This window comes from Streptomyces sp. NPDC050658 (genome assembly GCF_044457025.1).
Classification (GTDB): domain Bacteria; phylum Actinomycetota; class Actinomycetes; order Streptomycetales; family Streptomycetaceae; genus Streptomyces.
Genome location: NZ_JBITGM010000001.1, coordinates 1 through 110,575, shown reverse-complemented (window position 1 = coordinate 110,575; position 110,575 = coordinate 1). Strand labels below are relative to the sequence as shown.

Here is a 110,575-nt window from a genome sequence, read left to right as displayed (position 1 = left end):
CGGAGGAGGCGGGCGCCGACGGGCTGCTCGCCATGCCGCCCTATCTCGTCGTCGCCGGACAGGAGGGGCTGCTGCGGCACTACGCCGAACTGGCCGCGGCCACCGCACTCGACGTGATCGTCTACCAGCGCGACAACGCCGTGTTCACCCCGGAGACCGTCGTCGCCCTCGCCCGCACCGAAGGCGTCATCGGCTTCAAGGACGGCCTCGGCGACCTGGACCTGATGCAGCGCGTCGTCAGCGCCGTACGGAGCGAAGTCCCGGAGGATTTCCTCTACTTCAACGGACTGCCCACCGCCGAGCTGACCGGCCTCGCCTACCGCGGCATCGGCGTCACGCTCTACTCCTCGGCCGTCTTCTGCTTCGCGCCCGACATCGCACTCGCCTTCCACCGGGCCTTCAACGCCGCAGACCCCAGGAGCGCCGAGGGGGATGCCGCCGTCAACCGGCTCATCGACGGCTTCTACCGGCCCTTCGTCGAACTGCGCGCCGAAGGCCGCGGCTATGCCGTCTCGCTCGTCAAGGCGGGCGTCCGGCTCGCCGGGCTCGACGTCGGCGGCGTCCGCACCCCGCTGCACGAACCGGCCGACGACCACGTCAAACGGCTCGCCGAACTCGTCGAGCGCGGCCGGGCGTTGCTGCGGACGGAGGCGGGCGCGTGAGGGCCTCCGCCTTCCTCTACCCCTGGGACGTCGTCGGCGACCCCGACGCGCCCGCCCGCGTCGCGGACCTCGGCGTCCGGCAGGTCACCCTCGCCGCCGCCTACCACTCCACACGCGCGCTGACCCCCCGTCACCCCCGCCACCGCATCGTCACGGCCGAGCACGCCGCCGTGCTGTACGAGCCCGACGTCACCCGCTGGCAGGGGCGCGCCCTGCGGCCGTACGCGCCGGGCGACTGGGCCGGAACCGACGCCTACAGAGAGGCCGCCGAAGCGCTGGCCGCCACAGGGCTCGACGTCCACACCTGGGTGGTCCTCGCCCACAACTCCCGGCTGGGCGCGGAACATCCGGACACTTCCGTGGTCAACGCCTACGGAGACCGCTACCCGTGGGCACCCTGCATCGCACAGCCCGCCACGCGCGCGTACCTCGTCGACCTCGCGGCGGAAGCGGCTGTGCGCCCGGGAGCGCGCGGCACCGAGCTGGAGTCCCTCGGCTGGTACGGCCTCGCGCATCTGCACGCCCACGACAAGACCGCCGGGGTACCGCTCGGGGAGGCCGGGCAGTACCTGATGTCGCTCTGCTTCTGCCCCACGTGCCGTACGGGCTACGGGGAACAGGGCCTGGACCCGGCCGAGTTGGCCACCGACGTACGCCGGGCCCTTGAACCCCTCTGGCGCGGCGAGCGGCCCACCGGCGGCTGGGCGGGCGTCGAGAAGCTGCTCGGCGCCGACAAGGCGGCCGCCACGCGCGCGTGGCGCGACGTGGCCGCCCGCACCCTCCAGGAGACGGCGGTCGCGGCGGTCCGCGCGGCCGCCCCCGACGGCTTCCAGGTGCTGCTGCACGCGCACCCGGTGACGTACCAGTGCGGGGCGAACGCCGGAGTCGACCCGGAGCACATCCTCTCCGTGGCGGACGGAGTGGTCGTACCCTGCACGGGCGGCGCCGACCTCCTCACCGCGTTCGTGCCGTACCGCACCGAACGCACCACCCTCGCCGCGAACCTCACCGTCGTGTCCGGCATGGGCGGTCACCCCGGACGTCTCGCCGAGGACGCCGCGCACGCGGCCGGTCTCGGCGCCGACGAACTGCGGCTCTATCACGCGGGGTTGGCGTCCGACGAGGATCTCGCCCAGGTGAGGAAGGCGCTGGCGCACATCGAGCAGCCGTCGGCACGCCTCAAGTAACCCCTGTCGCACCGGAAGTGAAAGCGATTACCATCCGGCGCAGGCATTCGCTCCACTACGAGGAGACAAGGTGCGCAACAAGGGGATATCGGCGCTGATCTGTGCCGGGTTCATGGCAGGCGCGGCAGTGCTCGGCGGGGCCGTGCCCGCCGCTGCGCAGCCGGACGGGGGAGGGGCCGCCGCGACCGACATCCGGGATCGGCTGGAGAAGATCCCGGGCATGAAGGTCGTCTCCGTGGCGGACAGGGAGGGCTACCCCTTCTACACGCTCAGCTACGCCCAGCCCGTCGACCACGACGACCCGGACGCCGGCACGTTCACCCAGCGCGCCACGCTCTGGCACAAGGCGACGGACAAGCCGACGGTCCTCTACACCGGCGGCTACACCCTCGCGTCCAACACCACCGCCCTCACCAAGCTGATCGACGCCAACCAGGTCAGCGTCGAGCACCGCTACTTCGAGCAGTCCCGCCCGGCGGGCCCGGCGGGCTCCGACTGGTCCAAGCTCACCGTGCAGCAGGAGGCCGCCGACGAGCACCGCCTCACCCAGGCGCTGCGCGGCATCGAGAAGGGCAAGTGGCTCGGCACGGGCGCCAGCAAGGGCGGCATGACGGCGACGTACCACGAGCGCTTCTACCCCGAAGACCTGGACGCGGTCGTCGCGTTCGTGGCGCCCAACGACGCCAACAACAAGGACGACAGCGGCTACGAGCGCTTCTTCAGGACGGTGGGCACGGCCGAGTGCCGGACCGCGCTCGACGCCGTGCAGCGCGAGATGCTCGTACGCCGTGACGCCCTGATCCCCAGGTTCGAGGCGGACGCCAAGGCCAACGGCGACACCTTCGAGGAGACCCTCGGCACCACCGACCGCGCCTATGAGTTCGCGGTGCTCGACCAGGTGTGGAACTTCTGGCAGAGCGGCACCATCGACAACTGCCCGACCGTGCCCGACGCCAAGAAGGCCACGGACGACGAGCTCTACGGCTGGTCGAAGAAGCACGGCTTCAGCGTCTACCAGGACGAGACCCTCGGCACCAACGGCACCGGACCCTACTACCGGCAGGCCGCCACCCAGCTCGGCTGGGCCGACCTGAAGTTCAAGCACCTCAAGGACGTCCGCCACTACCCGGACATCTACCAGCCCAACTCGGTGCTGCCCGAGGCCATGCGCGGCTCGTACAACAACCGGACCATCGCCGACGTCGACCGCTGGGTGAAGACCCGCGGCCAGCGGATGATGTTCGTGTACGGCGAGAACGACCCGTGGAGCGCGGAGAAGTTCACGCCGAGCAACCGTGACTCCTACCGCTACGAGGTGCCCGGCTCCAATCACGGCGCCTCGATCGCCAAACTGCCGGCCGCCGAGCAGGCCGAGGCCATCGCCACCATCAAGCGCTGGGCGGACGTGAAGTAGTCCGTGGGCGGGTCCGCGGCGCGTCGCGATGAGTTTCCGGGGAGCGGACGGTCTAAAGGTCTAAAGGTCTGAAGGTCTGGAGCAGGCCTGGAGCAGGCAAGGACCGCAACGCCCCGGAGGCACCCATGACGGACATCATCGACTTCGCGCCGCAGGCCCGGCTGGTGGCAGGGATCGCGCAGGGCGTCACGGACGGACAGCTCTCGGCGCCCACGCCCTGTCCGGAGTACGAGGTGCGCCATCTGCTGGGCCACCTGGTCGGGCTGACCGGGGCATTCAGGGACGCGGGGCGCAAGGACTTCGGGCCGCACCTCGACCAGGATCCGGGCAGCGCCCTTCCGGAGCTCGGCCCCGGCTGGCGCACGGAACTGCCCAAGCTGCTCGACGAGCTGGTGGAGACGTGGCGGGACCCGGCCGCGTGGCAGGGCATGACGCGGGCCGGCGGCATCGATCTGCCGGGTGAGGTCGCGGGCATGGTCGCCCTCGACGAACTCGTCGTACACGGCTGGGACCTGGCACGCGCGACGGGCCAGGCATACGCACCCGATGAGGCGAGCCTCGGGGTGGCGCAGGCCTTGCTGACACCGGAGGAGGGCGCTTCGTCGTCCGAGGGCGGCCTGTTCGGGGCCCCCGTCGCGGTCCCGGACGACGCGCCGCTGCTCGACCGCGTGATCGGTCTCAGCGGCCGCGACCCGCGCTGGACTCCGGGCACGTAGCGGCCGGAGCCTTCTCCGGCCTTCTCCGGATCGGGTATCGATCGAGTAAAGGGTCTTCCCGGGGTCTCGCGGTCGCCCGTGTGATGCGCGTAGACAAGGCGCGTAGACAGGTGTTGACCTGCTCTGACTGTTGCCCCTACACAGACTCTGATCCGGAGAGACCGCTCTATGCGCAAGTCCCTACGGGTGGCGGGTATCGCCACCGCATGTGCCGTCGCCGGTGCCGCGCTGTACGGCGCCGGCGCCGCCACCGCCGACAACACCTCGGCCCGGCACACCGCCGAACCGCACAACATCGGCCTGCTCGTCGGCGAGATCGACGACTACTACGGCGCCTACCAGGACGCCGACGGCGTCTGGCGCTCCTCGCCCGACAGCCCGTACGCCAAGGACCTGGCGCGCATCCAGGCGAAGGCGAAGAAGGACATCAAGAAGGCCGCCGCGCGAGCCGGGCACGGCGGGAAGGGCGCGAAGGGCACGAAGGGCGGTGAGCACGGCAAGAAGCCCGCGATCGTGCTCGACGTGGACGACACCTCGCTGCTCAGCTTCGACTACGAGAAGACCACCAACTACACGTACAACAGCGCCACTTGGGACGCCTATGTCAAGGCGGCCAAGCGCCCCGCCGTGTTCGGCATGCCCGAGCTCGTCCGGTACGCGAAGAGCAAGGGCGTCGAGGTCTTCTTCCTGACCGGCCTGAGTGAGGCGCAGCGCGAGGGCGCCGTCACCAACCTCGCCAAGGCCGGGTACGACACGCAGCTGGACAAGAAGCACGTGTTCACCAAGGACAAGACCAACCCGCCCGCCTATCTGGGCGACTGCGCCACGCCCGCCAAGTGGGAGTGCACGACGGTGCAGTTCAAGGAGGGCACCCGCAGGCACATCGAGTCGACCGGCTACGACATCGTCGGCAGCTTCGGCGACCAGGTCTCCGACCTCGCGGGCGGTTACGCGGACAAGACGTACAAGCTGCCGAACCCGACGTACTTCGTGGAGTAGGTCCGGCACGGCCGGGTGGGTGAGTGCTCGGCATCCCGAGATAGGTTGCATTCCTGACTAGGTCGCTCTACGGTCTAGGTAGCTCACATGCTCATGGGGCCGTGCGGCGTGCGCGCCGCACGGCCCTTTCGGGAAGGGGGACCCCACCATGACCATCTCGCCGGACTTCTCGACGGCCTCCACGGCCCTGACCGCCGTGCTCGGCGGCTATCTGCTCCTCGTCGAGCCCTGGTACGGCCGCCGCGTCTACGGTTCGCTCGAACGCCGCCGCGACACCGAACCGCGCGCGCTCGTCCGCTACTTCACCTTCGTCCTCGCCTTCTGGTGGGTCTTCGCCGCGCTCGCCGTGGCGGCGCTGCTGCTCTCGCCGGACATGTCCGCCGCCGACATCGGCATCGCGGCGCCCGACTCGCCGGTCTCCGCGGCCGTCGTGATCGTCCTGGTGGCAGCCGTCTCCGTCATGTCGGGGCGGAAGATGCGGGCCCTCGCCGAAGGCGGCAGGAACGTGCCGGGGCTCGCCTCCATCCAGGCCATGCTGCCGCGCACACCGCAGGAGCGGCGCCTCGCGATCGCCGTCGCGGTGACCGACGGCGTCTGCGCCGAACTCGTCTACCGCGGGCTCCTGATCGCCTTCGGCGTCGGCGTCCTCGGCCTCGACCTCTATGTGGCGGCGGCGCTTTCGGCTCTCGTGTACGGGGCCGCCGGCTTCTACCAGGGCCGCAGCGGTGTCCTCGTCTTCGCCGGGGTGGGCCTGGTGTTCGCCGGGCTCTATGTGACCACCGGGAGCCTGCTGGTGCCCGTCGCCGTCCATATCGCCATGTCCGTACGCGACTTGACGCTTCCGGTGCCGGCGCCGATCGGCTCCGTCGCCTCGCCTTCCTCGTACGAGCCGACCCCGAAGGGCAGCTGACCGTGACCCCATCCGCCTCCTCAGGCGCGAAGACCGACCGCAGGGCCAGCTGGTTCAAGGGGGTGCTCGATCTGCTCGTGCTCGCCAGCCTGACCGACGGCGAGAGCTACGGCTACGAGATCGCCAAGCTGCTCGGCAGCGCGGGGTTCGGGCAGATCAAGGGCGGCACGCTCTATCCCGTGCTGAACCGGCTTGAGGAGGCGGGGCTCGTCGCCGCCGAGTTCCGCGCCACGGAGAAGGGGCCCGGGCGGCGGTACTACTCCCTCACGGACGCGGGGCGTCAGACGCTCGGCGAGCAGGGCGGGCTCTGGCTCGCCTTCGACGGATCCGTGCGCGAGGTCCTCGCCAAGGCGGGTGTGCGATGAGCTACTTCGCCGAACTGGCGGACCGGCTGCGGGAGCACGGGGTGCCCGCCGAGCAGGTCGAGGCGACCCTCGCGGATCTGGCGGCGCATCTGGAGGAGTCGGGCGGGGACCCCGAGGCGGAGTTCGGACCCGTGGACGAGTTCGCGCGGTCGCTGGCGCCGGCGGAGGGGAGCCGGGGTGCCGATGCTCCGGGGGCGCACGTCGAGACATGGCGGTGGACCGCCGATACGTACGTCGACGAAGAGCTGCTCAATCGCTTCGGCGACGAGGGGTGGGAGGTGGAGCGGGTCGACGCGCTCGGGCGCTTCGTCAGCCACCGGGACGTCGAGCGGCCGCAGCGGTGGGAGTACCGGCGGGAGCTGATCACCCGGGGGCGGGAGGGGCTTGACGAGCGGCTTGCGCCCGAGGGGTGGGAGGCGTGCGGGAACTGGATCGTGTACGCCTGGTTCAAGCGGCCTCGGGCCGCCGATCTCGGGCCGGGGGCGGAGATCGTGGCTCCGCCGGTGGTGCCGGGGAGGGTGCGGTTCTTCAGCCGGCGGTTCTATGCGCTGGTGGGTGTGGCGGCGGCGGTTGTGGTCCTGGCGGGTGTTGGGGTTGCCGTCGATGACGGCGAGGCCGGCAGCGGGCTCGGCTTCGCCGGGGGGATCCTGGTGGGGGCGTTGGTTCCGTTCGCCGGGTTCTGGGGCTGGCAGGTGTGGAAGTCGCGCCGTTGACCTCCGCGGGGTGCGGGTCGCTTTGACCGGCACCCCGCGACTGTGGGCACAGCGGTGGTGGCTACGAGTTCAGCGCCGCCTGCATCATGGCCCTCGCGATCGGGGCCGCCAGGCCGTTGCCGCTCACCTCTGACCTTGCCGCGTCCGAGGACTCGATGATGACCGCCACCGCGACCTCCTTGCCGTCGCCGCCCTTCGCGTAGGACGTGAACCAGGCGTACGGCGTCTTGCTGTTGTTCTCGCCGTGCTGGGCCGTGCCCGTCTTGCCGCCCACGTCCGCGCCGCTGATCCGCGCGTTCGTGCCGGTGCCCTTCTCGACGACCGTCTCCATCGCGGACTGCAGCTCGCTCGCGGTGCCCTCGCTCATCACCCGCTCCGAGTCGGCGTCGTCGTACGACTCGAGGGCGTTGCCGTCCGCGTCGGTGATCTGGGAGACCATGTGCGGCGCGACCAGCTCCCCGCCGTTGGCGATCGCGGCCGAGACCATCGAGATCTGCAGCGGCGTCGCCGTCACGTCGAACTGGCCGATGCCGGTCAGGGCGGTCTGCGCCTTGTCCATGTCGGAGGGGTAGACGCTCTTGGCCGCGCGCACCGGCACGTCCAGCTTGTCGGCGTTGAAGCCCATCTTCTCGGCCATCGACTTGACCTTGTCCTGGCCCAGGTCGACCGCCATCTTCGCGAAGACGTTGTTGCAGGAGTACTGCAGCGCCGTACGGATCGTCGCGTCCTCGCAGGGCGCGCTCGCGTTCTCGTTCTTCAGGACCGTGGTCGTGCCGGGCAGCGTGTACGGGTTCGGGCTGTCCGTCCTGGTGTCCGCCGAGCCGTAGAGCCCGTCCTCCAGGGCGGCTGCCGCCACGACCAGCTTGAACGTCGAACCCGGCGGCAGCGGCTGCCGCAGCGCGCGGTTGACCATCGGCTTGTCCTCGTCGCCGGTCAGCGCCTTCCACTCCTTGGAGTCCGTGGAACCGCTGATGTCCGAGGGGTCGTACGACGGCGTCGAGACCATGCCGAGGATCTTGCCCGTCTTCGGGTCGACGGCGACCGCCGCGCCCTTCTTGTCGCCGAGCGCCTTGTACGCGGCCTTCTGCACGGCCGGGTCGATGGTCGTGACCACGTCACCCGGATCGGCGCGCTTGTTGGTGACCGTGTCCAGGGGGTTCTTCAGCCGGGTGTCGGTGCCGTCGAGGACGTCCTTGTAGACGCCCTCGATCTGCGTCGCCCCGTACACCTGCGAGCTGTAGCCGGTGACGGCCGAGTAGAGATCGCCGTTCTTGTATGTGCGCTTGTACGCGAGGTCCCCGCCCTTCGTCCGCTCGGAGCCGGTGATGGCCGCACCGCCCACGATGATGTCGCCCAGCGGGTTCGCGTACTGCTCGATCGCGTTGCGCCGGTTCAGCTTGTCGTCCGCGAGAGCCTTCGAGTCGTAGAACTGCACCCACGTCGCCCGCACCAGGAGGGCGAGCACGAGCAGCAGCGCGAAGACCGAGGCATGCCTGATCGTCTTGTTCATCCCGTGGGAGGACGAGCGGCGCGGATGCTTTCGTTCCGATCTGCCGGGTTTCTTAGAGATTCCTCATAGAGGGGCGGGCATCGTCGGCCGGCGGGTCAGGCGTCGTCGCTGTTCATGAAGCCCGCCTCGTACGCCGCGATCACCGCCTGCGTGCGGTCCCGCGCCCCCGTCTTGGCGAGGACGGCCGCGACATGCGTCTTCACCGTCGCGGGCCCCACGCCCATCCGCCCGGCGATCTCCGCGTTGGTGAGCCCCGCCGCCATCAGCCGCAGCACCTCGCTCTCCCGCCCGGTGAGCCTGGCCACCCAGGCGGGCGCGGCGGGCTTCTCGCGCCCGTGCTCGGCGGCCAGCGCGCGCACCGCCGCCGGGAAGAGCAGCGAGTCGCTGCGCGCGACGAGCCGCACCGCCTGCACGAGCGCGTCCGCGTCGGCCCGCTTGAGCAGGAACCCGGAGGCCCCGGCCCGCAGCGCCTCGTACACATAGGCGTCGTTCTCGAAGGTCGTCACGACCACGATGCGCGGCGGATCGTCGAGGGTCGCCAGGATCTGTTCGGTGGCGCGGATACCGTCGATCTCCGGCATGCGTACGTCCATCAGGACCACGTCCGGCTTCAGCTCCCGCACGACGGACACTGCCTCCGCGCCGCTCGCCGCCTCGCCGACGACCTCCAGGCCCTCCTCGGCGGAGAGGATGACGCGCAGGGCGGTGCGCACCATCCGCTCGTCGTCGGCGAGGACGATGCGGATGGGGGCGGCTGCTGTCTCGGTCGTCATGCGGGTCCCTTCGGGGAAGTCGGTCACGTGGGTCCCTTCAAGGGGAGTCGTACGGCCAGGCGCCAGTCGCCGTCGACCGGTCCCGCCTCCGCGCTGCCGCCCAGGAGTCGGGCGCGGTCGGTGATGCCGCGCAGGCCGTGGCCGCCGCCTGCGCGAGACGCGGGAGCGGCGGCGGGCAGCGGGTTCTCCGCGACGATCTCCAGGTCGGTGCCGGCCAGGGCGATCCGCAGGGTCAGCGGGGCCTTTGGGGGCGCGTGCCGCAGCGCGTTGCTCAGGCTCTCCTGGACGATGCGGTAGGCCTCGCGGGAGACCATCGGGGGCAGCGCGTCGGCTCCCCGCGGGCCGAGGTCGACGGCGGCCTTCACCCGCAGTCCTGCCGCGCGGGTGCGGCCGAGCAGCCCGTCGAGATCGGCGGCGAGGGTGGGCGCGGGGGCGGTCGACGCCTGCTGGTCGCCCTCCCGCAACACCCCGAGGACCGCGTCGAGTTCGCCCACCGTGCGCCGCGTCGTCTCCTCGATCGCGGCGAGCGCCTCGCGGACGAACTCCGGGTCCTTGTCGAGGACGCGACGGGCCGCGCTCGCCTGGAGCGTGACGGCGCTCAGCGCGTGGCCCACCGAGTCGTGCAGTTCCCGGGCGAGGCGGTTGCGGACGGCGAGGTCCGCGGCGCGCCGCTCTGCCGCCTCCAGCCGGTCGGCGGGGGTGGGGCCAAGGAGATGCGGCGCCCAGCGCGCCAGCAGGTTCCCGGCGCCCGCCGCGCACCCCGCGAGCGCGACGAGGGAGAGGATCCCGATGACCGGGGAGAGCGCGAGGAGCCGGCCGTCGCCGAAGGCCTCGGGCATCCCGATCCTGCTGCCCCGCAGCGCCGAGGCGAACGGCAGGGCGATGAGCACCGCCGCGAACGGCGGCAGCGCGAGGGACATCCCGCTGATGACGCCGCCGAATCCGAGGTGCAGCGTGAACCAGGTGACGGTGTGCACGCGCGCGGTGCGGGACCTCGCGGGCCCGTCGGCGAGGGCCTCGCCCGGTACGTCGCACAGGGCGCGTACGGCGGCCACCGACATGGGCCGGGTGAGCGGGAACAGCGCGGTGATCGCGGCGAGCGGCAACCCCACGGCGAACGCCAGCAGTTGGGCGGTGAGCGAGCCGAACACGGTGTCCTCGCCGAGCACCGGACCCACGACGACGGAGCCCACGAAGACGTACGGCATGGCGAGCGCGCCGCCGAGGATCAGATGGATCCAGCGGCGCCGGGCCCGCCGCCCGAACAGGGCCCCCAGCGCTCTCGGGACCGCGGCGAGAGCCGTCACGCGGGGTCCTTGAAGAAGCGCACCCCGAGGGCGACCACAAGCATCCCGACGATCATCTCCACAGCGTAGGTCAGGAACATCAGGGCCGTCGGCTGCCTGGTGACGTCGTCCACGCCGCCGAGCGAGGCGAACAGCAGCCAGGCGCCCCAGCAGGTGATCACGCCGGAGCCGACCCAGCCGAGCGCGAGCGGGACCCGCACCGGGAGCGCGGGGCTCCGCCGGAAGGCGATGAGGAGCGCACCGGTGACGGCGGCGCCGAGGTAGAACAGGTCGAGCACTTCGAGTACGTAGAAGTCGGTCGTACGCTCCTGGATCCGCGCCTCGTTGAGGCCGGGGGTGGCGCCGGTGGCCCAGAGGACGTGCATCAGCGCGGGAGGGAGGGCGAGGAGGGCGGCAGCGGCTGCTGTGCGGCGGTCGCCCGTGGACACGGCCCGTGGGAGGTCCCGGACGCGGCCGCGCCAGAGATGGCCCCAGCGGGTGTGGGCGTACCGGACGAAGAGGGCGCCGAGGGCGAGGCCCTGCAGGATGAACCCTCCGTAGACGACCCCGAAGACCCATGCGTCGAGGAACGCGTCGTCGCTGCCGCCGGACGGCTCGTCGACGCTGCCGCCGAGCGCCTTGGCCAGGAGCTGCAGCGGGAATCCGGTCATGATCGGCGCGAGCAGCCCGGTGGCCGCCCACATGGGGAACGCGAGCAGCCAGGCGGGGGTCCGCAGGCCCCAGGGGCGGGTCAGGAGCAGGGCGAGCACGATGACGCCCGCGTCCATCAGCACGGTGAGGCTGTTGGCGAGGATCATCGTCGTGCGGTGCTGGAGGAGGCCGCTGCCCGCGGGGATGCCGATGTGACTCCCGGCGATCCAGGCGATCTTGAGGCTGAGGTAGGGGAGGCAGGAGACGACGGCGAGGGCGCGGAGAACGCGGGTGCCGCTGCCGATGCCCTGCCGGGTGGGTACGGGGACGAGTGTCGGGGCCATGCCTCCACGCTCCCGGCGTCGGCGCACGGCCGCGTCCTGCGCCACGATGATCCGGCTCCGCCGCGCGGGGGAGGGCGCCTACCCCAGGACCAGCACCGCCTCGTCGATCTCCTCGCCCCGTGCGTGCGCGAAGCCCCGTGCCGCCGCCGTCACGCGGAAGCCGCACTTCTCCAGGACCCGCAGGGAGCCCGCGTTGTCCGCTGCCGCACGCGCGTACAAGGGGCGCTCCGGGACCTCCGTCAGGAGGGCGCCCAACGCCGCGGTGGCCAGTCCGCGTCCCCAGTAGGCGCGGTCGATCCAGTAGGTGACCTCCCGCTCGCCCGGCTCCCCGTACACCGCCGCGCTGCCGACGACGTCCCCGTCCGCGAGGACCGTGCGCACCACGACGTCTTCGGAGGTCCGAAGCCCCTTCCAGTGGGCTTCGAAGAGGTCCCGGTCCGCGGTCTTCGGAGAGGTGAACGCGGCGACGCGGTTCGACTCCGGATCGTTCATCTGCCGGAAGAAGACAGGGAGATCACTGTCGTGGACGGGGCGCAGGCTGACATCCATGGTCGTCATGGTCAGAGCCTACGAGTCGCCAGTGACAACCGGTCCCGGGCGTCGAACAACGCGTCCTTCACCATCTGTTCGTGCGCCGGCGTAAGGCGCGCCACCGGCACGGAGCAGCTGATCGCGTCCCGCGCGGGCGTGCGGTAGGGGATCGCGACGCCGAAGCAGCGCAGCCCCAGCGTGTTCTCCTCGCGGTCCACCGCGAAGCCCTGCTCGCGGACCGTCCGCAGCTCCTCGATCAGCTTCTCGCGGTCGGTGATCGTGTGCTCGGTCAGCGCGGGAAGCGTCTCCGGCAGCATCTTGCGGACCTGCTCGTCGGTGTGCGTGGCGAGCAGCGCCTTGCCGAGGGACGTGGAGTGCGCGGGGAGACGGCGGCCGACGCGGGTGAAGGGGCGGAGGTAGTGCTGGGACTGGCGGGTGGCCAGATAGACGACGTTCGTCCCGTCGAGGCGGGCCAGGTGGATGGTCTCCGTGGTGTCGTCCGAGAGGCGGTCGAGCGTCGGACGCGCCGCCGCGACGACCTCGTCGCCGTCGATGTACGACGTGCCGACCAGCAGGGCCCGCACCCCGATGCCGTACCGGGTGCCCGTCGCGTCCGTCTCCACCCAGCCCAGCTCGACCAACGTACGAAGGAGCATGTACAGGCTGGACTTGGGGTACCCGACGGCTTCCTGGACGGCGGCCAAAGAGTGCATTCCGGGGCGTCCGGCGAAGTATTCGAGCAACTCCACCGTCCGCACCGCGGACTTGACCTGTGCCCCGCCGCTCTCGCCAGCCGACATCGCCCTTGACCCCTTAGTTCGACGAGAAATAGTCTCCGAAGTCCCCGCTCATTCATCGACAGAGACACTGTTCAGCATATCGAACAGCGCAGGTGAGTGGCAGTACATCTCGCAGTACATCCGTGGCAACACATCTGGAGGAGCCCGCGGTGGCAGCAGGACCAGTCTGGAGTGTCGACCCCCGAACCGGGAAGCAGCGCGAGCAGGTTGCGGTGGAAGCCACAGCCCAGGAGGTGGACCAGGCGGTGCGCGCCGCGCTCGCCGCCAGGGACGCGCTCACCGACCGCACCATACGCGCGGCGTTCCTGCGCACCGCCGCCGAGCTGCTCGACGGCGCGAAGGACCACCTGGTGGAGGCCGCGGACGCGGAGACCGCGCTCGGTCCCGTCCGGCTCACCGGTGAACTCGCCCGCACCTGCTACCAGTTGCGGGCCTTCGCGGACATCGTCGACGAGGGTGCCTTCCTGGGCATCGTCATCGACCACCCGGACGCCGGCGCGACCCCGCCCATCCCCGATCTGCGGCGCTACAAGATCCCGCTGGGTGTCGTGGCCGTCTACGCCGCGTCCAACTTCCCGTTCGCCTTCTCCGTGCCCGGCGGCGACACCGCGAGCGCGCTCGCGGCGGGCTGCCCTGTCGTCGTGAAGGCGCACCCGGACCATCCGGCCACCTCCGAGCTGGTGGCGGCGCTGCTGCGGCGGGCCGCCGAGCGGCACGGGATCCCGGACGGCGTCCTCGGCCTCGTGCACGGCTTCGAGGCGGGCGTCGAGCTGGTCCGGCATCCGCTCGTCTCCGGTGCCGGCTTCACCGGCTCGATCCGGGGCGGGCGCGCGCTCTTCGACGCGGCGGCGGCCCGTCCCGTGCCGATCCCCTTCCACGGTGAACTCGGCTCCCTCAACCCGGTCGTGGTGACCGAGGCGGCCGCCGCCGAGCGGGCCGAGGAGATCGGTGCGGGGCTCGCGGGGTCGATGACGCTGGGCGTCGGCCAGTTCTGCGTGAAGCCGGGTCTGGTCTTCGCCCCTTCGGGCGCGGGCGGCGACCGGTTCGTCAAGTCGCTCACCGAGGCCGTCAGTGACACCGAGGCAGGGGTGCTGCTCGACCACCGGATGCGGGACAACTTCGTGGCGGGTGTGCGGGAGCGGGGCGAACTGCCGGACGTGGACGCGCCGGTGACGCCGGGCGCGGGCAGCGAGCACACGGTGAGCGCGGGGTTCCTCACGGTCCCGGCGGCGCGGCTCGCCGTCTCCGGAGAGCACGATCTGCTCCTGGAGGAGTGCTTCGGTCCCGTGACGGTCGTCGCGCGCTACGAGGACGCCGCGGAGATCACCGCGGTCCTCTCGCGGCTTCCGGGCAACCTCACGGCGACGGTCCAGCTGTCCGCGGCGGAGGCGGCGGGCGAGGGCCGTGGCGCGGCGCTGCTCGCCGAGCTGACTCCTCTGGCCGGGCGCGTGCTGGTCGACGGCTGGCCGACCGGGGTCGCGGTGGCGCCCGCGCAGCACCACGGAGGTCCGTACCCGGCGACGACGTCCACCTCGACGTCCGTCGGCGGTACGGCCATCGAGCGCTGGCTGCGGCCCGTGGCGTACCAGAACACTCCGGAGGCGCTGCTGCCGCCGGAGCTGCGGGACGCCAACCCGCTGGGCCTGCCGCGTCGCTACGACGGGCGCCTGGAACACTGACGCCATGGACGTCACCATCCCGCCCCTGCCCTTCCCGCTGCGCACCTATGGACCCGACGGCCACTGGTCGTACGAGGACGGGGTGCTCACCGGCTGGGCGGGGGCCCGGCAGGACCGCTTCGTGCCGCCGACGGGCGAGGCGCTCGACCCCGCGTCGGACGCGCCCCGTCTGCTCGGCGCGCCCGAGGGCGACTTCCAGCTGATCGCCAAGGTCACGGTCGGCTTCGCGGCGGCGTTCGACGCGGGTGTGCTGTACGTCCATGTCGGCGACCGGGAGTGGGCGAAGCTCTGCCTTGAGCGCTCGCCGGACGAGGCGACGGTGTGCACGGTCGTGACCCGAGGCCACTCGGACGACGCGAACGCGTTCGTGGTGGACGGCGGCAGCGTCTGGCTCCGTGTCAGCCGCACGGGCTCCGCGTTCGCCTTCCACGCCTCACGGGACGGGAAGCACTGGACGTTCGTCCGGATCTTCTCCCTGGGCGACGAGAAGGCGGCGGGCGCGGCGCTGGTGGGCTTCATGACGCAGTCCCCCGTGGGCGAGGGCTGCGTAGCGACGTTCGAGTCCCTGGAGTTCCGTCCCAACTGGCCGGTGGGATTGAGGGACGGGTCTTAGCGCCCCGGGGGGCGGGGAAAAGTCACCGCCCGCGCCGCAACCCCAGCGTCGCCACCCCCGTCACCGCCAACAACCCCGCGGCGATCAGCAGGCTCACCCGCATCCCGGAGACGAAGTCGTGGGCGACCAGGCCTCCGAATGCCGCGATGCCCAGGCCGCCGGCCACCTGGCGGGCCGAGTTGAGGACTCCCGCGGCCAGGCCCGCCCGCTCCCCGGGCACCGCCTCCATCATCGCCGCCGTCAGCGGTGGGATCGTCAGGGCGCAGCCCAGGGCCAGCGGGACCATGAGGAAGGCGAGGGCCAGGGCCGGGGTCGACGCGGAGACGGAGAGGACCAGGAGGACGAGGCCGAGGACCGCCAGCGCCTGGCCCACCAGCATCGGCACCCGCGGACCCACTCGCGCCGCCACCTTCCCCGCCACCACATTCGTCACCGCGATCAGCCCCGTCATCGGCAGGAACATCAGCCCCGCCCACAGCGCCGAACGCCCCTGCACCTCCTGGAAGAAGAGGCTGAAGACGAAGACCAGGCCATAGAAGGCCACGCTGCAGGCCGCCCCCGCCGCCACCGTGATCGCGACCGTCCGGTCGCGGAACAAGCCCAGCGGCACCACCGGATGCGGCTGCCGCGCCTCCGTCCAGAAGAAGGCGGCGCCCGCCGCCACCGCCAGCGTCAGGGCGAGCAGCCCTGTCGTACCGCCCTCGATCACCGCGAAGGTCAGCGCCGTCAGGGTCAGCACCGCGAGCCCCTGCCCCGGCAGGTCCAGCGGCGCGGGCCGCCGCTCAGAGCGCGGCGCCCGCAGCAGGAGCAGCAGCGCCACCACCCCCAGCGGCAGATTGATGAAGAAGATGCCGCTCCAGTCCCACGCCGTGGTCAGCGCACCGCCCGCCACCGGCCCGAGCGCCACCGCCACCGAACCGCCCGCAGCCCACAGCGCCACCGCCCGCGCCCGCCCCGCGGTGTCGGAGTAGGCCTGCCGGACGAGGGAGAGCGAGGCGGGAAGCACCACCGCGGCCGCCACCCCCTGCACCACCCGCGCCCCGATCAGCGCGGGCAGCGACGGCGCCAGACCGCATGCCACGGACGCCGCCGTGAACACCGTGATGCCCAGCGCGTACGCCCGCGTCGCGCCGACCCGGTCGGAGAGCGCACCCGTCGACAGCATCAGCGCCGCGAAGGCGAGCGTGTAGGCGTCCACGACCCACTGGAGCCCGGACATCCCGCCGCCCAGCGCGTCGCCGATCGCGGGCAGCGCCACATTCACCACGGACGCGTCCAGCGTGATCAGGGCGAAGCCCAGCATCGCGGCGATGAGGGTGAGGACGGGGGAGGCCCTGCCCGGGGGAGGCGAGGTTCTGCCGGGGGCCGGTGTCGTCAAGTGGGCTGTCTCGCGCGCGCTTTGGGGCCGGCTGGAGCGCAGGGATTCTGTTGCCATGCCCATGAGTCTGCGGACCGCGTCCCGGCTACAGTAGTGGCCTGAATGCCATACATCCGGAGGTTCTGGCCATGCCCCAAGCGCCGGGCACCCACCGCCCGCACCGCGTCGCCGTCATCGCCCCCTCACCTGTGTCGATGTTCAACCTGGCGATCCCGGAGATGCTCCTCGGCAAGGTCGAGCTGCCCGCGGGCCGAGGCTATGACGTGGTCGTCTGCACCCCGCGCCCCGGCGCCATCGCCACCACCGGCGGGCTCACCCTGCACGTGGAGCACGGGCTCGACGCCGTACGCGACGCGGACACGCTGCTCGTCGCGGGCACCGGGCACCGCTACGAACCCGACCCGCTGACCGTCGCCGCCGTCCGCGAGGCCGCACAGCGGGGCACCCGCATCGCCTCCATCTGCAGCGGCGCCTTCGTGCTCGCCGAGGCCGGCCTCCTCGACGGGCGCAGTGCGACGACGTACTGGCAGCTGGCGGAGGAGCTGCGCAGCCGGTATCCGGCGCTGGACCTGAAGGGGGACGTCCTCTACGTGGAGGACGGCCAGGTGATGACGTCCTCCGGGTACGCCGCCGGGATCGACCTCTGCCTGCACATCATCCGCACCGACTACGGGGCGGCCGCGGCCAACGAGGTGGCCAGGGCCGCACTCGTCGCGCCGGTGCGCCCCGGCGGCCAGACCCAGTTCACCCAGACCCCGCTGCCGCCCGAGCGCGGCAACGCCTGCGCCGACACCCGCGGCTGGGCCATGCGCCGCCTCGACCAGCCGCTCACCCTCACCGACCTGGCCCGGCACGCGGGCGTCAGCGTGCGCACCCTGACCCGCCGGTTCCACGCCGAGAGCGGGGTCAGCCCGCTGCAATGGCTGCTCCACCAGCGCATCGAGCGGGCCAAGGAGCTGCTGGAGACGACGGCCCTGCCCATGGACCGGGTGGCCCAGGCCTGCGGCCTCGGCACGGCCGACTCGCTCCGCGGCCATCTGGTGCGGCGCACCGGACTCACGCCGTCCGCCTACCGCACCCAGTTCAGCCGCCTGGAAACACGCCGCGGAACTCGGAAGCCGCGGCGCACGTCTATCGCAGCGTGATCCACTCCGCACTCCCCACCCCGAAGCAGGCAGCGATGCCGACCGTCATACGCACCGCCCTCCCCGCCGACGCCCCGACGCTCGCCGCCCTGCACGCCAGAGCCCGCGCCACGTACTACCCCGAAGGGCTGCCGGACGACGGCGTCGACGGCACCGCGATGTGGCGCGCCGCCGTCGAGCGCCGCGAGGGGCATGTGCTGTGCGCCGTACGCGAGGGGCGGATCGTGGGCATCGCCTCCTTCCGCACGCCGGAGGGCGACGCGCCGGACACGGTGCAGCTCTTCCAGTTCCACGTCGACCCCGCCCACTGGCGCGCCGGAGTCGGCGCCGCGCTGCACGCCGCGTGCGTCGAGGAGTGGCGCGCCGACGGCATCCGCGAGGCCGGGCTCGACGTCCACCGAGAGAACAGCCGCGCCCAGGCCTTCTATGCCCGGCACGGCTGGCGCCCCGCCGACCGCGCGGACGGCGCGGGCACCCATCTGCGGATGCGGCTGACCGTGGCCCCGGAAGCGGCCGGGGAATGACCGGCGTACTCCGTACGTTGTCCAACTGACCGGAGGGACCCTCCGCACGGCGCCGCCCGTATCGACGGCACTGCCCGTATCACCCGTACGACCTGGAAAGAGCTGCACACATGCGCGTCGAGATCTGGAGCGACATCGCCTGCCCCTGGTGCTACGTGGGCAAGGCCCGCTTCGAGAAGGCACTCGCCGCCTTCCCGCACCGCGACGACATCGAGGTGGTGCACCGCTCCTTCGAGCTCGACCCCACGCGCGCCAAGGGCGACAGCGGCCCGGTGATCCCGATGCTCGCCAAGAAGTACGGCATGAGCGAGGAGCAGGCCGCGGACGCCGAGCGGAACCTCGGCGTGAACGCCGGGTCCGAGGGCCTCGACTACCTCACCGAGGGCCGCGACCACGGCAACACCTTCGACATGCACCGCCTGCTGCACTTCGCCAGGGAGCAGGGCAGGCAGGACGAGCTGATCGGCCTCCTGTACCGGGCGAACTTCGCCGAGGAGCGGTCCGTCTTCGACGACGACGAGCGGCTCGTGGAGCTCGCCGTCGCCGCCGGACTCGACGCCGACGCGGCCCGCGCGGTCCTCGCCGACCCCGGCCGGTACGCCGACGACGTCCGCGCCGACGAGCGCGAGGCCGCCGAGCTGGGCGCGAACGGCGTGCCGTTCTTCGTCCTCGACCGGAAGTACGGCGTCTCCGGCGCCCAGCCCGCCGACGTCTTCACGCAGGCCCTCGAACAGGCCTGGGGGAGCCGCTCGCCGCTCACCACCCTCGCGGACGGCGACGCCTGCGGCCCCGACGGCTGCGCGGTTCCGCAGCCGGACGGCGCGGACAGGTAAGCGACGCTGACCGGTACGCCGTAGAGATCGGCGATGGACGTGGGCGCGGGCAGGCGCGAGAGTTGATCCATGGGGATCATCACTGGCTCAGACTTCGCGCCCACGTCGACGTATCTGAACACCGCGAGCTGCGGTCTGCTCCCCGGCCGCGCCGTGGCGGCCGTCCAGGCCCTCGCGGCCGAGAACGGGGCGGGCAGGGCCGGCGGCGCGGGCGAGTTCGGCGTCTGGGACGCCGCGCGGCGCTCCTTCGCGCGGCTCGTCGGCGTGGACCACGGGCGCGTGGCGTGCGGCGGCTCGGTCGCCGTGCACACCGGGCTGATCGCCGCATCGCTGCAACCGGGTGCCGAAGTCCTGTTCCCCGAGGGCGAGTTCAGCTCGATCATCAATCCCTTCGTGGTGCGCGGCGACCTCAAGCTGCGGTACGTGCCGCTGGAGGACCTCGCCGAGTCGATCCGCCCCGCAACCGCCCTCGTCGTGTACTCCGCCGTGCAGTCGGCCGACGGACGCATCGCCGACGACACGGCCGTGCGCGCGGCGGCGGCCGCGCACGGCGCGCGCACCCTCAACGACGCGACGCAGGCCGCGGGCTGGCTGCCCTTCGACGCGAGTCTGTACGACTACACCGTCACCGGAGCCTTCAAGTGGCTGCTGTGCCCGCGCGGCACGTCGTTCCTCACGGTGAGCGAGGAGGCGCAGGAGTCCCTCGTACCCCTGCACGGCGGCTGGCTCGCGTCGGCCGACAGCTGGAACTCGACGTACGGCCCGCTCACCGAACTCGCCGCCGACGCCCGCCGGTTCGACGAACCGCCCGCCTTCCTCGCCTACCACGGGGCGGCCGAGTCGCTCGCGTACCTGGAGGAGATCGGCATCGACGCGGTGCACGCGCACGACACGGCGCTCGCCGCCCGCTGCCGCGCGGGGCTCGTCGCGCTGGGGCACGAACCGGTGCCCGGCACGGCGCCCATCGTGGCGGTGCCCGGACTCGCCGACCGGGGGCCCGAGTTGAGCCGCGCCGGGATCATCACCGCGTCACGGGCGGGGCGGCTGCGCGCCTCGTTCCACCTGTACAACACGGAGGCGGACGTGGACCGGCTCCTCGACGTGCTCTCCGGCTGAACCCTGGCGCGCGGGGCGGTCGGCACGCTAGGAAGGCAGGACGGGGCGGCCACACGAGGCGGTGGTGTCAGTGGCACATCAGCCCGGCAAGGACACCGAACTGCACCAGCGTCTGGTGTACGGCGACGAGACGGCGCTCGCCGAGGCGTACGACGTGTACGGCTCGCTGGTGCACCGGATCGCCGGACGCGTCACGCACAGTCCCGCGGCGGCGGAGGACGTGGCCCAGGAGGTGTTCGCCCATCTGTGGTCGCGGCCCTACGCGTTCGACGCCCGGCGCGGCAGTCTGCGCACCTGGCTGTGCATGCTCGCGCACCGGCGCGCGGTGGACTGGGTGCGCGGCGAGGAACGCCACCGCAAGGCGGCGCACGCCGACGACGCGACGCTGCACACGATCCCGACCCAGGACCCGCCGCCGGAGGACGTCGTCATGGCCCGCGAACGCTCCGTCCTGCTGCACTCCGCGCTCGCCCGGCTGCCGCTGCCGCAGCGGCAGGTGGTGCACCTGGCCTATTTCGCGGGCCGCACGTACCGTCAGGCCGCGGTGGAGCTCGGCATCCCCGAGGGCACCGCGAAGACCCGATTACGCACGGCCCTGCGCACGCTCGCCGCGGCGCTGACCGACCCGACAGACCCTTCTGGCCCGTCAGACCCTTCTGGCCCGGCACTCGCCGACGCGCCAGGTGAAAGAGGCGCGTGATGACCACGGATCACGAAGCCGTACGTGAACTGCTCGGCGCCCGGGCGTTCGGCGCGCTCATGCCGGGGGACGAACGGATGGTCGGACCGCATCTGGCCGACTGCGGGCTCTGCGCGGCGGAGGCGACCCGGCTGCGGGCCACCGTGCGCGCCCTGGACGGACCGCCCGCCCCGGCCATGAACGGCGCACCCCGCGGCGCCCTCGCCCGAGCGCTCGGCGCCCGCACGGCCGCGCCGCGCACCGCGCCTCACGCCGCGCCGTACGCCGCCGCGGTCACCGGACTCCAGGCGCTGCTCGCCGAACTGGACGAGCACGGGCCCTGGGGGACGCCCGTGGTGCACGACTGGGACGTGCACGACACGGTCGCCCACCTCATCGCCGCGGACGAGCCGCTCCTGCGGTGCGTCGGCGCGGGCCGCGGCGGGTCCGTACCGCCCGCCGTGGACGGTACGGCCTGGCGCGCGGTCTGGGCGGAGCGCACGGCGGAGCTGCTGGCCCAGGAGCGGCGGCGCGCGCCCGCCGAGACGGTCGCCGCCTGGCGGGCGCAGTCCGCCGCGCTCCTCGCGACACCGGCGGCGCACGACACGGAGGCGGCCGGGCGGTCCATGACGCTGATGGGCGTCCGGCTGCCGCTGACGGACCACTTCCTGGTCCGCGGCTTCGAGACCTGGGTGCACACGGACGACATCGGCAGGGCCCTGGACCGGCCCGTCCCGCCGCCGCTCCCCGACCACCTCTGGCAGCTGGTGCGCCTCGCCGTCCGCATCCTCGACCGGGCCCTCGGTGCGCGGGCGGAACCGGTGGCGCTGACGGTGTCGGGGGAGGACCGCTCGGTGGAGTGGGTCCTGGGCAGCCAGGACGAGCCGGTGGCCGCGGAGCTGGTCCTGGACCCGGTGGACTTCTGCCTCCTGGTCGGGGGCCGCAGCGACCCCGCACAGATCCCTCGCGGGGTGGCGGGCGACGAGGCGGCGGCGAGCCGCCTGCTGACGCGGGCGGCGGATCTCTCCTGGCTGTAGGCCCCGGCTACGCCCCGTAGCCCCGGCTAGGCCCCCGGTCCCACCGCCGCCCGGCGCGCCTCCACCGGGCAGTCCGCGGTCTCCGTGCAGAGGTTCGTCTCCACCTGGCCCAGCAGCCGGGCCAGCTCCACCCGTTCGTCCGCGGAGAGCCCCGCCAGCGTGTGCTCCTCCAGGTCGCCCCAGGCGAGCTCCACCTCCCTGAGCAGCCCGCAGCTCGCGTCCGTCGCCTCGACCAGGACCGCGCGGCGGTCGGCGGGGTCGGGGCGGCGCCACACGTGCCCCGCCTGTTCCAGGCGCTGGAGCATCTTCGTGACGGTCGACGGGTCCAGTTCGAGCGCCTTGATCAGCTCGGACTGCCGCACGGCCCCCGCGTCCCAGAGGTACATCATCACGAACTCCTGGCCGGGGTAGAGCCCGACGCCCTTCAGCACCTTGCCCGCGGCGATCCGGTGCAGCCGGGCCACCCGGCTCACGGTGTGGCTGACGGGCCCGCGGCGCGCGGTCGTGGGCAGGCGCTCGGCCTCGGGACAGGGGGGTTCGCCCTCAGCGGTCATCGGAACTCCAGATGGTCCGGCGGTCGTCAGCAGTCACCGACAGTCTCCTCCCCAATATTAACTTGGTCGACCAAGGAATACGTTAGGGTGGCTCTCGGTTGGGATTACTTGGCCGACCACATAAACCTATGCCAATGCCTGGGGGCACCTGATGACCACCGCGTTCGACTCGCTCGACCTGTCCGGCACCCCGCTCAGCAACCGCATCGCCATGGCCCCGATGACCCGCAGCCGCGCGGGCGCCGGCGCCACCGCGACGGAGCTCACCGCCGAGTACTACGCCCAGCGCGCCTCGGCGGGCCTGATCATCACGGAGGGCATCCAGCCGTCCGTCATCGGCCAGGGCTACCCGGACACCCCGGGCCTGCACTCCGCCGAGCAGATCGCCTCCTGGCGCAAGGTCACCGACGCCGTCCACGAGGCGGGCGGCAAGATCTTCGCCCAGATCATGCACACCGGCCGCATCGGCCACCCCGTACTGCTCCCCGACGGCCTGGTGAACGTGGCCCCCTCGGCGATCGCCGCCAAGGGCCAGGTCTACACGGCCGAGGGCCCCAAGGACTACGTCACGCCGCGCGAGCTGACCGGCGACGAGGTCCGCGCCACCATCGCCGACTTCGTGACCGCGTCCCGCAACGCGATCGACGCCGGTTTCGACGGGGTCGAACTGCACGGCGCCAACGGCTACTTGATCCACCAGTTCCTGGCGCCCGGCTCCAACCAGCGCACCGACGAATGGGGCGGCACCCCCGAGAACCGCATCCGTTTCGCGGTCGAGACGGCCAAGGCGGTCGCCGCCGAGATCGGCGCCGCGCGCACCGGCATCCGCCTCTCGCCCGGCAACCCCTTCAACGACATCTCCGAGCCGCAGGACGAGCTGGAGGCGACGTACACCGCCCTGGTGAAGGAGCTGGACGCGCTGAACCTGGCGTATCTGCACGTCATGGAGGTGGGCCCGGTCCGCGACCTGGTCTCCGCCCTGCGCGGCGGCTTCGGCGGCACCTTCGTCCTGAACCCCTCGACCGAGGGCTTCACCGGACCCGAGGCGCTCTCCCTGATCGAGGACGGCACCGCGGACGTCGTCGCCTACGGCGCGCTGTTCCTGGCCAACCCCGACCTGCCGGCCCGCCTGAAGGCCGAAGGCCCGTTCAACACGCCTGACACGGCGACGTTCTACGGCGGCACGGAGAAGGGCTACACCGACTACCCGGCGCTGTAACAGCAGTCCGACGCGCAACCGGCCCGGCACCCCCAGGTGCCGGGCCGGTTCAATTCGCGTACGGGGAGGGCTACTTCACCGGCGTGAAGTCCCGCGCCCCGATGTACTCCGGTCGCCGGATCGGCGCCGCGAACGGCTCCACCGCCGTGTTCTCCACGCTGTTGAACACGATGAAGACATTGCTGCGCGGGAACGGCGTGATGTTGTCCCCCGAACCGTGCATGGCATTGCAGTCGAACCAGGTCGCGGAGCCCGCCTCACCGGTGAAGAGCCGGATGCCGTAGTCCGAGGCGAGGCTGGTCAGCGTCCCGTTCGACGGAATGCCCGCGTCCTGCATCTGCAGGGACCGCTTGTAGTTGTCCTTCGGCGTGGCGCCCGCACAGCCGAGGAACGTCTTGTGCGACCCCGGCATGATCATGAGGCCGCCGTTGGTGTCGTGGTTCTTCGTGAGCGCGATCGAGACCGAGACGGTCCGCATGTTCGCGAGCCCGTCCTCCGCGTGCCAGGTCTCGAAGTCGGAGTGCCAGTAGAAACCTGACGCCCCGAAACCGGGCTTCACATTGATCCGGGACTGGTGGACGTAGACGTCGGAGCCCAGGATCTGCCGGGCCCGCCCCACCACCCTCGGGTCCGCGGCGAGCTTCGCGAACAGCTCGCTGATCTTGTGCACCTCGAAGATGGACCGGATCTCCTGGGAACGCGGCTCCACGATGGAGCGCTCGTTCTCCCGCATCGCGGGATCACCGATCAACCGTTCCAGCTCGGCGTGGTAGACGCCCACCTCTTCGGGGGTGATGAGCCGGTCGATCGCCAGGAAACCGTCCCGTTCGAACCCCGCCAGATCGTCGGCCGCGATGGGCCCCGGTGCACCCGGCTCGGACCACACGACGGGGTCCTTGCGCTCGATGAGGACCTCTTCGGCGCCTCGGGTCGGGTACAGATCGGCGGTGCGTTCGGGTGCGGTGGTCATGGTGTTGCCTGCCTCTCCTCTCGTACGGCCCTTTCCGGGATGTACACCCCCGCCGCCCAGAGGAAGGAGGGCGGCGGGGGAGTTCTGGGGGGCGTGCTCAGCCCTGCGGCTGTCTCAGCCCTGCGCCGACTCCGGCTCCGGCTCGGTGAGCAGCGGGTACACGCCGTTCTCGTCGTGGTCCTCACGACCCGTGACGGGCGGGTTGAAGACACAGATGCAGTGGAAGTCCTCCTTGATCCGCATCGTGTGCTTCTCGTGCCCGTCGAGCAGGTACATGGTCCCCGGCGTGATCGTGTACTTCTCGCCGGTCGTGTCGTCGGTCAGCTCGGCCTCGCCCTTCGTGCACACGACGGCTTCGATGTGGTTGGCGTACCACATCGACGTCTCCGTACCCGCGTACAGGATGGTCTCGTGGACGGAGAAGCCGACGCGCTCCTTGGCGAGCACGATGCGCTTGCTCTCCCACGTGCCCGACTTGGCCTTGACGTGCCGGTCGGTGCCTTCAATGTCCTTGAACGAACGGACGATCACGGTGAGTTGGTTCCTTTTCTCTTACGGGTCCTACGGGGATGAAGACTCGGGGGCGAGAGCCGCTCAGGCGGTCTCGCGCACCGCGCGGGCGAGCGTGCGAAGGCCCTCGTCCAGCTCGTCGGCGGTGATCGTCAGTGCCGGAAGCAGCTTGACGACCTCGCCCTCGGGGCCCGACGTCTCGATGAGCAGGCCGAGTTCGAAGGCCCGCTTGGCGATGGCGCCCGCGCGCTCCTTGTCGATGAACTCCATGCCCCAGACCAGGCCGCGGCCGCGGTACTCCTTGATCGCGCCGGGGTTCTCGTCGACGATCGCGGCGAAGGCCTGCTCGATCTGCTCGCCCTTGGTGCGGGTCTGCTTCTCCATCGCGGGGCCGTCGGTCCAGTACGTCTCCAGCGTGGCGGCCGCCGTGACGAACGCCGGGTTGTTGCCGCGGAAGGTGCCGTTGTGCTCGCCCGGCTCCCAGATGTCCAGCTCGGGCTTGAACAGGGTGAGCGCCATGGGCATGCCGTAGCCGCTGATGGACTTGGACACCGTCACGATGTCCGGCACGATGCCCGCCTCCTCGAAGGAGAAGAACGCGCCGGTGCGGCCGCAGCCCATCTGGATGTCGTCGACGATGAGCAGCATGTCCCAGCGCTCGCACACCTCGGCGAGCTTGCGCAGCCACTCGGCGCGGGCGACGTTGATGCCGCCCTCGCCCTGCACCGTCTCGACGATCACGGCGGCGGGCTGGTTGAGGCCGGAGCCCTGGTCCTCCAGGAGCCGCTCGAACCAGATGAAGTCGGGGGTCTTGCCGTCGAGGTAGTGGTCGAACGGCATCGGCGTGCCGTGCACCAGCGGGATGCCGGCACCGGCGCGCTTGAAGGCGTTGCCGGTCACGGCCAGCGAGCCGAGCGACATGCCGTGGAAGGCGTTGGTGAACGAGACGATCGACTCGCGGCCCTTGACCTTGCGGGCCAGCTTCAGCGCGGACTCGACGGCGTTGGTGCCCGTCGGGCCCGGGAACATGACCTTGTACGGCAGGTCGCGCGGGCGCAGGATGATGTTCTGGAACGACTCGAGGAACGCCCGCTTGGCGGTCGTCGACATGTCCAGGCCGTGGACAACGCTGTCGCGCTCCAGGTAGTCGATCAGGGCTCGTTTGAGGACCGGGTTGTTGTGGCCGTAGTTGAGCGAGCCGGCCCCGGCGAAGAAGTCGAGGTACGAGTGGCCGTCCTCGTCGAACATGCGGCTGCCCTGCGCACGGTCGAAGACAGTGGGCCAACCGCGGCAGTAGCTGCGCACCTCCGACTCCAGGGTCTCGAAGACGCTCAGGTCGGGCTGGGTGATGGTCACAGCGGATCTCCTGGGAGATGGAAAGGCGTGGGAGGTGGGGGGAGTTGACGGAAGTGCGGGAAGAGCACGGGGGGAAGCCGGGCGGGGCCGAGCGGCTAGGCCGGCCCGATCGGCTCGATGAGGAACAGCACCTCGGGCAGGTGGCCCTCGTCGGGGAAGAGCCCCGCGTCGAAGAGCACGGTGCGCTCCACCGTGGCGCCGTGCCGCTGCGCGTACGAGGTGAAGAGGCGCTCGGAGGCGGTGTTGTCCGGCGTGATGGTCGTCTCGACCGAGACCAGCTCGCGGTCGGCGGCGACCTTGGTGGTCAGCCCGTCGAGCAGCGCACCGGCGAGGCCGCGACCACGGTGCGCGTGGTCGACAGCGACTTGCCAGACCACCAGGGTGCGCGGCTGCTCGGGCCGGATGTAGCCGGTGATGAACCCGGCGGGCTCTCCGGCGGCGTCTCGGGCCACGACGGAGGTGGCCGCGAAGTCACGACACCACAGCAGATAGCTGTACGAGGAGTTGAGGTCGAGCACCTTCGAGTCGCGGGCGATCCGCCAGATCGCGGCGCCGTCGGCGACGGCGGGGGTGTCGAGCCTGAGCCCCTCGGGCATTTTCAGGGAATTCGCTTGCAGGTCGGTCGGTAGATCGGCTTGTGCAGCGGTCATGCGGATTGAATTTACCGAGCAATTTCTTGGATTGCATCGCGAGAAGGGGTTACGCGAGAGCGTGCCGTGTGTTATCACGCGGGGGTGCGCGCCCGCAGGAGAGCCCGGCGTTTTACCCCATTTTGAGCGGGTCATACGCCGCATACCGGGCGTCATGTGGAGTACGTCACAGAAGCGTAACTCCGTCGAGACGTGCCCGAATTACGGTGGTTGGCACTGTCGAAATCTTAGTGTTTAGGTCCCCGGAAAGCGGGCAGAAGAATACGGGAAGCTGCGCCGATAAAGTGGATAAAGAACCGGTGGGAATGCTTCCGTGAATTCGTGTTGAGAATTTACGGTCCGGTCACCCTGTCGATGCCTTCCCGAAGGAGATCGGCCTCGGTGAACGCCTGCTCCGGGGCCGGGGGGAAGCCCCCCGGCCGGATCCTCGGCTACCACCGCTGCCTACCGCCAGGCCTCCGTCACCGCGCGGCGGGCCGCCTCCAGGTCCACCGCGAGGCCCGACTCGCCCATCGCGGCGCCCAGGGCGGCCAGGGAGGCGTGGACGACGCCTCGGGTTGCGTCAGGACCGTAGTGGTTGACCCGGATCATCTCCTTGGCGAGCGCGCCGCCGCCCGCGACCAGCGGAAGCACCGGGTCCGCCGCCAGGGCCTTCGCCACCAGCTCCGAGGCGTCGATGCCGGAGGGCGCCCGCAGGGTCGTGGCGACCGGGGCCGCGTCCTGGGCCTCGTACACATAAGGCTCCAGACCCCCGCCCAGCGCCAGCGCACCCGCACGCGTCGCCGCGGCGGCCGTGGCGTGCCGCGCCATCAGCGCGTCGAGTCCCTCGGCCTCGATGCGCTCCACACACGCCTCAAGGGCGAGCATCTCCAACTGGGCCGGAGCGTGCAGCAGCGCCTTCCTGCCGCCGTCGATCCACCGCTCCTTCCAGTCGAGCAGCGAGAGGTACGAGCGGCGCGGGGCCTGCGGATTGGCGGCAAGGCGCGTCCAGGCGCGCTCGCTCACGGAGACGGCCGAGACGCCCGCGGGGCCGCCCATCGCCTTCTGCGCGCCGATCACGCACAGGTCCACGCCCCACGCGTCGGGAAGCAGCGGCTCGGCGGCCACCGACGCGACGGCGTCGAGCATGAAGAGCGCGCCGTGCTCGCGTACGACCTCACCGATCTCGGCGACGGGATTGGTGTTGCCCGTCGCGGCCTCCGCGTGCACGAGCGAGACGAAGTCGATCTCGGGGTGCTCGGCGAGGGCGGCGCGCACCTGCTCGGCGGTGACGGCGGTGTGGAACGGCACGGCGAGGTCGACGACCGTCGCGCCGCAGTCCCGCAGCCAGTTCCCGAAGGTCTGCCCGTAGGGGCCCGTGATGATGTTCAGCGCGGTCGTGCCGGGCTGCGCCGCGCCCCGGATGCAGCCCTCCAGGGGCAGCAGCGCCTCGCCCTGCATGATCACGACGTCCTGCGAGGTGGCGAGCAGTCTGCCGACGCGCTCCTCGATGGAGGCGAAGTGCCGGGCGCTCAGGGGGGCCAGGTCAAGGAATGGATGCGTCGTCACGGTACTTCTCACTTCGCGAGTTCGTTCGGGCTGCCGGACCGAGCGTACCGACAGCACCGACGGCCTCCTAAGCTGCTGCACATGAGCGATCACGCGGTGTTGCACGTGAAGGGGCGGGTGCTCGTCGGTCCGGAGGACGTCCGGGACGAGCTGTGGGTCGTCGGGGGCAGGGTGACGTACGACCGCCCGACGCGGGCGGCGGCGGACATGACGACGATCGAGGGCTGGACGCTCCCCGGCCTGGTCGACGCACACTGCCACGTCGGCCTGGACACGCATGGTCCGGTGGAGGCGGACGTGGCGGAGAAACAGGCGCTCACCGACCGCGAGATCGGCACGCTCCTGATCCGTGACGCGGGCTCCCCGTCCGACACCCGCTGGATAGACGACCGCGAGGACCTCCCCAAGATCATCCGCGCGGGCCGCCACATCGCGCGCACGCGCCGCTACATCCGCAACTACGCCCATGAGATCGAGCCCGCCGACCTCGTCGCGTACGTCGCCCAGGAGGCGCGCCGGGGCGACGGCTGGGTCAAGCTGGTCGGCGACTGGATCGACCGCGAGGCGGGCGATCTGACGGCGTGCTGGCCGCGCGCCGAGGTGGAGGCGGCGATCGCCGAGGCGCACCGCCTCGGGGCCCGCGTGACGGCCCACTGCTTCGCCGAGGACTCCCTGCGGGACCTGGTCGAGGCGGGCATCGACTGCATCGAGCACGCGACGGGCCTGACCGAGGAGACGATCCCGCTGTTCGCGGAGCGGGGCGTGGCGATCGTCCCCACGCTGGTGAACATCGCGACGTTCCCGCAGCTCGCGGACGGCGGCGAGGCGAAGTTCCCGCGCTGGTCGCAGCACATGCGGCGGCTGTACGACCGCCGCTACGACACGGTGCGGGCCGCGTACGACGCGGGCGTCCCCGTGTACGCGGGCACCGACGCCGGCGGCTCCCTCGCACACGGCCTGGTGGCGGCGGAGGTGGCCGAACTGAGGCTGGCCGGAATCCCGGCGGTGGACGCGCTGTCGGCGACGACGTGGGGCGCACGAGAGTGGCTGGGCCGCCCGGGCCTGACGGAGGGCGCCCCGGCGGACCTGGTGGTCTACGAGGGGGACCCGAGGGAGGACGTAAGGGTCCTGGCGGCACCGCGGAGGGTGGTGTTGAACGGGAGGGTGGTGGGGTAGGCGGGGCTGCGGGGGGAGGGGGCCTGCGTGCGGCCCCTGCGGGGCTTCTGCCTCAAACGCCGGACGGGCCGGACGGACTGGACGGGCCGGACGGGCCGGACGGGCCGTCGGCGGGGGAGACGAAAGCGCCGTCCGCCAGCACCGGCACCCCCTCCGACGCCCCCACCTCCACCGCCACCGCCACATCCTCCGCGAAGCCGTACGCCGCCAGCTCCCGCCCGGAGGCACACGCGGCGACCGTCGACGCGACATCCGCACAGGACGCGTACGCCGCCCCCGCGGCCTCCGCCTCCGGCGACACCGCCCCGCAAAGGGCGGACACCACGGCCCCGGCCCCCAGCAGATCCTCCAGGGCGGGGCGCAGCGCTCCGTCCGGCCACTTCTCGCCCGCGGCGACCACCGCAACCGGCCGCTCGACCGTCCCGAACCCCTGCCCGGCCAGCCAACTCCCCACCGCCGCCGCGTTCCTGAGACAGGCGGCCACCACGACACCGGCCCCCGCCGCAGCGGCAATCGCGGACCCATTGGGCGACGGCAGCACCAGTCGCGGGGCGTACGGCGCGCGCCGCAGCGCGGCAGGGGAGAGGGACCACGGGGTGTCCGGTGTCATGGCCCGCCGCCCCACCGCCAGCTCGGCGTCCCGCTCGGCGGCGTACCCGACCGCGCTGTCGTCCCGCCACGCGTACGGGAAGACGCGTGTCCCGGCGTCCACTGCGACGGACACGGCCGTACTGAACGACAGCACATCGACGACGACGAGGCACCCCACGTCGCCATCACCCATCAGCCGCCGGGCCCCTTCCGGCCCCCACTCGAACCGCACCCCATAACCCCGTTGCGTGAACCACCGCTGATCCATGGGCCTCATGGTGACGGGAGTTGACGAGGCGTGACGTGTGAGGTCACCGGTTCGTTGTAACTGTCCTGCCGGGGCGGCGGGGCAACTGGCCGCTCCCGCACGTCAGTTGCTCGGGTGACTCAGGGGAACGCCCGTGCCGAACGATTCGAAAGCAGGGACGGAAACCTCTCGTTGGAGTGAACTCACGCCTGGTTGCTGACCGTTCACTCTCAGTGCGTAAAGATTCCCCCTGTCGATGATGCCGCCGGCACCGCGCCCACGCGATGTCCCCATCCGGCGGGGCGCGAGACGCCCGGCGGCTCCATAACTCTTGTGGGGGTTCCACCACCTTGAACAGCAACGCCTTCCGCCTGCCCGCACGCCGCCTCGGCGCGATCGCCACCGCCACGGCCCTCGTCGCAGGACCCGCCGCGCTCGCCACGGCGGGCCCCGCGTCGGCGACGGGCGGTGACGAGGACCGCGGCGGCCGCGCCAACGCCGTCGTGCTCCGCACCGGCCTCGACGTCTCCCTGCTCAACAAGACCCTGAACGTCCCGCTCAAGGTCTCGCTCAACGAGGTCCAGGCCCCCGCCAGCGCCGAGAAGACGGCACTCACCGCCACGCTGGACGGGGTCGACGGCGGGCAGCCGTTCAGCGTGCTGCGGGCGGACGTCGCCACCGCGAAGGCGACCGTCGAGGGCGGAAAGGCGGAGGGCTACAGCAACATCGCGCGCGCCAAGATGCATGTGCCGGGGCTGCCGCTGCTGTCCCTGATCGAGGTCGCGCAGGTGACGTCCAAGGCGGTGTGCGAGGCGGGCAAGCGGCCGGTGGCCGAGTCGAATCTGCTGGGCGGGGTGACCGTGCTCGGGAAGAAGGTCACGCTGTCGGCGGGCGGTCCGACGCAGGTGGCGGTGCCAGGGGTGGGGGAGGTGCGGCTCGACCTGTCCAGGACGCGTACGACGTCGCGTACGGCCGCGGCGACCGCGCTGCAGTTGAAGGTGTCCGTGAATCCGCTGAAGCTCAATGTCGCCGAGGTGGAGGGCTCGGTGACCCTGGCGGAGGCCACCTGCGAGACCCCCGCCGCCGCTCATGAGCCGCAGCCCGAGAAGCCGCAGGGCGGCGCGGAGAAGGAGCCGGTCGCCGCGCAGGCGGCACCCCCGCGCGAGGCGAACCTCGCGGAGACCGGGGGGAGTCCGGCGACTCCGTACGTCGCGGGCGGCGCGGCGGCTCTGATCGCCGCGGGCGCCGGGGCGCTGGCCGCGACCCGGCGCCGACGCAGGAGCTGAGCCAGGGTTTCCCTTCCCCGGACGGGCTGAAGGCTGCCGCCGGGGTGGCACCCGCCGCTCCGGGGCAAGTCAGCCGCCCAGCGCCAAGCGCAACGCACTCAAGAAGCGGTCCGTCGTCCCCCGGTCGCGGACCGCGATCCGCAGCCAGTCCGGCCCCAGGCCAGGAAACGTGTCGCCTCGCCGCACGGCGAAGCCACGTTCCCGAAGCCGCTCCCGGGCCATCGCCGCCCCCGCCACCCGGAGCAGCACGAACGGCCCCTCCGCGGCCGGAACCACCGCCCCGAACTCCCGCAGCCCGTCCAGCAGATAGGCCCGGTCCGAGGCGATCGACCGCGCCGCGGCCTCCGCCTCCGCCAGCGCCCCCGCCCCCACACACGCCTCCGCGGCGACCAGCGCGGGAGTGGAGACGGGCCACAGCGGCTGCGCCGAGGCCAGTGCGGCGATCGTCTCCGGGTCGGCGAGGACGTACCCGATCCGCAGACCCGCGAGGCCCCACGTCTTGGTCAGGCTCCGCAGCACCACGAGCCCCGGCACATCCGTCCGCCCCGCCAGCGCCTCCCGCTCACCCGGCACCGCGTCCATGAACGCCTCGTCCACCACCAACACCCGTCCGGGCATGGCGAGTTCGGCGATGGACGCGGCGGGATGCAGGACCGACGTCGGGTTCGTCGGATTGCCGATCACCACGAGATCGGCGGAGTCCGGCACCGCCGCCGGGTCGAGACGGAACCCGTCCGGCTCCCGCAGCAGCACCCGCCCCACCGCATGCCCCGCGTCCCGCAGCGCCGCCTCGGGCTCCGTGAACTGCGGGTGGACCACGACCGGCTGACGCACCTTCAGGGCCCGCGCGAGCAGCACGAACGCCTCCGCCGCGCCCGACGTGAGGAGCACCCGGTCCGGCGCGAGACCGTGCCGCGCCGCCACCGCGGCCCGCGCCGCCCGACCGTCTGGGTACGCGGCAAGACCGTCCAGCGAGGCGGCGATCCGCTGCTTCAGCCAGCCGGGCGGGGTGTTCGCGCGGACGTTGACCGCGAGGTCGGTGAGACCGACGGCGCCCCGCACCTCGGCGTCCCCGTGATGCCGCAGATCCGGATCACCCGTATCCGAGGACGTCCCCGAAGCCGTCCCCGAGGATGTCCCCGAAGGCACACCCGAGGCCATCCCCGAAGACGTACCCGCATTCGTAGCCGTGCTCATGCCCGCTCTCCGTCACCCATCCGCGGATCCCCCTCGACCGCCTCCTGATACCGCTCCATGACGAGGGCCAGCAGCTCCTCCTCCGGACCGATCACATCCGCCGAACGCACCTCGACCTCCGGATGCGCCGCCGCCCAGCCCTCCGTCTGCGCGCGGACCCGCTGCGGCAGGCTTCCGGTGAAGAGGAAGTACGGCAGGACCACGATCCGCCGCGCGCCGAGCCGTACGCAGCGGTCGAGCCCCGACGGCACGTCCGGCGCCGCGAGCGAGACGAACGCCGGCTCCACGCCCGCGTAACCACGCCCCTCCCACAGCAGCCGCGCCGCCCTGTGCACCTCGGCGTTGGCCTCAGGGTCGCTCGCGCCCCGGCCCACGAGCAGCACCGTCACGTCCGCGCGGTCGAGGGGCGTGCGGGCGGTGCCGTCGAGCGCGTCGTCCAGGCGGCGCTCCAGGACCTTCAGGAGCGAGGGATGCGGGCCGAGCGGGCGGCCGTAGGCGCAGGAGATGTCGGGGTGGCGCTCCGTCTCGCGGGTGAGCGCGGCGGGGATGGTGCCCTCCGCGGGCCCGGCGGGCGCCAGCGTCAGCGGCACGGCGGCGATGCGCCGCACGCCCTGCCCCACCAGTTCGTCGAGGCCGCCGCCGACAGGAAGCCCGGGGTTGCGGCGGGCGAGCTCCCGCACGAAGTCCAGGAAGGCCTCGGCCCCCGCCTCGTCACGGGTGCCGTGGCCGGCGATGAGCAGTGCGGGCGGGGCAGTCACTGAAACTCCTTGGCTGATACGGGTGGTGCGACCGGTGCGACCGGTGCAACTGGTTCGACCGGTGGGGTCGGTGCGGTCGGTGCGACTGGTGCAGATGATGCGGGCGACGCACATTCTCCAGGTACCGCACCCATCCGCCGCACCACTGCGCACGTGGCCATGGACACACGCCCCTGAGGCGCCGACTTCCGCTTGGGTACGACGAGTTCACCGCCGCCCCGCAGCGCCGCCGCCTCCGCGACGGACGGCGTACCGACCGAGGCGAGCGGCGCGTCGGACGGGTTGGGCACCTCGACCGCGGCCAGTTCGGCAGCCGCGTACGTCACCAGCGGGACCCCGAGCCGGGCCGCCGCCCCGACGATCCCGGGTTCGCCGGCCTTCGTGTCGACGGTCGCGAGCCCGGCGACGGACGAGACGGGGATGCCCGCGTCCCGCAGGGTCTCCTCGATGAGCCCGAGCACCTCGTCGACGGACACGCCGCGGCCGGCGCCGACCCCCACGACGGCCACCATCAGCCCGCCCCGCCCCGCGCCCTGACGTGCGGGCCACGGGGTCGATCGGCTAGCAAGGGCGCATGGCGGTGTTCGTGGCGCTCGGCGCCTTCCTGATGACCCTGGTGGGCGGCTGGACGGCCCAGCGGGTCACCGACCGGCGTCATCTCGTCCTCGGGCTCGCGGGCGGACTGATGCTCGGCGTGGTCGGCCTCGACCTGCTGCCGGAGGCGCTGGAGGCCGCGGGCGGCGAGGTCTTCGGCGTACCGGCGGCGCTGCTCCTGTTCGTCGCGGGCTTCCTCGCGGCGCACCTGGTGGAGCGGCTGCTCGCGCACCGCCAGGCCGCGCACGGGGCGGAGGAGCACAACGGCCGGGTCCCCCAGGTCGGCCTGACGGCGGCCGCCGCGATGGTCGGACACAGCCTGATGGACGGCGTCGCGATCGGCGCGGCCTTCCAGGTGGGCGGCGGCATGGGCGTCGCGGTGGCGCTCGCGGTCATCGCCCATGACTTCGCGGACGGCTTCAACACGTACACGATCACCAGCCTGTACGGGAACGCCCGCCGCAAGGCACTCGCGATGCTCTTCGCGGACGCGGTGGCCCCGGTGGCGGGCGCCGCGTCGACGCTCCTGTTCACCATTCCGGAGCAACCGCTCGGCGGATATCTCGGCTTCTTCGGGGGAGCGCTGCTCTACATGGCAGCCGCGGAGATCCTGCCGGAGGCGCACCACGACCACCCGGCCCGCTCCACGCTGCTGTGCACGGTGGCGGGCGCCGCGTTCATCTGGCTGGTGGTGGGCATCGCCGAGTGAGCCGTACGAGGAGCCCGAGGCCCCCGCCGGGGCCGCTCTCACCCCCCGCACCTCTCCACGAACCGCCGCGCGGTCTCCGGCGCCGCGGCCCAGTGCGTGTGCAGATAGCTCGCGTGCACGCCCTGCTGCACGAACCCCTCGACCCGTCGCTCGGGCGTGTGCATGCCCCAGGCGGGAGCCGCCCCCGCGCCCGGTTCGACGACCGTGCGGTGGAACTCGTGGCCGCGCATCCGGGTCCCCACGGCGGCGAGCGGGCTGTCGGACACGGCGACGGCCTCGCGGTAGCCCAGCGTGAGCCGCTCGGACATCCGCGCCCGCGCGTCGAGCACCCCGCACATGGGCTTCCCGTCGAGCTCCCGCGTCAGATAGAGCAGCCCGGCGCACTCGGCGGCGACCGGCGCCCCGCCCAGCGCAAGATCGGCCACGGCCTTGCGGAGCGTCTCGTTGGCGGACAGCTCGGGCGCGTACACCTCGGGGAACCCGCCGCCGATGACCAGCCCGGCGGTCCCTTCCGGCAGCTGCTCGTCGTGCAGCGGGTCGAAGGTGACCACCTCGGCCCCGGCTGCGGTCAGCAGCTCGACATGCTCGGCGTACGAGAACGAGAAGGCGGCCCCGCCGGCGACGGCCACCACCGGCTTCCCCGCCCCGGCCCCGGCGGAGGGAACCCCGGTCACGGCAGCCCCCGGATCCCACGCCTCGCCCCCCAGCTCCGGAGCGCTGCGGGCCAGCGCGAGAATCCCCTCCAGGTCGCACCCCTCCCGCACCTGCGCCGCCAGCGCCGCGACCGACTCGACCGCCTCGGCCCGCCGCTCGGCGACCGGCACGAGCCCCAAGTGCCGTGAGGGCGAGCGCACTTGGCCGAGCCGGGAGAGCGCGCCGAGGACCGGGACGCCGGACTCGCCGAGCGCGTCCCGCAGCAGCTCCTCGTGGCGCGCCGACCCCACCTTGTTGAGGATCACGCCCCCGATCCGCACCTCTGGGTCCCAGGAGGCGAACCCGTGCACGAGCGCGGCGACGGACCGCGACTGCGACGAAGCGTCGACGACGAGCACCACGGGCGCCCGCAGCAGCTTCGCCACATGCGCGGTCGACGCGAGTTCGCCCTGCCCGGACGCACCGTCGTACAGGCCCATGACGCCCTCGACCACGGCGAGGTCGCAGGACCGCGCCCCGTGCGCGAAGAGCGGGGCCACCATGCCGGGCCCGCACATGTACGCGTCGAGGTTCCGCCCCGGCCGCCCCGTGGCCAGCGCGTGATAGCCGGGATCGATGTAGTCGGGCCCCACCTTGTGCGGGGACACGGCGAGCCCGGCCGCCGAGAACGCGGCCATGAGACCCGTGGCGACAGTCGTCTTGCCGCTCCCGGACGACGGCGCGGCGACGACGAGCCGAGCTACCACTCGATGCCCCTCTGGCCCTTCTGCCCCGCGTCCATCGGATGCTTGACCTTGGACATGTCGGTGACGAGATCGGCGAACTCGACCAGCGCCTCGGGGGCGTTGCGCCCGGTGATGACGACGTGCTGATGCCCCGGCCGGGTCCGCAGCGTCTCGATCACGTCCTCCGTGTCGATCCACCCCCAGTGCAGCGGATAGGCGAACTCGTCGAGGACGTACAGCTGGTACGTCTCGGCCGCGAGGTCCCGCTTGACCTGCTCCCAGCCCTCGCGGGCCTTGTCCTCATTGGTCAACTCGCCCTCGGCGGGCGCCCGCTGGATCCACGACCAGCCCTCGCCCATCTTGTTCCAGGTGACGGAACCGCCCTGGCCGGACGCCCCGAGGACCTTCAGCGCGTTCTCCTCGCCGACCTTCCACTTCGCCGACTTCACGAACTGGAAGACCCCGATCGGCCAGCCCTGATTCCAGGCCCGCAGCGCGAGCCCGAAGGCGGCCGTCGACTTCCCCTTGCCGATCCCGGTGTGCACCATGACGAGCGGACGGTTGCGCCGCTGACGTGTGGTGAGACCGTCCTGCGGCACGACACTCGGCTGTCCCTGCGGCATTACGCGACGCTCCTCATGCCAGTCGTACGAGTCATGTGAGTCGTACGAGATCCCGATCCTTGTACGTCCTTGACCAGCCCGGTGATGGACTCGGCGCGCAGCTCGTCCAGCGTCACCGCGGTCCCGCCAAGATCGGCGGCCAGCTTCCCCGCGAGGCCGAGCCGCACGTGCCCCGACTCGCAGTCGACGACCACGGAGGCGATCCCCGCGGCCTCGAACAGCCGCGCAGCGCGCCCCGCCTGGGCCACCGGCTCAGGACCGCCCGTGGCGCGCCCGTCCGTCACGAGCACGACCAGCGGCCGCCGCGCCGGATCCCGCAGCCGCTCCACCCGCAGTACCTCGTGCGCCTTGAGCAGTCCGGCCGCGACCGGCGTACGCCCGCCCGTGGGCAGCGACTCCAGGCGCGCGGCGGCCGCGTCGACCGACGAGGTCGGGGGCAGCGCCACCTCGGCGGCCGTGCCCCGGAAGGTGACGAGCCCGACCTTGTCCCGCCGCTGGTAGGCGTCGAGCAGCAGCGAGAGGACGGCGCCCTTGACCGCGCTCATCCGCTGCCGGGCCGCCATGGACCCGGAGGCGTCCACGACGAAGAGCACGAGGTTCCCCTCACGCCCCTCCCGCGTCGCCTGCCGCAGATCGTCCCTGCGCACCACGAGCCCGGCACCCGACCGGCCGCGCGCCCGCTGATGCGGGGCCGCGGCCTGCACGGTGGCGGCCAAGTGCAGCTTGGTGAGCGTCCCTTGGGGCCGACGGGCCCCCGTGGTCCTGCCGTGCTCGGTCCTGGCCCGCGAGCGCCGCCCGGCGGCACCCTCGCCGAGGCCGGGCACGCTCAGCATCTTCGTGCGGAACGGCTCGGCGGCCCGTACCGCCTGCTGCTCACCGGGCGCCGAGGCCTGCGCGGGGGCCTTCGGCTGCTCGGGGACCGACTCGCCGTCCTGCCCCGCGTCATGCCGGGACTCGGGGGAGCCGGGCGCGTCCGGACCGCTCTGCGGCGGAAGCCCGCCCCCGCCGGGCCCGTCGGGATCCGGATTGTCGTCGCTCCCGTCGCCCCCGTCACCACTGTCACCGCCGTCGTCGGCGGACTCCTCCAGGGTGTCGTCCAGCTTGTCCTCGTCGAGGCCCGGCGCGTCGAAGGGGTTGCGCCGCCGCCGGTGCGGAAGCGCGAGCAGCGCCGCCTGCCGCACGTCCTCGGCGAGCACGTCCTCGCGCCCGGCCCAGGCGGCGAGCGCCGTCGCCGTACGGGCCATCACGATGTCGGCCCGCATCCCGTCCACCTCGAACGCCGCGCAGGTGGCGGCGATCTGCCGCAACGCCCCGTCGCCGAGCCGGACTTGGGGGAGCAGCGCGCGGGCGGCGACGATCCGGGCGCGCAGCGCGGCCTCGTCGTCGGCCCAGCGCGCGGCGAATCCCTCGGCGTCGTCGTCGTACGCGAGGCGGCGCCGCACGACCTCCACGCGCTGGTCCGTCTCGCGCGACGCGGCCACCTCGACGGTGAGCCCGAACCGGTCGAGCAACTGCGGCCGCAGTTCGCCCTCTTCGGGGTTCATGGTGCCGACGAGCAGGAAGCGCGCGGCGTGCCGCACGGACACGCCCTCGCGCTCGACGTACGAGGCGCCCATGGCGGCGGCGTCCAGCAGCAGGTCCACCAAGTGGTCGTGCAGCAGGTTGACTTCGTCGACGTAGAGGATGCCGCGGTGCGCGTCGGCGAGCAGTCCCGGCTCGAACGCCTTCACGCCCTCGGCGAGCGCCCGCTCGATGTCCAGGGCCCCGACCAGGCGGTCCTCGGAGGCGCCGACGGGCAGTTCGACCATCCGCGCGTCGCGCACGGAGTCCCCGCCGGCCTCGTGCGGACCGTCGGGGCAGGCCGGATCGGCGGCGCCCGGATCGCAGGAGAAGCGGCAGCCCGCGACCACCGGCACCTGCGGGAGCAGCGCCGAAAGGGCCCGCACGGCAGTGGACTTGGCGGTGCCCTTCTCGCCTCGTACGAGAACACCGCCGACGGCGGGCGACACGGCGTTGAGCAGCAGCGCGAGCCGCAGATCGTCCTGGCCGACGAGCGCGGTGAACGGATAGGGGGTACTCACAAGGCCTCCAGGACGGTCATCGGGGTGCCCCCGGTGCGATGAAGGGGAGACCGGCCGGTGCGCCGGTCTCGATCAGGCCGAGCAGCGCGTCGGTGTCCGCGTGCTCTTCGATCAGGTCGCCGAGCAGATCGAGCTGCTCCTCGCGCAGGGTGCCGAAGCTGGTGTCGGGCGCGGGCACGAAGCGGCGCCCCGCGGCGCGGGCGACCTCGGCGAGGAAGCGGCGCCGGAACGCGTCGCTCTCCAGCGAGCCGTGCCAGTGCGTGCCCCACACCTCGCCGACCCGGCAGCCGTCCAAGAAGGCTTCCCCGCCCAGGACTTCGGCGACCCCGTGATGGATCTCGTACCCCTCGACGGGCTCACCGAGCGCCTCGCCGACGGGCCGCGCCAGGGTCTTCTCGCGGGCGAACCGCACCCGCACGGGCAGCAGTCCGAGCCCGTCCACGGCCCCGGCCCGCGACTCCACGTCGTCCTCGATGCGCTCGCCGAGCACCTGGAAGCCGCCGCAGATCCCGAGCACCGGCCGCCCCTCGGCCGCGCGCCGCGCGACGGCGTCCGCGAGCCCGCGCTCCCGCAGCCACTCCAGGGCGCGCACGGTCCCGCGCGTGCCCGGTACGACGACGAGGTCCGCGTCGACGAGTTCCTCGGCCCGGTCCACGAACCGCACGACGACACCCGGCTCGGCGGCGAGCGCGTCCACGTCCGTGAAGTTGGACATCAGCGGTACGGCACAGACGGCGACCCGCAGCACGTCCTCGCCGACCGGCGGCGCGACGACGGACTCCCGCACGGCGCCCCGCAGGGACACCCGGAGCCCGTCCTCCTCGTCGATGCCGAGCCCGTGCTGGAAGGGCAGCACACCGAACGTGCGCCGCCCGGTGAGCCCGTGCAGCATGTCGAGCCCCGGTTCGAGCAGCGAGACGTCGCCCCGGAACTTGTTGACGAGATACCCGGCGACCAGCTCCTGGTCCTCGGGGCTCAGCAGGGCGGTCGTACCGAAGAAGGACGCGAAGACGCCGCCCCGGTCGATGTCCCCGACGACGAGCACGGGAAAGCGGGCGGCCCGCGCGATCCCCATGTTCACGATGTCGGTACGCCGCAGATTGATCTCGGCGGGACTGCCCGCGCCTTCGCAGATCACGGCGTCATAGCTGCCCCGAAGTTCCTCCAGGCATCCCACGACGGTGTCGAGCAGCGCCGCCCGGCGCCCCCCGTGCAGCCTTTCCCCGGGGGACGACCCCCCAGACCCCCCGAAGAACCCGCGCGCGGTCATCTCGCCCACGGGCTTCCCCATGAGCACGACCTGACTGCTGCGGTCGCTGCCCGGCTTGAGCAGCACGGGATTCATCAGCGCGCTCGGCTCGACGCGGGCGGCCTGCGCCTGCATGGCCTGCGCCCGCCCGATCTCGGCGCCCTCGCGGGTGACGAAGGAGTTGAGCGACATGTTCTGCGCCTTGAAGGGCGCGACGGACACGCCTTTACGCGCCAGCCACCGACAGATCCCGGCGGTGACAACACTCTTCCCGGCATCGGAGGTGGTCCCGGCAACAAGCAGCCCACCACTCATGAGGTTCTCCTAGATCTAAGCTGCTTCGGCTGTGGGCAGGCGTTCCGCAGGGCGAGTGGGGCCTCCCCTGGTCGAGCGGAGCCGAGAGCTTGGGGAAGGGTGGGCACAGCCCCAGTCGCCGGGTTCCGGCTCAGCCGTGCGGCAATGGCAACTCCAAGCGCCAGCACCCCAACCCGCCGGGACAGCTTTACCGCACGCTCGATGTCGGCCACGGCCACAGGGCGCCCACCCCCGTTCAGAACAGGGCGGTGCTCCACTCGACCCCCGTACGAGAGAGTTCCGCCGAGCCGTACGCCCAACGCCCCCGCGAAGGCCGCTTCCACGGGCCCCGCGTTGGGACTCGGATGCCGACCGGCGTCATCCCGCCAAGCCCGCAGCGCGCCCCGCGGCGAATCCCCGGCGGCTGCCGCGAGGGCGGCGGTGAGCCGGGCCCCGGGCCACCCCAGAACATCGTCGAGCCGAGCGGAAGCCCACCCGTACCGCCGGTACTTCGCGGACTTGTGCCCCACCATCGCGTCCAGCGTGTTCACGGCCCGGAACCCGACAAGCCCCGGAACCCCCGCCAACGCCCCCCACACCAGCGCCCCGACCACGGCGTCAGAGGTGTTCTCGGCGACGGACTCGACCACGGCCCGCGCGATCCCGTCGGCGTCGAGCGCCTGCGGATCCCGCCCGCACAGATGCGGCAGCCGCTCCCGGGCCAGCTCGACGTCCCCCGCGGCGAGCGCCCCGCCGATCGCCCGCGCCTCACGGCCGAGGGAGGTGCCGCCGACCACGGTCCAGGTCGCGGCGGCGGTCAGCGCGACGGATCCGGCACGGGAACGGCGTACAAGACAAGAGGCGAGCGCGGCGGCGCCCGCGGCACCCCCGGCACACACGGCGGTGTGCAGCGCGCCCCACCCGCGGTGGTCACGCCACAGCACCCGCTCGACGGCACCCGCGGCACGGCCGAACGCGGCGACCGGATGCCCGCGGCGAGGATCGCCGAGGAGAAGGTCTCCGAGAAGTCCGGCGGCGGCGCCGTACGCGAAGTCGCGATCGGCACTCATGGCGTCAGCCGGTCGTGCTGCCGGGGAAGGACCCCGACGTCAGAGACGGAACCGGCAACGGGCGGCCGCGCATGGCGATATGTCCTCACTCAGGGTGTCCGCGCCCTGGTTCGACGTGACGCGGCGGCGAGAGTTCCTGGCTCCCGGGGAGTCCGCTCCCCGGTGACAGTGGCGGGACCGCACCGGATTCACACCGGTTTCCTCTGCTGCCGCCGTAATGGCTCCGGCAGTCCACCACGCCGCGCAACGCCCGTCAACTTGCCGTTGACCTGGGACGGGAGAGTGTGCGGAGACCCACATGGGGCCGGAATCTCCCTAGGCCCGGAAATTGAACTTTCCTAGACTGGAACACGACATCCGGAGAGCGCTCCGAGCGTGCTTGGGTCCGGGTCGTGACGTTCTGTGGTGATTGTCGGCGGTCCGCTGGGCCGGCCGAGGCCACGGCACTATGGTGCGGCGACGTGCTCTCCGGTAGGGGGAGGTCGGCGTGTGCAACGAGAACGGGGCCGGACGGTCGTGGCGCAGGAGCAGCCACAGCGGGCACGACGGAGACTGCGTCGAAGTCGCCTTCGTACGAGAGGCGGTGATTGTCCGTGATTCGCAGAACCCGTCGGGACCACGCGTCGTCTTCTCTGCTGAGCGCTGGCGAGCGTTCCTGAACGCAGTGATCGGCACAGGGGGACAGTGAGGGGGGAAGGATGACTGAGCATCATCTCGCCGAAGTACGCCACCTGGTGAGCGGGGGACACGGGGGGAAGCGGAAGGCTTCGGCGGTCGTCCTGGCCGTGGTGGTCTGCGCGCTGCTCGGTGCGACGGCGGCCCTGGTGGGCGCGCTGGTCGCGCTGCTCGTCGAGGGCACGGCCGCGCGCCTGGCCACCTGGGGTGTCGCGGCCTCCGTGACCGCGGTGTCAGCGGGGCTCTGGTGGGGTTCCGCCGAGCTCAGGAACGATCGTCGGCAGGCGGATCGGGTCGCTGCGCGGGCACCACGGCCCGGCGGTCGTCGCTGAGCGTCGGCGGGTTCGTCCCGGTCTCGGTGATCAGCCTGGCCAGCTGACGGCTCAGCGCCACCACGGGGGTCATGACCCCGCCGATCACCGAGAAGACCAGCCAGAACGCCGTCAGGTCGAGGGCGCTGAGCAGGGCGAGCATTCCGGCGAGCGCGAGCAGCAGGACGAGTATGCAGCCGGTGCAGTTGCGGATCTTGGTGCGGAAGAGCCGGGCCTGGTCGTCGGTGCGGTTGTGGTCCAGCATGTCCATCACCACGGCACCCAGCGGGTCGCCCATCCCTTCGAGCACGAGCCGGTTGTAGGAGGGGTCCTCGGCCGGTGCCCGCCGGGGAGCGGTGGCCCCGGCGGAGGGGTCCGTGGCAGGCGCACCCGCACCGTGCGCCCCGTCGTCCCCGCTGTTCCGCCACGGCGTCTGCCGGATGGCCGCGAAGACCCCCCGCCACCACTCTCGCAACGCGGCTGGCATATGCGGCCTCCTCGCTCCCGCCGGGCTCCTCGGGCCCGGCAGATCAGCTGCTGTCGATGCCGTCCCTGATCTCGTTGATCAGGTCGATCGCCTTGTCCCCGCCGTACGCGATCTCGCGGAGGGACTCGAAGCACTCCTGGTGACGCACGATCAGCTCGTGGTCGTCGCGGATCGACTGGTTCCCCTGGGCCTCCAGGTACAGCAGATCCTCGTCGTCCAGGAAGCCGAGCAGGATGAAGCTGCTCAGGGTGGAGTAGTGGGCGCCCGCCGTGAACGGCAGCACCTGGAGGGAGACCTTCGGACGGTCCGCCAGGGAGACCAGGTGCTGCAACTGGGCACGCTGCACACGCGGCCCGCCGACCTGCCGGTGCAGGGCCGCCTCGTCGACGACGAAGAACGTGTACGGCGGCTCCGCGCCCTCCAGGGCGCGATCCTGGCGGGCCGTCCGCAGATCTACGATCCGCCGGGCCTTCTGCTCGTTGACGCGCGGGGCGAGGAGCGCCATCGCGTATTCGTCCGTCTGCAGCAGGCCGGGAACGATGATCGGGTTGTACGTGCGAAAGGACGCGGCGGCGCTCTCGTACCCCAGGTACTGGCTGAACTGCGGGCCGATCACGTCGTTGTACTGGGCCCACCAGCTGGCTCCCTTGGACCCGCGAGCCGCCTCTTCCAGCTCCGCGGAGAGCGTGGCGTCCGACACCTCGTACTGCTGGAGCAGCGCGCGCAGATCGGTGACGGACAGGCTGACCGTTCCCTGCTCGATCCTCATGATCTTGGAAAGTGACCAGTCCAGGGCGTGGGCCGCCTGGCCCTGCGACTGCATCGAATTCTCACGGGCCTTGCGGAGTGCGATCCGGAGCCTGCGGCGATTCAGGCTCGGATCGACTTCCCTGTCCCTCGGCATGGTGGCTCCTCGCTGTCGACGTGACTGCTCGTTTCCATGGCATATGGCAAAGTGCTATATGTGCAGCCGACGCTAGCAGACAGCTTCCTGCCAGTATGCCATATGTCGTTTCGCCGCATCGCATCCGCTCTTTCGCGTGAAAAGCCGGGTGGGACGCACCCATGAGGTGCGTCCCACCCGGCTTTCGGAGAACCGGCTGTGCCGTCAGGCGACGATCAGATAGATCCCGTACGCCACCGCTGCCGCGCAGAGCGCGAAGCACACGTATGCGCCCGCCCGCGCCGCCGCGGTGTTGCCGCCGGAGGTCGCCGCTCCGGAGGTCGCGGCCTCGTGCTTGGAGAGGCCGACGATGCCGAGGGTGAACAGGCCCACCAGCGCGACCGTCACGCCGAGGCTGACTCCGAAGACGGAGCCGAGAGCTGCCCAGTCGATGTCCATGCTGATCTGTCCTTACACCGTGGCGGCCGGGGCGGGGTCCGCCACGGTGCCGGTCGGGGCCGGGATGGTGGCCTTGACGTGGTCGTCGTCGCCGGTCGCGGCGGCCGCGCCGGTGGGCGGCGGCGTCACGGCGGCGATCGCGGTGGTCACGACGCCCGCGGGCTCCGCGTCGGACGCACCGCCGATCTCGTCGTCCGCGACGTTCGTGTGGTCGACGGCGTTGCGCCGGGAGAGCGCCCAGATGACGGCCGAGCCGCCGACCAGGAACGCGGCGGTCACCGCGATGCCCCAGGGGCCCTGCTTGGTCAGGAACTCGGCGCCCGCGCCGACCAGACCGGCGGCCGGCAGGGTCAGACCCCAGGCGACGAACATCCGGGTCGCGGTGGACCAGCGGACCACGCCGCCCTTGCGGCCGAGGCCCGCGCCCATCACGGCGCCGGAGCAGGACTGGGTGGTGGAGAGCGAGAAGCCCAGGTGCGAGGAGGCCAGGATGACCGTCGCGGCGCTGGTCTGGGCGGCGAAGCCCTGCTGCGGCTGGAGGTCGGTGAGGCCCTTGCCCATGGTGCGGATGATGCGCCAGCCGCCGAGGTAGGTGCCGAGCGCGATGGCCACGCCGGCCGAGACGATGACCCACATCGGGGGGTTGGCGCCGGGGTTCAGGACGCCGCCGGTGACCAGGGCGAGCGTGATGATGCCCATGGTCTTCTGCGCGTCGTTCGTGCCGTGGGCCAGCGAGACGAGGCCCGCGGAGGCGATCTGGCCGACGCGGTAGCCCTTGGCGGTGGCCTTGGTCTCGGTGTTGCGGCCGATGCGGTACGTCAGGCGCGTGGCCAGCATCGCGGCCAGACCGGCCACGAGCGGCGCGGCGAGCGCCGGGATGAGGATCTTGGTGACGACGGTGCCGCCGTTGATCGACGACCAGCCCATCGACATGACCGCGGCGCCGATGAGGCCGCCGAAGAGGGCGTGGGAGGAGCTGGAGGGCAGGCCCACCAGCCAGGTCAGCAGATTCCAGAGGATCGCGCCGACCAGGGCCGCGAATATGACCTCTGTCTTCAGTCCGTCCTCGTTGACGATGCCGCCAGAGATCGTCTTGGCGACTTCGACGGAGAGGAACGCTCCGACGAGGTTCAGCACGGCGGACATGGCCACCGCCGTCTTGGGCTTGAGGGCGCCGGTCGAGATGGTGGTCGCCATCGCGTTGGCTGTGTCGTGGAAACCGTTCGTGAAATCGAACACGAGAGCGGTAACGATCACGATCCCGAGGAGAAGCGTGATGTGTTCCATTTACCCGGGCTTCTGTTGGACGTCAGTGGCAAGTGGAACGTAGGCAACCTGGGTGAACGGAAAGTGAACTGGGCCGGGCGGTGCGGTGACCCGATCTGAGGCGCCGCCACTCCGCTTCCGCCGGGATGCCGACGGAGATCGTCCGGAGGGGCGGCGCGAGGCCCGGAATCTGGGCTTCCAGGGGCCCTTGGGCTAGCCGCGGGCGAACCGCTTCAGCTGGCTCTTCGAGCCGTTGAAGAGATTCTGATCACCCGGCAGGCTGCCGCTGTTGTCGTACTGCCAGAACGTCCAGTACGACCAGCCCTTGGGCATCGACCCGGCCGACGACGACCAGCGTGCGAGCCACAGCGCGTGGTTCGACGCGAAGGCGCGGCTGCCGCCCGTGCAGTCGTTCCACCACTTCGTCGTCGTGTAGATCACGGGGCGCCGCCCCGTCTGGCGCTTCACCTCGTTGCTGAACGACTTGATCCAGTTGACCATGCTGCTCTTGCTGAGGCCGTAGCACTTGCGTGAGCTGTACGGATTGTGCTCGATGTCGAGCGCCGGCGGCAGCGTCCAGCCGTCGGCCCGCCACCGTCCGCCGTGGTTCATGAAGTACGCGGCCTGCTTCTTGCCGGACGACTTGTTCGGTACGGCGAAGTGGTACGCCCCGCGGACGAGGCCCGCGTTGCGGGAGCCGTTGTACTGCTGCTTGAAGTAGGGATTGCGGTAGGTGTGGGACTCGGTGGCCTTGACGTAGACGAAGCGTGCGCCCTTGCTCTTGGCCTTCTGCCAGTTGACGTTCTTCTGGTGCGACGAGACGTCGTGCCCCCTCGGCTTGCCCGCGGCCGAAACCGGAATCTCGGCGAGGGCGGTTCCCCCCAGGGCCAGGGTCGCCACTGAGGCCGCGACGAAGCGGGCGCGGCGACGGGACGCTTTGTGATCACGAGCCATATTTCCCCCCGGATGGCGACGTGCATGACAAATCCCCCAGAGGTTACTGGAAGATCACCGCATGCCGGTCGATCACCAGCCAATCATCATCAGAGGGTGACGAATGCCCATACACGCCGATACGGACCCCGCGAATCCGCCCTGTGGCGGCGCGGCCCCCGGCTGGCAGGATCACGGCATGACTGAGCAGCGGCGGGACACGGTGGAACGGGCCTGGGGCGAGCTGGTCGAGACGGCCCGCAGGACCGTCTCGGACGGCCTGGTGGTCGGCACGTCGGGCAACGTCTCCGTACGCGTCGGCGGCACGATCCTGGTCACCCCGAGCGGAGTCCCCTACGACAGGCTGACGCCGGGGGACGCGGTCGGCGTGGATCTGGACGGCGTACGGCTCTTCGGCGACCTCAGCCCGACCAGCGAGCTGCCGATGCACCTGGCGATCTACCGCAACACCTCCGCCGGGGCCGTCGTGCACACCCACGCGGTGCACGCCACGGCCGTCTCCACACTCCTCCCGGAGCTGCCGCCGATCCACTACATGGCGGCCTCGATGGGCGGCCCGGCGCGCGTCGCGTCGTACGCGCCGTACGGCTCGGAGGAGTTGGCCGAGAACATGCTCCACGCGCTGCGGGAGCGCACAGCTTGCCTACTCCAGAACCACGGAACCGTCACATACGGAGACACCCTGCCCCAGGCGTACGACCGCACGGCCCAGCTGGAGTGGATGTGCCGCCTCTGGCTGACGGCGAGCGGCGTTCCGGGGCACACCCCGACACTCCTGTCTCCCGCTCAGCTACAGGAAGCGGAGGAGCGGCTGCGGGGGTACGGGCAGGGGTAGGCGGGAGCGTCAGGCCGGGCCCCGCCCCTGCGCACTCACCCCACAGCCCCCGCCCACTGGCCGTACCCCCCGCACCCGTCGACACTGGACGAGTGCGCCCAGCCAAAGCGACGGCAACGGCCGTCACCGCCGCAGCGGCCGCCCTCCTCGGCGGCGCAGCCGTCATCGCCGCGGGCCGGCTCGCCAGCAACGCCGCCCTGAAGGCGCCCGCGGGCCGCCCGCTGCCGGGCGAGCCGCGCCTCACGGTCCACGCCACGGCGGCCGGCCAGATCACCCTGACCCGCGCTCTCGCGAGCCTGCGCCCCGGCACCTACGGCCTCGGCGGCGACGGCAGCCACGCGGTCATCGGCCCGGTCGTCGACTCCGCGTCGCACGAGGCCGACACGGTCGTACGGAGACTGGAAGCCGTCACGCACGGCACCCTCGACCCCGGCGACAGGGTCCGCCTCACCCCGCAGGTGCACATCGGCGACCCGCACTCCGCACTCGGCATCGACCACGCCGACGTGGACATCCCCGGCGAACTCGGCGGCCTGCCCGCCTGGTTCGTGCCCGGCGCCCGCGACACCTGGGTGATCACCGTGCACGGCCTCGGCACCACCCGCGAACACCCCATGGTCGTCATGGACTTCCTGCACCGGCTGCGGCTGCCGGTCCTCGACCTCGCCTACCGCGGCGACCTCGGCGCCCCCCGCTCCCCGGACGGCCTCGGCCACCTCGGCGAGACCGAGTGGCGCGACCTGGACGCGGCGATCCGCTACGCCGTGCGCTACGGCGCCCGGAACGTGATCGTGCACGGCTGGTCCACCGGCGCCGCCATGGCCCTGCACGCCGCCGCGTACTCGGCCCTGCGCGAGCGCATCAGCGGACTCGTCCTGGACTCCCCGGTGCTCGACTGGGAGGTCACCCTGCGCGCGCTCGCCGCGGCCCGGCGTACGCCGGGGCCGTTGCTGCCGCTCGCGGTGCGCGCCGCCCAGGGCCGCACGGGCCTGCGGGGCGACCGCATCCTGGAGGCCGCCGACCCCGACGTGCTCAAGGTGCCGACGCTGCTCTTCCACGGCCCCGACGACGTCATCGCCCCCTGGGACCTGTCCCGCCAACTGGCCGGAAAGCGACCGGAACTCGTTACGCTCCACACGGTTCCGGATGCACCCCACGGCGCCATGTGGAACGCCGACCCGGCGGGCTACGAAGAGGCGCTGCGGCGCTTCCTCACGCCCCTTATGTAGGGCCCGGAGCTCCTCGGGCGCGGCTCTCCGCAGCCTGCCGAAAGCATTCCGTTTGGGTTTTCGGACCGTCAACAGGAAGACTGCTCCCGTGACGTCCCGTATCCCGCGCGACTCAAGGCTCCGACTCGTCCGTGCTCAGTCCCCGAGGGCCGAGAGGCGCGCGGGGGCGGATCGCGGCGCAATCCGCCCCCTGGCCGCCCCCGGCGCAGTGACCGGGGCCCGCTCACGCCGCCCCGCGCCCCGTCCCCCCGAGGGCACCCCCGCCCCCGCCGAGCTGGCTCGAATGGCTCGCTCCGGTCTCGCCGACGCCGTACGCGTCGCCCGCTGGGCCGACGCCGCGCTGCGGCCCGGAGCCGGTGGCGGAGAGCGCGACGGCAAAGGCACCCTCTCCACGGCCACCGCCGAACGGGCGGCGGCGGAACTGGCACTGACCGAGGATCAGGTCCGCGCCGACTGGGACACCGCACGCCTCGCGGGCCTCATCGAGGTGCACGGCGACAGCGCGCGCCCTGGCTGGCGCCTTCGCGCCTGGGACCGCGACGACGCCGCGGTGCTCCGCGGCTGGGTCGCCCTGTTCGACGCCTGGTCGCTCGCGCACGCCGCGTCCCGCGAACTGGCGCCGGCGGTCGTCGCCGAGACCGTCGAGGCCATGCCGCAGCTCCTCACCCTGCTGCAGCTCTCGGCGGGCCCCGTCCCCGTGCCGCAACTCCTCGACCTGCTCGACCAGCGCGTCACGGAACTGCGCACGGAGCGCTGCGAGATCCCGTACGGCCCGCAGCCCGAGCCGGTGGACCCGGCCGAGACACCGTCCCTGCCCACCCTCCTTGACTGGGCGCTGCGCGGTCTCGCCGCCGTCGGCGCGCTGACGTACTCGGCGGGGCAGGCCACGCTCACGCCGCTCGGCAGCTGGGCGGTCTGGGTCAAGCTGGAGCAGATCTGCGTCGCCGCCCAGAGCCCGGCGGGGAACATCGAGCAGGCCGCGGCCGACATGCTGCGGGGCTGCGCGCGCCTGCGCCCCAAAGCGGCCCGCGCCGAGTACCGCGCCTGGCTCGCCGCCCGCCCCGTCGGCAGCGCCGTCACCGAACTCCTGGACGCCGCCCGCGGCGAGGACGCCCTGCTGCGCGGCCTCGCCTTCGAGGCCCTGCGGGTGGTCGGCGCCCCGGCCGAGGCCGAGGTGCGGGCCGTCGTGGAGGAGGCGTCGCTGCGGCCGTACGCCCTCATCTGGCTCGCCGAGCAGGAGGGCGCCGACCCCGAGGACGTCCATCTGGTGCTGACCCGCGACGAGTCGACCTGGCTCTGGGTCGACACCGCCGCGGCCGTCGCCGACCACGGGGAGACCCACCTCCTGGTGCGTCACCTGGAGTCCGCGGTCCAGCCCACGGTGCCCGCGCTCCTGGACGAGGTCCGCCGCATCGGCCATCCCCGCACGGTGCAGGTCCTGGTCGCCCTCGCCGCCGCGCACCCCGACCCGGCGCTCGCGAAGGCCGTGCGCCGCGCCGCGTTCCAGGTGCACACAGGAGGGGTGTAGCGGCTCACCGGAAGGTGTTGCACTGCCCCATGTCGCCGGTGCGGTAGCCCTGGTAGAACCAGTCCTGCCGCTGCCGCGCGGAACCGTGCGTCCAGGTCTCGGGGGTGACCCGGCCCTGGAACCGCTCCTGGATGCGGTCGTCGCCGACCGCGGCCGCCGCGTCCAGGCCCTCGCGGATGTCGGCGTCGGTGAGGCTCGTGAACAGCGGCCGGCCGGTCTTGTCGTCCGGGGAGCGGGTCGCGTGCCGGGCCCACACGCCGGCGTAGCAGTCGGCCTGCAGCTCGACCTTCACCGCATTGCTGTTCTGTCCGGTACGCCCGTCCTGGGCGCGCCGCAGCGTCCCCATCAGGTTCTGTACGTGGTGGCCGTACTCGTGCGCCACCACGTACGCCTGCGCGAAGGGCCCGCCGCCGGAGCCGAACTTGGTCCGCAGCTCGTCGAAGAAGCCGAGGTCCAGATAGACCTTCTGGTCGCCGGGGCAGTAGAACGGGCCGACCGCCGAGGACGCCGCCCCGCACGCGGTGCCCACCCGGCCGGTGAACAGCACGGTCTGCGCGGGGGAGTAGCTCGCCCCGCGCAGCCGGAACTCCGGGCGCCAGTAGTCCTGCACGCTGTTGACCACCGCCACGATGCGGCAGTCCGCCTTGGTGTTCGCGTCCTGTCCGGTGTGGCAGCTCTGCTGCACCTGCGCGAGGGACGAGGAGGAGGCGGCGGGCTCCTCGTTCCCGGACGAGAGGCCCAGCTGGTCCGGGCCGACCCCGAAGAGCAGCCCGAGGACCAGCGCGATCAGTCCCGCGATGCCGCCGCCGACGGTCGCCCTGCCGCCGGGGATCCGGCTGCCCCGCACGTCCTGCACCTCGGACGTGTCCAGATCGGCGTCGTCGTCGAACTGCATGGGCGCACCACCCTCTGCCTCGCATCCGGGGCGGCGTCCGCTGCCCTGTGCCGAGATGTCGGCGCCTTCATCCTGATATGCCCCACTTCGCACGGCGTCGGACGGAGGTCCGAACGGGGGACGCTCGCCGAGTGGCGCACCGCACGGCCGCGGCGGCACGGGACGCCGCCGCTACGCTCTGCGCCTGTTCGCGCCCGTTCCACGGGCAGTGGTCGGGCAGTGGTACCGGAGGGGGCGGCATGCCCGTAGTGCCGAGCGCGGCGATCCCGGCGAGAGCGGCAGCGACCCGCCGCGGCGCCCGGCTCGCGCTCCCGCTGGCCCTCGCCCTGCTCGCCCTGCCCCTCGTCACCGCCGCCCACCACTCACGACCGGCTCCCTACGGAGACCACCTCACCGTCCACGCGCGCGTGGACGCCGGCAGCGGCGACCCCGGCCTGCGCACCACGGCGCGCACCGTCGAGGCGTACGACACCTCCACCGGCCGCGCCCGCTGGACCCACGGCCGCGAGGGACGCCGCCCGCTCGCGCTGCTCCCGGTTCCGGGGCACGCCATCGCGCTCTGGAGCGACGGCCTGGTCACCGACACCGTGCGCGCCGACGGCAGCGCCGTCCGCTGGCACCGCGCCATCCCCGGCAGCGCCGCCTGGCTGCGCGGCCCCGCCGCCCGGAACGCCGCCGGAGTCCTCCAGACGCTCGACCCCCGGGGCCGCATGATCGCGGTCGTCACCCCGCACCGCATCACCGCCTACCGCAGCGTCGACGGCGACCTGCGCTGGGTGCTGCCCGCCCGCCCCGGCTGCGCCTTCGAGCCCGCCCGCTCCGTACGCCTCGGCACGGCCCTCCTGGTGGCCCAGCCCTGCGGCGACGGCACGGCGCCGTGGACCGCCCAGCTGATCGCGGTGGACGACCTCGGCCGGATCGTGCCCCGCCGCCGCCCGCTGGGCAACGAACCGCCGGGGGCCGCCCCCGACGGCGTACGGAACCGGGCAGAAAAAGTGCTTGCACCGCCCCGGTAGAATTGGCCGCATGGCCATTCTCCTCGTGCATTAGACGGCGTGATCGCCTTCCCGAACCCTTCAGCCGTCCTTCCACCCTGCCCTGGAGTCTGACCGTGATCACCGCTTCCGGCATCGAGCTGCGCGCCGGCGCCCGCATCCTCATCGAGAACGCCACCTTCCGCATCGCCAAGGGCGACCGCATCGGCCTGGTGGGCCGCAACGGCGCGGGCAAGACCACGCTCACCAAGTGCCTGGCCGGCGAGGGCATGCCCGCCGGCGGCACCATCAGCCGCTCCGGAGAGGTCGGCTACCTCCCGCAGGACCCGCGCACGGGCGACCTGGACGTGCTCGCCCGCGACCGCATCCTCTCCGCCCGCGGCCTCGACGTACTCATCCGCAAGATGCGCGAGAACGAGGAGCGCATCGCCAGCGGCTCGGGCGCCACCCGCGAGAAGGCCCTGCGGAAGTACGAGCGCCAGGAGACCGAGTTCCTCACCAAGGGCGGGTACGCCGCCGAGGCCGAGGCCGCCACCATCGCCGCCGCGCTCAACCTGCCCGACCGCACGCTCGGCCAGCCGCTGCACACCCTCTCCGGTGGTCAGCGCCGCCGTATCGAGCTGGCCCGGATCCTCTTCTCGGACGCCGACACGCTGCTGCTCGACGAGCCGACCAACCACCTCGACGCCGACTCGATCGTCTGGCTGCGGGACTACCTGAAGACGTACCGCGGCGGCTTCATCGTGATCTCCCACGACGTCGACCTCGTCGAGACGGTCGTGAACAAGGTCTTCTACCTGGACGCCAACCGCTCCCAGATCGACGTCTACAACATGGGCTGGAAGCTCTACCAGCAGCAGCGCGAGGCGGACGAGAAGCGCCGCAAGCGCGAGCGGCAGAACGCCGAGAAGAAGGCCTCCCAGCTCCACTCGCAGGCCGACAAGATGCGGGCCAAGGCCACCAAGACCGTCGCCGCGCAGAACATGGCCAAGCGCGCCGACAAGCTCCTCGCGGGCCTGGAGGACGTGCGGCAGGCCGACAAGGTCGCCAAGCTGCGCTTCCCGGACCCCTCGCCGTGCGGCAAGACGCCGCTCATGGCCGAGGGCCTGTCGAAGTCGTACGGCTCGCTGGAGATCTTCACCGACGTCGACCTCGCCATCGACAAGGGCTCGCGCGTCGTGATCCTCGGCCTCAACGGCGCGGGCAAGACCACCCTGCTGAGGCTGCTCGGCGGCGCCGAGAAGCCCGACACCGGCCAGGTCATCGAGGGCCACGGCCTCAAGCTCGGCTACTACGCACAGGAGCACGAGACCCTCGACCCGGACCGCACGGTCCTGGAGAACATGCGCTCCGCCGCCCCGGACCTCGACCTCGTCCAGGTCCGCAAGACGCTCGGCTCGTTCCTCTTCTCCGGGGACGACGTCGACAAGCCGGCCGGTGTGCTCTCCGGCGGCGAGAAGACCCGCCTCGCGCTCGCGACGCTGGTCGTCTCCTCCGCCAACGTGCTGCTGCTCGACGAGCCCACCAACAACCTCGACCCGGCCAGCCGCGAGGAGATCCTCGGCGCCCTGCGCACCTACAAGGGAGCGGTCGTCCTCGTCACGCACGACGAGGGCGCGGTGGAGGCGCTCCAGCCGGAGCGGATCATCCTGCTCCCGGACGGCGTCGAGGACCTGTGGGGCCAGGACTACGCGGATCTGGTGGCCCTCGCCTGATCCCCTCGCCCCGGTGCGCGGGGTCCATTCCGGTTGATCGAATAAATGATCCACTGCGTATGGATCATTCGGCCGAGCCGTGATCCTTCATCTGTGTGAGGTCGCCTCGTACCGAGGTGTGCGATACACGGATTTCCCTTGTGCGGCGGGCGTGAACGTCGGTTCTCGCCCGCTACCGCGCTGACCTGGCCATTCTCCGCACAACCCATTCGGCGGTACGGAATTCGACGCGCGGAATCGTTAATTCCGGTCGTGGTGGCCGCTTCTGGAGCGGCAAACCTTGTCCCACGGACCTTGTCGAATGGGTGGCCAGGAAGCCCGAGAGGGGTGATCATGAGAAGTCCAGAGCGCACTTCCCATGAGGAGGCACGGGTGGCCGAGACTCTGAAGAAGGGCAGCCGGGTAACCGGCGCCGCGCGCGACAAGCTCGCGGCAGACCTGAAGAAGAAGTACGACGGCGGTGCGAGCATCCGGGCGTTGGCCGAGGAGACCGGCCGTTCGTACGGCTTTGTGCACCGCATGCTCAGCGAATCCGGAGTCACGCTGCGGGGACGCGGCGGGGCGACGCGAGGCAAGAAGGCCGCGGCCGGCTGACGGCGGCGGGCGGTACACCGGCTTCGACGGTGGCCACCTGGCCGATCGTTCCCCAGAGCCCTTAGGGGACCTGGGGGTGACCCCTGATCGGCCGGGTGGTTACTGTGCAGTCACTTACGGGCGCACGTGTGCGTCCGCACCGACCGCACACCACCATCGGAGGCCCCCATGGTTTCGCCCGGCAGTGAACTCGGCGGACCCGCACCGGTACTCGACAAAGACGGCGTACGCCTGACTGTCGACGAGGCCGTCGCCACGGTGACGCTGGCCAACCCGGCCAAGCGCAACGCCCAATCTCCCGCGCTGTGGAGGGCGTTGGCCGAGGCAGGCCGGATGCTGCCGGGCAGTGTCCGCGTCGTCGTGCTCCGTGGTGAGGGCAAGTCCTTCTCCGCGGGCCTCGACCGCCAGGCGTTCACGCCCGAGGGCTTCGACGGTGAGCCGTCCTTCATCGACCTCGCGCGCGGCGACGACGGCGTCCTCGACGCCACGATCGCCGAGTACCAGGAGGCGTTCACCTGGTGGCGGCGCAGCGACATCGTGTCCATCGCCGCCGTCCAGGGGCATGCCATCGGCGCGGGCTTCCAGCTCGCGCTCGCCTGTGACCTGCGGATCGCCGCGGACGACGTGCAGTTCGCCATGCGCGAGACCAGCCTCGGTCTCGTGCCCGACCTCACCGGCACGCACCCCCTCGTGGGTCTTGTCGGCTACGCCCGCGCGCTGGAGATCTGCGCCACCGGGCGGTTCGTCCACGCGCCCGAGGCCGAGCGCGTGGGCCTGGCCAACCTCGTCGTGCCCGCGGACCAGCTCGACGCGTCCGTCCGCGACCTGGCGGCCGCGCTGCTCGCCGCGCCGCGCGACGCGGTCATCGAGACCAAGGCGCTGCTGCAGGGCGTCTCGGGTCGTACGTACGAGGAGCAGCGCGTCGCCGAGCGTGCCGCGCAGGGGCGCAGGCTGCGGGACCTCGCGGGCCTGGGGGACTGAGACCGGCTACTCCACCGCGGTGACGACCACGGCCACCGAAGGGTGGTCCGGGAGCGCCCCGGTGACCGCCGTACGGACCGCGAGTGCCACGTCCAGGGCGCGGCGCCCGCGGTCCGTCGCCAACTCCACGCGTACGTGCCGGCGCGGCAGGGCCGCCTCCGCCGCGGGTGAATCCTCGATGTGCACCGCGCGGCCGAGGCCGCCGAGCGCGCCGGTCAGTCTGCGGACGCCGGGCACGCCCAAGGCGGTTGCGGCCGCTTGGGCGTCGTCGCCGTTTCCGGAGGGGGGCTTGGGCTCAGCAGGGGGCTGGTCCTCGTCCTGGGCGCCGGCCTCGGTGGTCTCGGGAGCCGCGCCCTCGTCCAGCAGGGACGTCACGTCGAGGTCCACCTGCTCGACCGTCAGGCCGAGCCGGTCCTCCGCCGCCGCGAACAGTGCCTCGCGCAGTCGCTGCGCCACCTCGGGGAGCGGCTCCGACGCCACGGCCGCGAACTCCGCCGTGATCCGCAGCGGGCCCGGCGGCAGCGCGCTCGGCGGTGGCGGCACGGCGGCGGCGTCCACGGTCGCGGGGTCGGCCAGGGACACCCGCAGGGTGCCGAGCCGTACACCGCTCACCTCGCCCGCCGCGCGGCGCAGCACCGTGCCCGCCGCCGATTCCGTCAGCCAGGCACCGTCGCCCGGTCCGCCCAGGGGCAACACGCGCCCCAGGCCGAGCTGTCGTCGTACTGCCTCGGTCCACCCGTCACCGGTCATTGCCCCAGCCTGCCGCATCCCTGGCGCGCGACGGAGCAACCGCACTTAGTGTGGGCGAAGGAGTACATCCGCGGATCCCCTTTCGAAAGGGATGGATACGGCGATGACCGACACCGGAGAGCGACAGCGGCCCCAGGAAACCCTGGAGAAGGAGTCCACCGGCGGGGCGCCGGGACGGACCGGACCGACCAGGCGGGGCGGCGGCGATCCCGCGACCAGGGGGCGCACCACCATCTCGGACGGGGTCGTCGAGAAGATCGCCGGGCTCGCGGCCCGCGATGTCGTCGGCGTCCACGCGATGGGCGGCGGCCTCGCCAGGACCTTCGGTGCCGTCCGCGACCGGGTGCCCGGCGGCTCCAAGTCCGTCTCGCGCGGCGTGAAGGCCGAGGTCGGCGAGGTACAGACGGCGCTCGACCTGGAGATCGTCGTCGACTACGGCGTCTCGATCGCCGATGTCGCCCACGCCGTACGGGAGAACGTCATCTCGGCGGTCGAGCGCATGACCGGCCTCGAGGTCGTCGAGGTCAACATCGCGGTCAGCGACGTGAAGCTGCCGGACGAGGAAGACGATGAGCCGCAAGGCCGCCTCCAGTGAAGCGCACCCCGCCTTCAGTGACGCAGTCGCCTTGCTAAGGAGCGCGCGATGAGCATGGCCGTGATCGGCATGGTGGCCGGAATGGCACTCGGCTTCGCCGGGTACTTCGGCGGGTTCGGGGCGTTTTTGCTGGTGGCGGCGTTGGGCGCCATAGGTTTCGTCGCCGGCCGGTTCCTTGAGGGCGACCTCGAACCGGGCGACTTCTTCCGTACCCGTGGCGACGACCGGCGGCGGTGAGCCGTGGCGGCACAGGTCGCTCCCGCATACCGCGGCGCCACCAGGATCGCCGACCGGGTCGTCGCGAAGATCGCCGCGCGGGCGGCCCGTGAGGCGCTGGCGGAGATCCCCGTCGACGGGGCGCCGCCGCACGCCACGGTCACCGTGTACCACCAGGAGTCCGCGCGCGTCCGGATCAGCCTGGAGCTGGACTATCCCTGCGACATCGGCGCGCAGTGCGGTGCCGTGCGTCGCCGAGTGGCCGAGCGGGTAAAGGCGTTGGCGGGGATGGAAGTGCCCGAGGTCGCCGTCCAGGTCGAGCGGCTGCACTCGGCACAGGTGCGGGCCGCGGCGCAGGGGAGGACGCGATGAGCGAGACGCAGGGGCCTCAGGGCGCGGACGGAACGGGATCGTCGCCCGTCATCGAGCGGGCCGGAGACGAACCCGACCAGGCGCACCAGTCCGCCTCCGCGGCGTCCTACGATCCGCCGCCCACGCTGGCCGACGACACCGAGGCGACCCGCTTCTGGTCGGCCCGGCGCGTCCCGGCCGCCGTCCTCGCGCTGCTCGTCCTCGGCGGTGCGGGGCTTCTGCTGTACGACATCGCCGCCGTGCGGGCCGGGCACTCCGCCATGGCGTGGCGGCGCGACCTCGCCGGTGAGCTGGCCGAGCGGCCGCTGGACGGTACGCCGGTCCTTGTGGGCGCCGGGGTGGCGGTGGCCGCCGGGCTGTGGCTGATCGTGCTCGCCGTGACGCCCGGTCTGCGGGCCGTGCTCGCGATGCGGCGCGGGGACGCCGATGTGCGGGCCGGTCTCGATCGCGGGGCGGCGGCGATGGTGCTGCGGGACCGGGCCATGGACGTGTCCGGCGTGCAGTCGGTGCGGGTCCGGATGACGCGGTCCCGGGTGGATGTGCACGCGGTCTCGCACTTCCGCGAACTCGACGACGTACGCGGGGACTTGGACACCACGCTGACCGACGGCATCCGGGACCTGGGCCTCGGCCGGGGGCCCGCGCTCACGGTCCGGGTGGCACGGCCGGGCAGAAAGGGCTGAGCGAGCGATGCTGAAGACGGTCAACCGGGTGCTGCTCGGGCTGCTCGGCCTGGTCCTGCTGGTGCTCGGCGGCGCGGTGCTCGCCGTCGGGCTCGGGGCGGATCCGCCCTCGTGGTGGGTGCACGACGGCCGGCACGACGTGCTCCTGAGCGATGCGGACCGGGCGCGATGGCGGGACGACGGCTGGTTCTGGCCCACGGTCATCGGCGTACTCGCGGTGTGCGTACTGCTCGCCCTGTGGTCGCTGTCCGCGCAGTTGCGGCGGCGGAGGCTGGCGGAGGTCCTCGTGGAGACGGGCGACGGAGAGGGCGCTCTGCTGCGGGGCCGGGCCCTGGAGAACGTCCTCTCCGGTGAGGCGGAGGCGCTGGAGGGCGTGCACCGGGCCGCGGTCTCCCTGACGGGCCGCCGCAACGCCCCCGAGGCGCGGGTGTCCCTCCTCCTCGAACCGCACGCGACCCCGGGCGAGGCCCTCCACCGCCTCTCCACGGAGGCGCTGGCCCACGCACGGGACTCGGCGGGTCTGGCCCGCCTGCCGGCGAGGGTGCGCCTGCGCGCGGTGAAGCACCGGGCTGAGCGGGTGAGCTGAAGGAGCGGGTGAGCTGAAGGACTGTCTCCCCGCCGCTTGGTCGGTCAGCCGCTCACCCGAGCCGGTCGCCTAGAACCCCCGCCGGGCCCCGCCGTCCACCGGCAGCATGATGCCCGTCAGGTACGAAGCCGCCGGAGAGAGCAGGAACGCCGCCGTGCGGCCGAACTCCTCCGGGGTGCCGTAGCGGCGCATCGGGATGCGGGACTCGTGACCCGCCCGCGTCGCCTCCGGGTCGGCCGAGAGACCGTCCAGTTCGCGTACCCGGTCCGTGTCGATGCGGGCCGGCAGCAGTCCCACGACCCGGATGCCGCGCCGCCCCACCTCGTCCGCCAGCGACTTGGCGAACCCGGCGAGGCCCGGCCGCAGACCGTTCGAGATCGTCAGGCCCGGAATCGGCTCGTGGACGGAGGCCGAGAGGACGAAGCCGATCACGCCCCCCTCGCCGAGCTCGGCCGCCGCGGTCCGCGCCAGCCGAACGGCCCCGAGGAACACGGACTCGAACGCCGACTCCCACTGCTCGTCGGTGTTGTCGGCGACGAAGCCCGGTGCGGGCCCTCCGACGCTGATCAGCACACCGTCGAAGCCCCCGAACCGCTCCCGCGCGGTCTCGATCAGCCGGCCGGCGACCGCCGGATCACCGTTGTCCGCCGCGATCCCCGCGGCGTTCGGGCCGAGCTCGGCAGCCGCCGCGGCGACCGTCTTCTCGTCCCGCCCGGTGATGAGTACCTTCGCGCCGTCCGCGATCAGCTCCCGCGCGGCGGCGTTGCCGAGCCCACGGGTGGCGCCGGTGACGACGTAGACGCGGTCCTTCAGTCCAAGATCCATGGGCCCTATCCTGCCGCGTACCTGCCGGGGAACGCGAGGCCCGATGACGCGAGGCCTACACCGCCGCGGGCGCGGCCTCCGGCGCGGACTCCGCCGCCGCGGCCGCCGCACGGTCCCGCCGCTCCCTGCGGACCAGGATCACCCAGCCGATGGGGACGCCCGAGCAGAACAGCCACCACTGCACCGCGTACGCCATGTGCGGACCGATGTCGCCGTGCTCGGGCTCACCGATGATCTGCGGGGAGCCGGACGCGGGCTCGGGCGAGGTCAGTTCGATGTAGCCGCCGAGAACCTGCTTGCCGAGGGCGTGTGCCTGCTGACCGCTGCTGATCAGCATGATCTGCCGGTCGGGCAGCCCCTGGACGTCCTTGATGCCGCTCTTCGCCGACGTCTCGTCGGTCATCAGCCGGCCGGTGACGGTGATCTCGCCCTTGGGCGGGGCGGGCACCTTCGGGAACTCGGTCTGCGGCCCGTTCGCCGGGATCCAGCCCCGGTTGACGAGCAGCACCTTGCCGTCGTCGAGGACGAACGGGGTCAGGACGTGGAAGCCGATCTCGTCGTCGGAGTTGGTGCGGCGCCGCACGACGACCTCGTGCTCGGTGTCGTACGTCCCCTTCGCGGTCACCCGACGGTAGCGCTCGTCGTGCGACACGGAGTGACCGGGCGACGTCAGCCGCTCGGCGGGCACCGGCTTCGCGTCGAGCGCCTTGGCGATCAGCGCGTTCTGCGCGACGCGGTGCTCATGGCGGTGCAGCTGCCAGAAGCCCAGCTCGATCATCGTGGGGATGAGGGCGAGGGCGACGAGGGTGAGGATCACCCACTGCCGGGACAACAGGAAGCGGTACACCCCACGACGGTACAACTCGGTCGTGGGGTGCCCGGGAGTGGGGTGCTCACAAGGCCCGCGTCACACCCTGTCGACGATGCCCACCTGCCCCTCCGCGCGCGAGCAGTGCGCACCGCAGTACCACTGCCCGTCGGCCTCCACGCCCTGGCCGATGATCCGGCACCGGCAGTGCTCACAGATGGGCGCCATGCGGTGAATGGCGCAGGAGAAGCAGTCGAAGACGTGCACTGCCCCTTGGGCATGAACCTCGAAGGACATGCCGTAGTCGTTTCCGCATACCTCGCAACGTGCCATGCGCCACAGGGTGGGACGCCCGGCGTCCGCATGCGAGCGGGCAGGCGGGGAGTGGACGGATAATCACCCGTCTGACACCCGGCCACGGGCTCCGGCGCCCGCCCGCCGGTCAGCCCTGCGCCGCCGGAGCGACGTCCTGGAGCAGCTGGCCGAAGGCGGCCTCGTCGACGACGGGGGTGCCGAACGACCGGGCCTTGACCGTCTTGGACGTACCCGAATCGGGGTCGTTCGTGACGAGCAGGCTGGTCAGCCGGGACACGCTCGTCGCGATGTGCAGCCCCGCCTCCACCGCGCGGTCCTCGAGCAGCTCGCGCTCGACGGAGGTGTCTCCGGAGAAGGCGACGCGCATGCCCTGCTGGAGCGGCCGACCCGGTTCGTACCGCCCCGGGTTGGGGTACGGGCACGCCGGGCGCTTGCGGGAGGGGCGCCAACTGCCGGGGCCGTACGAGGAGTACGACGAAGGGCCCGTCGACTGGCGGACGATCCGGCCGCCCCCCTCGGTCCACTCGGTGAGCGGCCGGCACTCCAGGAGCGGCAGCCGCACCCCGCCGTCGGCCGCGGCGCGCAGGCTCGGCCGGAACGCCTCGGCGAGCACGCGCGCGTCGTCGAGCGCGTTGTGCGCGTTGCGCTGCTCGACCCCGAAGTGCGCGGCGAGGGACTCCAGCTTGTGGTTGGGCAGCGGGAGGCGCAGCTCCTTGGAGAGCGCGATGGTGCACAGGCGCTGGCGCACAGGGGCGGTGCGCTCCGCCCGTGCGTACTCCCTGGCGATCATCGACCAGTCGAAGACCGCGTTGTGCGCGACCAGGACGCGGTCGGCGAGGCGCGCGGCGAACTCGTCGGCGATGTCCTTGAAGAGCGGCGCGTCGGCCAGCATCGCGCTGGTGAGGCCGTGGATCCAGACGGGTCCGGGGTCACGCTCGGGGTTGACCAGGGTGTACCAGTGGTCCTCCACCTCGCCCTGGGCGTCCACCCGGTAGACGGCAGCCGACACTATGCGGTCGTCGCGGGCCAGCCCTGTGGTCTCCACGTCGACGACCGCGTATCCCGTTGGATACGCGGCCGGCCACCGGGCTGCGGACGCTGCGGTCGTCTGGTCTTCGAGCATGGTCCATGAGGATACGGGCCACGACTGACAGTCAGGTCCCCGGTCCGACGACGGTCATGTCCCCGGTCCGACGACGGTCATGTCCCCGGTCCGACGACGGTCATGTCCCCGGCCCGAGCAGTCCGGCCACCAGAGCGCGTACGGATGTCGTGAACAAGGCCTCCGGGTCGAAGGGCGCGGCCAGCGCGCCGGCCAGCTCCGGGTCGTCCTCGGCGGTCTCCACCGTCCACAGCTCCTCCTCGCCGGGCCGCTGCACCGGCGCGCGCTCGCGGTTCCGCTCGACCAGGACGTGACCGACGACATGGACCTGGACGGCCCGCACGGCGTCGGCCGCGCGGGCGCCGCGCAGTCCCGCCGCGTGCATCTCGTGGACCAGGACCCGCTGGGCGGGCAGGAACATCCGCTCGGTGAGGCCGCGTTCGTGGACCATCGCGACCAGGTGCGGATGGTCGCGCAGCTGGCGGCGCAGGGCGCGGGCCACGGAGACGACGCGCACGGCGGGGGTCCGCCCGGAGGGGCGGATCTCGCGGAGGTCGGCGACGGTGCGTTCGACGAGCGCGTCCAGGAGCGACTCGCGGTTGCCGACGTGCCAGTAGATCGAGGTGACGGCGGTGCCGAGTTCGGCGGCGAGCTTGCGCATCGTCATGCCCTGCGGGCCGTGCTGCTTCACGAGCGCGGTGGCGGCGTCGAGCACCTGCTCCCGGTTCAGACGCGTACGCGTTCCTTCGCCGCGCTTCTCTTCCGTGCGCTTCTCTTCCGTGCGCGTCTCTTCACTCTTCACGGTTCCTGTTGTAACTGTGTTACAGAACCGCCCGCAAGCCCTCGCACGTTTCCCGCAAATCCCCGCCGCGGGCCCCAAGTCCCGCGCCGACGAAGGGTGGTACGACATGGGACGGGTACGGTACGGAGCGCGCACGGAGGCGGAGATCGCCGCCTCCCGCACCGCGAGTTCGAAGCTCCCCGACATCTGGTCCACCGGTGTGGTGGCCGTCTGGGAGAGCGACCCGGATGCCGTGGCGGCGGTGCTTCCGCCGCCGCTCAAGCCCACGGGCCGGCCGCTCGTGCGGGCCAACATCAGCAAGGTCGACCTGCCCGGCTATCCGCTGGGCGCGGGCTCGGTGGCGGTCGCCGCCGAGCACGGGGGAGTGGAGGGCTGGTATCCGCTCGTCATGCCGATGACCCACGAGCGGGCGCTGATCGGCGGGCGTGAGGTCTTCGGGGAGCCGAAGAAGCTCGGCGAGGTCGAGGTGGAGCGCGACGGTCTGGTCGTGACGGCCCGCCTCGCCCGGCACGGCATCGCGTTCGTGGAGGTGCGCGGCGCGGTCAGCGGCGACCTGCCGCTCCCGGAGCCCGCCCAGAAGACCGACTTCTACTTCAAGTTCCTTCCCGGGGTGGACGGTTCGGGGTTCGACGCGGACCCGGTGCTCGTGCACTGCGTACGCAACGAGAAGGTCCGCAGGCTGGAGGGCGTCACGGGCGACGTCGTGCTGCGCGAGTCCATGTACGACCCGGTCGCCGATCTGCCCGTCCGCGCGGTCGTCGAGATCACGATCGGCGAGAAGACCACCGACCAGAAGGGCCGTGTCGTGGAGCGGGTCAGCGCGCAGGCACTGCTGCCCTACATCCACCAGCGCTACGACGACCCCGCGCAGATCCTCGACGGCCCGCCCGAGGGGAGCGTCTGAGATGGAGCTGCGAGCAGGGCAGGTGGCCGTCGTCACGGGAGCGGCGAGCGGCGTCGGGCTGGCGCTGGCGCGGCGGTTCGCGGCGGACGGCCTGAAGGTGGTCCTCGCGGACGTCGAGGAGGGCGCCCTGGAGAAGGCGGCCGCGGGGCTGCGCGAGGACGGGGCGACGGTGCACGCGCGCGTGGTCGACGTCGGCTCCCGCGAACAGGTCGTGGCGCTCGCCGAGGAGACGTACGAGAAGTTCGGCGCCGTCCATGTGCTGTGCAACAACGCGGGTGTCGGCTCGGGCGCCGAGGGCCGGATGTGGGAGCACGAGCCGAACGACTGGAAGTGGGCCTTCGAGGTCAATGTGTGGGGCGTCTTCCACGGCATCCAGGCCTTTGTGCCCCGGATGATCGCGGGCGGCGAGCCCGGCCATGTCGTCAACACGTCCTCGAACGACGGAGGTATCGCCCCGCTGCCCACCGCCTCCGTGTACGCGGTGACCAAGGCTGCCGTGGCGACGATGACCGAGTCGCTGTACGCGCACCTGAAGGCGGAGCACGCGCGCGTGGGTGCGTCCGTGCTCTTCCCCGGGCCGCACATGCTGCGGACCGGCCTGTGGGAGTCGTACCGAAACCGCCCCGAGCGGTACGCCAAGTCCCGCCCCCGCAAGACCCCGTACCGCAGCCTCGACCAGTGGGAGGCCGCGATGAAGGAGGCGGGCAACGAGGTGCGGTTCACGCCCGTCGAGCAGGTCGCGGACTTCGTGGCGGAGGGCATCGCGGCCGATCGTTTCTGGCTGCTTCCGGCGAGCGAGAACAGCGACCGGCAGATCAAGGCGAGGTCGCGGTCGATGCTGGACCGCTCCGACCCGTCGTACCTCGAACACTTCATCCTGGACTGAAGGGAGCGCCACCGATGAGCGAGCAGGGTCACCGGGATCCGCAGGACCCGTACCTGATCATCTCCTCCGACTGCCACGCCGGGCTCCCCACCGAGGAGTACCGGCCCTATCTGGACAGCCGATTCCACCGGGACTTCGACGGCTTCCTCGGCGAGCGGGACGCCCGCCGGGAGGAGGCGACCCGGCTCGGCATCCGCAACGACGCGTTCGCCGCCAAGTGGTTCGAGGACAACGAGGAGGGGCTGCGCGGCGGCTGGGACACCGCGCAGCGCCTCAAGGAGCTGGACGGCGACGGGGTGGCCGCCGAGGTCGTCTTCCCCGACGCGGACGCCGTGGACAGCCAGACGGCCGCGCCCTTCGGAGTGGGCCTCGGCCTCTCCGGGGACCAGGACCCGGAGCTGGGCATGGCGGGCGCGCAGGCGCACAACCGCTGGCTCGCGGACTTCGTGTCCGAGCACCCCGAACGGCACTGTGGCGTCGCGCTGTTGCCCATCACCGGAGAGGTCGACCGGGTCGTCGCCGAGGTCCACCGGGCCAAGGAGTCGGGCCTGGGCGCGCTGATGATCCCCTCCATGTGGGTCGACAAGGCGCCCTACCACGACCGGCGTTACGACCCCGTGTGGGCGGCGGCGGCCGAGTGCGCGATGCCCGTGGTGACGCACTCCGGGGCGGCACCGCGCCACGAGTACGGCGACCATCTCGGGATCTATGTCTCCGAAGTGACGTGGTGGCCCGCGCGGCCGCTGTGGTTCATGCTCTGGTCCGGGGTCTTCGAGCGCCATCCGGGGCTGAAGTTCGGTGTCGCGGAGTCCGGCTGCTGGTGGCTGCCGAACCTCCTGTGGTTCATGGACCGGCTCTACCTGGGCGCGCACGGCGGCAAGAAGCTCTCCCCGTTCGCGGAGCTCAAGCGGCCGCCGCACGAGTACCTGGACCGGCAGATCTTCGTCTGCGCCACCAACACCAAGCGCCGTGAGCTGGCCCAGCGTTACGAGATCGGCGTCGACAACATCCTCTGGGGCAGCGATTTCCCGCACCCCGAGGGCACCTGGCCCGACACGCGCGCGTGGCTGAAGAAGACCTTCCACGACATCCCGGTGGGGGAGACCCGCCGGATGCTGGGCCTCGCGGCGGCGGACGTCTTCGGCTTCGACACCGAGAAGCTGGCCCCGCTGGCCCGCCGCATCGGTCCCACGCCCGCCGAACTCGGACAGAGCGAGGACCAGACGGCCGTGGAAGCCTCCTGGGCGCGCTCGCGCGACGTGGGCCGGCACTGGCTGACCGACCACGACTTCCCGGTATTGGGGGCCCAGACGTGACACCGCACATGACAGGGGATCGCTACACCGTCATCTCGGCCGACTGCCACGCGGGCGCCGATCTCCTGGACTACAAGCCCTACTTGGAGTCCCGTCACCACGACGCGTTCGACGCGTGGGCGGCGACCTACGTCAATCCGTACGAGGACCTGCTCGCCGACACCGCCGACCGCAACTGGAACTCGGAGCGCCGCGTCGCCGAGCTGGAGCGGGACGGCATCGTCGCCGAGGTGGTCTTCCCGAACACCATCCCGCCGTTCTTCCCGAGCGCCTCCCTGATGGCCCCGGCGCCCACGCGCGAGGAGTTCGAGCAGCGCTGGGCGGGGCTGCGGGCGCACAACCGCTGGCTCGCCGATTTCTGTGCCGCGGCGCCGGGCCGCAGGGCGGGCGTCTTCCAGATACTCCTGAACGATGTCGAGGAGGCCGTCAAGGAGATCCACTGGGCGGCCGACGCAGGCCTCAAGGGCGGCCTCCTGCTGCCCGGCACCCCGCCGGGCAGCGGACTTCCGGAGCTGTACTCCTCGACGTACGACCCGATCTGGGCGGCCTGCGCCGAGCGCGGGATGCCGGTCAACCACCACGCGGGCTCCGCCTCCCCGCCGCTCGGCGAGGAACCGGCCGCGCGGGCCGTCTTCATGGTGGAGACGACGTGGTTCTCGCACCGGGCGCTGTGGCACCTCGTGTTCGGCGGTGCCTTCCGCCGCCACCCGGAGCTGCGGCTCGTCCTCACCGAGCAGGGCTCGGGCTGGATCCCCGGCGTGCTCGACATGCTGGACTACTACCACGGGCGGCTGGTCGCGGCGGCCTCCAAGGCGGACACCGCCGAGTCCAAGTTCGGCGCGGGACTCGCCGATTCGATGGGCAAGGGCCCTTCCGAGGTGTGGCGCGACAACTGCTTCGTGGGCGCCAGTTTCATGCGCCCGCACGAGGCGGCCATGCGCGACCGCATCGGCCTCGACAAGATCATGTGGGGCAGCGACTACCCGCACGACGAGGGCACGCACCCGTACTCGCGCGAAGGCCTGCGCATCGCGTACGCCGGTCTTCCGAGGGACGAGATCGCCGCCATGGCCGGCGGCAACGCGGCCCGCGTCTACGGCTTCGACCTGGAGCTCCTTGACGCGATCGCGGCGGACGTCGGACCGACCGTCCAGGAACTGGACGAACCCCTCAAGGAGCCGCCCGCCGACGCGACGAGCCCGGTGTTCGCTCCGGGAGGGTCGGTTCGCGTCTGGTGACGCAAGCGGTGGGATGCTCCCTGCGTGACTGAAGCGACGCACGACGAACCGCACGACCCAGGGCACGGCGGCGCGCTCGCCTCGCGGCTCAACTGGCTGCGGGCCGCCGTGCTCGGGGCCAACGACGGCATCGTCTCCACGGCGGGGCTCGTGGTCGGCGTCGCCGGGGCCACGGGCGAGCGCAGCACGCTGCTCACGGCCGGGCTCGCCGGGCTGCTCGCCGGGTCGATGTCGATGGCCGCGGGCGAGTACGTCTCCGTGTCCACGCAGCGCGACTTGGAGAAGGCCGCCCTCGCGATGGAGAAGCGCGAGCTGCGGGAGCAGCCGGAGGCCGAGCTGGTCGAGCTGACCGGGCTTCTGGAGGAGCGCGGGCTCAGCCGTGACGTGGCCCGCGAGGCGGCCCTGCAGCTCACCGAGCGGGACGCGCTGCGGGCCCACGCGCGCGTGGAGCTGGGCATCGACCCCGACGAGCTGACCAACCCGTGGCACGCGGCCTGGGCCAGCTTCGTCGCCTTCACGGTGGGCGCGCTCCTGCCGCTCCTCGCGATCGTGCTGCCGCCCGCCGACTGGCGCCTCGGGGTCACGGTCCTCTCGGTGCTCGGGGCGCTCGCCCTCACGGGCTGGAGCAGCGCCCGGCTCGGCTCGGCAAAGGCGCGGCCGGCCGTGCTGCGGAACATGGGCGGCGGGGCGCTGGCCATGGCGGTCACTTACGGGGCGGGCACGCTGCTCGGGGCGGTGGGTGTTTGAGCGTCCGGCCAGTGGGTGCCCGAGCATCCGAGCAGTCGGTGTTTGAGCGTCCGCTTTTGGCGGGCTCCGCCAAAAGCGACTTCCTTACCGCTGGTAATACTTGTCAGTAACTACGTCTAGCGGCGGCCCGCCGAGGGCCCTTACCGTGCACGCATGTCCCCGAACCTGCCCGATGTCGTGCTGTGGTCCATACCTGCCTTCGTGCTGCTCACGGTCGTGGAGATGGTGAGTCACCGGATCCATCCCGACGAGGACGCCGCCGGGTACGAGACGAAGGACGCCGCCACCTCCATCACCATGGGGCTCGGCAGCCTCGCCTTCGACTTCCTGTGGAAGATCCCCATCGTCGCCGTCTACACGGCGATCTACGCGGTGACGCCGCTGCACATCCCCGTGCTGTGGTGGACGATCCCGCTGATGCTGCTCGCGCAGGACTTCTTCTACTACTGGTCGCACCGGGGACATCACGTCATCCGCATCCTGTGGGCCTGCCACGTGGTGCACCACTCCAGCCGCAAGTTCAACCTCACGACGGCGCTGCGCCAGCCCTGGACAAGCCTGACGGTCTGGCCCTTCTACGTCCCCCTGATCGCGCTCGGCGTGCACCCGGCCGCGCTCGCGTTCTGCTCGTCGGCGAACCTCGTCTACCAGTTCTGGATCCATACCGAGCGCATCGACAGGCTGCCCAGGCCCTTCGAGTACGTCTTCAACACGCCCTCGCACCACCGCGTCCACCACGCCTCGCAGGGCGGCTACCTGGACCGCAACTTCGGCGGCATCCTCATCATCTGGGACCGGATGTTCGGCTCCTGGGTCGCCGAGACGGACCGCCCCGTCTACGGCCTGACGAAGAACATCACCACGTACAACCCGCTGCGGGTGGCCACGCACGAGTACGCGGCGATCGCGAGGGACCTGAAAGCGGCGACGACCTGGCGCGAACGGGCGGGCCGGGTGTTCCGGGGCCCGGGCTGGCAGCCACAGCCACAGACACCTCCGGCCAAGTCGCCCGAGCCGGTTCCGGAGAGTGCGGCATGAAGTCCTCTCCCGTTGTGGGCAGGCGTTCCGCAGGGCGAGTGGGGCCTCCCCTGCTCGAGCGAATTCGAGAGCTTGGGGAAGGGTGGGCACAACCCCCGCTGCCGGGCACCGGAGAAGCGGCGCCCACGAAAGCAAGGCTGCTCCTCGCTGCATTGGCCGTGGCGGCAGCAGGCGACCTGGTGGCACTGCTGGCCGATTACGACACGGGCCACACTCTCTTCAAGCCCCTCCTCATGCCGCTCCTGGCGGCGTACGTGGCCACGGTCAGAGGCCCGCGCCTCCTCATCGCCGCCCTCCTCTTCGGCTGGGGAGGCGACACCCTGCTCCTGGCGGACGCCGACGTCGCGTTCCTCGCCGGCATGGGCTCCTTCGCGGTCGGCCACGTCTGCTACCTCGTCCTCTTCAAGCGGCACGGCCAGGGCTACGGCACGGCACGCGCGCGTGGCGCCGGCCTCGTCGCGGCGTACGCGGCCGCCCTCATCACGACCGTCGTACTCCTGTGGCCCGACCTCCCGGCGGACATGCGAGGACCGGTGGCCGGCTACAGCCTGCTGCTCACCGCGATGGCCTTCGGCGCGACCACGCTGGGCCTCACGGCGGCGGCGGGCGGCGCGCTCTTCCTCCTGTCGGACACCCTCATCGCGACCGGCGTCGCCGAGTGGCCACAGGCCCCGCGCCCCGACTTCTGGATCATGCTGACGTACATCGCCGCACAGTTCCTGCTGGCCAGGGGCGTACTGACGGCGCTGAACGCGCGGACGGCACCGACTCCGACGTACGGTGAAGGGCGGACAGACACGCCCTGAGGGGGGCTCTGGCAAGAAGCCTAGGAGCACCCCGATGCGCGCCACCACCATCCACGGACCGTACGACCTGCGGGTGGAGGACGTGCCCGAACCGGTCGTCCAACTGCCCACCGACGCCGTCGTACGCGTCCTGCGGGCCTGCGTCTGCGGCAGCGACCTGTGGGCGTACCGCGGCGAGTCCGCGCGGCAGCCGGGGCAGCGCATCGGCCACGAGTTCCTCGGCGTCGTCGAAGAGACCGGTTCCGAAGCGACCGCCTTCCGGCAGGGCGACCTGGTCGTCGCGCCCTTCATGTGGTCGGACGGCGTCTGCGACTACTGCCGGGAGGGCCTGACCACCTCCTGCGAGCACGGCGGATTCTGGGGCGCGGTCGGCTACGACGGCGGCTAGGGCGAGGCGGTGCGTGTCCCCTTCGCGGACGCGACGCTGGTCGGGCTGCCCGCGGAGGCCGCGTCCGACGACCGCCTCCTGTCCGCCCTGCTGACCCTCTCCGACGTCATGGGCACCGGCCATCACGCGGCGCTCGGCGCGGGCGTACGGCCCGGCACGAACGCCGTGGTCGTCGGCGACGGGGCCGTCGGGCTCTGCGCGGTGCTCGCCGCCGTACGGCTCGGCGCGGAACGCGTCGTCGCGCTGGGCCGGCATGAGGCGCGTACCGACATCGCGCGCCGCTTCGGGGCCACCGACGTGGTCGCCGAGCGCGGGGACGCTGCGGTCGAGGCCGTCCGCGAACTCACCGGCGGCCAGGGCGCGCACTGCGTGATCGAGGCGGTCGGCACCGAGCAGTCGATGCGGACCGCCGTGAACGTCGCGCGCGACGGCGGGGCCATCGGCTTCGTGGGAGTGCCGCACGGCAGCAGTACGGGCCTCGACCTGAGCGTCATGTTCGACCGGAACATCGCCCTGCGCGGCGGTGTCGCACCCGTGCGGACGTACATCCCCGAGCTGCTGCCCGACGTCCTCGACGGCACCCTCGACCCCTCGCCCGTCTTCGACATGACGGTGGACGTCGAGGGCGTACCGGACGGCTACAAGGCAATGGACGAGCGGACCGCGCTCAAGGTCCTGGTGACCAATTGAGCCGCTCCGGAGAGCGATTCACCAGCGGATCGGCAGCGGCAGCGCCGTCAGGAGCGCCGACACCACCACGACGAGGCCGAGCACGGCGACCTCCCCGCGCGCGGGTACGTACGCGGAGACGGGATCGGCGGACTTGCGCAGCCGCGCTCGGGCGAGCAGCGCGAAGACGGCGACGACCACCACCAGGAGCACCTTGGCGAGCAGTGTGCGCCCGTATGCCGTCTCCGTCAGCTGGTCGAGCACCGTGCTCGCCGGCATCCGGCGCAGCGTGCTGAACACCCCCGTCACGGTGATGGCGGCGAGCAGAACGGCCGCCACGCGCGCGTAGAGCCCGAGCAGCGCCGCGCCCTCCCCCGGAGCGGACGCCCGCCACAGCCGCAGCGTGCGAATCACCTGGAGCAGGCCGCCCGCCCACAGCACCCCGCAGGTCAGATGGACCAGGGTCAGGCCCGAGCCGATCAGCGGGGTGTCCTCCACCGGCGGATGGGCGCGCAGCGCCTCCGCCACGATCACCGCGGCCAGCGGCAGGGCGGCGGTCGAGGGGCGGCGGGAGCGGGCGCAGAGCAGCGCCACGACGAAGGCGTTGACCTCCAGGAGCGCGAGCCGGCCGTCCCGTGACTGATAGAGACCGCCGATATCCATGTCGGAGAGCTGATCCGGCACCAGATTGCCGGTGGCCACCACGGAGGCGAGTCCCAGCGCCGCGACGATCCCCGCGACCGCCGCGTACGTCGCCCAACTGCGCGGCTCCAGGTGGAGCGGCGCCCCCGGCACCCGGCGGGCGAGCCGGATGGCGTACACCTCGCCCAACTGCACGCACAGCGCGGCGAACAGCACCGTCCGCAGGAACGTGATCCCCGCCGTACCCGGCGCCTCGGCCTCTCCGGTGCCGTCAAGGGCGACCGAGGGGCCGAGCAGCGGGATCAGCGCGGCGAGGGCCACGAGGACGAGCACGGCGACGGCACGCGCCGACGAGGGGCGGTGGCCGCGCGGGGCGCGATGGGACACGGGGGACACGGGAGAGACCGAGGGGGCCGCTTCGGCGGCCGCCTCGCCCCCGGGTTCGGCGGACGGTTGTATGGGACTCACCACAAGATCTTCACCAGGTGTGCCCTTAACGGGCAAGTCCTGGCAAACAACTGGCGGAATACCATTCCGACCGCCGGGCCGCCGTCACCGCCATTCGGGTGCGTCCGCTCCCCAACGGCCGGGCGGACCGGACCAGTTGGCTGGCCCGCCGGTGAAGGACACGGGCGGCAGCGCGTACCGCAGCCGTCCCGGCGGGCCGTCCGTCTCGGCCAGCCAGGGGCCGGGTTCGTACGGGCGGCCGGGCCTGTCCGGGGCTTCGGAGCCGCCGCCGACACCGCCGGTTAGCCAGCCCGCCGTCCGCGCGAGCGCGAGCCGCACCACCCGCGCCCCGCCGTCCGCGCCCCCGCCCGCCGCCTGCTCGGTCAGTGACCGCAGGACCGCGGCGGCCAGCAGATAGCCCGTGCCGTGGTCCAGGGCCTGCGCGGGCAGCGCGCCCGGCCGATCGGGTGAGCCCTCCGTGGCGGCGATCCCCGTGGCGACCTGCACCAGACTGTCGAAGCCGCGCCGCCCGGCCCACGGCCCGTAACCGCCCCACGCGGAGAGCTGCGCCACCACGATCCCCGGCCGCCGCCCGGCCAGGTCACGCGGGTCGAGCCCGAACCGGTCGAGGGCGCCGGGCCGGTAGCCCGTGACGACCACGTCGGCCGCGGCGAGCAGTTCGTCGAACGTACGCCGGTCGGCATGCCCCGCAAGGTCGAGCGTCGCCGACCGCTTCCCGAAGCCCGTGTCGGCGTGCTGGTCCGGGAGTTCGGGCAGCCGGGGCGGGTCGACGCGCAGCACGTCGGCGCCGAGCAGCGCGAGGGTGCGGGTGGCGACGGGCCCCGCGATGACCCGCGTGAGGTCGAGGACGCGCAGCCCGGCCGCGGGCAGCAGCGGGTCACCGCTCAGCGCGGGAAGGGTGCGTGCGGGGCCCTCACCGGCCCGCTCGCGGCTCAGCAGCGGCCGCTCGGCCACCGCGACGCCCTGCGGGTGCGCGGCCCACTCCTGGGGCGTACGCAGCGCCACGGCGAGGCCCCCGGCGGCGTACACGGTGTCCTCCACGTCCACGGAGCCCCGCTCGGCGAGTGCCGTGCCGACGTCCTCCACGGACGCCCGGTCCGGCAACTTGAGCGCGGTCAGCAGTGCCGCCCGGTGGTGCGGATAGTTCGCGTGGGTCCGCACCCAGCCGTCCGCGGTGCGCCAGAAGCGGGACAGGGGCGCGAAGTTCACCGGCTCCCTGCCGTCCACGAGCAGCTGCCGCTCGCTGGTGAACGCCGTCGCCACCGCCCCGTCGTCGAGCCTGATCCGGGGCGCGGCCCGCCCGGTGCGCACCGCCGTCAGCTCGGCCGCGGCGAGCGCGCAGGCGCCGACACAGGCGCGGGCCAGTTCCCGTACCGGCAGCCGCGCGGGCAGCGCGCCGTCCCGTACGACGGGGGAGACGCGGGAGAGCAGGGCGGGGTCGCCGCCGAGCGCGACCCAGGCCGTACGCGTGCCGGTGAGCAGTGGGTGAGTCATGCGGGCACTATGCCTCGCCGGCCGCCGGACCGGACGCCGCGGACCACCACAGCCTGACCGACTCCTCCGGAAGGGAAGGCCGCAGCTCCCACCCCTGGGCGGTCGCCGTGCGGACGACGTAGTCGCCGCCCACGCCGCGGTAGTCGCGCCAGGAGATCTCGCACTCGACCGGCGGGCGCGGCTTCTTCGGCTCGCTCGGGGCCGAGGCGCGGGCCGTCCAGCGTCCGAGGACCTTGTCGACCCGCGCGCGGTAGTAGTCCGTGTCGCCCTCGTGCCGCAGCTCCGGCCAGGTCACGCACCAGGCCGGCGGCTTGAGGCGGTCCAGCATCCGGTCCGCCAGAGCGGTCAGGCGTTGCCCGCCCGAGGAACTGGCCGCCTCGACGATCTCCGCGAGAAACAGGACGGCGATGAACCCGGCGAGGACCACCACCGCAAGCGCGCACCACAGGGGCACGCACAGGAGCATGGCGACGAAGCCGAGCACGAGCTGCCACCGGGGGCGGACGGGCCACGCCACCCAGTGCGCGGTGTCGGCAAGGACGAACTCGGAGTCCCTGTACTCATACATGTCGGAGTCCTTGTACTCATACATGGGGGAGATCCTCTCGCGAAGGGCCGGACGGTCCGCGACCGCCCGGCCCAACTCGCCTTGCCTGTCCGCTACTTCCGCACGGCGTCCAAGGCGTCGATCATGCCGACTCCGTAGAAGCCGTTCTTGTTCTTGCCGCCCGCGCAGACCGCGTCGACCTTGCCGTCACCGTCGATGTCGTACGGATCGGTGCACTTCATGGCGTCGGCCTCGGCGTACAGCAGGGCCTTCACCGCCGCCGAAGAGGCGTGCGGGTGGGCCGACTTGATCAGCGCGGCGACGCCCGCGGCGTGCGGGGACGCCATCGACGTACCCGCCTTGTAGCCGAACTTGCCGCCCGGCAGCGTCGACAGGATGCGGCCGTCCGTGGCCGGTGCGTCCGGCGTCTGGAACTTCGTCGAGTCGCCGCCCGGCGCCGCGATGTCGACGACGCCCTGGCCGTAGTTCGAGTACGAGGACTTGATGCCCTTGGCACCCGTGGCCGAGACCGTCACGACACCCGGAAGCTGCGACGGCAGGTCGAAGCAGTCCGCGGTCTTGATGGTCCGCTCCGTGGGCGTCGTGTCGTCGGGGCTGGAGTCGTCGACGATCTCCTCCTGCGCGAGATCCGTCTTGGCGTTTCCGGCCGCCGCGACATTGACCGCACCCTTGCGCTCCGCGTACCGGGTGGCCCGTCCGACGGCGTCGACCAGGGCTTTCTGGTCGTCGTCCGTCTTGCAGTTGAACAGCCACGGGTCGGTGTAGTAGCTGGAGTTGGTGACGTCGACACCGTGATCGGCCGCCCACATGAAGCCGCAGACGACGGCCTCCGTGTAGTACATGCCGGTCGCGGGCTCCGCCACCTTCAGGCTCGCCACCTTCACGCCCGGAGCGACACCGGTGACGCCGGTGCCGTTCTTCGCGGCGGCGATGGTGCCCGCCACGTGCATCCCGTGGTCGCTCTCCTTGGCCACCGGACGCCACGCGTTGTCCTTCTGCACGGGCACGCCGCCCAGGCAGCTCGCGGACGCCTTCGCGTCGAAGTTCGGCGCGATGTCCGGGTGCGTGTCGTCCACGCCGGAGTCCAGGACGCCGACGGTGACCTTGGAGCTGCCGAGCGACTCCTTGTGCGCCTGGTCCGCCTTGATGGCGGGCAGGTCCCACTGGAGCGGCTCGTACTCGTCCTGGCCGGGAGCCGCCTGCCCGGCGGCCTTCTCGGCCTCGGCGGCGGTCAGCGGCCGGTCGGCCTCCAACGCGTTGTCGGACTGTGCGGACAGCGGCGCCGTCCGGGTCGCCCCCGCCGAAGCCACTCCGCGAACCTTGCGGATCTCCTTGGCGAAGTCCGCGTTCGACGAGTGGACGACGATCACGCCGATCTTGTCGTACGCGATGACCACGGAGCCGCCGGCTTCGGCGATCGCCTTCTTCACGTACGCCGATGTCTTGGCGGACGGTGAACCGGCGTGTCCCGCGCGGACGTTGACGACGTAGCTCATCGACGTGCCGTCCGCGACGCCCGCGAGGGCGTCCACCACGGAGGACACCGGACCCGGCTGCGACGCGGCGTCCGGCTGTGCCGCCGCCGTCCCCGGCAGGAAGGCGACGGCCGAGGCCACCGCCACTCCCAGGGGCAGCGCGAGCACACGACGGGAGCGCGTGAAGGGTGCGGTCATGGTGCGGGTTCCCCTCACTTCTTCTTCACGGCGTCGAGCGCGTCGACGATTCCGCTGCCGTAGAAGCCGTTCTTGCTCGGGCCGCCCTCGCAGATCGCGTCGACATCGCCGTCACCGTCCGGGTCGTACGGCTCGGTGGGGCAACCCGGGTTGTCGGCCTGCTTCTTAAGAAGACGCTGCAACTCGGCGGGGCTCGCCTTCGGGTGCGTCGACTTCAGGAGTGCGGCGACGCCCGCGGCGTGCGGCGAGGCCATCGAGGTGCCCTGCAGCCAGGCGTACTCGTTGCCGGGCATCGTGGAGAAGATGCGGCCGTCCTTCGACGGGGTGTCTGCCGGCTTCTGGTACTTGTCGCCGCCGGGGGCCGCGATGTCGATGACGCCCTTGCCGTACGTGGAGTAGTACGACTTGAGGTCCTTGACGCCCGTCGCGCTGACCGTGACCACACCGGGCAGCTGCGTCGGGACGTCGAAGCACTCGGACGGGTCGATGGTGCGCGGCACCGGCGTCGAGTCGTCCGGGCTGGAGTCGTCCAGGATCTCGTCGGCGGCGAGGTCGTGGTTGGAGTTGCCCGCGGACGCCAGGTTCAGGGTGCCCTTGCGCTGCGCGTACAGCTGGGCCCGGTTGACCGCGTCGACGATGGCCCGCTGGTCGGGGTCGTCCATGCAGTTGTAGAGCCACGGGTCCACGTAGTAGCTGTTGTTCGTGATCTCGATGCCGTTGTCGGCGGCGAACACGAACGCGCAGACCACGCTCTCCGGGAAGAACAGCTCGCTGACCGGGTCGGCCACCTTGATGCCCGCGACCTTCACGCCGGGCGCGACACCCGCGACACCCACGCCGTTGCGCGCGGCCGCGATCTCGCCGGCCACGTGCGTGCCGTGGTAGTGCTCCTTCTTCTCCGGACGCCAGGCGCCGGGCGAGGTGTCCGCCTTGCCGCCGACACAGCTCGCCGACTGCGAGGCCGAGAAGTTGGGCGCCAGGTCGGGGTGGGTGTCGTCGACTCCGGTGTCGATGACGCCGACGGTGACCTTGGAGCTGCCCGGGTTGATCTTCGCCGCCTTGTCGGCGCCTATCGCGCGCAGATCCCACTGGTCCGCCTCGTACGGCTCGGCGCCCGAAGCCGCCTGCGCCTTGAGGGACTTGGCCTCGGCCTTCGACAGGAAGGACGGGGCGCCCTCCTCCGTGGTGCCCGCGGCCGTCAGCGGCGAGGTGCGGGTGGCACCCGCGGACTGCACGCCCTTGACCTTGCGCAGCTGCTTGCCGAAGTCGGGGTTGGCCGAGTGCGCGACGATCACGCCGATCTTCTCGTACGCGACGACGACGGAGCCGTCCGCCTTGGCGATCGCCTTCTTGACGTACTCGATCGTGCCGCGGTCCGCGCGGGTGTTGACGACGTACGCGAGCTTCGGTGCGTCGGCGTCCGCCGCGGTCCGCGCGGTCGCGGGAGCGTCGGAGGGGACCGCCGTCGCGACGCCGGGTGCGAAGCCGACCGATGCCGCGAGCGCGATGCCGAGGGGCACGGTGAGCGCGATTCGGCGTCTGGAGCGCAGATGAGCCATGGGATCTCCACATCATCCGGATACGTGAACTGCCCGAACACGACGGGTGATCGGGCAGGTACATGACGGGTATTGCAGGGTGAAGCTATCCCCAGAACTCCCAGGCCAGCAACGGATTCCCGAAGAAATCGGGGAGTGTGGCCGGGACAAGGTCGTCGTGACGACGTTGAAAAGGAAACGGAAGCAACATCAACCCCCCTGTCGGATCACGTCCCGTGGCCTTAGCATCGCCATCCGTGGCTCACGTGATCCGTGTCACGCCGGGACCAGAGTGTCCCGCCGGGATCAGAGAGAGTCCATGGATCAGACGTCCGTCCCCACCACACCCGCACCACGAGGAGACTCCGTGGCCACCGATGCACCGCCGCCGTCGAAGGGCGGCGCAGACCCCACTCCCCACATGCCGACCACGGAGGAGTTCGTCCAGGAGCAGCAGAGCCCGGAGTTCGGTGAACTCCGCCGCGCCCACCGCTCCTTCGCCTTCCCGCTCACCATCGCCTTCATCCTCTGGTACCTGGTGTACGTGCTGCTCTCGAACAACGCGGGCGGCTTCATGGGCACCAAGGTGATCGGCAACATCAACGTCGCCCTGGTGCTCGGCCTCGCGCAGTTCCTGACCACGTTCCTCATCGCCTGGTGGTACTCCCGCCACGCGGCCACCAAGCTGGACCCCAAGGCCGAGGCGATCAAGTCCCGTATGGAGGGCGGCGCATGAGCCCCGCGCTGAACACCACAGTCCTGGCCGCGGGCGAGGCCAGCGAGCACCGGCCGCTGATCATCTCCCTGTTCGCCGTCTTCGTCGTCGCCACCCTCTTCATCACCGTCTGGGCGGGCCGGCAGACCAAGAGCGCCGCCGACTTCTACGCGGGCGGTCGCCAGTTCACCGGCTTCCAGAACGGCCTCGCGGTCTCCGGCGACTACATGTCGGCCGCGTCCTTCCTCGGCATCGCGGGCGCCATCGCCCTCTTCGGGTACGACGGCTTCCTGTACTCCATCGGCTTCCTGGTCGCCTGGCTGGTCGCCCTCCTGCTGGTCGCCGAGCCGCTGCGCAACTCCGGCCGCTACACGATGGGCGACGTGCTCGCCTACCGGATGCGCCAGCGCCCGGTGCGCACGGCCGCGGGCACCTCCACGATCATCGTGTCGATCTTCTACCTGCTGGCGCAGATGGCGGGCGCGGGCGTCCTCGTCTCGCTGCTGCTCGGCATCACCTCCGACGCGGGCAAGATCGGCATCGTCGCCCTGGTCGGCGTACTGATGATCGTCTACGTCACCATCGGCGGCATGAAGGGCACCACGTGGGTGCAGATGGTCAAGGCCGTGCTGCTCATCGCGGGCACCCTGCTGCTGACCTTCCTGGTGCTGCTGAAGTTCAACTTCAACGTCTCCGACCTGCTCGGCACGGCCGCCTCCAACAGCGGCCAGGGCACCAAGTTCCTCGAGCCCGGCCTCAAGTACGGCGCCACGTCCACCTCGAAGCTGGACTTCATCTCGCTCGGCATCGCCCTGGTCCTGGGCACCGCGGGCCTGCCGCACATCCTGATCCGCTTCTACACCGTGCCGACCGCCAAGGCCGCCCGTAAGTCCGTGAACTGGGCGATCGGCATCATCGGCGCCTTCTACCTGATGACGATCGCGCTCGGCTTCGGCGCCGCCGCGCTCATCAAGCCGGCCGAGATCATCGAGTCCAACCCGGCGGGCAATACGGCGGCACCACTCCTCGCCCTGCATCTGGGCGGCGTCGACTCCTCGTGGGGCGCGATCCTGCTGGCCACCATCTCGGCGGTCGCCTTCGCCACCATCCTCGCGGTGGTCGCCGGACTGACCCTCGCCTCGTCGTCGTCGTTCGCGCACGACATCTACGCCAACGTCATCAAGAAGGGCAAGGCCTCCGAGAAGGAGGAGATGAAGGCGGCCCGCTGGGCGACGGTCTTCATCGGCATCGTCTCCATCGCGCTCGGCGCGCTCGCCCGCGACCTGAACGTGGCCGGTCTGGTCGCGCTCGCCTTCGCGGTCGCCGCGTCCGCCAACCTGCCGACGATCCTCTACAGCCTCTTCTGGAAGCGCTTCACCACGCAGGGCGCGCTCTGGTCGATCTACGGCGGCCTCTTCACGGCGGTCTTCCTGGTGCTCTTCTCACCGGTGGTCTCCGGGAACCCGAAGACGTCGATGTTCAAGGGCGTCGACTTCCACTGGTTCCCGCTGGAGAACCCGGGCCTGATCTCCATCCCCGTGGGCTTCCTGCTCGGCTGGCTCGGCACGGTCCTGTCGAAGGAGGAGCCCGACAAGGGCAAGTACGCGGAGCTGGAGGTCCGGTCCCTCACGGGAACCGGAGCGCACTGATCCGCTGCTCTTACGCCTGAACCCGCACGTCAGAACAGCTGAACCCGCACGTCAGCGGCCGCGTCGGAGATCGTTTGGTAGATCTCTACGACGCGGCCGCGCCGCTCCTCGTGGGATCGGGCCCGCGTCGATGTCAGTCCCGTCACGTAGGCTCGGCAGTATCTGGACCGGAAGTGGCTGAACAGGATCAGGGAGGGGGCCCACGTGCTCATCGACACCTACGGCCGAGTGGCCACCGATCTGCGGGTCTCGCTGACCGACCGATGCAATCTTCGGTGTACGTACTGCATGCCCGAAGAAGGCCTGCAGTGGCTGGCCAAGCCGGATCTGCTGACCGACGACGAAATCGTCCGCCTGGTCCGCATCGCCGTCACACAGCTCGGCGTCACGGAAGTCCGCTTCACCGGCGGCGAGCCGCTGCTGCGCCCCGGCCTCGTCGGCATCGTCGAGCGCTGCGCCCAGCTGGAGCCGCGCCCCAAGATGTCCCTGACGACCAACGGCATCGGCCTCAAGCGCACGGCCAAGGCCCTCAAGGCAGCCGGCCTGGACCGGGTCAACGTCTCGCTGGACACCCTGCGCCCCGACGTCTTCAAGACCCTCACCCGCCGCGACCGCCACAAGGACGTGCTCGAAGGCCTCGAAGCGGCCCGCGACGCCGGCCTCACCCCGGTCAAGGTCAACACGGTCCTGATGCCGGGCCTGAACGACGACGAGGCCCCGGACCTGCTCGCCTGGGCGGTGGAGAACGAGTACGAGCTGCGCTTCATCGAGCAGATGCCGCTCGACGCCCAGCACGGCTGGAAGCGCGACGGAATGATCACCGCCGGTGACATCCTGCAGTCGCTGCGTACGCGCTTCGAGCTCACCGAGGAGGGCTCCGGCGAGCGCGGCTCGGCGCCGGCCGAGCGCTGGATCGTGGACGGCGGCCCGCATCGCGTCGGCGTCATCGCCTCCGTCACCCGCCCGTTCTGCTCCGCCTGCGACCGCACCCGGCTCACCGCCGACGGCCAGGTCCGCACCTGCCTGTTCGCCACCGAGGAGACGGACCTGCGCGGGGCGCTGCGTGCGCGCCCGGAGGACAGCGAGGACGGTTCGGACGAGGCCATCGCCCGCATCTGGAAGCTGGCGATGTGGGGCAAGAAGGCGGGCTCGGGCCTCGACGACCCGTCGTTCCTCCAGCCTGAGCGGCCGATGTCGGCGATCGGCGGCTAAGGGCAAAGACACTCAGTCTTGGCCTCCGGAGCGCCACGCGCGGTAGTATTTCCACCGTTGTGAACGGTTGTTCCGGTCACGACGAAGGGCCCCGACTCCTGCCAGAGTGAGGCCCTTCGCGCAGTAGTTCACGAGCCCGGTCGCCCATCACTCGACCGGGCTCGCTGCGTGTCGCAGCCCGATCGCGGCCGTCGTTCTCGTGGGTGGGGCGCCTACTGGACGAACTGCCCCACGCATCCGGTGATCGCTACGAGTAAGCCGAGCAGTCCGATGCTGACCTGCCACCTCTCGGCGCCGGTCCAGCGCTTGCGCGGCTTGTGCTGACGATCCTTCATGTGTTCACCGCCCTTCACCCTGAAAATGGCCGCACGGAACCACACACAGGGGTGGCTGGTGTGGGGTCCGCCGCTCCGACGGGGGATGCGGAGCGCGTGCCAAGTATCCCACGGGGGATTTGACACCGGGCACCGGAACAACGCTATTGATCTGAGCTTTTCTTGAGGTTGGCGTGTCAGGTCTGGCGCCCAACGGCCGCACAGGAAAAGGGAGTTGCCGGATTCCGCTCAGCTTTCGCCCGTGGCGTCGTCCCGCGACTCCCACTCCGCCAGCGCCACCACTTCCTTCAACATGCCGCGCACACCGAGGAATTGGGACAGATGCTCACGGTGTTCATCGCACGCGAGCCACGTCTTGCGGCGCTCGGGCGTGTGGATCTTCGGGTTGTTCCACGCCAGTACCCACACCGCGTCGACGCGGCAGCCCTTGGCGGAACAGATCGGTGATTCGTCGCTCACAGGTAACGTCCAAGTGCGTTCAAAACAAGGCGACGCCGAGCAGCCACGGGGGGAGCTGCCCGGCGTCGGTCTGTCGCTCCGACGGGGGATGCGGAGCGCGTACGAAGTATGTCATGGGGGACCCGGTGCCTGGGACCTGAAGTACATGATTGATCTGAGCTTTTCTTGAGCTTGGCGCAACGTCGACGGTCAGTTCTGGTGACCGGAAGGTGCTCCGGGTTCACCGGACGCCGGGCCCGCACCGGCTTCCGGGAACGATTCCGCGGGCCCGCTCGGCGCGGCCGGCGGAGCGATCATCGGCCGTGACGGCGCCGGTACGAAGGTCGACGGCAGCGACGGCGCGTTCTCCCGGCCCGCGTTGGCGATCACCACGGAGATGTACGGCAGGAGTATTCCGAGCACCAGTGCGACGAGGGCGACATGCCGCTCGACGTTCCACAGCACGGCGGCGGCAATGACCGAAAGAGTACGGATCGACATCGAGATCACGTACCGCCGCTGCCGGCCGCGCACATCCTCCGCGAGACCCTGCCTGGCCCCTGTGATCCGGAAGACCTGGGCGCCGCTCTGCTTCCGCATCACATTCCACCGCCTGCTCACAAGACGCCGGACTCTCCCCGGCCCGGACCTGCTCCACGTTACGCCGGGGCTGCGCAGGCTACGAGACCGGGTCCGGTCCGATATCGGCGTACTCGCTGCGCCGTGCCACGTATGGGGGTGCCCGACATGCGCCGTATGGCGGACAGGCCGACACTGACCGTAACGCTCATGTTGAGCCGTATGAGGAGGCAGCTATGGGCTGGTTGTGGGCCATCATCGTGGGGTTCGTGCTGGGGCTGATCGCCAAGGCGATCCTGCCCGGCAAACAGCACAGCCCGCTCTGGCTGACCACGATCTTCGGCATCATCGGCGCGATCATCGGCAACTCGCTTGCCGCCGCGTTCGGCATCGACGAGACCAGGGGCATCGACTGGGGGCGGCACGCCCTTCAGCTGGTCGCGGCGCTCGTCGTGGTGGGCGTCGGCGACATGGCGTACAAGATGATCAAGGGAAACAAACAGTCGGCCTAGCCACGCCGCGCGCACACCGAGAGGGCCGGCCCCGACGGACCGGCCCTCTCGGCACGCGTACGGACGATGCGGGTCAGCCCGCCACGACCTCGACCGCCGCCAGGTTCTTCTTGCCCCGGCGAAGGACCAGCCAGCGCCCGTGCAGCAGCTCGTCGCGGGACGGCACGGCGTCCTCGGCGGCCACCTTCACGTTGTTCACGTAGGCACCGCCCTCCTTGACCGTGCGCCGGGCCGCGGACTTGCTCGCCACCAGGCCGACCTCCGCGAAGAGGTCCACCACCGGGCCGAGCTCGGCCGTCTTGACGTGCGGCAGCTCGGAGAGGGCCGCGCCCAGCGTCGCCTCGTCGAGGTCGGCGAGCTCGCCCTGGCCGAAGAGCGCCTTCGACGCGGCGATCACCGCGGCGCACTGGTCGGCGCCGTGCACCAGCGTCGTCAGCTCCTCGGCGAGCGCGCGCTGCGCGGCGCGCGCCTGCGGACGCTCCTCCGTCTGCTTCTCGATCTCCTCCAGCTCCTCGCGGGACTTGAAGGACAGGATGCGCATGTACGTCGAGATGTCCCGGTCGTCCACGTTCAGCCAGAACTGGTAGAACGCGTACGGCGTCGTCATCTCCGGGTCGAGCCAGACGGCGCCGCCCTCGGTCTTGCCGAACTTGGTGCCGTCCGCCTTGACCATCAGCGGCGTCGCGAGCGCGTGCACCGTCGCGTCCGGCTCCAGGCGGTGGATCAGGTCGATGCCGGCCGTGAGGTTGCCCCACTGGTCGGATCCGCCCTGCTGGAGCGTGCAGCCGTGGCGGCGGTACAGCTCCAGGAAGTCCATGCCCTGAAGGAGCTGGTAGCTGAACTCCGTGTACGAGATGCCCTCCTGGGACTCCAGGCGGCGGGCCACGGAGTCCTTGGTCAGCATCTTGTTCACGCGGAAGTGCTTGCCGATGTCGCGCAGGAACTCGATCGCGGAGAGGCCCGCGGTCCAGTCCAGGTTGTTGACCATCGTCGCGGCGTTCTCGCCCTCGAAGGACAGGAACGGCTCGATCTGCGCCCGCAGCCGGGCCACCCAGTTCGCGACCGTCTCCGGGTCGTTCAGGGTGCGCTCGGCGGTCGGCCGCGGGTCGCCGATCTGACCCGTGGCGCCGCCCACCAGGGCCAGCGGGCGGTGGCCCGCCTGCTGGAGCCGGCGCACGGTGAGGACCTGCACGAGGTGCCCCACGTGCAGGCTCGCCGCGGTCGGGTCGAATCCGCAATAGAACGTGACGGGGCCGTCCGCGAGCGCCTTGCGCAGTGCATCTTCGTCCGTGGACAGGGAGAAGAGTCCCCGCCACTTCAGCTCGTCGACGATGTCCGTCACGGTCCTGTGTCTCCTTGAACGGTTTCTGGCCGGTACCGGATCTGGCCGGTACGGGTTGGCACCGGCCAGTCTATGGGCGTCACACGCCCTGGCTGACCGAGCTCATGTTGAAGTCGGGGATGCGCAGGGCCGGCATCGCCGCTCTGGTGAACCAGTCGCCCCACTCCCTGGGCAGCGTCTTTTCCGTGCGCCCGGCCTCCGTGGCGCGGGAGAGCAGGTCGACCGGCGACTCGTTGAAGCGGAAGTTGTTCACCTCGCCCACGACCTCGCCGTTCTCCACGAGATAGACGCCGTCCCTGGTGAGCCCGGTGAGCAGCAACGTGGCGGGGTCGACCTCGCGGATGTACCAGAGGCAGGTGAGAAGGAGGCCGCGCCCGGTGGCGGCGACCATCTCCTCCAGGGAGCGGTCGGAGCCGCCGTCCAGGATGAGGTTGTCGATGGCCGGGGCCAGCGGCAGGCCGGTCAGGGCCGCGCTGTGCCGGGTGCTGGTCAGATGCGTCAGCTCGCCCCCGCGCACCCAGTCGGTGGCGGCCAGCGGCAGCCCGTTGTCGAAGACGGAGGAGTCCCCGCCGGAGGCGTGCGCGAGCACGAACGGGGCGGACTCCAGGCCCGGCTCGTTCGGGTCGCTGCGCAGGGTCAGCGGCAGCTCGGCCAGCTTGTCGCCGACGCGGGTGCCGCCGCCCGGCTTGGAGAACACCGTGCGGCCCTCGGCGGCGTCGCGCGCCGACGCCGACCACAGCTGGTAGATCAGCAGGTCGGCCACGGCGGTCGGCGGAAGCACGGTCTCGTACCGTCCGGCGGGCAGCTCGACACGCCGCTTGGCCCACCCCAGGCGCTGCGCGAGCTCCGCGTCGAGCGCCGCCGGGTCGACGTCCTTGAAGTCCCGCGTGGACCGCCCCGCCCACGCGGACTTCGTGCGGTCCGGGGACTTGGCGTTGAGTTCGAGGGTCCCGTTGGGCTGGTCGTGGCGCAGGCGGAGCCCCGTCGACGTACCGAGATAGCTCGACACGAGTTCGTGGTTCGCGAAGCCGTACAGCTCGCGTCCGCCCGCGCGGGCCCTGGCGAAGGCCTCGCCGAGCGCGGGCGCGAAGTCGGCGAAGACCGCGGAGGACGTCTCGGCGGGCGCGTCCCTGAAGTGCGCGGACTCGTTGGCGCCGGCGGCCCCGACGACCAGCGGCTGCGCGTCCTCGGCGGGCCCGGCCCCGCGCGCGGCATGCTCGGCGGCCCGGACGAGCGGCTCCAGCTCGTCCGTGGTCACGGCCGAGCGCGAGACGACTCCGGAGGCGGTGCCCTCCTTGCCGTCGACGGTCGCGATGACGGTGAGGGTGCGGCCGCGGGTGACGCCGTTGGTGGTCAGGGCGTTGCCCGCCCAGCGCAGATTGGCGGTCGACTCCTCGTCGGCGATGACGACGCAGCCGTCGGCGGAGGAGAGTTCGAGGGCGCGCTCGACGATCTCGTGCGGCTTGTTCGTACGAGAGCTCATCGACCCGCCTCCTGCGTGGTGTTCAGAATGTTCACGCCCCGGAACAGGGCGGACGGGCAGCCGTGCGAGACCGCGGCGACCTGGCCCGGCTGGGCCTTGCCGCAGTTGAAGGCGCCACCGAGTACGTACGTCTGCGGACCGCCGACCGCCGCCATCGACCCCCAGAAGTCGGTGGTCGTCGCCTGGTACGCGACATCGCGGAGCTGTCCGGTGATGCGGCCGTTCTCGATGCGGTAGAAGCGCTGTCCGGTGAACTGGAAGTTGTACCTCTGCATGTCGATGGACCACGACCGGTCGCCGACGACATAGATCCCGCGGTCGACGCCGCCGATCAGATCCTCCGTCGAGAGCCCGCCCGGATCGGGCTGGAGCGACACGTTCGCCATCCGCTGCACCGGCACATGGCCGGGGGAGTCCGCGTAGGCGCAGCCGTTGGAGCGCTCGAAGCCGGTGAGTCTCGCGATGCGCCGGTCCAGCTGGTAGCCGACCAGCGTGCCGTCCTTGACCAGGTCCCAGGACTGCGCGGCCACGCCCTCGTCGTCGTACCCGATGGTCGCGAGACCGTGTTCGGCGGTCCTGTCGCCCGTCACGTTCATCAGCGAGGAGCCGTAGGCGAGCTTGCCGAGCTGGTCGAAGGTGGCGAAGGAGGTGCCCGCGTACGCCGCCTCGTAGCCGAGCGCGCGGTCCAGCTCGGTGGCGTGGCCGATGGACTCGTGGATCGTCAGCCAGAGGTTCGAGGGGTCGACGACCAGGTCGTACGAGCCTGCCTCGACGCTCGGGGCCCGCATCTTCTCGGCCAACTGTTCCGGGATGCGCTCCAGTTCGGCGCCCCAGTCCCAGCCCGTCCCTGTCAGATACTCCCAGCCGCGGCCGACCGGCGGCGCGATGGTCCGCATCGAGTCGAACTCGCCGCTGCTGTCGTCCACCGCGACGGCGGTGAGCTGCGGGTGCAGGCGGACCCGCTGCTGCGTCGTCACCGTCCCCGCCGTGTCCGCGTAGAACTTGTTCTCGTGGACGGTGAGCAGCGAGGCGTCGACGTGCGAGACCCCGTCGGCGGCAAGGAGACGGGAGCTCCACTCGGCGAGCAGCCCGCTCTTCTCCTCGTCCGGCACGGAGAACGGGTCGATCTCGTACGAGGAGATCCAGGTCTGGTCCGCGTGCACGGGCTCGGCGGCCAGCTCCACCCGCTCGTCGGACCCCGCAGCCTTGATGACCTGCGCCGACAGCTTCGCCATCGCCACGGCCTGGGACGCGACCTTCGCCGCCGCGTCCATCGTCAGGTCCACGCCGGAGGCGAAGCCCCAGGTCCCGCCGTGCACCACCCGCACCGCGTACCCCAGGTCAGTGGTGTCCGACGAACCGGACGGCTTGGCGTCCCGCAGCCGCCAGGACGCGCTGCGCACCCGCTCGAAGCGGAAGTCCGCGTGATCCGCGCCGAGGGCGCGTGCGCGGGCAAGGGCGGCGTCCGCCAGAGCCCGCAGCGGCAGCGCCGTGAAGGCCGCGTCGATGGAATGAGGCACGGAATGTCTCCCTGCTGTCGGCACCGGTCAGGTCAGAATCATGTCGCGCGCGAGGGCCCATGGGCCACAGTTTTCTGTAGGGACCCGACAGTGACTCCGGTGAGCCACTGTCGGTCACCGATTCTCCGTATGGAGCACCGTACCGATAGGTTCTCGAAGTACCAGACCGCTATCGAAAGGGTGATCCGTTGAGCCGCTCGGTTCTCGTCACCGGAGGAAACCGGGGCATCGGCCTCGCCATCGCCCGCGTCTTCGCCGACGCCGGCGACAAGGTCGCGATCACCTACCGCTCGGGTGAGCCGCCCCAGACCCTCACGGAGCTCGGCGTCCTCGCCGTCAAGTGCGACATCACTGACGCCGAGCAGGTGGAGCAGGCCTACAAGGAGATCGAGGAGAAGCACGGCCCGGTGGAGATCCTGGTGGCGAACGCCGGGATCACCAAGGACCAGCTCCTCATGCGCATGTCCGAGGAGGACTTCACGTCCGTCCTCGACACCAACCTCACCGGCACCTTCCGTGTCGTGAAGCGAGCCAACCGCGGCATGCTGCGCGCCAAGAAGGGCCGCGTCGTGCTGATCTCCTCCGTCGTCGGCCTGATGGGCGGTCCGGGGCAGGCGAACTACGCCGCCTCCAAGGCCGGTCTGGTCGGCTTCGCGCGCTCGCTGGCCCGTGAGCTCGGTTCGCGCAACCTCACTTTCAACGTCGTGGCGCCCGGCTTCGTCGACACCGACATGACCAAGGCCCTGACGGACGAGCAGCGGTCGAACATCATGGCGCAGGTGCCGCTCGGCCGTTACGCGCAGCCCGAGGAGATCGCCGCCGCGGTGAAGTTCCTCGCCTCGGACGACGCCTCGTACATCACTGGAGCCGTCATCCCCGTTGACGGCGGATTGGGCATGGGTCACTGATCACCATGAGCGGAATTCTCGACGGCAAGAAGATCCTGATCACGGGCGTCCTGATGGAGTCCTCCATCGCGTTCCACGCGGCCAAGATCGCGCAGGAGCAGGGCGCCGAGGTCATCCTGACGGCCTTCCCGCGCCCCACGCTCACCGAGCGCATCGCCAAGAAGCTGCCCAAGCCGGCCAAGGTCATCGAGCTCGACGTGACCAACCAGGAGCACCTGGACCGCCTGGAGGGCGTCGTCCGCGAGGAGCTCGGCAGCCTGGACGGCGTCGTCCACTCCATCGGCTTCGCCCCGCAGGACGCGCTCGGCGGCAACTTCCTGAATACGCCCTTCGAGTCGGTCTCCACGGCCATGCACGTCTCGGCGTTCTCCCTGAAGTCGCTCGCCATGGCCTGCCGCCCGCTGATGAACGACGGCGCCTCGATCGTCGGCCTCACCTTCGACGCGCAGTTCGCCTGGCCGCAGTACGACTGGATGGGCCCGGCCAAGGCCGCCCTGGAGGCCACCTCGCGCTACCTCGGGCGTGACCTCGGCAAGGACAACATCCGCTGCAACCTCATCTCGGCGGGCCCGATCGGCTCGATGGCCGCGAAGTCCATCCCGGGCTTCGGCGAGCTGGCCGAGGTGTGGAACACCCGCTCCCCGCTGGCGTGGGACATGGCCGACCCGGAGCCCGCGGGCCGCGGCATCGTCGCGCTGCTCTCGGACTTCTTCCCGAAGACCACGGGCGAGATCGTCCACGTCGACGGCGGCGTGCACATGATGGGTGCCTGACCGGCTCTTCTGTACGTCGTGGACGCCCCGTCCCCCGCATCGCGCGGGAGGCGGGGCGTCCCCCGTTCGGCCCACCGGCCGGGCGGCGACGGTGCCGAGCCGCACACCCTGAGGTGTGCGCCTGTCACCTCCCGCGGTGCTCGCCGCCCTCAGCCTGCTGCTCGCCCTTCCGAACGGCGCCGAACCCCGGCCGTTCGGCTCGGAGTGCCGCACCTCCGTCGACGGTTCGAACGCCGTCGCGTACTGCCACAACCCGTACCCGGAGACCGACCGGATCCGGCTGCACGTGGAGTGCGACCGGTGGTGGGACATCGACAGCGACGGCGAACTCGCCGAGGCGGGGCCCGCCGAGACGGTACGGCTGACCGGCCGGTGCTGGAAGGAGATCAGGTCGGTCTGGGTCAGCCATCAGAGATGAGGCTCAGGCGCGGTCGCGGCGCTGCTCCAGGCGCTCGGGGCGGCACAGGAAGGGATAGCCGGCCGCCTCCTTCGCCGCCGCCTCCTCGTCGCCCTCGCGGATCGCGTCGACGAGCCGGGCATGGTCCATGTGGCTCTCCGGAGTCAGCTCCTCGCCCACGTCCTCGCGCAGCCAGTCCCGCAGCACCTCGCCGAGGTCCGCGTACATCGCCATCATCACGTCGTTGTGCGACGCGGCCACGACCGCCAGGTGGAAAGTGGCGTCGGCCGTCACGAAGGCCTCCGCCTCACCGGACGCCCAGGCCTCCTCACGGCGCTTCAGGAGGGCGTCCAGCTGCTTCAGGTCGCGTTCCGTGCGCCGCCGCGCCGCCAGCTTCGCCGCGCTCGACTCCAGGGTGCTGCGCAGCTCCGCGATGTGCCGGGGCTCCGCGTCGGCGAACCTGCGCTGCATGACGCCCGCGAGTTCACTCGTCGCGACCACATAGGTGCCCGAGCCCTGCCGGATGTCGAGCAGGCCGTTGTGCGCGAGGGCGCGAACGGCCTCCCGGACCGTGTTGCGGGCCACGCCCAGCTGCTCGACCAGCTCGGGCTCGGTGGGGATGCGGGAGCCCACCGGCCACTCTCCCGAGGAGATCTGACTGCGCAGCTCGGCGATGACCTGCTCGGAGAGCGCTGAGCGGCGAGGGGTGGTCAGCGGCATGACGTTCCTTCGTACGCGGGATGACGGATGGGCCGGGGCCTGACATTACGGGTGCTGTGACGGAATCGATTGGACAGCCAATCATCCCATGATTCTATGATGGCCCCATGGCTAGTGAGGAATCCAGGACGATGACGGCCGCGCCGACCCCGGCACGGACACCGACGCACACCGACGCGGCGGACGGCACCACGGGCGGTGCCGCGGCGAAACAGCCCCCCACGCGCGCGTGGGCGACGACTTTCGTCACCGTCGGCATCATCCTGGCCGCCCTCAACCTGCGCCCGGCCATCACCAGCCTCGGCGCCCTCCTCGAAGAGGTCCGCGTGGGGCTCGGCATGAGCGGCTCGCTCGCCGGACTGCTCACCTCCGTGCCGCCGCTCTGCTTCGCGATCTTCGGGGTCATGGCCCCGCGGTTCGCCCGCCGCTTCGGTCCCAGCGCGGTGGTGTGCGCGGGCATGGCCGCGATCGCCGCGGGCCTGGTGATCCGCCCCTTCCTGGGCGGCACCGCCGGCTTCCTCGCGGCGACCGCGTTCGCCCTCATGGGCATCGCGGTCAGCAACGTCCTGATGCCGGTCATCGTCAAGCGCTGGTTCCCCGAGAAGGTCGGCTCGATGACCGGCCTGTACTCGATGGCGCTGGCCCTCGGCACCTCGACCGCCGCCGCCGTCACGGTGCCCATGACCGACGCGCTGGGCGGCAGTTGGCGCACCGGCCTCGCCGTGTGGGCGGTGCTCGCGGTCGTCGCCGTCGTGCCGTGGCTGCCGCTGGTGCGCGACCGGGGCGCGTCCTCCGAGCAGGTCCCGGCCGCCGTGCAGCGCGAGGACGCGGAGCTCCGCATCACCCGCAGCCGTACGGCATGGGCGCTCGCCTGCTTCTTCGGGCTCCAGGCCACCGCCGCGTACATCACGATGGGCTGGATGCCGCAGATCTTCCGTGACGCGGGCGTTCCCGCGGGGGAGGCGGGCGTGCTCCTCGCCGTCACCATGGCGATGGGCGTCCCGCTGGCCTTCGTCATCCCGAGGGTCGCCACGCGGCTGCCCAACCAGGGTCCCGTGGTGGTCGTCCTCGGCGTGTGCGGTCTCGCCGGGTACGCCGGTCTCTACCTCGCCCCGGCGGGCGGTGCCTGGGTCTGGGCGCTGCTGCTCGGCGTCTCCAACTGCTCCTTCCCGCTGGCCCTGACGATGGTCGGCATGCGGGCCAAGAGCAGCGCGGGCGTCGCCAAGCTCTCCGCCTTCGCGCAGAGCACGGGCTATCTCATCTCCATCCCGGGACCGCTCCTGGTGGGCGTCCTCTACCAGCACAGCGGCGGCTGGGAGCTGCCGATCGTGCTCATGGCCGCCCTGATGGTGCCGCAGATCGTGGTGGGCGTCCTGGCGGGCCGCAACCGCACGATCGAGGACGAGGTCGCAGCGGCGGCCTGACCCCGGACGCTGCGCCCCGGTCGCGGCGCCCCGGACCGCTCCGTACGCCGTCGGCCGACCCCGGCGGCGTACGGCCGGACAAAGGGTGCGAGACTGTCGCCATGCCAGTGCTTGACCCGAACCCCCAGAACGGCCAGAAGAAGTTCCTCTTCGTGCTCGGCGCGATGCTGGCCATCACCGTGATCATCGGGATCGTCGCCTCCGTCGCCTCGCCGTGAACTGCCCCCGGCGGGGCGGATGGTGGGGTTAGCACCACCATCCCCTAGGGGGCCAGTATCAGGGTCAAGTGGGTGGATCACCGGATGTGCTGAGGGTCGCTGAGTCCGTACCTTCGAGTTGTGGCCGCGAAGACGCGGCGCGGAGCACTCGAAGACCACGGAGGCGGCATGTCGGCCCGATCGCACACCCGGCGCGACCTGGAAGCCCCCAAGGACTCCGCGAGCGTCGAGATCCAGCTCCCCTGGTGGGCCATCGCCCTCCCGGCCATAGCCTTCGCGGCCCTGCTCCTGCTGATCCTCAACCCGGCGGACGCGCACGCCGCGAGCGGTGAGCCCATGGTGACCCACCTCCTCGAGCGCATCCAGGAGACGGTCTTCGGTTCGGCCCCGTGACCGGCTCCCGGCGGACGCAGTCACCCTTGCCGGGGGAGCGCGTCAACTCCCTGCGCCCGGCCGCGCGTTTCATGCGAAGCTGGGACGCATGAGCGTCGCAGAACCCCGCAGGATTGTCCTTTTCCGGCATGCCAAGGCCGATTGGCCGGACGTCGACGACCACGAGCGTCCGCTCGCGGAGCGCGGTCGCAAGGACGCGCCCGTCGCCGGACGCAAGCTCGCCGACAGCGGCATCGCCTTCGATCTGGCCCTCTGCTCGACCGCCGCCAGGACCCGCGAGACATGGAAGCTCGCCGTCTCTGAGCTGCCCCAGCGGCCGCGGACCGTCTACGAGGATCGGCTCTACGAAGCCTCTCCGGGTGAGCTGATCGCCGTACTGAACGAAACCCCGGACGACGTGCGGGACGTGATCCTGATCGGCCACAACCCCGGAGTCCAGGGCCTGGCCGACATCCTCGCGGGTGAGGACGAGGGTGACGCCCAGGCGCGGATGCGCCGCCGCGGCTTCCCGACCTCCGCCTTCGCCGTCCTGACGTACACGGGATCGTGGAAGGCCCTGGAGCCGGGCGTCGGCACCCTCGTCGACTACTGGACACCTTCCGACTGACCCACACCTTCCGTACGACGAAGGGGCCCGGTACCGCGGTGGTACGGGCCCCTTCGTCCTTCGTCCTGCATTCGGCGGTGGTCGTGCCGATACCGCCGGACGGTCAGTCGGCGTGCGTGTCCGCCGCCTCGACCTCTTCGCGGGTGATGCCGAGGAGGTAGAGCACGGTGTCCAGGAAGGGCACGTTCACCGCGGTGTGCGCGGCCTCGCGGACGACGGGCTTGGCGTTGAACGCGACGCCGAGACCGGCCGCGTTCAGCATGTCGAGGTCGTTGGCGCCGTCGCCGATCGCGACGGTCTGCTCCTGCGGGACCCCGGCCTCCGCGGCGAACCGGCGAAGCAGCCGGGCCTTGCCCGCGCGGTCGACGATCTCGCCGGTCACCTTGCCGGTGAGCTTTCCGTCGACGATCTCCAGGGTGTTGGCCTGGGCGAAGTCGAGGCCGAGACGTTCCTTCAGGTCGTCCGTGACCTGGGTGAACCCGCCGGACACGACGCCCACTTGGTAGCCGAGGCGCTTCAGCGTACGGATGAGGGTGCGGGCGCCGGGGGTGAGCCGGACCTCGGAGCGGACCTTGTCGACGACCGAGGCGTCCAGGCCCGCGAGGAGCGCGACGCGGGCGTGCAGCGACTGCTCGAAGTCCAGCTCGCCGCGCATCGCGGCGGCCGTCACCTCGGCGACCTCGTCCTCGCAGCCGGCGTGCGCGGCGAAGAGTTCGATGACCTCGTCCTGGATGAGCGTCGAGTCGACGTCCATCACGACCAGACGCTGGGCCCGGCGGTGCAGGCCCGCCGACACGACCGCGACGTCCACGCCGAGCCGCGCGGCCTCTATGGCGAGGGCCGTGCGCAGCGGCTCGGTCTCGGTGCCGGAGACGGCGAACTCCACCGCCGTGACGGGGTACTTGGCGAGCCGGAAGATACGGTCGATGTTGCCGCCGACGGCCGTGATGCTGGCGGCGATCGCGGCGGTGGACTCCGCAGTGAGCGGGTGTCCGAGGACGGTCACATGGGAACGGCCGAGGCCGCGGGGGCGGTTGTCGCCGATGCCGGAGATGATCTCCGCCTGCATCTTGAGCGACTCGGCCCAGCTGTGCACGGTGGCCCGCAGGTCGCCCTCCATGCCGGCCGGCGGCTCGGTCACGAGCGCGCACAGCACGATGCGGCCACGGGTGACGACCTGCTCGATGTCGACGACGTCGACGGAGTAGGCGGCGAGAGTGTCGAAGAGGCCGGCGGTGAGGCCGGGACGGTCCTTGCCGAAGATCTTGACGAGGAGCGTCGGGGTGTCGGCGAGGGGGGTCTCTGGGGGCTGCGAAGCGCTCATGGTGATCCCCACCGTATCCGCAGTCCGCGGCGGCCCGCGGGGGTGGTCCGCGTGCCGGACACGTGGCACCTCGCCGGTGGGGCGCGGGTCCTCGTCTGCAGGCCCGGCAGCGCAGGGCGCGCCGGTCCACTCGACCATCCGTCCCCGTTGTGGTCAGGCGTTCCGCACGGCGGAACGGGTGGGCACGACCCCCGGTGCCGGGTTGCCGGCAGAGCGGCGTTCGCTACCGCCCCCGGCGGGGGCCCCGCGGCCCCGTCCCCGGCGAAGGCGGCGGTGGGGGAGGCGGCGGAGGCGGCGGCCAGTCCCCGTTGCCGGAGGAGCGCGGCTTCGGCCCGGGGGAAGGGGGAGGACCAATCGGCCCCACCACCGTCGGCGCGCCGGACACATCCTTCGGCGGCCGCAGGTACGGATTCGTGTCCGGGTTGGCCGGACGGTACGGCTCGCTCGGCCTGTACGGACCGGAAGTCCCCACCTCAGAAGGGGCCGGCGCCTCAGCAGCCACCCCCGCCCCGCGTGCCAGCGGCGCGACCCGCTCCCCCGCAGCCCCACTGGCCACGGCGAGCAACGCACCGACAGCCCCGGCCCCAGCCCCCCACACCGCCCCGAGCACCAAGGCCATCCCCAGCTGCCCGTGCAGCTCGATTCCCGCCCCGAACGCGTCGAACCCCAGCACCGAGAGCGACGCGTCGGCGGAGACCCCCGTCAGCCACACCATCAGCACGAGCGCCACCGCCGTCACGGCCCCCAGCCGCACCGCACACCGCCCGGCGAACCCCACAACGCCCACTTCACCGCGCACATAGGGCGACCGCACCGCGGCAAGCACCCCCGCGAACAGCATCATCAGCGCCGCGGCGACCCCGAGGAGCCAGACCCGCCCGTCAAGCTCGGCAAGCCGCCCCAGCGTCACCGACTCGTTCCCCGAGCCGCCCGCCAGAAGGTCGTCCAGCGGATCCGGAAGCAGCTTCCCCAGCTGCCCCGTCGCCTCGCCGTCCCACGGCACGAAGAGCCCGATGGGCAGACCGAGCCACACCCCGTTCGGCGCCCCCAGCAGCGCGGCCCCCGCGATCAGCTTGGGGTTGTCGTCGCCGATCATCGCGTACAACGCGGCCGCGAGCCCCGCCGCGACCGCCATCAGCACCACCCCGACCAGCGCGGACACCGCGGGCCGCACGGCACGGTGCACGAAGGACAAGGACCCCGGCAGCGGCGTACGCCGTGAGGCCAGCAGCGCGATCAGCAGGACGCCGACCACCCACACCGCACCCCCGAACAGCGTCGGCCCCGTGTCCACGGTGAAGCCGACCGCCGCCTTCGCCTGCGCGAGATCGCCGAGCCGGTCCGGCAGCAGACCGCCGATGTCACCGAGCCCGTCCGGCAACTTGTCCGTGATGTCGTCCGGGAGTTGGTCGATGCCCTCGTCGATCCCCTTGTCGATGCCCAGCTGATCGCCGTCGATCGTGATGATGTCGTGACCCGCCCAGGCGAGACCCGCGAGCATCGCCAGGAAGAGGGCCACCACCGCTCCCGCACGCGCCGCCAGTTCGGCGGCGGTGATCGTGGCCCCGGCCCCGCGCAGGGAACGCAAGAAGAAGTACGACAGCAGGAGCGCCCCCGCGAGCCCGACGCCCAGTGGCGCGATGTCGATCGCGGTCGTCGCCTCGGCGCCTTCGAGGCCGAACGCCGATACGTCGCCGGACGGGGTGACCGAACCGCCCGCGCCGAGCGCCACCACCGCGGCGGTCATCGGTCCGAGCGAGCCGACCGCGTCCGCGCCGAGCAGATGCAGCCCCAGCGCCGCCGTGCCGGCCATCCCGACCAGGGCCCAGCTCACCGCGGCGATCGCGGAGAGCAGCACGTCGCCCCAGCGCACGCCGCGGACCTCGACCCCTTTGCCGCCGGTCTCCATCACGCCCCCCGACTTGCCGGCCCCCGCACAGCATGGCCCCGTTCGTGCGAGATGTGCGCAATGCGCATGATCCGTATGCACTGATGGGTGGTTACTACTCTCCGGGTGGATTTCTGCCCCGTCAACGGGGCAACCTCAGAGGCCCGTACGCAGTCTTCACAAGGCCCGACTTTCGGTCAGAGGCCTCCGCCTGAAATAGTTCCTCCCGATGTTCGACATCCCTAGACTCCCCATCGATGGGGGCTAGCTCGGGGGACAACTCAGTGGGGCTGGAGTGCCGGAACTCGTACTGGAATTGAATGGCAGGACCTGGACGCTCGATCCGTCCAGGTCGTACACCCTCGGACGTGATCCGCAGGGAGATCTCGCGCTTGATGACGCCAGGGTGTCCTGGCGGCACGCGACGATCAGCTGGAGCGGCCGTAGTTGGGTCATTGAGGACCACGGCAGCACCAATGGCACCTTTGTGCAGGGCCAGCGGATCCACCAGATGGAAATCGGTCCCGGTTCGGCGGTGAACCTCGGCAACGCGACCGACGGTCCGCGGCTCAACGTGTCCGGGAGCGTCGCGGGCGACGCCGCCGTGTCGGCACCGCAGCAGGCGGCCCAGCAGGCCCCGGCCCAGCAGGCGCCTCCGCAGCAGGAGGCTCCCGGCTGGGCGGCCCAGCAGCAGGCCCAGCAGCAGGCCCCGCAGTACCAGGCACAGCAGCAGATGCCCCAGCAGCAGGGCTGGCAGCAGCAGCCCCAGCAGCCGCAGGTCCCGCAGCAGCAGGGCCCCGGCGCGGGTTCCGGTGGCGCCGCGGGGGCACCGCCGGTCTACGGGGACCGCAGCCCGACGACGTTCCACCAGTTCTCGCTCGGCCGCAAGATGCGCATCGGTCGTGCCCTGGAGAACGAGCTGGTCGTCTCCGACCTGCAGGTCTCGCGGCACCACGCCGAGTTCACGGCCACTCCGGACGGCCGCTTCCAGATCCACGATCTCGGCTCGCACAACGGCACGTACGTCAACGGCCAGCCGGTCGCGAAGTCGGGCTCGGCCCTCATCGGCCCGAACGACATCGTCAGCGTCGGTCACTCGACCTTCCGCCTCGTCGGCGACCGCCTCGAGGAGTTTGTCGACACCGGCGAGGTCTCCTTCTCCGCCCGCCACCTGACGGTGACGGTCGACGGAGGCAAGCAGATCCTCAAGGACGTCTCCTTCGGCGTCCCGGAGAAGTCGCTCATCGCGGTCATCGGCCCCTCGGGCTCCGGCAAGTCCACCCTGCTCAAGGCGCTCACCGGCTACCGGCCCGCCAACCAGGGTGACGTCCTCTACGACAACCGGAACCTCTACAAGCAGTTCGCCGAGCTGCGCCAGCGCATCGGTCTGGTCCCGCAGGACGACATCCTGCACAAGGAGCTGACCGTCAAGAAGGCCCTCAAGTACGCGGCCAAGCTCCGCTTCCCCGGTGACACCGCGGAGGCCGAGCGCGAGGCCCGTATCGACGAGGTCCTTCGTGAGCTCAAGCTGGACATCCACAAGGAGAAGAAGGTCACCTCCCTCTCCGGTGGCCAGCGCAAGCGTGTCTCCGTGGCCCTGGAGCTGCTGACCAAGCCGTCGCTGATCTTCCTGGACGAGCCGACCTCCGGCCTCGACCCGGGCATGGACCGCGACGTCATGCAGCTCCTGCGCGGCCTCGCCGACGACGGCCGTACGGTCCTCGTCGTCACGCACTCGGTCGCCGAGCTGGCGATCTGCGACAAGCTCCTGGTGATGGCGCCGGGCGGTTCGGTGGCGTACTTCGGTCCGCCCGAGGAGGCCCTGAACTTCTTCGGCTACAGCACCTGGGCCGACGTCTTCTCCGCCTTCGAGAACTACCGCGACTACGACTGGGCGGGCCGCTGGAAGGGCTCGCAGCACTACCAGATGTACGCCGCGGACATCGACGCCGTCGCCGCGCAGTCCGTACAGATGCCGCCGCCGCAGGCGGTCCGGCCGCCCAAGCCGCAGGGCTGGGGCTCCCAGCTGTGGACCCTGATCCGCCGCTACACCTCGGTGATCGCCTCCGACAAGGGCTTCCTTGGCCTGATGGTGATCCTGCCCGCGGTCCTCGGCATCGTCAGTGTCGTCATTCCGGCCGACTTCGGGCTCGGCCCGCCCAAGCCGCCGTCGAAGTTCAACGGCGACGCGGGCACGATCATGCTGATCCTCGCGGTCGGCATGTGCTTCTCGGGCGCGGCCAACTCCGTACGTGAGCTGATCAAGGAACGGGTCATCTACGAACGGGAACGGGCCACCGGCCTGTCCCGCTCGGCGTACCTGATGTCCAAGGTCATCGTGCTCGGCGTGATCACGGCCTTCCAGGGCGTCATCATCTGCGGCATCGGCTTCGCGACGCGCGACATGCCGGAAGAGGGCCTGATCATGCCCCCGGCCGTCGAGATCTGCCTGGTCATCATCGCCCTGGGCTTCACCTCGATGATGTTCGGTCTGGTCATCTCCTCGCTGGTGAAGACCGCCGAGAAGACCATGCCGCTCCTGGTGATGTTCGCGATCGTCCAGGTCGTCTTCACCGGCGTGCTCTTCCAGGTCTACGGCTCGCCGGGCCTTGAGCAGTTCGCCTGGCTGATGCCGTCGCGCTGGGCCATCGCCGGTGCGGGCTCCACGCTGGACCTCGCGCACCTGATGCCGCCGTGGGACCCGAAGAACCCCACGGATCTCGACCCGCTGTGGGAGCACTCGGCCGGGCAGTGGGGTCTGAACATCACGATCCTGCTCCTGATCGGCATCGCCTGCGGCTTCGCGGTCGCGCGACTGCTGCGCCGCCACGAGCCGGAGGTCATGCGCAAGTGACCCCGTGACTCCCGGGCATCGTGTGACTCCCGGGACATACGGAGAAGGGCGGCACCCCCTGGGGGGTGCCGCCCTTCGGCGTCCGTGGGCCTCGCCTTCGCGGCTGAAGAGGTCCGTTGATCAGGCGATCAAGGCTCAGTAGGCGCCGTTCACGTTGTCCATCGAGCCGTACTTGTCGGCCGCGTAGTTGGCCGCGGCCGTGATGTTGGCGACCGGGTCGTAGATGTTCGTGGACGTGCCCTCGACGTGGTACGCGTTGAACGTCGGCTGGATGACCTGGAGCAGGCCGATCGACGGGGTGCCGTTGATGGCGTTGATGTCCCAGCCGTTGACGGCGTTCGGGTTGCCCGTGGACTCACGCATGATGTTGCGGTGCAGGCCCTCGTAGGAACCGGGGATGCCCTTGGACTTCATGATGTCCAGGGACTGGCGGATCCAGCCGTCGAGGTTGTTCGCGTAGACCGGCTTGCGCGCGGCGGCACGGCTCGCGGCCTCCTTGGCCTTGCGCTCGTCCTCGGCCTTCTTCTTGGCCGCGGCTTCCTCGGCGGCCTTCTTCTTCGCGGCGGCCTCGGCGTCGGCCTTCTTCTTGGCCTCGACGGCGTCCTTGGCCTGCTTGTCGGCGGCGGTGTGCTGCTTGATGACACCGGCCTCGACGGCCTGCTGGGCGTCGACGTTCTGCTTGAAGGCCACCGGGGCGGCCTCGACGTTCTGGGTTCCGGCGTCGGCGCTGCCCGGCACGAGGGAGAAGGCGAGGGCGGCGGCGCCGAGCGTGGCGACACCGGCGATCGAGAACTTCTGGGTCTTGGTCAGAGCGGTACGACTATGACCAGGGGTGCTGTGCTTGGGCATGACAGATGGACCTCTTCAAATCGCGGAGGTCGCTCTGGTCCGGTCGGGGACATTGCTTCTCCGGCACAAACGCCGCGGTGCGAGACCGCGGCGCCGAGCGACGGGAGCAATTCTTAGCGGCAGCAAAATTCTGTGGCAAAGCAGTGACATACGATGCCGGGTAGTGGATCAGGGGGTGCGCCGAGGGCGTCGGCGGCCACGCACCCCCTGCGGGTAAAGGGCTTCCTTATCCACTAGGGACCTTCGTACGTGATGTGGGTCCTATGCGCGGCCTCACATCGAGCACGTAACACCCTCACCAAAAGTTGCCGCAGCAACTCTCAGCGTGAGGGGTCTCCTCCGGGAGTATGAGGTGGACGTCGCCGAACTCGTGCCAGAGGTAGCGACGCCGTACCGCCTCCGCGTATCCGCGGTCCACGGCGGCCCGGCCCGCGATGGCCTCCAGCATCAGCAGATGCGAGGCCTCCGGCTCGTGCAGCCCGGTCAGCAGCCCGTCCACCACGCGTACGCCCCGCTCCGGTGTCACCACCAGCTCCGTACGCCCCTCGGCCGCCCGGACCACCCCGTCCGTGCCCGTCGCCGACTCGACGGCACGCACCGCCGTCGTACCGACAGCGATGACCCGGCCGCCGCCCGCCCGTGCCGCGTTGATCAGCCGCGCCGACGTCTGCGGCACCGCGAAGCGCTCGGGGTACGGCGGCTCGTGCGCCTCGGGCGAGGCGACCCCCGTGTGCAGGGTGACCGGCGCGAACTGCACACCCCGGCTGACCAGGCGGGCCACCAGGCGCGCGGTGAAGGGCCGCGCGGCGCTCGGCATCTCCGCGCTGCCGTCACCGTCGTCCGACGGCAGCGCGAACACCGTCTGATAGACGGAGAGCGGCTGGTCCCGCTCCGTATAGGAGTAACGGATGGGGCGCCCGTGGCGACGCAGCAGCTCGGGGACGTCCAGGTCCGTGCCTCCGGAGACCCGCGCCCACCACAGCCGCCCGTTCCCCTCCCGCAGCGGCTCCTCCTGTACGAGTCGTACGTCTCCGGAGAGCCGCACGACTGAATCCGCGGGCCCGCCCGCACGCGCGCGCGTGGTGCCCCTTCCATCGGGATCCCGCAACTCGACGGCCCAGCGGCCGTCCTCGCCCCGCGTCGAGAAATGCACCACCACGCGTGCGTGCCCGAGCGTTCCGTCGACGGCGGCGGGCAGCGTCTGAGAGGTGTTGACGATCAGCAGGTCCCCGGCCCGCAGCAGCGCGGGCAGCCCGGCGAACGCGTGGTGCGAGACCTGCGCCCCGTGCGACACCAGCAACCGCACCGCGTCCCTGCCGAGCCCCCGGCCGCGCTGCTCGGCCGGCAGCCGAGCCGCCAGCTCATCGGGCACCCGCACCGCGAGCGTCATCGCACGTCCCGCGGGGTCAGCAGGGCGGGAGCGGCGTACCGGCCGCTCGCGGGGCGCTCGTCGAGCAGCCGCAGGAAGGCGGGCACCACCGTCGCGGGCGGCGGCCGCTCCGAGTCGTCGTCCAGCGGGACGGCCGCCCGATACAGGTCCGTCCGCATGTCCCCGGGGTCGACGGCCCACACCCGGAGCCCCGGCTCCTCCACGGCGAGCACCGCGGAGAGGTGGTCGAGTGCGGCCTTGGAGGCGCCATAGCCGCCCCACGTCTCGTACGCCTCCGCGGCCGCGTCGGAACTGACGTTCAGGACGGCCCCCGCCTCCGAGGCGCGCAGCAAGGGCAGCGCTTCCTGGGTGAGCCCCAGGGCCGCCACCACATTGGTCTCCAGGGCCTGCCGAAGACCGTCGAGGGTCAGCTCCGCCAGGCGTACGAGCGGTTCCGCACCCAGCGCCGACGCGTTGTTCACCAGCAGATCCAGACCGCCGAGACCGCGTGCGGCGGCAACCAGGGCGGTCCGGTGCCCGGCGTCGGCGACATCTCCCGCGACGGCCTGCACGCGCGCGCCGTGCTGCGCGAGGCCCCGCGCGGACTCTTCGAGCACTGCCGCCGTTCTGGCGTCCAGGACCAGATCCCAGCCCCGCTCCGCCAGCGCCGCGCCCAGCGCACGCCCCAGCCCCTTCGAAGCCCCCGTGATGATCGCTACCGGCATGACGTCCGTCCCCTCGGGTCGCGCGGGCAACCGCTTCTCCAGCGGATGACCCCACCGTAGGAACGGCCGGGCCCCGGACGCCTCGGGCGCGGGCCCGGCCGGCGCAGGGTCCTTCGGCCTACGCCCACGGCCCTAGGCGGCGGCCACCACAGGTCGGATACGCGCTGTCACACCCCGCCGGTACCGTGAGGTCATGAGTCAAGGCCCCAGGTCCGGTCTGAACGCGGTGAGTGCCGCGCTTCTCGCCATGAGCAGGCAGTTGGAGGTGCGCGACGTCCTCAAGACGATCGTCGCCTCGGCCCGCGAGCTGCTCGACGCCGAGTACGCCGCGCTGGGCGTCCCCGACGACCACGGAGGATTCGCCCAGTTCGTCGTCGACGGCGTCAGCGAGGAGCAGTGGCGCGCCATCGGCCCGCTGCCCCGGCAGCACGGAATCCTGGCCTCGATGCTGCACAAGGCCGAGCCCGAGCGCCTCGCCGACGTGCGCAAGGACCCCCGCTTCGAGGGCTGGCCGTCCGCCCACCCCGACATGTCCGACTTCCTGGGCCTGCCGATCCGGTCCGGCGACGAGACGCTCGGCGCGCTCTTCCTCGCCAACAAGCAGTGCCCCAAGCCCGAGGGCGGCTGCGGTTTCACCGCGGACGACGAGGAACTCCTGTCGATCCTGGCCCAGCACGCCGCCATAGCCCTGACGAACGCACGGCTCTACGAACGAAGCCGCGAGCTGACCATCGCCGAGGAGCGCTCCCGCCTCGCCCATGAACTGCACGACGCCGTCAGCCAGAAGCTTTTCTCGCTGCGCCTGACGGCCCAGGCCGCGGCCGCCCTGGTGGACCGCGACCCGTCACGCGCCAAGGGCGAACTCCAGCAGGTGGCGGTGCTCGCGGCCGAGGCGGCGGACGAACTGCGCGCCGCCGTCGTCGAGTTGCGCCCCGCGGCCCTCGACGAGGACGGTCTGGTGGCGACGCTGCGCACGCACACACAGGTCCTGGACCGCGCGCACTCCGCCGAAGTCACCTTCGAGAGCTGCGGAGTTCGCGCCCTGCCCGCCGCCCAGGAGGAGGCCATGCTGCGGGTCGCCCAGGAGGCCCTGCACAACGCCCTGCGCCACTCCGGGGCGGAGCGCGTCTCCGTGGCACTCGAACGGCACGGGACGGGCGCGGTCCTGCGGGTCACGGACGACGGCAGCGGCTTCGACCCACGGGCGATCCGCCGTGCGGGACGGCACTTGGGCCTGGTCTCCATGCGGGACCGGGCAGGCGGGGTCGGCGGACGGCTGACCGTGGAATCGGAGCCCGGCAAGGGCACGACGATCGAGATGGAGGTTCCCGGTGGCTGACGCTGTGTCACAGAAGGCAGGGATCCGGGTGCTGCTGGTCGACGACCACCAGGTGGTCCGCCGCGGTCTGCGTACGTTCCTGGAGGTGCAGGACGACATCGAGGTCGTCGGAGAGGCGTCGGACGGCGCCGAAGGGGTCGCGCAGGCCGAGAAGTTGAAGCCGGACGTGGTCCTGATGGACGTCAAGATGCCGGGCATGGACGGCGTCGACGCACTGCGGAAGCTCCGCGAACTGGCCAACCCCGCGCGCGTGCTCATCGTCACCAGCTTCACCGAGCAGCGCACGGTCGTCCCGGCCCTGCGCGCGGGCGCCGCCGGGTATGTCTACAAGGACGTCGACCCGGACGCCCTCGCCGGCGCCATCCGCTCGGTGCACGCCGGGCATGTGCTGCTCCAGCCCGAGGTGGCGGGCGCGCTGCTCTCCCAGGAGGAGGCCAACACCGGGCAGGGGAGAGGCGGTTCGCTCACCGAACGCGAGCGCGAGGTGCTCGGGCTGATCGCCGACGGCCGCTCCAACCGGGAGATCGCCCGCGCCCTGGTCCTCTCCGAGAAGACCGTCAAGACCCACGTCTCGAACATCCTGATGAAACTGGACCTCGCCGACCGGACTCAGGCCGCCCTGTGGGCCGTGCGACATGGTGTGACCGGCTGATCCTCGCTCCGGCGCACACCTCCGGCGGTCAGAGCGGACCGTCGCGTTCCGGGCTGAGATTCATACCGTCGTGTGGATGTCCCCCATTTGGCGCATCCTGCGGGCCGCCCAGCCGTTCTCCAGTGCGTGCTGCGGCGGCTGGCCGCAGCGATCACCAGGAGGGTCCAGAAGTGAAGAACCTGAAGAAGGCCGCGGCCATCACGATGGTGGCCGGTGGCCTGGTCGCCGCCGGCGCCGGTCTCGCCTCCGCCACGGACGGTGCGCACGCGGACGGCAAGGCCGTGAAGTCCCCGGGCGTCGGCTCCGGCAACCTCGTCCAGGTCCCGGTGCACGTCCCGGTGAACGCCGTGGGCAACACCGCCACCGTCATCGGTGCCCTCAACCCGGCCTTCGCGAACGACGGCTTCAACGGCTGACGAACGCGGGTCCAGCACTGACCACCGGCCTCCCGGGCATCTCCTGGGAGGCCGGTCTGGCGTCCGAGGCGCACCCCTCAGCCCCGCTCCCGCTCCTCCACGTACGCGTTGTACGCCGCCACCTGAGCCCGCCGAGCGGTCCGCTCCACCGGCCGCAGCGCCTCTCCCCGAGCGGCCATCTCCGAGGCGCTCACCGCACCCCCGTGCCCGTTCTCGTACGCCACGGAGATCAGCAGACCGACCCGCTGGGCCAGCTCCAACACCCGTACCGCCCGCGGCGGATACCCCGGGGCGAGCGCCTCCCGCCCCCGCTCGGCCCGCGCCCGATACGCGTCCACCGCGGCCTCCGCGACCGGCCCCGAGCCCGCGACGTCGAGCCGCGAAAGCACCTCCGTCGCCTCCCGCAAGGCCTCCGCGAGCTCACGCTCGGCCTCACCGAGCGACGGCACATCGGCGGGCGGCGTCTCCCGCACGGGCAGGCAGTGCCAGACGACCTCCACATGGACGTCGCCGGCGGGCCCCGCCTCGTACACCTCGGGAACGAGCCCGTACGGCGCGCCGAACGCGACGACGGCCTCCTCCGCGTCGAGGGCCCGCGCGTTGAAGGCGGGCGGCCCGCTCAGCCCGAGCGGATGCCCCGGCGCGGGCAGCGCGACCCGCAGCCCGGTCACGCCGAGCGCGCGCAACCGCCCGAGGGCGAGCGTGAGACCGACGGGCCCCGACTCGCCGGGAAGGCCTTCGACCCGGTGCACGGCGTCGTCGCCGACCACCGCGAGCACCGCCTCATCCGGCGAGACAAGTCCGGCAAGAAGGGCATTTCCCCATGCCGCCAAGCGTCCTGAACGTGGTTCCGAGAGCATGCGTACAGCCTAAGGACCGGGCTAAGGGCAGGACCGCTCGACCGGTGGCGTAGGTTTTATCCGGGGGCCGCGTCCACCGGCGCGAGCGACGACCGAGACTGCAATGGGAGACAGCGCGCTCATGAGCGATGTACTGGAGCTGGAGGACGTATCCGTGGTCCGCGAGGGCCGGGCTCTGGTGGACCAGGTCTCCTGGTCGGTCAAGGAGGGGGAGCGCTGGGTCATCCTCGGGCCGAACGGCGCGGGCAAGACCACCCTCCTGAACGTCGCGTCGAGCTACCTCCACCCGAGCAGCGGCTCCGCCACCATCCTCGGCGAGACCCTCGGCAAGCCCGGCACGGACGTCTTCGAGCTCCGCCCCCGCATCGGCGTCGCCGGAATCGCGATGGCCGAGAAGCTGCCCAAGCGCCAGACCGTCCTGCAGACGGTGCTCACCGCGGCGTACGGCATGACGGCCGGCTGGCACGAGGACTACGAGGACGTCGACGAGCAGCGCGCCCGCGCCTTCCTCGACCGCCTCGGCATGAGCGACTACCTGGACCGCAAGTTCGGCACCCTCTCCGAGGGAGAGCGCAAGCGCACCCTGATCGCCCGCGCCCTGATGACCGACCCCGAGCTGCTGCTCCTGGACGAGCCCGCCGCGGGCCTCGACCTCGGCGGCCGCGAGGACCTCGTCCGCCGTCTCGGCCGCCTCGCCCGCGACCCGATCGCCCCCTCCATGATCATGGTCACGCACCACGTCGAGGAGATCGCCCCCGGCTTCACCCACGTCCTGATGATCCGTCAGGGCAAGGTCATGGCCGCGGGACCGCTGGAGCTCGAGCTCACCTCCCGCAATCTCTCCCTCTGCTTCGGCCTGCCCCTCGTGGTCGAGGAGCGTGGCGAGCGCTGGAGCGCCCAGGGCCTGCCGCTCGGCTGACCCCGGCGCGCGCAGCCGGCCCGCTCCGGCCGATAGATCACGTGCCCTGTCCGAGAAGGTCGCGCGGTCCTACCATGACCATGTGGACATCGACGCATGGGTGTGGTGGCTGATCGGCGCCGCCGCGCTCGGAATCCCGCTCGTACTGACCGCGATGCCGGAGTTCGGCATGCTCTCCGTTGGAGCCGTCGCGGGCGCCGTGACCGCGGGCCTCGGCGGCGACACGGTGCTTCAAGTCGTCGTCTTCGCCGCCGTATCGGTCGCGCTCATCGCGGTCGTACGCCCGGTGGCGGCCCGGCACCGCACTCAACGGCCCGAACTGGCCACGGGGGTGGAAGCCTTGAAGGGCAGGACGGCCGTGGTCCTGGAACGGGTCGACGGCTCCGGCGGACGGATCAAGCTCGGCGGCGAGATCTGGTCGGCACGCGCACTGGACAAGGACCAGAGCTACGAGGCGGGGCGCGAGGTCGACGTGGTGGAGATCGACGGAGCGACGGCCGTCGTCATGTGACGGGTGACGGCCTTCGTCGTACGAATGCGCCTGAGGGCGTGACGTGAATGCATCACAGGGCGTGCGGCCGTCTGACAGACTCGACCATCAAGATCTTCGAGGCAAGAGGGGTACGGGGAAACCACGATGGAACCAATCATCATCGTCCTGATCATTCTGGTGGTGCTGGTCTTCATCGCCCTGATCAAGACGATCCAAGTCATCCCGCAGGCGAGCGCCGCCATCGTCGAGCGCTTCGGCCGCTACACCCGGACGCTGAACGCGGGCCTGAACATCGTCGTCCCGTTCATCGACTCGATCCGCAACCGCATCGACCTCCGTGAACAGGTCGTCCCCTTCCCGCCCCAGCCGGTGATCACCCAGGACAACCTGGTGGTCAACATCGACACGGTCATCTACTACCAGGTGACCGACGCCAGGGCCGCGACGTACGAAGTCGCCAGCTACATCCAGGCGATCGAGCAGCTCACCGTCACCACCCTCCGAAACATCATCGGTGGCATGGACCTTGAGCGGACCCTGACCTCCCGCGAGGAGATCAACGCGGCGCTGCGCGGCGTCCTCGACGAGGCCACCGGCAAGTGGGGCATCCGCGTCAACCGCGTCGAGCTCAAGGCGATCGAGCCGCCGACCTCCATCCAGGACTCGATGGAGAAGCAGATGCGCGCCGACCGCGACAAGCGCGCCGCGATCCTCCAGGCCGAAGGTGTCCGGCAGTCGGAGATCCTGCGCGCCGAGGGCGAGAAGCAGTCCGCGATCCTGCGCGCCGAAGGTGAGGCCAAGGCCGCCGCGCTGCGTGCCGAGGGCGAGGCCCAGGCGATCCGTACGGTCTTCGAGTCCATCCACGCCGGCGACCCGGACCAGAAGCTCCTCTCCTACCAGTACCTCCAGATGCTCCCGAAGATCGCCGAGGGCGACGCGAACAAGCTCTGGATCGTCCCCAGCGAGATCGGCGACGCCCTCAAGGGCCTCGGCGGCGCCCTCGGCAACTTCGGCCCGCTGGGCGGCGGTTCGGGCGGCCCCGCCGCACCGGCCGCCGCCGAGCGCCGAGAGCAGCCGCGGATCGACTAGGTCGTCTCGTACGGCATGCGAAGGGGCCCGCCTCCCTCAAGGAGAGGCGGGCCCCTTCACATACGTCCTGCCGGCTCACGCGGCGGGCTGCGCAAGCCAGTCCGGCAGCGAGGCCAACTCCTCCCGCCCGAGCGTCAGCAGCATCGCGTCGGCGGGCGTCGGCTCGAACGGCTGCCGCAGCAACGGCATACCCGCCTCCTCCGGAGTACGGTCCGCCTTCCGGTGGTTGTCCGTCGCACACGAGGCGACCGTGTTCAACCACGAGTCCGCACCACCCTGCGCCCGCGGAACCACATGGTCCACGGTCGTCGCGCGCCTGCCGCAGTAAGCGCACCGGTGCCGGTCCCTGACCAGCACACCGCGCCTCGACCACGGAGCCTGTCTTCGGAACGGCACCCGTACGTACCTGCAGAGCCGGATCACTCGGGGCACCGGTATGTCGACGGCGGCCGCGCGCACACGGAGTCCGGGGTGGGCCTGCTCGACAACGGCCTTGTCCTGCAGCACCAAGACGACGGCTCGGTTGAGCGTCACCGTCGAGAGCGGCTCGAAGCTCGCGTTCAGCACCAGCGTGTCCCGCATCAACCTGCCCACCTCCCGTATGCACCGGCCCACCCCCTGGCGGGCTTGGATCAACTCTGGCCGGGCGCGCCGAGATGGACAACGCAATAAAAATGCCCGCTCCTGATCACTTCCATGACCAGGAGCGGGCAAACGTTCCGTGAACGCTCAGCTCTCGGGAAGGGCGGCGTACTCGGCGAGAACCTGCGCACGCGCGAGCGTGTGGAACCGCAGGTTGAAGCCGACGACAGCGGGAGAAGCGTCCGAATCCGGCCCCAGCTTCTCCTGATCCACCGCATAGACGGTGAACACGTAGCGGTGCGCCGGATCGCCGGGCGGCGGGGCAGCGCCCCCGAAGTCCTTCGTCCCGTAGTCGTTGCGCACCTGCACCGCGCCCTCGGGCAGCCCCTCGAACTTGCCGCTGCCCGCACCGCCCGGCAGCTCGGTCACCGACGCCGGGATGTCGAAGACGGTCCAGTGCCAGAACCCACTACCCGTAGGGGCGTCCGGGTCGAAGCAGGTCACGGCGAAGCTCTTGGTCTCCGGCGGGAACCCCTCCCACCGCAGCTGCGGCGAGGTGTTCCCTGCCGCGTAGACCTGAGCGTCCTTGAGGACCGCACCCGGCTCGAAGTCCTCGCTCACGACCGCGAACGACGGCACGGGCGGGTGGAAGTCATGGGGAAGCGGCGGCCTCTTGGGCTCGGTCACGTCGGCACCTCCTGGTTGATGGCTGGCTCTCGCTGATCCGCTCCGAGCCTAGAACCAGTTGCGCTTGCTGCCGACCTGGGACAGCCACTCGTTCAGGTAGGCCGCCCAGTCCGTGCCCTGGAAGTCGTTCAGCCCGACCTTGAACGAACGGAAGGAGTCGCTGCCCTCACTGAAGAGGCCCGGCTTCTTGTCCATCTCCAGGATGACGTCCATCTCGCGGTCGTCCGCGACGAAGCTCAACTCGACCTGGTTCAGGCCGCGGTACTGCTGCGGCGGGTAGAACTCGATCTCCTGGTAGAACGGCAGCTTCTGCCGGGTCCCGCGGATGTGGCCGCGCTCCATGTCCGCGCTCTTGAAGCGGAAGCCCAGCTGGATGAAGGCATCCAGGATCGCCTGCTGCGCCGGCAGCGGGTGCACGTTGATCGGGTCGAGGTCGCCCGAGTCCACGGCGCGCGCGATCTCCAGCTCGGTGGTCACACCGATGTTCATGCCGCGCAGCTGCTGCCCGTCGATGCTCGTGACCGGCGTCTCCCACGGGATCTCGAGCCCGAACGGCACCGCGTGCACCTGACCGGCCTGCAGCGTGAAGGCACCGCCGAGCCGCAGCTTGGTGAACTCGATGTCCTGCTTCGTCTCCTGGTCCTGGCCCTCGACCTCGACGCGCGCCTGCAGACCGACGGAAAGCCCCTCGATCTCCTGGTCCACGGAGCCGCCCTGGATCCGCACCTCACCCTGGACGACACCACCCGGTACGACGTTGACCTCGGTCAGCACCGTCTCCACCGAGGCACCGCCGGCACCCAGGCTCGCAAGCAGCTTCTTGAACCCCATGACTCTCCTCCCCAGGCACCGCCTGTGGCTCGAACACGACTTGAATCTTTGATCCCTACAAACGCGGTGGACCCACGTCCGGTTCCGCGCCCTCACCCTGGCAATACGTCCGCCCGGTGGCCACCCACCCGAACAGACCGTCTCCACTAGGCTCGGACGCCATGATCGCGGCCCCTGACCGTACGCCCCTCACCCGAGACTTCTTCGACCGCCCTGTCCTCGAGGTCGCCCCGGATCTCCTGGGCCGTCTCCTCGTACGCAACTCACCGGACGGCCCGATCGAGCTGCGCCTGACGGAGGTGGAGGCGTACGCGGGCGAGATCGATCCGGGGTCGCACGCCTATCGCGGGCCCACCGCCCGCAACAGCGTGATGTTCGGTCCGCCCGGACACGCGTACGTCTACTTCACCTACGGCATGTGGCACTGCCTCAATGTGGTGTGCGGCCCGGAAGGCATGGCGAGCGGAGTCCTGCTCCGCGCGGGGGAGATCACGACGGGCGCCGAGCTGGCCCGCAAACGTCGACTCTCGGCCCGTAACGACAAGGAACTGGCCAAAGGCCCGGCGCGCCTGGCCACAGCCCTGGACGTGGACCGCGGCCTCAACGGCACGGACCTCTGCGCGGGCCCGGCCGCCCCTCTCACCCTGCTCGCCGGCACTCCGGTCGACGCCGACCAGGTCAGGAACGGCCCGCGCACGGGAGTCGGCGGGGCCGGCGCCGTCCACCCGTGGCGCTACTGGACCCCCAACGACCCGACGGTGAGCCCTTATCGGGCCCATACGCCGAGGCGCCGTTCAACTTGACGCGGCCTTGGGGGGTCCGTAATGTAGCCCGAGCCGCTTGACCCGGGTACGGCAATCTGCCAGCAGCCGGAAGCGGCCAACCACTACCTACGACTTCCCCTCGGCGGGGTCTTATTTCGCATGTCTGCATGCCGAAATTCGAACTCGCGGAACTCGATTATGAGTTGCGGAGGGAATCCGCTAACGTAGTGAACACGCCGAAAGGCAAAGGCCCTCCAACGGCCACCGGAAATGAAATCCGAACCGGGAACGGAACGGAAAACGGATCTGGTAAGGTTGGAAACACGAAATACCGAAGGGAAGCGCCCGGAGGAAAGCCCGAGAGGGTGAGTACAAAGGAAGCGTCCGTTCCTTGAGAACTCAACAGCGTGCCAAAAGTCAACGCCAGATTGACAACCCCGTCTCGGCCGTCATGGTCGGACGCGGTTCCTTTGAAAAGTCCACCCCTTGATTGTGGGTGGCAACATCAGCGAGGACGCTGTGAATAAGGGGATTATTCCTCCTCTTG

The 110,575-nt window shown here is 71.4% G+C and carries 114 protein-coding genes, 2 pseudogenes and 1 riboswitch (1 of these 117 cut by a window edge); of the genes and pseudogenes, 61 read left to right on the top strand and 55 right to left on the bottom strand.

What is annotated here, in order from left to right:
- From ACIBKX_RS00580 to ACIBKX_RS00545, 8 genes are all read left to right on the top strand, one after another.
- On the top strand, positions 1-662 hold the 3' portion of the coding sequence (locus tag ACIBKX_RS00580) for a 5-dehydro-4-deoxyglucarate dehydratase (protein ID WP_363275398.1). It extends 304 nt beyond the left edge of the window; only the last 662 of its 966 coding nucleotides appear in the window; its start codon lies off the left edge, out of view; it ends in the stop codon at positions 660-662.
- Positions 659-1,849: a hypothetical protein gene (locus ACIBKX_RS00575; protein ID WP_363275397.1), complete on the top strand. Its 1,191-nt coding sequence runs from the start codon at positions 659-661 to the stop codon at positions 1,847-1,849. The genes ACIBKX_RS00580 and ACIBKX_RS00575 overlap by 4 nt, the downstream gene beginning before the upstream one ends.
- Before the next feature lie 70 nt (positions 1,850-1,919).
- Positions 1,920-3,263: a S28 family serine protease gene (locus ACIBKX_RS00570; RefSeq protein WP_363275395.1), complete on the top strand. Its 1,344-nt coding sequence runs from the start codon at positions 1,920-1,922 to the stop codon at positions 3,261-3,263.
- 125 nt (positions 3,264-3,388) lie between these two features.
- Positions 3,389-3,979 carry a TIGR03086 family metal-binding protein gene (locus ACIBKX_RS00565; protein ID WP_363275394.1) on the top strand — a complete coding sequence of 197 codons (591 nt, stop codon included), beginning with the start codon at positions 3,389-3,391 and terminating at the stop codon, positions 3,977-3,979.
- A gap of 168 nt (positions 3,980-4,147) precedes the next feature.
- Positions 4,148-4,978 (top strand): HAD family acid phosphatase, encoded by an 831-nt coding sequence (locus ACIBKX_RS00560; protein ID WP_363275393.1) that lies wholly within the window; start codon positions 4,148-4,150, stop codon positions 4,976-4,978.
- Between the two features lie 148 nt (positions 4,979-5,126).
- Entirely contained in the window at positions 5,127-5,888 is a 762-nt protein-coding gene (locus ACIBKX_RS00555) for a CPBP family intramembrane glutamic endopeptidase (protein WP_363275391.1), read from the top strand.
- A gap of 2 nt (positions 5,889-5,890) precedes the next feature.
- Positions 5,891-6,253: a PadR family transcriptional regulator gene (locus ACIBKX_RS00550; RefSeq protein WP_399375539.1), complete on the top strand. Its 363-nt coding sequence runs from the start codon at positions 5,891-5,893 to the stop codon at positions 6,251-6,253.
- Complete coding sequence (locus tag ACIBKX_RS00545) at positions 6,250-6,966, top strand: hypothetical protein (protein ID WP_363275390.1); 717 nt, start codon at positions 6,250-6,252, stop codon at positions 6,964-6,966. The genes ACIBKX_RS00550 and ACIBKX_RS00545 overlap by 4 nt, the downstream gene beginning before the upstream one ends.
- A gap of 61 nt (positions 6,967-7,027) precedes the next feature.
- Here ACIBKX_RS00545 and ACIBKX_RS00540 read toward each other — a convergent pair whose 3' ends face one another.
- The 6 genes from ACIBKX_RS00540 to ACIBKX_RS00515 all read right to left on the bottom strand — a co-directional run bounded on the left by ACIBKX_RS00540 (position 7,028) and on the right by ACIBKX_RS00515 (position 12,861).
- Positions 7,028-8,476, bottom strand: coding sequence for a penicillin-binding transpeptidase domain-containing protein (locus tag ACIBKX_RS00540; protein WP_363275389.1), 1,449 nt, complete (start codon positions 8,474-8,476; stop codon positions 7,028-7,030).
- A 95-nt stretch (positions 8,477-8,571) separates the two neighbouring features.
- Positions 8,572-9,249 (bottom strand): response regulator transcription factor, encoded by a 678-nt coding sequence (locus ACIBKX_RS00535; protein WP_363275388.1) that lies wholly within the window; start codon positions 9,247-9,249, stop codon positions 8,572-8,574.
- A gap of 23 nt (positions 9,250-9,272) precedes the next feature.
- Positions 9,273-10,556 (bottom strand): histidine kinase, encoded by a 1,284-nt coding sequence (locus ACIBKX_RS00530; protein WP_363275387.1) that lies wholly within the window; start codon positions 10,554-10,556, stop codon positions 9,273-9,275.
- Positions 10,553-11,530 (bottom strand): hypothetical protein, encoded by a 978-nt coding sequence (locus ACIBKX_RS00525; RefSeq protein ID WP_363275386.1) that lies wholly within the window; start codon positions 11,528-11,530, stop codon positions 10,553-10,555. Before ACIBKX_RS00525 ends, ACIBKX_RS00530 begins: the two co-directional genes overlap by 4 nt.
- Positions 11,531-11,608: 78 nt before the next feature.
- Positions 11,609-12,079 carry a GNAT family N-acetyltransferase gene (locus ACIBKX_RS00520; RefSeq protein WP_363275411.1) on the bottom strand — a complete coding sequence of 157 codons (471 nt, stop codon included), beginning with the start codon at positions 12,077-12,079 and terminating at the stop codon, positions 11,609-11,611.
- An 11-nt stretch (positions 12,080-12,090) separates the two neighbouring features.
- Positions 12,091-12,861: an IclR family transcriptional regulator gene (locus tag ACIBKX_RS00515; protein ID WP_363275385.1), complete on the bottom strand. Its 771-nt coding sequence runs from the start codon at positions 12,859-12,861 to the stop codon at positions 12,091-12,093.
- A gap of 149 nt (positions 12,862-13,010) precedes the next feature.
- On the opposite strand from ACIBKX_RS00515, the gene ACIBKX_RS00510 reads away from it, so the two are divergent.
- Entirely contained in the window at positions 13,011-14,540 is a 1,530-nt protein-coding gene (locus ACIBKX_RS00510) for an aldehyde dehydrogenase (NADP(+)) (protein WP_363275384.1), read from the top strand.
- A 4-nt stretch (positions 14,541-14,544) separates the two neighbouring features.
- Positions 14,545-15,153 carry a DUF1349 domain-containing protein gene (locus tag ACIBKX_RS00505; protein ID WP_363275383.1) on the top strand — a complete coding sequence of 203 codons (609 nt, stop codon included), beginning with the start codon at positions 14,545-14,547 and terminating at the stop codon, positions 15,151-15,153.
- Positions 15,154-15,175: 22 nt separating this feature from the next.
- Here ACIBKX_RS00505 and ACIBKX_RS00500 read toward each other — a convergent pair whose 3' ends face one another.
- A complete protein-coding gene (locus tag ACIBKX_RS00500) occupies positions 15,176-16,588 on the bottom strand; it encodes an MFS transporter (protein ID WP_363275382.1) in 1,413 nt (470 codons plus the stop codon).
- Between the two features lie 71 nt (positions 16,589-16,659).
- Between ACIBKX_RS00500 and ACIBKX_RS00495 the strand changes: the two genes are divergently transcribed.
- The 6 genes from ACIBKX_RS00495 to ACIBKX_RS00470 all read left to right on the top strand — a co-directional run bounded on the left by ACIBKX_RS00495 (position 16,660) and on the right by ACIBKX_RS00470 (position 21,865).
- Positions 16,660-17,676 (top strand): helix-turn-helix domain-containing protein, encoded by a 1,017-nt coding sequence (locus ACIBKX_RS00495; protein WP_363275381.1) that lies wholly within the window; start codon positions 16,660-16,662, stop codon positions 17,674-17,676.
- 35 nt (positions 17,677-17,711) lie between these two features.
- Positions 17,712-18,200, top strand: a complete 489-nt coding sequence (locus ACIBKX_RS00490; RefSeq protein WP_363275380.1) for a GNAT family N-acetyltransferase — start codon at positions 17,712-17,714, stop codon at positions 18,198-18,200.
- Between the two features lie 110 nt (positions 18,201-18,310).
- Positions 18,311-19,033 carry a DsbA family oxidoreductase gene (locus ACIBKX_RS00485; protein WP_363275378.1) on the top strand — a complete coding sequence of 241 codons (723 nt, stop codon included), beginning with the start codon at positions 18,311-18,313 and terminating at the stop codon, positions 19,031-19,033.
- Between the two features lie 69 nt (positions 19,034-19,102).
- The gene (locus ACIBKX_RS00480) at positions 19,103-20,149 is read left to right on the top strand and encodes an aminotransferase class V-fold PLP-dependent enzyme (RefSeq protein WP_363275377.1); all 1,047 of its coding nucleotides are present in this window, start codon (positions 19,103-19,105) and stop codon (positions 20,147-20,149) included.
- Between the two features lie 70 nt (positions 20,150-20,219).
- A complete protein-coding gene (locus ACIBKX_RS00475) occupies positions 20,220-20,849 on the top strand; it encodes a sigma-70 family RNA polymerase sigma factor (RefSeq protein WP_363275375.1) in 630 nt (209 codons plus the stop codon).
- Complete coding sequence (locus ACIBKX_RS00470; RefSeq protein ID WP_363275373.1) at positions 20,849-21,865, top strand: maleylpyruvate isomerase family mycothiol-dependent enzyme; 1,017 nt, start codon at positions 20,849-20,851, stop codon at positions 21,863-21,865. Before ACIBKX_RS00475 ends, ACIBKX_RS00470 begins: the two co-directional genes overlap by 1 nt.
- A 26-nt stretch (positions 21,866-21,891) precedes the next feature.
- On the opposite strand, the gene ACIBKX_RS00465 is transcribed toward ACIBKX_RS00470, so the two are convergent.
- Entirely contained in the window at positions 21,892-22,419 is a 528-nt protein-coding gene (locus ACIBKX_RS00465; protein ID WP_363275372.1) for a MarR family winged helix-turn-helix transcriptional regulator, read from the bottom strand.
- A 151-nt stretch (positions 22,420-22,570) separates the two neighbouring features.
- On the opposite strand from ACIBKX_RS00465, the gene ACIBKX_RS00460 reads away from it, so the two are divergent.
- A complete protein-coding gene (locus ACIBKX_RS00460) occupies positions 22,571-23,638 on the top strand; it encodes an alkene reductase (protein WP_363275371.1) in 1,068 nt (355 codons plus the stop codon).
- 70 nt (positions 23,639-23,708) lie between these two features.
- Here the strand turns inward: ACIBKX_RS00460 and thpD are convergent, their stop codons facing one another.
- The 5 genes from thpD to ACIBKX_RS00435 form a co-directional block, all read right to left on the bottom strand.
- The gene (gene thpD, locus ACIBKX_RS00455) at positions 23,709-24,608 is read right to left on the bottom strand and encodes an ectoine hydroxylase (protein WP_363275370.1); all 900 of its coding nucleotides are present in this window, start codon (positions 24,606-24,608) and stop codon (positions 23,709-23,711) included.
- Positions 24,609-24,722: 114 nt separating this feature from the next.
- Complete coding sequence (locus ACIBKX_RS00450; RefSeq protein ID WP_363275369.1) at positions 24,723-25,139, bottom strand: ectoine synthase; 417 nt, start codon at positions 25,137-25,139, stop codon at positions 24,723-24,725.
- 63 nt (positions 25,140-25,202) lie between these two features.
- Complete coding sequence (ectB, locus tag ACIBKX_RS00445) at positions 25,203-26,474, bottom strand: diaminobutyrate--2-oxoglutarate transaminase (RefSeq protein WP_363275367.1); 1,272 nt, start codon at positions 26,472-26,474, stop codon at positions 25,203-25,205.
- Between the two features lie 95 nt (positions 26,475-26,569).
- Positions 26,570-27,124 carry a diaminobutyrate acetyltransferase gene (gene ectA / locus ACIBKX_RS00440; protein WP_363275366.1) on the bottom strand — a complete coding sequence of 185 codons (555 nt, stop codon included), beginning with the start codon at positions 27,122-27,124 and terminating at the stop codon, positions 26,570-26,572.
- A 444-nt stretch (positions 27,125-27,568) separates the two neighbouring features.
- Positions 27,569-28,672, bottom strand: a complete 1,104-nt coding sequence (locus ACIBKX_RS00435) for an aminotransferase class V-fold PLP-dependent enzyme (RefSeq protein ID WP_363275365.1) — start codon at positions 28,670-28,672, stop codon at positions 27,569-27,571.
- A gap of 81 nt (positions 28,673-28,753) precedes the next feature.
- Between ACIBKX_RS00435 and ACIBKX_RS00430 the strand changes: the two genes are divergently transcribed.
- Positions 28,754-29,848, top strand: coding sequence for an amidohydrolase family protein (locus ACIBKX_RS00430; RefSeq protein ID WP_363275364.1), 1,095 nt, complete (start codon positions 28,754-28,756; stop codon positions 29,846-29,848).
- Positions 29,849-29,900: 52 nt separating this feature from the next.
- Here the strand turns inward: ACIBKX_RS00430 and ACIBKX_RS00425 are convergent, their stop codons facing one another.
- Entirely contained in the window at positions 29,901-30,707 is an 807-nt protein-coding gene (locus ACIBKX_RS00425) for a 2-phosphosulfolactate phosphatase (RefSeq protein WP_363275362.1), read from the bottom strand.
- Between the two features lie 329 nt (positions 30,708-31,036).
- Between ACIBKX_RS00425 and ACIBKX_RS00420 the strand changes: the two genes are divergently transcribed.
- Positions 31,037-31,972, top strand: coding sequence for an SCO1860 family LAETG-anchored protein (locus ACIBKX_RS00420; RefSeq protein WP_363275361.1), 936 nt, complete (start codon positions 31,037-31,039; stop codon positions 31,970-31,972).
- Between the two features lie 69 nt (positions 31,973-32,041).
- Here the strand turns inward: ACIBKX_RS00420 and cobC are convergent, their stop codons facing one another.
- The 3 genes and pseudogenes from cobC to ACIBKX_RS00405 form a co-directional block, all read right to left on the bottom strand.
- The gene (cobC, locus tag ACIBKX_RS00415) at positions 32,042-33,133 is read right to left on the bottom strand and encodes an Rv2231c family pyridoxal phosphate-dependent protein CobC (RefSeq protein WP_399375659.1); all 1,092 of its coding nucleotides are present in this window, start codon (positions 33,131-33,133) and stop codon (positions 32,042-32,044) included.
- Positions 33,134-33,165: 32 nt separating this feature from the next.
- A complete protein-coding gene (locus tag ACIBKX_RS00410; protein ID WP_363275359.1) occupies positions 33,166-33,927 on the bottom strand; it encodes a sirohydrochlorin chelatase in 762 nt (253 codons plus the stop codon).
- 128 nt (positions 33,928-34,055) lie between these two features.
- A pseudogene (locus ACIBKX_RS00405) lies at positions 34,056-34,439 on the bottom strand (cobalamin biosynthesis protein); the annotation flags it as partial.
- 62 nt (positions 34,440-34,501) lie between these two features.
- On the opposite strand from ACIBKX_RS00405, the gene ACIBKX_RS00400 reads away from it, so the two are divergent.
- Positions 34,502-35,230: a ZIP family metal transporter gene (locus ACIBKX_RS00400; RefSeq protein ID WP_363275358.1), complete on the top strand. Its 729-nt coding sequence runs from the start codon at positions 34,502-34,504 to the stop codon at positions 35,228-35,230.
- A gap of 38 nt (positions 35,231-35,268) precedes the next feature.
- Here ACIBKX_RS00400 and ACIBKX_RS00395 read toward each other — a convergent pair whose 3' ends face one another.
- From ACIBKX_RS00395 to ACIBKX_RS00375, 5 genes are read right to left on the bottom strand one after another with little or no spacing between them, the layout of a single operon-like run.
- Complete coding sequence (locus ACIBKX_RS00395) at positions 35,269-36,630, bottom strand: cobyrinate a,c-diamide synthase (protein ID WP_363275356.1); 1,362 nt, start codon at positions 36,628-36,630, stop codon at positions 35,269-35,271.
- A complete protein-coding gene (gene cobO / locus ACIBKX_RS00390; protein ID WP_363275355.1) occupies positions 36,624-37,232 on the bottom strand; it encodes a cob(I)yrinic acid a,c-diamide adenosyltransferase in 609 nt (202 codons plus the stop codon). Before cobO ends, ACIBKX_RS00395 begins: the two co-directional genes overlap by 7 nt.
- On the bottom strand, positions 37,232-39,313 hold the full coding sequence (locus ACIBKX_RS00385) for a putative cobaltochelatase (protein WP_363275354.1): 2,082 nt from the start codon (positions 39,311-39,313) through the stop codon (positions 37,232-37,234). The genes cobO and ACIBKX_RS00385 overlap by 1 nt, the downstream gene beginning before the upstream one ends.
- 16 nt (positions 39,314-39,329) lie before the next feature.
- Positions 39,330-40,877, bottom strand: a complete 1,548-nt coding sequence (locus ACIBKX_RS00380) for a cobyric acid synthase (RefSeq protein WP_363275352.1) — start codon at positions 40,875-40,877, stop codon at positions 39,330-39,332.
- Positions 40,874-41,926 (bottom strand): cobalamin biosynthesis protein, encoded by a 1,053-nt coding sequence (locus tag ACIBKX_RS00375; protein ID WP_363275351.1) that lies wholly within the window; start codon positions 41,924-41,926, stop codon positions 40,874-40,876. The genes ACIBKX_RS00380 and ACIBKX_RS00375 overlap by 4 nt, the downstream gene beginning before the upstream one ends.
- 107 nt (positions 41,927-42,033) lie before the next feature.
- Positions 42,034-42,169, bottom strand: a riboswitch (cobalamin riboswitch).
- 244 nt (positions 42,170-42,413) lie between these two features.
- Between ACIBKX_RS00375 and ACIBKX_RS00370 the strand changes: the two genes are divergently transcribed.
- Both ACIBKX_RS00370 and ACIBKX_RS00365 read left to right on the top strand, forming a co-directional pair.
- Positions 42,414-42,614 (top strand): DUF397 domain-containing protein, encoded by a 201-nt coding sequence (locus tag ACIBKX_RS00370; protein WP_363275350.1) that lies wholly within the window; start codon positions 42,414-42,416, stop codon positions 42,612-42,614.
- A gap of 10 nt (positions 42,615-42,624) precedes the next feature.
- The gene (locus ACIBKX_RS00365) at positions 42,625-42,933 is read left to right on the top strand and encodes a hypothetical protein (RefSeq protein WP_363275349.1); all 309 of its coding nucleotides are present in this window, start codon (positions 42,625-42,627) and stop codon (positions 42,931-42,933) included.
- Here ACIBKX_RS00365 and ACIBKX_RS00360 read toward each other — a convergent pair.
- The 5 genes from ACIBKX_RS00360 to ACIBKX_RS00340 all read right to left on the bottom strand — a co-directional run bounded on the left by ACIBKX_RS00360 (position 42,866) and on the right by ACIBKX_RS00340 (position 46,961).
- The gene (locus ACIBKX_RS00360; protein ID WP_363275347.1) at positions 42,866-43,399 is read right to left on the bottom strand and encodes a hypothetical protein; all 534 of its coding nucleotides are present in this window, start codon (positions 43,397-43,399) and stop codon (positions 42,866-42,868) included. The genes ACIBKX_RS00365 and ACIBKX_RS00360 overlap by 68 nt on opposite strands.
- Before the next feature lie 43 nt (positions 43,400-43,442).
- A complete protein-coding gene (locus tag ACIBKX_RS00355; RefSeq protein ID WP_363275345.1) occupies positions 43,443-44,303 on the bottom strand; it encodes a helix-turn-helix transcriptional regulator in 861 nt (286 codons plus the stop codon).
- A gap of 204 nt (positions 44,304-44,507) precedes the next feature.
- Positions 44,508-44,741, bottom strand: a complete 234-nt coding sequence (locus ACIBKX_RS00350; RefSeq protein WP_363275343.1) for a hypothetical protein — start codon at positions 44,739-44,741, stop codon at positions 44,508-44,510.
- Positions 44,742-44,753: 12 nt separating this feature from the next.
- Positions 44,754-46,028, bottom strand: coding sequence for an inorganic phosphate transporter (locus ACIBKX_RS00345; protein WP_363275342.1), 1,275 nt, complete (start codon positions 46,026-46,028; stop codon positions 44,754-44,756).
- Between the two features lie 192 nt (positions 46,029-46,220).
- A complete protein-coding gene (locus ACIBKX_RS00340; protein WP_363275341.1) occupies positions 46,221-46,961 on the bottom strand; it encodes a lysozyme in 741 nt (246 codons plus the stop codon).
- Positions 46,962-47,139: 178 nt separating this feature from the next.
- Between ACIBKX_RS00340 and ACIBKX_RS00335 the strand changes: the two genes are divergently transcribed.
- The 3 genes from ACIBKX_RS00335 to ACIBKX_RS00325 all read left to right on the top strand — a co-directional run bounded on the left by ACIBKX_RS00335 (position 47,140) and on the right by ACIBKX_RS00325 (position 50,553).
- Positions 47,140-47,796: a class II aldolase/adducin family protein gene (locus ACIBKX_RS00335; RefSeq protein ID WP_363275340.1), complete on the top strand. Its 657-nt coding sequence runs from the start codon at positions 47,140-47,142 to the stop codon at positions 47,794-47,796.
- Positions 47,797-47,888: 92 nt separating this feature from the next.
- A complete protein-coding gene (locus tag ACIBKX_RS00330; protein WP_363275339.1) occupies positions 47,889-49,025 on the top strand; it encodes a hypothetical protein in 1,137 nt (378 codons plus the stop codon).
- A gap of 88 nt (positions 49,026-49,113) precedes the next feature.
- A complete protein-coding gene (locus tag ACIBKX_RS00325; RefSeq protein ID WP_363275338.1) occupies positions 49,114-50,553 on the top strand; it encodes a hypothetical protein in 1,440 nt (479 codons plus the stop codon).
- A gap of 4 nt (positions 50,554-50,557) precedes the next feature.
- Here the strand turns inward: ACIBKX_RS00325 and ACIBKX_RS00320 are convergent, their stop codons facing one another.
- Complete coding sequence (locus ACIBKX_RS00320) at positions 50,558-51,448, bottom strand: neutral zinc metallopeptidase (protein WP_363275337.1); 891 nt, start codon at positions 51,446-51,448, stop codon at positions 50,558-50,560.
- Between the two features lie 239 nt (positions 51,449-51,687).
- On the opposite strand from ACIBKX_RS00320, the gene ACIBKX_RS00315 reads away from it, so the two are divergent.
- The 4 genes from ACIBKX_RS00315 (at position 51,688) to ACIBKX_RS00300 (ending at position 55,733) form a co-directional block, all read left to right on the top strand.
- Complete coding sequence (locus tag ACIBKX_RS00315) at positions 51,688-52,464, top strand: hypothetical protein (protein WP_363275336.1); 777 nt, start codon at positions 51,688-51,690, stop codon at positions 52,462-52,464.
- A gap of 95 nt (positions 52,465-52,559) precedes the next feature.
- Positions 52,560-54,158: an ABC-F family ATP-binding cassette domain-containing protein gene (locus tag ACIBKX_RS00310; protein ID WP_363275335.1), complete on the top strand. Its 1,599-nt coding sequence runs from the start codon at positions 52,560-52,562 to the stop codon at positions 54,156-54,158.
- A 372-nt stretch (positions 54,159-54,530) separates the two neighbouring features.
- A complete protein-coding gene (locus ACIBKX_RS00305; RefSeq protein ID WP_055550175.1) occupies positions 54,531-54,752 on the top strand; it encodes a helix-turn-helix domain-containing protein in 222 nt (73 codons plus the stop codon).
- Positions 54,753-54,920: 168 nt separating this feature from the next.
- The gene (locus ACIBKX_RS00300) at positions 54,921-55,733 is read left to right on the top strand and encodes an enoyl-CoA hydratase/isomerase family protein (RefSeq protein ID WP_363275334.1); all 813 of its coding nucleotides are present in this window, start codon (positions 54,921-54,923) and stop codon (positions 55,731-55,733) included.
- Positions 55,734-55,739: 6 nt separating this feature from the next.
- Here the strand turns inward: ACIBKX_RS00300 and ACIBKX_RS00295 are convergent, their stop codons facing one another.
- Complete coding sequence (locus tag ACIBKX_RS00295) at positions 55,740-56,483, bottom strand: nucleopolyhedrovirus P10 family protein (RefSeq protein WP_363275333.1); 744 nt, start codon at positions 56,481-56,483, stop codon at positions 55,740-55,742.
- Between the two features lie 103 nt (positions 56,484-56,586).
- Between ACIBKX_RS00295 and ACIBKX_RS00290 the strand changes: the two genes are divergently transcribed.
- The 5 genes from ACIBKX_RS00290 to amaP are packed head-to-tail and all read left to right on the top strand — an operon-like array spanning position 56,587 to position 58,935.
- Positions 56,587-57,078 carry an Asp23/Gls24 family envelope stress response protein gene (locus ACIBKX_RS00290; RefSeq protein ID WP_363275331.1) on the top strand — a complete coding sequence of 164 codons (492 nt, stop codon included), beginning with the start codon at positions 56,587-56,589 and terminating at the stop codon, positions 57,076-57,078.
- Between the two features lie 48 nt (positions 57,079-57,126).
- Positions 57,127-57,315, top strand: coding sequence for a hypothetical protein (locus ACIBKX_RS00285; RefSeq protein WP_363275329.1), 189 nt, complete (start codon positions 57,127-57,129; stop codon positions 57,313-57,315).
- A 3-nt stretch (positions 57,316-57,318) separates the two neighbouring features.
- A complete protein-coding gene (locus ACIBKX_RS00280) occupies positions 57,319-57,666 on the top strand; it encodes a hypothetical protein (RefSeq protein ID WP_363275328.1) in 348 nt (115 codons plus the stop codon).
- Positions 57,663-58,349 (top strand): DUF6286 domain-containing protein, encoded by a 687-nt coding sequence (locus tag ACIBKX_RS00275; protein ID WP_363275327.1) that lies wholly within the window; start codon positions 57,663-57,665, stop codon positions 58,347-58,349. The genes ACIBKX_RS00280 and ACIBKX_RS00275 overlap by 4 nt, the downstream gene beginning before the upstream one ends.
- Positions 58,350-58,356: 7 nt before the next feature.
- A complete protein-coding gene (gene amaP, locus ACIBKX_RS00270) occupies positions 58,357-58,935 on the top strand; it encodes an alkaline shock response membrane anchor protein AmaP (protein WP_363275326.1) in 579 nt (192 codons plus the stop codon).
- A gap of 69 nt (positions 58,936-59,004) precedes the next feature.
- Here the strand turns inward: amaP and ACIBKX_RS00265 are convergent, their stop codons facing one another.
- The 5 genes from ACIBKX_RS00265 to ACIBKX_RS00245 all read right to left on the bottom strand — a co-directional run bounded on the left by ACIBKX_RS00265 (position 59,005) and on the right by ACIBKX_RS00245 (position 62,715).
- The gene (locus ACIBKX_RS00265; protein WP_363275325.1) at positions 59,005-59,760 is read right to left on the bottom strand and encodes an SDR family oxidoreductase; all 756 of its coding nucleotides are present in this window, start codon (positions 59,758-59,760) and stop codon (positions 59,005-59,007) included.
- A gap of 55 nt (positions 59,761-59,815) precedes the next feature.
- A complete protein-coding gene (locus tag ACIBKX_RS00260; RefSeq protein ID WP_363275324.1) occupies positions 59,816-60,607 on the bottom strand; it encodes an SURF1 family protein in 792 nt (263 codons plus the stop codon).
- A gap of 60 nt (positions 60,608-60,667) precedes the next feature.
- Positions 60,668-60,901, bottom strand: a complete 234-nt coding sequence (locus tag ACIBKX_RS00255; RefSeq protein ID WP_135331724.1) for a hypothetical protein — start codon at positions 60,899-60,901, stop codon at positions 60,668-60,670.
- A gap of 109 nt (positions 60,902-61,010) precedes the next feature.
- Positions 61,011-62,006: a DEDDh family exonuclease gene (locus ACIBKX_RS00250; protein WP_363275323.1), complete on the bottom strand. Its 996-nt coding sequence runs from the start codon at positions 62,004-62,006 to the stop codon at positions 61,011-61,013.
- A 100-nt stretch (positions 62,007-62,106) separates the two neighbouring features.
- Positions 62,107-62,715, bottom strand: coding sequence for a TetR family transcriptional regulator (locus ACIBKX_RS00245; RefSeq protein ID WP_363275410.1), 609 nt, complete (start codon positions 62,713-62,715; stop codon positions 62,107-62,109).
- Positions 62,716-62,893: 178 nt separating this feature from the next.
- Between ACIBKX_RS00245 and ACIBKX_RS00240 the strand changes: the two genes are divergently transcribed.
- The 8 genes and pseudogenes from ACIBKX_RS00240 (at position 62,894) to ACIBKX_RS00205 (ending at position 70,800) form a co-directional block, all read left to right on the top strand.
- Positions 62,894-63,691, top strand: coding sequence for an acetoacetate decarboxylase family protein (locus ACIBKX_RS00240; RefSeq protein WP_363275322.1), 798 nt, complete (start codon positions 62,894-62,896; stop codon positions 63,689-63,691).
- Position 63,692: 1 nt separating this feature from the next.
- Complete coding sequence (locus tag ACIBKX_RS00235) at positions 63,693-64,577, top strand: SDR family NAD(P)-dependent oxidoreductase (protein ID WP_363275320.1); 885 nt, start codon at positions 63,693-63,695, stop codon at positions 64,575-64,577.
- A 14-nt stretch (positions 64,578-64,591) separates the two neighbouring features.
- Complete coding sequence (locus tag ACIBKX_RS00230; protein ID WP_363275318.1) at positions 64,592-65,893, top strand: amidohydrolase family protein; 1,302 nt, start codon at positions 64,592-64,594, stop codon at positions 65,891-65,893.
- Positions 65,894-65,901: 8 nt separating this feature from the next.
- A complete protein-coding gene (locus tag ACIBKX_RS00225) occupies positions 65,902-67,131 on the top strand; it encodes an amidohydrolase family protein (RefSeq protein WP_363275317.1) in 1,230 nt (409 codons plus the stop codon).
- A 24-nt stretch (positions 67,132-67,155) separates the two neighbouring features.
- Complete coding sequence (locus ACIBKX_RS00220; RefSeq protein ID WP_363275316.1) at positions 67,156-67,878, top strand: VIT family protein; 723 nt, start codon at positions 67,156-67,158, stop codon at positions 67,876-67,878.
- Between the two features lie 153 nt (positions 67,879-68,031).
- On the top strand, positions 68,032-68,916 hold the full coding sequence (locus tag ACIBKX_RS00215) for a sterol desaturase family protein (protein ID WP_363275315.1): 885 nt from the start codon (positions 68,032-68,034) through the stop codon (positions 68,914-68,916).
- 158 nt (positions 68,917-69,074) lie between these two features.
- Positions 69,075-69,722 (top strand): lysoplasmalogenase, encoded by a 648-nt coding sequence (locus ACIBKX_RS00210; RefSeq protein ID WP_363275314.1) that lies wholly within the window; start codon positions 69,075-69,077, stop codon positions 69,720-69,722.
- A 34-nt stretch (positions 69,723-69,756) separates the two neighbouring features.
- Positions 69,757-70,800, top strand: a pseudogene (locus ACIBKX_RS00205) (zinc-dependent alcohol dehydrogenase family protein).
- Positions 70,801-70,818: 18 nt separating this feature from the next.
- Here the strand turns inward: ACIBKX_RS00205 and ACIBKX_RS00200 are convergent.
- The 5 genes from ACIBKX_RS00200 to ACIBKX_RS00180 all read right to left on the bottom strand — a co-directional run bounded on the left by ACIBKX_RS00200 (position 70,819) and on the right by ACIBKX_RS00180 (position 77,183).
- Positions 70,819-71,808 carry a CopD family protein gene (locus ACIBKX_RS00200; protein ID WP_363275313.1) on the bottom strand — a complete coding sequence of 330 codons (990 nt, stop codon included), beginning with the start codon at positions 71,806-71,808 and terminating at the stop codon, positions 70,819-70,821.
- A 165-nt stretch (positions 71,809-71,973) separates the two neighbouring features.
- Positions 71,974-73,383 carry a CoA transferase gene (locus ACIBKX_RS00195; protein ID WP_363275312.1) on the bottom strand — a complete coding sequence of 470 codons (1,410 nt, stop codon included), beginning with the start codon at positions 73,381-73,383 and terminating at the stop codon, positions 71,974-71,976.
- Between the two features lie 7 nt (positions 73,384-73,390).
- Positions 73,391-73,975: a hypothetical protein gene (locus ACIBKX_RS00190; RefSeq protein ID WP_363275311.1), complete on the bottom strand. Its 585-nt coding sequence runs from the start codon at positions 73,973-73,975 to the stop codon at positions 73,391-73,393.
- Positions 73,976-74,043: 68 nt separating this feature from the next.
- Positions 74,044-75,624: a S8 family serine peptidase gene (locus tag ACIBKX_RS00185; protein WP_363275310.1), complete on the bottom strand. Its 1,581-nt coding sequence runs from the start codon at positions 75,622-75,624 to the stop codon at positions 74,044-74,046.
- 14 nt (positions 75,625-75,638) lie between these two features.
- On the bottom strand, positions 75,639-77,183 hold the full coding sequence (locus ACIBKX_RS00180) for a S8 family serine peptidase (RefSeq protein ID WP_363275309.1): 1,545 nt from the start codon (positions 77,181-77,183) through the stop codon (positions 75,639-75,641).
- Between the two features lie 346 nt (positions 77,184-77,529).
- Here ACIBKX_RS00180 and ACIBKX_RS00175 point away from each other — a divergent pair, with 346 nt between their 5' ends.
- The 3 genes from ACIBKX_RS00175 (at position 77,530) to moaA (ending at position 80,738) form a co-directional block, all read left to right on the top strand.
- Positions 77,530-77,898 carry a DUF485 domain-containing protein gene (locus tag ACIBKX_RS00175; protein WP_363275308.1) on the top strand — a complete coding sequence of 123 codons (369 nt, stop codon included), beginning with the start codon at positions 77,530-77,532 and terminating at the stop codon, positions 77,896-77,898.
- Positions 77,895-79,526 (top strand): cation acetate symporter, encoded by a 1,632-nt coding sequence (locus ACIBKX_RS00170; RefSeq protein ID WP_363275307.1) that lies wholly within the window; start codon positions 77,895-77,897, stop codon positions 79,524-79,526. The genes ACIBKX_RS00175 and ACIBKX_RS00170 overlap by 4 nt, the downstream gene beginning before the upstream one ends.
- Before the next feature lie 204 nt (positions 79,527-79,730).
- Positions 79,731-80,738, top strand: coding sequence for a GTP 3',8-cyclase MoaA (gene moaA / locus ACIBKX_RS00165; RefSeq protein WP_363275306.1), 1,008 nt, complete (start codon positions 79,731-79,733; stop codon positions 80,736-80,738).
- Between the two features lie 212 nt (positions 80,739-80,950).
- Here moaA and ACIBKX_RS00160 read toward each other — a convergent pair whose 3' ends face one another.
- The 3 genes from ACIBKX_RS00160 to ACIBKX_RS00150 all read right to left on the bottom strand — a co-directional run bounded on the left by ACIBKX_RS00160 (position 80,951) and on the right by ACIBKX_RS00150 (position 82,111).
- A complete protein-coding gene (locus ACIBKX_RS00160; protein WP_363275305.1) occupies positions 80,951-81,073 on the bottom strand; it encodes a hypothetical protein in 123 nt (40 codons plus the stop codon).
- A 228-nt stretch (positions 81,074-81,301) separates the two neighbouring features.
- On the bottom strand, positions 81,302-81,532 hold the full coding sequence (locus tag ACIBKX_RS00155; RefSeq protein WP_363275304.1) for a hypothetical protein: 231 nt from the start codon (positions 81,530-81,532) through the stop codon (positions 81,302-81,304).
- Between the two features lie 189 nt (positions 81,533-81,721).
- On the bottom strand, positions 81,722-82,111 hold the full coding sequence (locus tag ACIBKX_RS00150; protein ID WP_363275303.1) for a DUF3099 domain-containing protein: 390 nt from the start codon (positions 82,109-82,111) through the stop codon (positions 81,722-81,724).
- Positions 82,112-82,326: 215 nt separating this feature from the next.
- Here ACIBKX_RS00150 and ACIBKX_RS00145 point away from each other — a divergent pair, with 215 nt between their 5' ends.
- Positions 82,327-82,602: a GlsB/YeaQ/YmgE family stress response membrane protein gene (locus tag ACIBKX_RS00145; protein ID WP_363275302.1), complete on the top strand. Its 276-nt coding sequence runs from the start codon at positions 82,327-82,329 to the stop codon at positions 82,600-82,602.
- A gap of 73 nt (positions 82,603-82,675) precedes the next feature.
- Here ACIBKX_RS00145 and tyrS read toward each other — a convergent pair whose 3' ends face one another.
- The 3 genes from tyrS to ACIBKX_RS00130 form a co-directional block, all read right to left on the bottom strand.
- Positions 82,676-83,944 (bottom strand): tyrosine--tRNA ligase, encoded by a 1,269-nt coding sequence (gene tyrS / locus ACIBKX_RS00140; RefSeq protein ID WP_363275301.1) that lies wholly within the window; start codon positions 83,942-83,944, stop codon positions 82,676-82,678.
- Positions 83,945-84,023: 79 nt separating this feature from the next.
- Positions 84,024-85,427, bottom strand: coding sequence for a TldD/PmbA family protein (locus ACIBKX_RS00135; protein WP_363275300.1), 1,404 nt, complete (start codon positions 85,425-85,427; stop codon positions 84,024-84,026).
- A complete protein-coding gene (locus ACIBKX_RS00130) occupies positions 85,424-86,947 on the bottom strand; it encodes a TldD/PmbA family protein (protein WP_363275299.1) in 1,524 nt (507 codons plus the stop codon). The genes ACIBKX_RS00135 and ACIBKX_RS00130 overlap by 4 nt, the downstream gene beginning before the upstream one ends.
- Before the next feature lie 188 nt (positions 86,948-87,135).
- On the opposite strand from ACIBKX_RS00130, the gene fabG reads away from it, so the two are divergent.
- The 3 genes from fabG to ACIBKX_RS00115 all read left to right on the top strand — a co-directional run bounded on the left by fabG (position 87,136) and on the right by ACIBKX_RS00115 (position 89,046).
- Complete coding sequence (fabG, locus tag ACIBKX_RS00125) at positions 87,136-87,855, top strand: 3-oxoacyl-[acyl-carrier-protein] reductase (RefSeq protein WP_363275298.1); 720 nt, start codon at positions 87,136-87,138, stop codon at positions 87,853-87,855.
- A gap of 5 nt (positions 87,856-87,860) precedes the next feature.
- Entirely contained in the window at positions 87,861-88,628 is a 768-nt protein-coding gene (gene fabI / locus ACIBKX_RS00120; protein WP_363275297.1) for an enoyl-ACP reductase FabI, read from the top strand.
- A 115-nt stretch (positions 88,629-88,743) separates the two neighbouring features.
- Complete coding sequence (locus ACIBKX_RS00115; protein WP_363275295.1) at positions 88,744-89,046, top strand: hypothetical protein; 303 nt, start codon at positions 88,744-88,746, stop codon at positions 89,044-89,046.
- 3 nt (positions 89,047-89,049) lie between these two features.
- On the opposite strand, the gene ACIBKX_RS00110 is transcribed toward ACIBKX_RS00115, so the two are convergent.
- A complete protein-coding gene (locus ACIBKX_RS00110) occupies positions 89,050-89,745 on the bottom strand; it encodes a FadR/GntR family transcriptional regulator (protein WP_363275293.1) in 696 nt (231 codons plus the stop codon).
- A gap of 107 nt (positions 89,746-89,852) precedes the next feature.
- Here ACIBKX_RS00110 and ACIBKX_RS00105 point away from each other — a divergent pair, with 107 nt between their 5' ends.
- The 4 genes from ACIBKX_RS00105 to ACIBKX_RS00090 all read left to right on the top strand — a co-directional run bounded on the left by ACIBKX_RS00105 (position 89,853) and on the right by ACIBKX_RS00090 (position 92,387).
- On the top strand, positions 89,853-91,169 hold the full coding sequence (locus ACIBKX_RS00105; protein WP_363275291.1) for an MFS transporter: 1,317 nt from the start codon (positions 89,853-89,855) through the stop codon (positions 91,167-91,169).
- Between the two features lie 101 nt (positions 91,170-91,270).
- On the top strand, positions 91,271-91,387 hold the full coding sequence (locus ACIBKX_RS00100; RefSeq protein ID WP_363275290.1) for an SGM_5486 family transporter-associated protein: 117 nt from the start codon (positions 91,271-91,273) through the stop codon (positions 91,385-91,387).
- Between the two features lie 168 nt (positions 91,388-91,555).
- On the top strand, positions 91,556-91,780 hold the full coding sequence (locus ACIBKX_RS00095; RefSeq protein WP_363275409.1) for a hypothetical protein: 225 nt from the start codon (positions 91,556-91,558) through the stop codon (positions 91,778-91,780).
- Positions 91,781-91,868: 88 nt separating this feature from the next.
- A complete protein-coding gene (locus ACIBKX_RS00090; protein ID WP_363275289.1) occupies positions 91,869-92,387 on the top strand; it encodes a histidine phosphatase family protein in 519 nt (172 codons plus the stop codon).
- Positions 92,388-92,490: 103 nt separating this feature from the next.
- Here ACIBKX_RS00090 and serB read toward each other — a convergent pair whose 3' ends face one another.
- Together serB and ACIBKX_RS00080 are read right to left on the bottom strand one after the other, a co-directional pair.
- A complete protein-coding gene (gene serB, locus ACIBKX_RS00085) occupies positions 92,491-93,711 on the bottom strand; it encodes a phosphoserine phosphatase SerB (RefSeq protein WP_363275288.1) in 1,221 nt (406 codons plus the stop codon).
- Between the two features lie 223 nt (positions 93,712-93,934).
- A complete protein-coding gene (locus ACIBKX_RS00080) occupies positions 93,935-95,620 on the bottom strand; it encodes a streptophobe family protein (protein WP_363275287.1) in 1,686 nt (561 codons plus the stop codon).
- A 274-nt stretch (positions 95,621-95,894) separates the two neighbouring features.
- Here ACIBKX_RS00080 and ACIBKX_RS00075 point away from each other — a divergent pair, with 274 nt between their 5' ends.
- The gene (locus ACIBKX_RS00075; RefSeq protein WP_363275286.1) at positions 95,895-98,453 is read left to right on the top strand and encodes an FHA domain-containing protein; all 2,559 of its coding nucleotides are present in this window, start codon (positions 95,895-95,897) and stop codon (positions 98,451-98,453) included.
- Between the two features lie 135 nt (positions 98,454-98,588).
- Here the strand turns inward: ACIBKX_RS00075 and ACIBKX_RS00070 are convergent, their stop codons facing one another.
- The 3 genes from ACIBKX_RS00070 to ACIBKX_RS00060 form a co-directional block, all read right to left on the bottom strand.
- Positions 98,589-99,302 (bottom strand): transglycosylase SLT domain-containing protein, encoded by a 714-nt coding sequence (locus ACIBKX_RS00070; RefSeq protein ID WP_363275284.1) that lies wholly within the window; start codon positions 99,300-99,302, stop codon positions 98,589-98,591.
- A gap of 295 nt (positions 99,303-99,597) precedes the next feature.
- Positions 99,598-100,692, bottom strand: a complete 1,095-nt coding sequence (locus ACIBKX_RS00065) for an S-adenosylmethionine:tRNA ribosyltransferase-isomerase (protein ID WP_363275283.1) — start codon at positions 100,690-100,692, stop codon at positions 99,598-99,600.
- A complete protein-coding gene (locus ACIBKX_RS00060; RefSeq protein WP_363275282.1) occupies positions 100,689-101,396 on the bottom strand; it encodes an SDR family oxidoreductase in 708 nt (235 codons plus the stop codon). Before ACIBKX_RS00060 ends, ACIBKX_RS00065 begins: the two co-directional genes overlap by 4 nt.
- A 193-nt stretch (positions 101,397-101,589) precedes the next feature.
- Between ACIBKX_RS00060 and ACIBKX_RS00055 the strand changes: the two genes are divergently transcribed.
- The 3 genes from ACIBKX_RS00055 (at position 101,590) to ACIBKX_RS00045 (ending at position 103,803) form a co-directional block, all read left to right on the top strand.
- Complete coding sequence (locus ACIBKX_RS00055) at positions 101,590-102,735, top strand: GAF domain-containing sensor histidine kinase (protein ID WP_363275281.1); 1,146 nt, start codon at positions 101,590-101,592, stop codon at positions 102,733-102,735.
- On the top strand, positions 102,728-103,387 hold the full coding sequence (locus ACIBKX_RS00050; RefSeq protein WP_363275280.1) for a response regulator transcription factor: 660 nt from the start codon (positions 102,728-102,730) through the stop codon (positions 103,385-103,387). Before ACIBKX_RS00055 ends, ACIBKX_RS00050 begins: the two co-directional genes overlap by 8 nt.
- A gap of 170 nt (positions 103,388-103,557) precedes the next feature.
- On the top strand, positions 103,558-103,803 hold the full coding sequence (locus tag ACIBKX_RS00045) for a chaplin (protein WP_363275279.1): 246 nt from the start codon (positions 103,558-103,560) through the stop codon (positions 103,801-103,803).
- 77 nt (positions 103,804-103,880) lie between these two features.
- Here the strand turns inward: ACIBKX_RS00045 and ACIBKX_RS00040 are convergent, their stop codons facing one another.
- A complete protein-coding gene (locus ACIBKX_RS00040; protein ID WP_363275278.1) occupies positions 103,881-104,663 on the bottom strand; it encodes a hypothetical protein in 783 nt (260 codons plus the stop codon).
- 121 nt (positions 104,664-104,784) lie between these two features.
- Between ACIBKX_RS00040 and ACIBKX_RS00035 the strand changes: the two genes are divergently transcribed.
- The 3 genes from ACIBKX_RS00035 (at position 104,785) to ACIBKX_RS00025 (ending at position 107,164) form a co-directional block, all read left to right on the top strand.
- Positions 104,785-105,582 (top strand): ABC transporter ATP-binding protein, encoded by a 798-nt coding sequence (locus ACIBKX_RS00035; RefSeq protein WP_363275277.1) that lies wholly within the window; start codon positions 104,785-104,787, stop codon positions 105,580-105,582.
- An 82-nt stretch (positions 105,583-105,664) separates the two neighbouring features.
- Positions 105,665-106,093, top strand: a complete 429-nt coding sequence (locus ACIBKX_RS00030) for an NfeD family protein (RefSeq protein WP_363275276.1) — start codon at positions 105,665-105,667, stop codon at positions 106,091-106,093.
- Between the two features lie 126 nt (positions 106,094-106,219).
- The gene (locus tag ACIBKX_RS00025; RefSeq protein WP_363275274.1) at positions 106,220-107,164 is read left to right on the top strand and encodes an SPFH domain-containing protein; all 945 of its coding nucleotides are present in this window, start codon (positions 106,220-106,222) and stop codon (positions 107,162-107,164) included.
- Positions 107,165-107,239: 75 nt separating this feature from the next.
- Here the strand turns inward: ACIBKX_RS00025 and ACIBKX_RS00020 are convergent, their stop codons facing one another.
- From ACIBKX_RS00020 to ACIBKX_RS00010, 3 genes are all read right to left on the bottom strand, one after another.
- On the bottom strand, positions 107,240-107,746 hold the full coding sequence (locus ACIBKX_RS00020; RefSeq protein WP_363275273.1) for an HNH endonuclease: 507 nt from the start codon (positions 107,744-107,746) through the stop codon (positions 107,240-107,242).
- A 147-nt stretch (positions 107,747-107,893) separates the two neighbouring features.
- A complete protein-coding gene (locus tag ACIBKX_RS00015) occupies positions 107,894-108,433 on the bottom strand; it encodes a YbhB/YbcL family Raf kinase inhibitor-like protein (protein ID WP_363275272.1) in 540 nt (179 codons plus the stop codon).
- 48 nt (positions 108,434-108,481) lie between these two features.
- On the bottom strand, positions 108,482-109,264 hold the full coding sequence (locus ACIBKX_RS00010) for a sporulation protein (RefSeq protein WP_363275271.1): 783 nt from the start codon (positions 109,262-109,264) through the stop codon (positions 108,482-108,484).
- Between the two features lie 161 nt (positions 109,265-109,425).
- On the opposite strand from ACIBKX_RS00010, the gene ACIBKX_RS00005 reads away from it, so the two are divergent.
- Positions 109,426-110,067, top strand: a complete 642-nt coding sequence (locus ACIBKX_RS00005) for a DNA-3-methyladenine glycosylase (RefSeq protein ID WP_363275269.1) — start codon at positions 109,426-109,428, stop codon at positions 110,065-110,067.
- Positions 110,068-110,575: the final 508 nt, after the last annotated feature.

Excerpts from the sequence above, each read along its gene's own strand:
- ACIBKX_RS00565 (WP_363275394.1), top strand. The coding sequence starts at position 3,389 with ATGACGGACATCATCGACTTCGCGCCGCAGGCCCGGCTGGTGGCAGGG.
- ACIBKX_RS00560 (WP_363275393.1), top strand. The coding sequence starts at position 4,148 with ATGCGCAAGTCCCTACGGGTGGCGGGTATCGCCACCGCATGTGCCGTC.
- ACIBKX_RS00555 (WP_363275391.1), top strand. The coding sequence starts at position 5,127 with ATGACCATCTCGCCGGACTTCTCGACGGCCTCCACGGCCCTGACCGCC.
- ACIBKX_RS00545 (WP_363275390.1), top strand. The coding sequence starts at position 6,250 with ATGAGCTACTTCGCCGAACTGGCGGACCGGCTGCGGGAGCACGGGGTG.
- ACIBKX_RS00540 (WP_363275389.1), bottom strand. The coding sequence starts at position 8,476 with ATGAACAAGACGATCAGGCATGCCTCGGTCTTCGCGCTGCTGCTCGTG.
- ACIBKX_RS00535 (WP_363275388.1), bottom strand. The coding sequence starts at position 9,249 with ATGACGACCGAGACAGCAGCCGCCCCCATCCGCATCGTCCTCGCCGAC.
- ACIBKX_RS00525 (WP_363275386.1), bottom strand. The coding sequence starts at position 11,530 with ATGGCCCCGACACTCGTCCCCGTACCCACCCGGCAGGGCATCGGCAGC.
- ACIBKX_RS00520 (WP_363275411.1), bottom strand. The coding sequence starts at position 12,079 with ATGGATGTCAGCCTGCGCCCCGTCCACGACAGTGATCTCCCTGTCTTC.
- ACIBKX_RS00515 (WP_363275385.1), bottom strand. The coding sequence starts at position 12,861 with ATGTCGGCTGGCGAGAGCGGCGGGGCACAGGTCAAGTCCGCGGTGCGG.
- ACIBKX_RS00505 (WP_363275383.1), top strand. The coding sequence starts at position 14,545 with ATGGACGTCACCATCCCGCCCCTGCCCTTCCCGCTGCGCACCTATGGA.
- ACIBKX_RS00500 (WP_363275382.1), bottom strand. The coding sequence starts at position 16,588 with ATGGCAACAGAATCCCTGCGCTCCAGCCGGCCCCAAAGCGCGCGCGAG.
- ACIBKX_RS00495 (WP_363275381.1), top strand. The coding sequence starts at position 16,660 with ATGCCCCAAGCGCCGGGCACCCACCGCCCGCACCGCGTCGCCGTCATC.
- ACIBKX_RS00490 (WP_363275380.1), top strand. The coding sequence starts at position 17,712 with ATGCCGACCGTCATACGCACCGCCCTCCCCGCCGACGCCCCGACGCTC.
- ACIBKX_RS00485 (WP_363275378.1), top strand. The coding sequence starts at position 18,311 with ATGCGCGTCGAGATCTGGAGCGACATCGCCTGCCCCTGGTGCTACGTG.
- ACIBKX_RS00480 (WP_363275377.1), top strand. The coding sequence starts at position 19,103 with ATGGGGATCATCACTGGCTCAGACTTCGCGCCCACGTCGACGTATCTG.
- ACIBKX_RS00470 (WP_363275373.1), top strand. The coding sequence starts at position 20,849 with ATGACCACGGATCACGAAGCCGTACGTGAACTGCTCGGCGCCCGGGCG.
- ACIBKX_RS00465 (WP_363275372.1), bottom strand. The coding sequence starts at position 22,419 with ATGACCGCTGAGGGCGAACCCCCCTGTCCCGAGGCCGAGCGCCTGCCC.
- ACIBKX_RS00460 (WP_363275371.1), top strand. The coding sequence starts at position 22,571 with ATGACCACCGCGTTCGACTCGCTCGACCTGTCCGGCACCCCGCTCAGC.
- thpD (WP_363275370.1), bottom strand. The coding sequence starts at position 24,608 with ATGACCACCGCACCCGAACGCACCGCCGATCTGTACCCGACCCGAGGC.
- ectA (WP_363275366.1), bottom strand. The coding sequence starts at position 27,124 with ATGACCGCTGCACAAGCCGATCTACCGACCGACCTGCAAGCGAATTCC.
- ACIBKX_RS00430 (WP_363275364.1), top strand. The coding sequence starts at position 28,754 with ATGAGCGATCACGCGGTGTTGCACGTGAAGGGGCGGGTGCTCGTCGGT.
- ACIBKX_RS00425 (WP_363275362.1), bottom strand. The coding sequence starts at position 30,707 with ATGGATCAGCGGTGGTTCACGCAACGGGGTTATGGGGTGCGGTTCGAG.
- cobC (WP_399375659.1), bottom strand. The coding sequence starts at position 33,133 with ATGGCCTCGGGTGTGCCTTCGGGGACATCCTCGGGGACGGCTTCGGGG.
- ACIBKX_RS00400 (WP_363275358.1), top strand. The coding sequence starts at position 34,502 with ATGGCGGTGTTCGTGGCGCTCGGCGCCTTCCTGATGACCCTGGTGGGC.
- cobO (WP_363275355.1), bottom strand. The coding sequence starts at position 37,232 with ATGCCGCAGGGACAGCCGAGTGTCGTGCCGCAGGACGGTCTCACCACA.
- ACIBKX_RS00380 (WP_363275352.1), bottom strand. The coding sequence starts at position 40,877 with ATGAGTGGTGGGCTGCTTGTTGCCGGGACCACCTCCGATGCCGGGAAG.
- ACIBKX_RS00375 (WP_363275351.1), bottom strand. The coding sequence starts at position 41,926 with ATGAGTGCCGATCGCGACTTCGCGTACGGCGCCGCCGCCGGACTTCTC.
- ACIBKX_RS00365 (WP_363275349.1), top strand. The coding sequence starts at position 42,625 with ATGACTGAGCATCATCTCGCCGAAGTACGCCACCTGGTGAGCGGGGGA.
- ACIBKX_RS00360 (WP_363275347.1), bottom strand. The coding sequence starts at position 43,399 with ATGCCAGCCGCGTTGCGAGAGTGGTGGCGGGGGGTCTTCGCGGCCATC.
- ACIBKX_RS00355 (WP_363275345.1), bottom strand. The coding sequence starts at position 44,303 with ATGCCGAGGGACAGGGAAGTCGATCCGAGCCTGAATCGCCGCAGGCTC.
- ACIBKX_RS00350 (WP_363275343.1), bottom strand. The coding sequence starts at position 44,741 with ATGGACATCGACTGGGCAGCTCTCGGCTCCGTCTTCGGAGTCAGCCTC.
- ACIBKX_RS00345 (WP_363275342.1), bottom strand. The coding sequence starts at position 46,028 with ATGGAACACATCACGCTTCTCCTCGGGATCGTGATCGTTACCGCTCTC.
- ACIBKX_RS00340 (WP_363275341.1), bottom strand. The coding sequence starts at position 46,961 with ATGGCTCGTGATCACAAAGCGTCCCGTCGCCGCGCCCGCTTCGTCGCG.
- ACIBKX_RS00335 (WP_363275340.1), top strand. The coding sequence starts at position 47,140 with ATGACTGAGCAGCGGCGGGACACGGTGGAACGGGCCTGGGGCGAGCTG.
- ACIBKX_RS00320 (WP_363275337.1), bottom strand. The coding sequence starts at position 51,448 with ATGCAGTTCGACGACGACGCCGATCTGGACACGTCCGAGGTGCAGGAC.
- ACIBKX_RS00315 (WP_363275336.1), top strand. The coding sequence starts at position 51,688 with ATGCCCGTAGTGCCGAGCGCGGCGATCCCGGCGAGAGCGGCAGCGACC.
- ACIBKX_RS00300 (WP_363275334.1), top strand. The coding sequence starts at position 54,921 with ATGGTTTCGCCCGGCAGTGAACTCGGCGGACCCGCACCGGTACTCGAC.
- ACIBKX_RS00295 (WP_363275333.1), bottom strand. The coding sequence starts at position 56,483 with ATGACCGGTGACGGGTGGACCGAGGCAGTACGACGACAGCTCGGCCTG.
- ACIBKX_RS00290 (WP_363275331.1), top strand. The coding sequence starts at position 56,587 with ATGACCGACACCGGAGAGCGACAGCGGCCCCAGGAAACCCTGGAGAAG.
- ACIBKX_RS00285 (WP_363275329.1), top strand. The coding sequence starts at position 57,127 with ATGAGCATGGCCGTGATCGGCATGGTGGCCGGAATGGCACTCGGCTTC.
- ACIBKX_RS00275 (WP_363275327.1), top strand. The coding sequence starts at position 57,663 with ATGAGCGAGACGCAGGGGCCTCAGGGCGCGGACGGAACGGGATCGTCG.
- amaP (WP_363275326.1), top strand. The coding sequence starts at position 58,357 with ATGCTGAAGACGGTCAACCGGGTGCTGCTCGGGCTGCTCGGCCTGGTC.
- ACIBKX_RS00265 (WP_363275325.1), bottom strand. The coding sequence starts at position 59,760 with ATGGATCTTGGACTGAAGGACCGCGTCTACGTCGTCACCGGCGCCACC.
- ACIBKX_RS00255 (WP_135331724.1), bottom strand. The coding sequence starts at position 60,901 with ATGGCACGTTGCGAGGTATGCGGAAACGACTACGGCATGTCCTTCGAG.
- ACIBKX_RS00250 (WP_363275323.1), bottom strand. The coding sequence starts at position 62,006 with ATGCTCGAAGACCAGACGACCGCAGCGTCCGCAGCCCGGTGGCCGGCC.
- ACIBKX_RS00240 (WP_363275322.1), top strand. The coding sequence starts at position 62,894 with ATGGGACGGGTACGGTACGGAGCGCGCACGGAGGCGGAGATCGCCGCC.
- ACIBKX_RS00235 (WP_363275320.1), top strand. The coding sequence starts at position 63,693 with ATGGAGCTGCGAGCAGGGCAGGTGGCCGTCGTCACGGGAGCGGCGAGC.
- ACIBKX_RS00230 (WP_363275318.1), top strand. The coding sequence starts at position 64,592 with ATGAGCGAGCAGGGTCACCGGGATCCGCAGGACCCGTACCTGATCATC.
- ACIBKX_RS00225 (WP_363275317.1), top strand. The coding sequence starts at position 65,902 with ATGACAGGGGATCGCTACACCGTCATCTCGGCCGACTGCCACGCGGGC.
- ACIBKX_RS00215 (WP_363275315.1), top strand. The coding sequence starts at position 68,032 with ATGTCCCCGAACCTGCCCGATGTCGTGCTGTGGTCCATACCTGCCTTC.
- ACIBKX_RS00195 (WP_363275312.1), bottom strand. The coding sequence starts at position 73,383 with ATGACTCACCCACTGCTCACCGGCACGCGTACGGCCTGGGTCGCGCTC.
- ACIBKX_RS00190 (WP_363275311.1), bottom strand. The coding sequence starts at position 73,975 with ATGTATGAGTACAAGGACTCCGACATGTATGAGTACAGGGACTCCGAG.
- ACIBKX_RS00185 (WP_363275310.1), bottom strand. The coding sequence starts at position 75,624 with ATGACCGCACCCTTCACGCGCTCCCGTCGTGTGCTCGCGCTGCCCCTG.
- ACIBKX_RS00180 (WP_363275309.1), bottom strand. The coding sequence starts at position 77,183 with ATGGCTCATCTGCGCTCCAGACGCCGAATCGCGCTCACCGTGCCCCTC.
- ACIBKX_RS00170 (WP_363275307.1), top strand. The coding sequence starts at position 77,895 with ATGAGCCCCGCGCTGAACACCACAGTCCTGGCCGCGGGCGAGGCCAGC.
- ACIBKX_RS00160 (WP_363275305.1), bottom strand. The coding sequence starts at position 81,073 with ATGAAGGATCGTCAGCACAAGCCGCGCAAGCGCTGGACCGGCGCCGAG.
- ACIBKX_RS00150 (WP_363275303.1), bottom strand. The coding sequence starts at position 82,111 with ATGCGGAAGCAGAGCGGCGCCCAGGTCTTCCGGATCACAGGGGCCAGG.
- ACIBKX_RS00145 (WP_363275302.1), top strand. The coding sequence starts at position 82,327 with ATGGGCTGGTTGTGGGCCATCATCGTGGGGTTCGTGCTGGGGCTGATC.
- ACIBKX_RS00135 (WP_363275300.1), bottom strand. The coding sequence starts at position 85,427 with ATGAGCTCTCGTACGAACAAGCCGCACGAGATCGTCGAGCGCGCCCTC.
- fabI (WP_363275297.1), top strand. The coding sequence starts at position 87,861 with ATGAGCGGAATTCTCGACGGCAAGAAGATCCTGATCACGGGCGTCCTG.
- ACIBKX_RS00110 (WP_363275293.1), bottom strand. The coding sequence starts at position 89,745 with ATGCCGCTGACCACCCCTCGCCGCTCAGCGCTCTCCGAGCAGGTCATC.
- ACIBKX_RS00105 (WP_363275291.1), top strand. The coding sequence starts at position 89,853 with ATGGCTAGTGAGGAATCCAGGACGATGACGGCCGCGCCGACCCCGGCA.
- ACIBKX_RS00100 (WP_363275290.1), top strand. The coding sequence starts at position 91,271 with ATGCCAGTGCTTGACCCGAACCCCCAGAACGGCCAGAAGAAGTTCCTC.
- ACIBKX_RS00095 (WP_363275409.1), top strand. The coding sequence starts at position 91,556 with ATGTCGGCCCGATCGCACACCCGGCGCGACCTGGAAGCCCCCAAGGAC.
- ACIBKX_RS00090 (WP_363275289.1), top strand. The coding sequence starts at position 91,869 with ATGAGCGTCGCAGAACCCCGCAGGATTGTCCTTTTCCGGCATGCCAAG.
- serB (WP_363275288.1), bottom strand. The coding sequence starts at position 93,711 with ATGAGCGCTTCGCAGCCCCCAGAGACCCCCCTCGCCGACACCCCGACG.
- ACIBKX_RS00080 (WP_363275287.1), bottom strand. The coding sequence starts at position 95,620 with ATGGAGACCGGCGGCAAAGGGGTCGAGGTCCGCGGCGTGCGCTGGGGC.
- ACIBKX_RS00070 (WP_363275284.1), bottom strand. The coding sequence starts at position 99,302 with ATGCCCAAGCACAGCACCCCTGGTCATAGTCGTACCGCTCTGACCAAG.
- ACIBKX_RS00065 (WP_363275283.1), bottom strand. The coding sequence starts at position 100,692 with ATGACGCTCGCGGTGCGGGTGCCCGATGAGCTGGCGGCTCGGCTGCCG.
- ACIBKX_RS00060 (WP_363275282.1), bottom strand. The coding sequence starts at position 101,396 with ATGCCGGTAGCGATCATCACGGGGGCTTCGAAGGGGCTGGGGCGTGCG.
- ACIBKX_RS00055 (WP_363275281.1), top strand. The coding sequence starts at position 101,590 with ATGAGTCAAGGCCCCAGGTCCGGTCTGAACGCGGTGAGTGCCGCGCTT.
- ACIBKX_RS00040 (WP_363275278.1), bottom strand. The coding sequence starts at position 104,663 with ATGCTCTCGGAACCACGTTCAGGACGCTTGGCGGCATGGGGAAATGCC.
- ACIBKX_RS00035 (WP_363275277.1), top strand. The coding sequence starts at position 104,785 with ATGAGCGATGTACTGGAGCTGGAGGACGTATCCGTGGTCCGCGAGGGC.
- ACIBKX_RS00025 (WP_363275274.1), top strand. The coding sequence starts at position 106,220 with ATGGAACCAATCATCATCGTCCTGATCATTCTGGTGGTGCTGGTCTTC.
- ACIBKX_RS00020 (WP_363275273.1), bottom strand. The coding sequence starts at position 107,746 with ATGCGGGACACGCTGGTGCTGAACGCGAGCTTCGAGCCGCTCTCGACG.
- ACIBKX_RS00010 (WP_363275271.1), bottom strand. The coding sequence starts at position 109,264 with ATGGGGTTCAAGAAGCTGCTTGCGAGCCTGGGTGCCGGCGGTGCCTCG.
- ACIBKX_RS00005 (WP_363275269.1), top strand. The coding sequence starts at position 109,426 with ATGATCGCGGCCCCTGACCGTACGCCCCTCACCCGAGACTTCTTCGAC.